Origin of the sequence: Paraeggerthella hominis (genome assembly GCF_021044775.1) — a bacterium.
Classification (GTDB): domain Bacteria; phylum Actinomycetota; class Coriobacteriia; order Coriobacteriales; family Eggerthellaceae; genus Paraeggerthella; species Paraeggerthella hominis.
Genome location: NZ_JAJNOQ010000005.1, coordinates 57,672 through 173,014, shown reverse-complemented (window position 1 = coordinate 173,014; position 115,343 = coordinate 57,672). Strand labels below are relative to the sequence as shown.

The window sequence follows — 115,343 nt, the reverse complement described above, 5'->3', positions numbered from 1 at the left end:
TTGCGAGGAATCGACGGGTCTCCACAAAGGCGTCCATGATGCGAATGCTCGTCTCGACTGCGATGTCGCTACGGAGAACTGCAGAAAGCATCGCGATCCCTTGTTCGGTGAACACATATGGAAGATAGCGCCTTCCTCCTCTTCCGTTTGAGGTCACAGTTTGTGACCTCAAACGTTCGTACTCTTCTGAGGTAAGCCGGAATCGGAATCTCTCGGGAAAGCGGTTTTCGTTACGCCTCACTGCTTGATTGAAAACCTTGGTTTCCACGTCATACAGCATTGCCAGATCACTATCTAGCATGACCTGCTGGTTTCGCATAACGTAGATGAGGCTCTTGACATCGATGGGGTCGAATGAAGTCAAAGCGATATCGTTGGTCGCTTTAGTTCCGCTGCTCATCTCAACGCCGTCGTTTTCCAAGGCCGTTCCTTTCAGAAGCCGGTAAAACGAGTATGCCTAAAAACAACAGCGCAATCAAGAGTGCCTCGAGCCCCTTCTTGTTCGAGGGATATGGTGGGTCGTTTTCAAGTCAAAGAACGAATTACCAATTAAGTTACTGAATTTTGATGATGCACGTACCTTCCGGGAGAGCATCACGTTCGCAACGTGGGGGTCGTGGGTTCGAATCTCATCATCTCCACCACGGAAATTAAATGCAGGTCGGGAAACCGGCCTGCATTTTTGATTTTCTGGACAGGGAGGGTGCGAAGCTGCGAGTGCATACGCACTCGCAGCGCAACCACGTCGCATGCGGCTTGCCCGATGCGACGCCCGTCGCCTTAGCTTCTCTTCTGCTCGTACATCCTGGAATCGGCCAGTTGAAGGACTTCTTCGAAGTTCGATCCTTCGGTCGGGAAGGTGGCGTAGCCGAAACTCAAGGCAATCGGCAATTCGGTCTGCCCGATGTCGACGCGTTCGCTGTTCAGGCTTTCCAGCTTGGAGCAGAACGCGCGAATCCCGTTTTCGCCGGACACGCCTCGAAGCACGATCGCAAGCTCGTCTCCACCCAGTCGGATAGCCAGATCGTCGCTGCGTATCATCGACTGTATCCTGTCGGCAACGCTGATCAGCAGCCTGTCGCCGGCATCGTGGCCGTAGGTGTCGTTGATGTTCTTGAAGTTGTCGAGGTCCAGGTAGAAGATCGTATAGGAACCGGAGCCTTCGGCTGTCAAGGATTCGAATTCCTTGAGCTTGCTCCTGTTGCCAAGCCCGGTCAGGTTGTCGACGAACGCCTCGTTGCGCGCGCGGTCTAGCTCGTCTTCCTTTCTTCTCAGGTACCTGAATCGCATGATGGACATAAGCAGGCCCGATAGGAACACGGTCAAAACGATGGCGCCTTCCAAGCTGTCCGGACGCTTTTCGATGTCAAGCTGCCAAAATCCGTTCGCCAGGGGAATCTTGACGGACACGGCGCCGCGCCCCGTATAGTTGCTGCTGGCCTCCATAAGCGTCTTTTCTCCTCCATTGACCGTGGCGCTCAACTCGTACTCGCATCCCAGCATGTCGACCGTTTCCAGGTCGATGGTTTCAAGCACGCTCCGAGTGTCCATCACAAGAGACACCATGCCCCAGAACTCTTCCGTTCCGTTTTCGTCCGGCAGAAACACTGCCTTTCTCAAAATCAACCCCGACCCCCCTTGGGTAAGCTCGTAGGGTCCGGATAGCACGGGCTCGCGGGTTTCCAGAGCGATCTCCGCTTCTTTTTTGCGCTCGGGCATTTCGAAAATGTTGTCGCCGATAGCGCTTTCGTTCCCTTCGCGGGGGAATACGTGCTCGACGATGCCATGGGGGAGAAACGAGATATTGCGCACTTCCGGTTGACGGGCTATGGGGTCGAGCAGGATTTCCAGTTCGTCGTCGGAAAGCGTATCGTAGCCGGATTCCACTACGGCTTCCGCAAGCTCGATCCCCAAGTAGGCTTGGCCAAGGGTACTCTCTATGCGGCCGCTGCCAAATTGCAGGAACGTTCCCAGGTCGCCCTGGTCCCTGTTTAGGAATCCGAGGGACAAGATAAGCACGACCAAGATGTCGATGGCCAGCATGGCAACCAGCGAAGCTGTCGAGTTTCTGATTCCTGCACGCATGGGGCTCCTATAGTTGAAGCAAGACCCGCTCGGGCGCAAACTCCTTAGACATGAGAAAGATATGCGCGTCACTCATAAGTCCATGATACCGCATAAACGGGTTGCGACATTGAGGATCGAAACCGCATCGGCATGAGGCTGACGCAGCATGTAAGGGTTTTTCCCTAATGCGCAAGGTGAAATCCCCGCAGTTGATCTTGGTATGCTCGCTTTATGTTGAGAAAGCTTGTATATTTTGTGGAGGAGAGATCGTCAGTCAAAGGGAGGAGATTTGTATGACTAAGGTCAAGAAGAACAAACTCGCTCTCTGGACCGCATCGCTATGCGCGTTTGGTATGGTCATGGGGCTGGTTGCATGTGCGCCCCAGGCTGCTACCGACGGCAAAGCGGACCAGAAAGAAGAGAGCAAGACGCAGAAGGTGGAAACGCCCGCTGCAGACGAGTTCGGGGTTGTCGTTGCTGATTCGTGGAAGGACATCTATCCCGATCAGTACAAGACGTACAAGGAAAACGATGCCAACTCGCCGGATTCCGGCAAGCATAACTATCTGGAGCTGTACCCGGCTCTGAACACCATGTACAAAGGTTATGCGTTCGCATTGGGCTACGACGAGGCTTCCAGCCACGTGTATTCGCTGAAGAGCGTGAAGGAAACTCCTCGTACCATCAAGAAAGAGCAGCTTGCCGGCTGCATCACGTGCAAGACGCCGCAGTTCACCGCCATGGTGAACGAAAAGGGCGAGGGCGTCTACAAGGAGAAGTTCAACGACATGATCGGTCAGTTCACCGAGCCGATCAGCTGCTACAACTGCCACGAGAACGATCCGTCTCAGATCAAGTTGACGCATTCGTACTGGGTTGACTCGCTGGGCAACGCCGCCAACGACGACAAGGCTGCCCCGCTGGGCGCCCAGGCGTGCGGCCAGTGCCACAACGAGTACTACTTCGATGGCGAGACCAAGGCCACCACGAACCCGTACACGGGCCTCGAGCAGATGACCCCCGACGCTATTCTGGCGTACTACGACGAGCGCAACTTCAAAGATTGGGAGCATGCTGACACGCTGGCCCCCATGCTGAAGGTGCAGCATCCTGAGTTCGAGACCATCTACGGCGGCAAGCAGACCACGATGGCCAAGAACGGCTACAGCTGCGGCGATTGCCACATGGGCACCGTCGAGGGCGAGAACGGCGAGTACACGTCTCACAACTGGACCAGCCCGCTCGAGAACAAGCAGCTGCTCGAGAACGACTGCAACAGCTGCCACAAGGATCTCAAGAAGCAGGTTGCCGATTGGCAGGCTGAAGAAGAAACTCGCGTGACGGCTATCAGCGAGAAGATCGAGGCTCTGACCAAGGGCATCGCCGAGAAGTACGCTGACGAGATCGCCGCCATGAAGGCTGCCAAGGAAGCAGGCACCGAGGTTCCCGCCGCTTCCGAGGAACTGGCCTCCTTGCAGAAGCTTCAGCGCAACGCTCAGTTCTACTGGGATTTCGTGATGGTCGAAAACAGCGAGGGCGCCCATAACCCCACGCTGACGTTCGAGACGCTTGACAAGGCCGAGAAAGCTGTCGACGAGGGGCTTGCGAAACTCGCATAACGCGACAGGGACGTTCTCTCCAACGTTTCTGAGGGCAGGGGAAGGGGGCGCATGCTTCCTTCCCCTGTTCCAGGGGAGCCGGATTTCGGTCGTGCGGGGTTACGCGAGGTTATGCAAAAAATTGAGCGAAAAAAGCCGAATCACACGAAAAATGGGGGCAATCCGGGCTAATTCCCCCCAAATGGGTGATAGGTTTTTTCCCGGTTGACCGGTAGTATGCATGTGGTAAAGTTCTTGTGTTTCCGTTTGGCATCGAAACGATGCTTCCCTAAACGGATGCAGACGGGATGCAAGAGACGAGTATGTTTGAAAGGGGGTTAAAGAGTATGAGCGAAGAGGAAACCAAAGTGGAAGCCGCCACCGAGGCAACTGAGGCTGATAACTCCACGACCAAGGAAGCCGCTCCTAAGAAAAAGGGAAAGAAGTGGCCGATCGTTGTGGGTGTCGTCGCGGTTGTTTTGATTGCAGCCGGTGCCGGCTTCTGGGTTTGGCATGAGCAGCCGAGCTTCTGCAACGCCATTTGCCATACGCCGATGGATCAGTACAACGCTACGTACGACCAGGAGCCGAACACGGCAGGCGTTGACAAGTGGGGCAACGAAGTGAAGAACACCAGCTCTATGCTGTGCGTGTCGCACAAGATGCCGACCGATCAGGGCGGCGCTGGCGCAACGTGCATGAGCTGCCACATTCCGACTATGTCGGAGCAGATGTCCGAAGGCATCAACTGGGTTACCGGCAACTACGTGTATCCGCTTGAGGAGCGCACGGGCGCCGATCTGGTTGAGGCTCGCGGTCTTGAGGCTGACCAGTTCTGCCTGAACGAGAGCTGCCACAACCTGACGCGCGACGATCTGGTGAAGGCTACGAGCGGCATGGAGTTCAACCCGCACGTGCCGCAGCATGGCGAGATCGAGTGCACCGAGTGCCATAAGGCACACCGTGCGTCGGTGATGTACTGCACGTCGTGCCACAGCGAGGCCGAGGTGCCCGAGGGCTGGCTGACGGTCGCTGAGGCGAAGAAGCTCCAGACGGCGTAAAGCTTTGCTTCGTACGCTCGCGTTTCGAGCGAACAATTGAATAGCACGAGGGAGCCCGCCTTAAGCGCAATGCGCTTGGACGGGCTCCTTTTGTCAAAGGTCCGAAGAACGAAATGGCTGGTCGCGGCACGTGCGAAGTACGCTTCGCATCGCGAGCGCGCACGCCGTGGACGGTTCGCATGGCAAGCTCTTGGATTTTGCCATGGCGCTCTTCGGAACTTTGAGACATTGCAGAAAACAGTACGGGAAACAGCATGAGGAGGCGAGCGTGAACGCGAAAACGAAACGTCGTATGGTCGTGGTGACGGGGATTATCGTTATGGTGCTGGTCGTGGTCTTGGCCGTGGTCGGGGGATCGAGCTCTGCCAAGAGCGTTTCGATTGCAGAAGCTGCAACCGGGGGATACGCTGACCAGAAGATCCAGGTGAGCGGCAACGTGGTGGAGAATTCTTTCGAAACGAAGGACAACGTGCTGACGTTTGCCATTTACGACCCCGAAGGCGACAAGTCCCAGCAGGTCAAAGTGCGCTTCGAGGGCGGCGTTTCGGCTACGTTCGGCAATGACGTGACGGCAATCTGCACGGGCAAGATGACCGAAGAAGGCATTCTGAACGCGTCCGAGCTGGTTACGAAGTGCCCGTCGAAGTACGAGAACTCGGCCGACGCGCTTACGGTCGCCCAGTTGGTGGGCTACGGCGACGAGGTGCTTGACAAGCCGGTCAAGGTGGCTGGCTCGGTGAAGACCGGCACGCTGGTCGCGGCCGGGTCGGGCGACCGCTTCGTGCTCGTTGACGCGGAAAGCGGGGAAGAGCTGCCGGTTCTGTTCGACGGCGCCATCTCCGACGAGATCAAGGACGGCACCCAACTGGTGCTGACGGGCTCCATCAACGCTGGCGGCAAGTTCGCCGCGACCGAGGTGGCTTTGCAGGGCTAGCGGAAACGCGAATCTTAAGACGATAGGCGGCGGCTTCGGCCGCCGCTTCGGAAGGAAACTACATGGCAACTATTGGTGTGATCGGGCTTCTGGTCGCTTTTGCGGGCGTGGCGGTGTCCGTCGTGTGCCTGCTTGCGGGCGCGCTGCTTGCGCGCAAGCGCTCAGGCGGTATAGGCGAGACGCTGACCTGGGGCGGCCATATCGGCGTGATCCTGTCGGCGGTGGCGCTGACGTTCTGCTGCGGCATCCTGGTCTTCTGCTTCATGACGGGCGACATGAGCATCGAATACGTTTTGCGCCAGCACAGCGACGCTTCGGGCGAGCTGGCCTGGCTGTACAAACTGTCCGGCTTGTGGGCCGGTCGCGAGGGCTCTCTTCTGTTCTGGGCGTGGCTCATCGCCGCGTTCAACGCGGTGGTGGCCGTGCGCAATTTGAAAAGCCCGCGCAAGCTGGACTCCATGGCCTTGCTGGTCAGCCAGCTGGTGCTGGCCGCGTTCGTGGGCGTGCTGCTGCTTTCCGAAAGCAACATGCCGTTCACGGCTACGCCGCTCAAGTACTTCAATTCTGACGGCACGCTGACAAGCTCGGCTTCCATGCTGGGCATGAACACGCTGCTGGAGCACTGGGCTATGGCCATTCACCCGCCCACGCTGTTCATCGGCTACGCAGGTTTGACCATCCCGTTCGCGTACGCCATTGCCGCGCTCATCGTGAACGACTCCTCTAAAGAGTGGGTGGTCCGTTCGCAGCGCTACACCCTGTTCTCGTGGTTCTTCCTGGGCGTGGGCATCGGCCTGGGAGCGGTTTTGGCGTACGTCGTGCTGGGTTGGGGCGGCTACTGGGGCTGGGACCCCGTGGAGAACGCAAGCCTTTTGTCGTGGCTTGTGGGCGTGGCCCTCATCCACAGCTTCACCGTGTATCGTCAACGCGGCGCGTTCAAGCGCTGGAGCGTGATGTGCGCGTGCCTGACGTTCGCGTTCGTAATCGTGGGCACGTTCATCGCGCGTTCCGGCTTGGTTCAGTCGGTTCACGCGTTCGAGGGCGACCCGGTTTCGCTCGTGCTGTTCGGGGCGCTGATCGTGCTGTCCGTCGTGGCCGGTATCGTTGGGCTGGTCGTCCGTTGGAAGAGCTTCGGTCCGGGCGCTTCGGGTTCCGACGATGTTGAGAACATGCTCTCGAAGGATGCGGCCTACTACTTCAACAACGTGATCATGGTGGTGTTCGCCACGTTGCTGGCGTACCTGACCATCGCCTCTGCGCTGCCGGGTTGGATGCCGTTTGGCGGCCAGGCTATTTCCGCTGGCACGTACAATGCCATCGCCCGTCCTTTGGGCATTGTCTACCTTGCCATTTTGGCTATTTGCCCTCTGCTTTCGTGGGGCAAGACCGACGGCAAGCAGTTCTGGAAGCGCGCGCGCGTGCCGGCCGTGTGCGCGCTCGTGCTGTTCGCCGTGCTCATGGTGTACTTCGTGACGTATCTGGTTCCCAGCTACAACGCGGTGATCGCGGCGGGCGGCATCAATGCCGAGGGCCTGATGGAAGAAGGTCCGGCATGGTACTACAACGGCTTGGCGGCCGTGGGTCTGCTGGTGGCCAGCTTGCTGTTCTTCAACTCGCTGTTCATGCTGGGCCGCGCGGTTCGCGGCTACCAAAAGGGGCATGGCGGCAATCCGGTGTCGGCTGCCTTCGGCATGCTGGTGAATCGCGCTTCCACGTTCGGCGGTTTCGTCGCGCACTTCGGCATGGCGGTCATCCTGGTGGGCTTGATCGGCTCGTCCATGTACGTGACGGAGAAGGTTGCCTACGTCGGCTACGACGAGGCCACCGATACCGCTTCCGAGGACTTCGTCGTCAAGGATTACACGCTCAAGTACACCGGCAACGAAATCGTGCCGCAGGACAACAAGGACGACATCCTGTACACGGTGCATTTCGATGCGTACAAGGACGGCCAGTTCGTCGGCTCGGTTGATCCGACCGTGCAGTTCGTGCAGTCCACTCAGCAGCAGAAGCTGGTGGCCAGCGTCATTTCGTTCCCGACCGAGGACTTGTTCGTGGTGTATCGCGGCGTGAACGAAAACGGCGACTTCTCGATGGACGTGCGCGTGAACCCGTTGATCTCCCAGGTTTGGATCGGCTTCTTCCTGCTGATGGCCGGCGTGTTGATTGCCACGGCAGGCAAGCGCGGCGCCAGCCGCAAGCTGACGGGTGCGGATGCTGCTGCGTCGATGGAAGATTCGAAGAGCGAGGGCTGCGAACCTGCATCTGCGAAAGCGGAGGCGTAATCGTCATGACCGATGCGCAAGCGGCTATCAAGACCAAGAAGCTCTCCAAGGTGTTCGGCAACCGTCGCGCGGTGGACAACGTGTCTATCGAGGTTCCCCAAGGCGCGTTCCTGTCCATCTTCGGGCCGAACGGTGCGGGCAAGACGACGTTTCTGCGCGTGCTGTCCACGCTTGCCCGCGCGTCGTCGGGATCGGCTACGCTCATGGGCATCGACATCAAGGAGGAACCCGACAAAGCGCGCGACCACATCGGGCTCATTTCGCACAACTCCATGTTGTACCCGGATTTGACGGCCGAGCAGAACCTGCTTATCTACGCGCGTCTCTACGGGGTGGAAAACCCCGAGGCGCGCGTCCTCGAACTGCTGGAGTCGGTTGAGCTGAAGCATCGCCGCTTGGACGTCGTGCGCACGTTCTCGCGCGGCATGACGCAGCGCTTGAGCATCGCGCGCGCTCTGATTCACGATCCTGACGTGGTGTTTCTGGACGAGCCGTACTCGGGATTGGACCCGCATGCCGTGGAGATATTCGATGAGCTGATCGAGCAGCAGCGCGAGGGCCGCACCTTCGTCATGGTCAGCCATGATCTGCAGAAGGGCTTCGCCATGTGCACGCACGCGCTGGTGCTGGCGAAGGGCAAGGTGGTCGCGTTCGATCAGAAGGACGCGCTGGACTTCGACGAGTTTTCCGGCTTGTACCGCCAGACCGTCGGCATGGGGGTGGCGTAACATGTCCGTGGTTTTGAAGAAGCCCTCGACGTTCCAGCAGTACAAGACGCTTTTGCGCAAGGACTTGGAGCAGGAGTTTCGCACCAAGGAGATGCTCACGTCCATGGGCATCTACGCACTGTTGGTGCTTATCGTGTACGGCGCGGCACTCGGCCAGACCACGAGCGCTTTGGACGTGCTCCAGATCAGCGGCGGCCTTCTGTGGGCGCTGATCGTGTTCACGTCGCTGCTGGGTTTGAACCGTTCGTTTTCGCACGAGAAGGAGCAGGGCTGCATGGAGGGCATTTTGCTGGTGCCCTTGGATCGATCAGTCATCTTTCTGGCGAAGGCTACGTCGAACCTCCTGTTCTTGCTGGTGGTGGAAGTGCTGGCCGTGCCGCTGTTCTACTTCTTCTTCCTGACAACGGTTTCGCCATCGGAGCATTTTTGGCTGCTCGTAGTGCCGTTGCTGGTGGGAACCGTGGGCATGGCGGGCATCGGCACGCTTTTGTCCACCATCACCATCAACACGCGCGGCAAGGACGTCATGCTGGCGGTGCTGTTCGTGCCGCTCATCTTCCCGCTGCTGTACGCGTGCGCGTCGGCCACGACGGCCGTGATCGTGGGGGCCGAGGGGTATATGGACGTGTTTTCGCTGTCGCTTATGCTGGCGGGTGGCTACGATGTGATCATGCTGCTGCTGAGCTGGGTGCTGTACGATTTCGTTATCAGCGTGTAGGCGCTTCGCCGGCCTGATGGTCGCTGAAGCCGCTCAACGCTGCAAGGTGTTGGGGCGCTCGACAAAAGGAGGGTTTATGACTGACGAGAAAAAGCCGCTCAAGCTGCCGGAGGCGGGGCAGTGGCCCGACCGGGTGGCGCCATGGGCGTTGCTGGCAGGGGCCGTGCTGACCACGGTCGGCTTCCTTATGGCGTTTCTTTACGCAGGGCCGGTGAACGGCGCCGCCGTGAACGGCGTGGAGCTGATCGGCGGCCAAATGGTGTCGTCGAAGCTGCTGCTGTCCCAGAAGATCTTCTATTTCCACATGCCGGTCGCCCTGGTTTCGTTCGGCGCGCTGGCGTTTGCGGGCTACTACTGCGTTCGGTTCCTCATGACGAAGAACCAGCGTTTCGACACGTGCGCGAAGGTGTGCATGGAAATTGCGCTTTTGTTCGTGACGTGCACCATGATCACGGGCGATTTGTGGACGCGCTTCGAGTGGGGCGTGTGGTGGACGTGGGATCCGCGCTTGACCACGTACCTTATCCTGATGCTGATCATCATTGCGTACTTCGTGCTGCGCAACGCCATCGACGAGCCGGAGCGACGTGCCACGTACTCGTCGGTTCTGGGCATCATCGCATGCGTGGACGTGCCCATCTGCTACATGGTGACGCGCCTTATTCCCTCGAGCATCCATCCCGTGGTGCTGCGCGAGGGCGGCATGTCGCCGGATATGGGCATGACGGTGGGCGTGGTCATGCTGGGCATGATCATGGTGGGATTCGCCTTGTACCGCTTGCGCTTTCGTCAGGTTCGCTTGGCGCAGCGCGTGGAGGCCGTCAAGGAGCAGCTGGAAGACTAACGCGCTCGGCTGCCGCGTCTGCACGATAGGCGATGCGACAGCGGGGAATTGCGCGAACATGACGAACGAGTCGTTGAGAAGGAGCATCCATGAATCCGGTTCTTGTTGAAATCTACAGCACCATCATTCCGTCGGCCCCGTATATCATCGCGGCGTATGCCCTGATGTGGGCTGCAATTCTGGTGTACGTGTTCATTATCGTGCGTGGTCTGAAGAAGACCGAAGCGCACATGGCCGTACTCGAGGAGGCCCTGGCCGAGAAGACCGCGGCGAAATAGCGGGACGTTCGACGCGTCTTGCGTCCGTGCTACAATAGCGAAACGAATGAGACGAAGCGCCGCTCTTGCGGCGCTTCGCGTATGAAATGCGACTCAAGAAAGGTCCCGAAGCCATGAAAGCTCTGATTCCCGCCGCCGGTTTGGGCACGCGCTTCCTTCCTGCCACGAAGGCGCAGCCGAAGGAAATGCTGCTGGTTGTTGATCGTCCGGCCATCCAGTACGTTGTCGAAGAGGGCCTTGCATCCGCCGCCGACGAGGTGGTCATCATCAACAGCCGCGAGAAGCAGGCTATCGAAGATCACTTCAGCCCGAACCCGGAGCTGGTTGCCACGCTGCGCGCCCGCGGCAAGGATGCGTACGCCGACGTGGTGGAGCAGGTGGGCAACTACAACGTGAGCTACGTGTACCAGGACGAGGCGCTGGGCCTGGGGCATGCGGTGCGCTGCGCCCACGAGAAGACCGGCAACGAGCCGTTCTACGTGCTGCTGGGCGATGTGCTGGTGCCGGACAACAAGATGCTGCCGAGCATGCAGGAGGTGTCCGACGCTCACGGCGGAGCCAGCGTGATCGCGGTCATGCCGGTGCCCGATGACCAGGTGAGCCGCTTCGGCGTGATCGCGGGAGCTCCCGTGGCCGACGACGTGTGGAAGATCGACGCGCTGGTGGAGAAGCCGGCGCTTGAAGACGCGCCGTCGAACTTGGCGGTGTTCGGCCGCTACTTGCTGTCCGCGCGGGTGATGGAGCTTTTGGCCGACGTGGAGCCGGGCGTGGGCGGCGAGATCCAGCTGACCGACGCGCTCGACGCCGTGCTGCGCGAAGAGGAGATGTACGCGCTGGTCATCGACCCGGCCGACGGGTTCGACACCGGTACCGTGGAAAGCTGGCTAGAAACGAACAACATTCTGTTCGAGCGAAAGAACGCGGGAAAGTAGGCGTTGGCGGGCTGGGCAAGGGAGCAGGACTAGCAAGGCGGGAAACGAGGCTGATGCCCCGTCCTGCCTTGCTTGCTTTTTGCCCGGAAAAGGATCGGCCCGGGGAGAGGGGAACTCCACCGGGCCGCAAGGAGGGGGTGTACGGTGCCTCTTGGGCACCGACTCTGCTTTAAGGGGTAAGCAGAAGCAAATTGAAAAGGAGGGGAGCCTTTCATTTGCTGATACCCAGTATAAAAGTTGACCTTGAAAAACGTATGTGTCGACCGTGCGCGTTTTGTGAATCGATGCTTCTGAAAGTAACAAGAAGGTAACCATGAGAGGAAAACGCGGCAAATGCTAGCGCTCTTCGGCTTTGCCCGGTTCTTCGCACGCTGCGTTGCAATCGATTCCCGCAGCTACGGGGACGAAGGCTTCGGCTTTCGCGGGGTGCTCAAGCGCGTCCGATCCGCGCTTGAGGTACGCTCTGAGCGCGCGCAGCGCTGCGGTTTGCTCGGGAGCCAGCTTTCCGTTGACGCGATCGTTCTTCAAGCCTGCCGCAAACATGCCGAGGAAGCGTGCGTACACTATGGCCACGATGGATGTGGCCAGCAGCAGCTGGATGCCCTCCACTTGCTGAATCATGGACGCGGCGCTGGCGAATCCGGCGGCGGCGAGCGTCGAAGCGAACCCGTGGGTTGCCAGCAGCCCTACGGCCATGGGAAACGTCATGCCGGCAAATCCGGGGTGAAACTGCACGCTGAAAAACTTCGGCAGCTTTGCCACCACGTACGCAAGCGATACCGCCACGCAGGCGAACAGCGCCGCGAGCACGATGAGGTTCGGCTCGCTTGCAACGTTGACGTACGACACCAGGCACATGCTGCACGGACCGAGCATGATCGCTTGCGAATGCATGGTGGCTTCGGCGACTTCGCAGCGCTTCATGCGCCAAAGCATGAAGGGCGTAAGCGCAACGTACGCCGCGATGCCCCAAACCACTATGCCTAGTGCCAGCGGCTCGGGCATGAACGGCATGCCGACGACCGTGGCCACCATGACGCCGTTAGTGGTGACGTACCAGCTGGGCATGAACGTCTTCCATTCGAATCGCCGTAGGAAAAAGCGGACGAAGAACACCGCAACGTGCACGATCAGCAACCCGAGCATCGCGAAGAACACCGCCCGAGCGCCGTCGTGCAGGACGGGCGCGAGGCCTGCGTAGTATACGCACAGCACCATGATCAGCATGGGGAGGGTGGGGTATAGCGCGGCAAGCATGGGGTTCGCGTATTCCGCGGCTATCACGCTTTTGAGATGGAAGGCGATCTTCAGGCAGTACGCCAGCGCTACAACGGTCGAGATTACGGCGGTTATCGCATGGACGAACGGGTATCCGATCGTTTCGTAAAACCCTCCCAGTACAAGCAGGCCCAAGGTGGCGGGCACTACGGGAAGCGGGAGCCGTGAAACCTTGTCTTTGAGGTACTTCATGAGGAGTCCTTCATCGCGGTTTGCGGACGCATTCCTTCCCTGGAAAAAGATCGGCCCGGGGAGAGGGGAACTCCGCCGGGCCACAAGGAGGGGATGTACGGTGCCTCTTGGGCACCGACTCTGCTTTAAGGGGTAAGCAGAAGCAAACTGAAAAGGAGGGGAGCCTTTCATTTGCTGGAGCCTAGTATACGTGCCGAGGTTGCAGATGATATGTGACGCACGTGCGCGTTTTGTGAATTGGTGGTCTTATAAGTAACAAATAAGCAAATTTCTTGGCAAATCGTCGCAAGCGCTCGGCGCAGCGGCGAAAGCGCGACGCGCGTCGACGGCGGTTCAGCAGCGGAATTCGGGGTTGTCGCGAAAAAAGATCGGGCCGCGAAGAGGGGAACTTCGCGGCCCACAAGGAGGGGGATGATGCGACGCTCGATGGCGTCGCTACTGCTTCTACGCAGTGCAAACGGAAAGGAGGGGAGTCTTTCGTTTGCGATACCCAGTATAAAAGTCAGCCTTGAAAAACATGTGACCGGCGCGTGTTCGTCTTGTGTAACGGGTGCGGACGATCGGTGAACGTCAACTCGCCCCATGCGGCACCGTTCTTTTGCTATCATAAGCACTCGACGAAAGGAATCTTCCATGCCTGATATCGATCTTCGCTTCCACCGGGATATGCTGGTTCTGTCCGCTCCGGTTGCTGCCGTGCTGCAGCGCCAGGGCTTCGACATCGACCGAGATCTGGAGTACGCCACGCTGGTGGAGCCCGAGGCTGTGCGCGAAGCGCTGCGGCTCAACAAGGTTGCCGGCGCTCAGTGCCTGGTGACTAGCACGGCGGGCATCACGGCTGCTCGTCTGGCGCACCACGGTCTGGAGGAGCGCGCGCAAGAGGTCGTGAAGGCCGGACTGGATATCGCTTGCCAGCTGAAGCCCCAGCACGTGCTGGTGGAGGTGGGCCCGTGCGGGCTGCCGCTCGATCCCTCCAGCAAAGCGTCGCTGAACGAGAATCGCAGCCAGTATGCCGACGCCGCGCGCGCATGCGCAGGGGCGACGTTCGACGCGTTCTTCCTGAACGGTTTCGCGAACCCGTCGGATCTCAAGTGCGCACTCATGGGCGTTCGCCAGGTGAGCGATGCGCTGGTGTTCGCTTCGGTCGACGTGGATGCTGACGGCGTGCTTTCCGGCGGCCGCCATACGTTCGCGGAGGCGTTGGAGGTTATGGTGGACTTCGAGGCGTCGGTGGCGGGCTTTGCGACGCGCGCTCCCCTTGAGGCCGCAACGAGTTTGGCGCGACAGGCATGCGCAGCCGGCTCCCTGCCGGTTCTGGCTCAGCTGATCGTGGGGGCGCACGACCCGAAGCAGGGCGGCGCCACGGAGTCCAATCCGTATTTCTGCCCGGATGTTCTGGTGGCGGCCGGTACGCAGCTGCGCGGTGCGGGCGCTCAGTTCCTGCGCGCTGGCGGCGCTGCCACGCCGGCGTACACGGGCGCCCTTGTTGCTGCAAGCGAGGGGTTCGACGTCGTTCGTCCGGACGTGGAGGCGTAGTCCATGGCTGACTCTTTTCGGACGAACACGGTGCGCAGTCCCCACTACGGCGCATTGCAGAGCGTGGTCGAGTCTTTGTTCGCGGATCGGGACGTGAAGTCCGTGCGACGGCTCGATGTGGTTGTCGCGGCGGAATCGGCGGATCTTCCCGAAGATCTGGCCGAGATCATCGCGCTGCTGCCTCCGGGCACGTACACTCGCCAGCGTCTGTGCGATCAGCTGAACTCGGCTATCGGCGGGCACGCGTGGGGGCAGGTGTACGGAACCGTCGAATAGCGGCGACCGGGCCTGTTTGCTGCGTGTAATAACTGTGTACGCCTTGCGCGTCCGTAGGCGGGCCGGTACTATATCTGAACATTTGAAACGCATTCACCCACTATATGTTGTGGAAAATCTTGGGTAGATCCTGTGGAAAGATTGCGCATAAACCAAGCGAAACCACAGATCGCGCCCTTAAAAGCACGCATTTGGAAGCGATTGAATAAGACTGGCGAAGAGAGGATCAGGCGCATGGTCACGACCATAGTAAAGCGCGACGGCCGCACGGCGGAGTTCAAGGCGGACAAGATTGCCGAGGCGGTGGAGCGGGCGTTCCAGGCATGCGGCGCCATGCAGGATCGTTCGGTTGCCGACGGCATCGCACAGGCTGTCGTGGACAAGCTTGAAGCCGGCGCCATCGAGGGCGTTCCCACGGTGGAAGGCGTGCAGGACCTGGTGGAGGAAACGCTCATCGAGGACGGATTCGTTCAGACCGCCAAATCCTACATTCTCTATCGTGCCGAGCGCAACCGTGCTCGCGACGTGAACAGCCGCCTTATCCAAACGCTCAAGGACATCACGTTTTCCAAGGCATCCGATTCCGACATGAAGCGCGAAAACGCCAACATCGACGCCGACACGGCTATGGGCACCATGCTCAAATACGGGTCAGAATCGGCCAAGCAGTTCTACGAAATGTGCGTCATCGATCCGAAATTTGCGCGTGCTCACCGGGACGGCGACATCCATATTCACGACATGGACTTCTACACGCTGACCACCACGTGCTGCCAGATCGAGTTGAAGAAGCTGTTCAAGGGTGGCTTTTCCACGGGTCACGGCGTGCTGCGCGAGCCGAACGACATCGCCAGCTACGCGGCGCTTGCCTGCATTGCCATTCAGTCGAACCAAAACGACCAGCATGGTGGCCAGGCTATCTGCGACTTCGACTACGGTTTGGCGGACGGCGTGCGCAAGACGTATCGTCGCCTGTACAAAAAGCACTTGGCCGAGGCCGTCGATCTGCTGATGAACGCAGAGGACGCCCGCGCGTTCGCGCAGGACACGCTTGACGCGGTGGAAGCCCAGACGGGCACGATCGCCAGCCTGCACATGGACGAGCAGTTCGAGGCCGCCGTGCGCGCCGCCCTTGCACAGGCGGGCGCCGACGACGCTACGGCTGATCGCGCGCTTGCGTATGCCGCGAAGAACGCCACGGCCGATACCGATCGCACGACGTTCCAGGCTATGGAGGCGCTTGTGCACAATCTGAACACCATGCACAGCCGCGCCGGTGCGCAGACGCCGTTCAGCTCGGTCAACTACGGCATGGATACGTCCCCCGAGGGGCGCATGGTGGTCAAGAACATGCTGTTGGCAACCGAAGGAGGCTTGGGTTCGGGCGAGACTCCCATCTTCCCCGTGCAAATCTTCCGCGTGAAGGAAGGCGTGAACTACAACCCTGAAGATCCGAACTACGACCTGTTCAAGCTTGCCATGCATTGCTCTGCGAAGCGCCTGTTCCCCAACTTCAGCTTCCTGGACGCGCCGTTCAACATTCAGTACTACAAGGGCACGCCCGAGACCGAGGTGGCGTACATGGGCTGCCGCACGCGCGTTATGGGCAACGTGTTCGATCCCGATCGCGAAGTGACGCCCGGTCGCGGCAATCTCAGCTTCACGTCCATCAACCTGCCGCGCTTGGCCATTCGCGCCAAGGGCGATCTGGATCTGTTCTTCGACCTTCTGGACGCGAAGCTTGCGCTGGTGGTGGGGCAGCTGGACGAGCGCTTCGAAATCCAGGCGCGCAAGCGCGTGTACAACGCGCCGTTCTTGATGGGCCAGGGCGTGTGGATCGATTCCGAGAAGCTTTCGCCCGACGACGAGCAGCGCGAGGTGCTCAAGCACGGCACGCTGTCGCTGGGCTTCATCGGCCTGGCTGAAGCGCTGGTGGCGTTGACCGGCCAGCATCACGGCCAGTCGAAGTCGTCGCAGAACCTGGGCCTGGAGATCATCGGGCACATGCGCGGATACCTGGACAAGCTGTCGCAGGAGCGCGGGATGAACTACGGCTTGATCGCTACGCCGGCCGAGGGCTTGTCGGGTCGGTTCGTGCGCATGGACCGTGCGCGCTACGGCTCCATCGAGGGCGTGACCGATCGCGATTACTATACGAACGGATTCCACGTGCCGGTGTACTATCCCATCAGCGCGTTCGACAAGATCGAGATCGAGGCGCCCTATCATGCGCTCACGAACGCGGGCCACATTTCCTATGTGGAGCTTGACGGCGACCCGTCCGACAACCTGGAGGCGTTCGAGGCGGTCATTCGTCACATGAAGGACAGCGGTATCGGCTACGGCTCCGTGAACCATCCGGTGGATCGCGACCCGGTGTGCGGCTACAACGGCATCATCGGCGACGTGTGCCCCAAGTGCGGTCGCACCGAGGCCGAGCACGGCACGTCGTTCGAGCGCATTCGCCGCATCACGGGCTACCTGGTGGGCACGCTCGATCGCTTCAACGACGCCAAGCGCGCCGAGGAGAACGATCGCGTCAAGCATCAGATGTAGCCAGACGCGGGCGGCTCCGGCGGCTTTTGCCGGCCGCCGGAACGCGCCGCCGCTGCGGCCAGCCACGGCACCCTGCCTTCGTGCGATCCCGGAAGCTCGCGTACACAGTACGCTTCGCCTCCGCGATCCCGCGAATTCAGGGCACCGTGGCTGCCCTCGCTGACTTACTACGCCAACCTGTGAGTGCAATATGCGCCCTTCGGGCGCATAAGGAGACCCTCTCGTGACTACTCCCGCCACCATTCGTTTGTACGGTACGGCCCCGGACTCCATCGTCGATGGTCCGGGGCTGCGCTTCGCCGTGTTCGTGCAGGGATGCACGCACGCTTGTCCGGGTTGCCACAACCCCGACAGCCAGCCGTGCGCGGGCGGCGAGGTTCGCCGCATCGACGAGTTGGTGGCCGAGATTGCGGCCAACAAGCTGGCGCGGGGCGTGACCATTTCGGGCGGCGAGCCGTTCGAGCAGGCCGCCGCATGCGCCGAACTTGCTCGTCAGCTGCGAAAACGAGGCTTGAACGTATGGACGTATTCCGGCTATCGCTACGAGCAGCTGGAGGACGGCTTTCCCGATGCCGCTGCACGCGATTTGCTCGACCAGACCGACGTGCTGGTGGACGGTCCGTTCGTGCAGGCGTTTCACTCCTTCGATCTGCCGTGGCGCGGTTCTTCCAACCAACGGTTGATTGACGTTCCCGCAACAAGGAGCCAGGGGCGTATCGTTTTGTGGGAAACTCAGGAAGACGTGTTTCAAAAGCCTCCGTCATGGTGAGGCGTTCGCCTTTCAGGGCGATGAGGATTGCAAGAGGGTAGGACGGCGGCATGGGACAACTCGAACAAGCCATCGAAGGCTTCGTGCGAAGCGATTGGGTTATCACGGCGATAACGGTTGTGGTGATTCTTTCCTTGACGGCGGTGTGCGCGCGGTTGGTGATGCGGTTCATGCGCAAGCTGCTGCATTTCAACGAAGAGAAGAACCTCCCCTCAAGTTCCATCTTCGTCAACATCGCGCGTGCTTCAGTGTGGGTCTTGGGCATCTGCATCATGCTGTCCACCTGCTTCAACGTAGATGTGAGCGCCGCTATAACGGCCATGGGCATTGGCGGTATCGCCATCTCGCTTGGCTTTCAGGACACGATATCCAACCTGATCGGGGGCTTGCAGGTGAGCCTCATGCGCATCGTCAAGCCGGGCGACAACATAGAAGTGGGCTCGTCTTCGGGCGTGGTCAAGGACGTGACATGGCGCCATACCACCATCAGGAACAGCGCTGGCGCAGAGGTCATCATTCCCAACTCCATCATCAACAAGACGGCGCTCGTGCACCTTCCTCCCACCAACCAGGTATCGATTCCCGTTGTCGTGGCAACCGACGGATCCCGTCTTGACGACTTGGCGGAGGCCATCGAGCGGGTTGCCGCCGAGGCCGCATCCGAAGTGGCGAAGCTGACGAAGCAGCCGGCCCTTTCCTTTTCGGCTGTCGAAGATGCGGGGTTCAAGGGATCCATTGTGTTTCGCGTGGCGGATAGCCGCACGGGTGCTCGGGCAGGCGATGCCGTACTGCGTGCCATTGCTCCATTGACCAGGGAAGGCGGCATTAATCTGATCGACGGTGTTTTGGCGGGGAAGCAGCAAGTGGCCGAGGATTCCGCAAACGAGGGAGGGAGGACGAATGGCTGAAACGCGATTGACCGAAGGTCCTTTGCATAACGACGATGGATCTCTGGCCCAATGCGGTTGGGCTACCGCGCTCGTTCGTTCCTACGACCGCGCGCGTGTGAAGGCGCCGGCTCTGCGCATCAAGGAATGGGACTACTACCTGGTGAACGACGATGAGTACGCCGTGGCGCTCACCTTGGGCGATTTGGGGTACGGCGGACTCATTTCGGCGTCTGTCATGGACTTTGCCGAGGGCGTTTCGCATACGGCCAGCACCATGGTTCCCTTGACCCTGGGCCGGTTCCGGCTGCCGTCCTCGTCGTCTTCCGGCGTGTCGCGGTTCCAGAACGGGCGCGTGTCGTTCGACTTCGAGGTGAAGGACGGGTGCCGTCGCATAAAGGCCCAGTTCGCTCGATTCGACGGGCGCGACGATCTGACGTTTGAGGCGGTGCTTGACGAAGAGCCGCGCGACACGATGGTGATTGCCACGCCGTGGGCCGAAGACCCGCTCGCGTTCTACTACAACCAGAAGATCGTTGCCATGCGAGCGCAGGGCAGCTTCAAGAAGGGCCTGCTCGTACATGGCTTTTCGCCGGAGCGTTCGTTTGGCTTGCTCGATTGGGGCCGCGGCGTGTGGACGCGCGACAACACGTGGTACTGGGCCGTCGCGCAAGGTTGGCAGGATGGGCACGGAGGGGCGCAGCCCGGTGCTCATCGGTTCGGACTCAACCTGGGGTACGGTTTCGGCGACACGTCCGCTGCGTCCGAGAACATGGTGTTCGTGGACGGCGTTGCCCACAAGCTGCATCGCGTCGACTTCGGCATTCCCGAGAAAGCGGGGGCTGCGGTTGCGAAGAAGACCGAGGATCGCTACCAGCTTGACCAGCCTTGGCACGTAACCGACGACGAGGGTCGTTTGGATATGGTGTTCACGCCGATGCTCGATCGCGTTGACTGGATGGACTTCAAGGTGATTCGCACCGACCAGCACCAGGTATTCGGAAGGTTCGACGGTACGGTGACGCTCGACGACGGCACCGTGTTCGAAGTGGCGAACCTGTTAGGGTCGGCCGAGGTCATCCACAACGTGTATTAGAGCAAGGGGCGCAGTTCAAGGCGAACTGAACTGCGCCCCTTTTTGTCGTTGGTGGGTGCTTCAGGCTTGGCGCTCGATGCGATGCGATGCGATGCGGCGGTCGGGACGGGGCGCCCATGTTCTCCGTCCCCCGGAATGAGGCTTGCATACGACTTGCGCGCGAAAAACCGCTCCCGCTGGCAGGTTTTGACGGCTTGAGGTCGTTTGGTCCGGCGGGACGAGCGCCCTTGGGAACCTCATCCGACATCACAACGCTCTGATCAGGTAAAATAAAAAGTGAGCAAAGGGGTGAGACAAGCGGAGTTCATCTCGACGACCTCAAGCCGTCAAAACCTGCCAGCGGGAGCGGTTTTTCGCGCGCAACCTCTTGATTGGGGTAGCGACGAGGGGCGCGCTGCCGGCTGGCGGGGCCCCGCCAGGTAAGGGGGCGCTTGTCGACAACGGCGCGCTCCCGACAAGCTGCCAACGGCGCTCCGATTGGCAGCAGGACGCTGTCGATCGGGGCCAACAGGATGCCGGGCAGCGCCCGCCGCCCGTCGTCGCCCGGCAACACCCCGCCAGTCCCCCCAATAAAACGAAGGCGGGGTCATCGACCTCGCCTTCGTTCTGCCATGCGGTTGGGAGCTGTTACAAGCTCGCTGCTTCGAAGCGGCGTTTGAGAGCTTCCTGGTGGATGCTGTACTGCAGGGCCATATCCTTTGTCACGCGGCCTTCTTTTACCAGGTCGAACAAACTTTGGTCCATGGTGCGCATGCCTTCCGCGCCGCTGGCAGCTATCACGCTGTCGATCTGGTGCGTTTTCTCTTCGCGAATAAGGTTGCGAATGGCGGTGTTCGCGAACATGATCTCGAATGCAGGCACCGCGCCGCCGTCGATTGCGGGAACCAGCTGCTGGCTGACGATAGCTTGCAGCACCATGGACAGCTGGATGCGGATCTGGCGCTGCTGCGAAGCGGGGAAGGCGTCGATGATGCGATCGACCGTGCTGGCTGCGCCCGTGGTGTGCAGCGTCGACAGCAAAAGCTGCGCCATTTCGGCAGCGGTCACGGCGGTGCCGATCGTGTCGTGGTCGCGCATCTCGCCAAGCAGGATCACGTCGGGCGCCTCGCGCATAGCCGACCGCAGCGCTTCGGAATAGCTGGCCACGTCGGTGGGCACCTCGCGCTGCGTCACGATGCAGCTGCCGTGCTTGTGCACGTATTCGATGGGGTCTTCCATGGTGATGATATGGCCGCTGCGCTCGTGGTTCAGCCGATCGACGATGCAGGCAAGTGTGGTTGACTTGCCTACGCCGGCAGGGCCGGTGACCAGCACCAGTCCCTTTTGCAGCTGCGAAAGGCGCAGGACTTCCTCCGGTATTCCCATCGCTGCGGGGTCGGGCAGCCCAAAGGGGATGACGCGGATCACGGCGCCGAGCGACCCGCGTTGACGGAAGATATTCGCGCGGAAACGCCCGATTCCGGAAATGGCGAATGAGAAATCCTCGTCGTGATTGCCGTTGTCGAGGAATCGATCCATGTTGCGCCCGGATACTTCGTAGATCGCGCGCACGAACGCTTCGGTGTCGGCGGGCTTGAACGGGGGCGTGTCCAGCCGAACTTGCTGACCGCTCGCTTCGTAGGCCAGGGGAAGCCCTGCTATGATGAAGACGTCGGACGCCTTCGCGTCAACCATCTCCTGCAAAAGCTGTTCCAGTTTCATGGTGTCTCCTATCGTGTTTGAGCGGCGCCCGACCAGAGCGTTTCGCCCGAGCTCGCGTTCGTCCACTGCGTCGTTGCTTTCCATGCCGTTATCTCGTACGTTGCGTTGGCGCGCACGGTTAGTTCGATGTCCAACGCTCGGCCGCTTTCGGTGCTGAACTTCGCCGAAACGGTCGTTCCTTCGCGCTTGGCGTTGCTCGGCAGCATGCCGTCCACCGCAACGAGGGCGGCGTCGAGGCTGCCGCCTGCTTTCCGTACGCTTGCCAGCGTTTCGTCGACGTTTGCGAGCAGATTCTGTGCTGCGCTTTCGTTGACGTAGGTGTCTGCGGTGAACGCCGCCTGCTTCTCCGCTGCCGCGTACGTTGCCTGGGCCGTGCTGATGGACAAAACTCCCAGTACAGCCAAACACAAGACGGTCATCAGGGTAAACAGGCTGATGGGTCCGATGCGTACCGATCCTTTCGATCTGCTCATCAAGCCTCCTCTGCGCCGGTCGAGTAGCGGGACGTGTCCAACGTGTATACGGTTTCGGCACCTTGCGTTACTGCGATATGGGCGGTATACAGGGTTCCGCCGCCCTTGTCATGTTGCTCTACCGTGCGGTTGACCTGGTACGTTGTGCTCTCGTCTCCTGCATCCGGCGTACCGTCGACTTCCACCAGGCTACCGTTTGCAATGGTGAACGATGCGGTCATGTTCCCCGATGCTGGGTCGGCTGCGAACGCTTCGGCATTGTTCGCAGCAATCGTGACGGCGTTTGAAAGGTGGTCGGCTTCCGTTCCGCGCTCGTGCGCGATTCCCGTAAGCTGAACCACCACGGCAAGTGCGGCCATCAGAAATGCAAGAAGCACAAGCGATTCAACGATGAACGCGCCGCCATGCCATGAACGGCGGTTCTCTTCGCGTGCGCGCCTGTGGCGCGGAATCTGCACGACCATCATGAACCCCCTCGGACGCTGCGCAAGGCGACGGAGGTCGAGCCCTGGTCGGTGTGCACGGTTAGCAGGCCGTTCTCGTATGCGAAGTCGAATCGCTTCGATTTCACGATTTCACGCGCTTTTTCCGGCGTGAAGGCGGCGTCGGCGCGAGCGTATTCTTCGACGATCGATCCTTGGTAGGCGTACAGTCTTGTTTCGTACACGCCGCTTTCCAGGCGCTCGGTCAGCACGAGCGCCGACCCCTCCGGTCCTTCGGCCACTCCTACAGCGTCGGTCGCATCGTTTGCGCGAATGGAGTTTCCTATGAGCGACAATCCCAGACGTGTTTCGTCGGAGGCGGTGCGCACGGCGTTGATGGACTTGTACGCGTTCGTTCCTACAAGCAGCGAGATCAGGAGAAACAGCGAAAGCACCGCGAACAAGATCGTGATGAACACGCGGTCGCGACTTTGGCTCGGGCGGCTTGCGGCTTGACCCGGGTGCGTTGCCTGGACAAGCGCCTGTGCTATGTTGTGGTTGCCGTTCATTTTGCCAGCACCACGACGTTGGGCATGACGTTGTCGGCGAACACCTCGTAGGTGATTGCGTAGTCGCTCCGGTTTACGACAAGCCCGTAGTTTTTCTCGAGATACGCCAAGGACGGCGGATAGGTGCCCTCGATCGCGCAGCATTGCTTCGCGCTGTTCAGTATGGCGTTTCGCACCGAAAGCTCGCCTTGCTCGCGTAGGGTTGCGCTGACGAAACCGTAGGCGACCCAAATGAGCGCCGCTGCGGCAACGATGGCGAAAAATATCGACATACGTTTGCGCGTTCGCTTTCTGATCTCCTGTTTTGTCATCTCGCGGTACATGGCGTTATCCGATCGATCCCATGATGCCGATAAGGGGCAGCATGACGGCTATCAGCGTTGCTCCCACGCTGACGGTCAAAAAGGCCGCCAAGGTGGGCTCCACGCTGTCGATGAGGCGATCGAGGCGGATGGAGGAGTCGTCGAAGAACGTGTCCGACAAGCTGGCCAGCACGGTTTCCAGGCTTCCCGAGCGTGTGCCTACCACGAGCATGCGCGCATAGACGGGCTCGAACACGTTGTTGTCGAATACTGCTTGCGCCAGGCTTTTGCCGAGCGACGGGTCGGTCATTTGGCCGCGCACGTTCTCAAGCTGGGATTTCAAGGCGGGATGGTCGACCATGGCAACGGCGCGCTCCATAGCGGTGTCGGTGTTTACGCCGGCTGCGACGAACGTGGCGAGTGCGGCCGTGAACCGCCCGACGGCCATTTGACGCAGCGGTTCGCGCGTGAGCGGCATGCGTTCGAGCAGCCGGACAAGCTTGCTGCGGCCTTGGGGCGAGCGGCTGGCGACGATGCCAACAAGCACCAGCACCGTGCAAAGCAGCGTAATGCCCAAAGCGGTCCATCCGATGATGATGGACGCGTTCACGTAAGCGAAAGATCCGCTGGTCAGGTTGCCAGTCAAGCCGGTGTAAACGTCAACGAACACGGGCAGGATGACGGCTACGGTGAACAGCAGGATCACCGTCATCACGGACAGGAGCGCGGCGGGGTAGGCAACGGCGCTTTTGGTTTTAGCGTACAGGCGGTCTTCTTCGTCGTAGTACTTCGCCAGGCTCCACAGCACGTTCTCCAAGCGTCCCGAGTGTTCGCCGGCGGCAACCATGTCCACCACGTGATGGGGGAAGCTCTCTGACTTTTCCAAAGCCTCAGCCAGTGATTTCCCTGAGATCAGCTCTGCATATACGCTGTCGCAGGCGTTCTTGAACGCGGCGTCCTGCATGTTTTCGCCTAGCAGGTAGACGGCTTCGTCCATCTGAATGCCGGCTGAGTGCATGACGGCGGCGCTTTCGCAAAATGCGGCGATCGCACTGCTTTCGAGCATCTTCGTGGCCATGTCCCTACTCGCTCCTTATCTTGCCCTCATGCGCAAACTAGCATGTCAGTACGTGTAACGATCGGTGTAGCCGGTTCCGTCTCCGACGTAGCTTGACGCGCCCCCTGCGGCAAACGTGGTATCGATGCGCGTCCAGGTGTTCTGCCTGACGTCGATACCGGCGCCGATCCACGTGCCATCAATATATATCATGTTCCATGCATGGTATATATTATCAGGCGAGACGTTTCCGGTGATTATCTTGCAGGGAACGCCTTGGCTACGAAGCATAGCCGCTGCGAGGGATGCGTAGTCGAAGCAGATGCCGGTTTTGGCGTTGATGGTTGCGTCGGGGGAGGGAACGTATCCGGTTGCGTCGGCAAGTGCAGCGGCTTTCTCCTCGTCGTACGCTACATTGTCCACGATCCAAGTGTAAACGGCGCGCACCACGTCGCCTTGGTTCTGCGCGTTGGCGCATAGCTCGTTCGCCAGTTTTGCCGCGGCGCTGTCCGGTCCGTAGTTGCAATAGACGCTGGGCCTGATGAACGGTTGGAACTCGTCGGAAAGGGCCACGTTTTGATCGGGCAGGCTGGCCAGTTCGACATAGCGGTTTCCCGACGTGTTCTCCCATACGGTGAAAGAGTAGGTTGCGTTGCCCTCGCTGAGCGGGCACGATATGGGCGTACCGTCGTTGGGGAGGTCGTAGTTGTACTCCAGACCCCCGCTTTTCACTTGGAACTTCAATCGAGATTGCGATGTGGCGCTGACCGAAACGTAACCCTCCGAAAGATGGGAAGCGTCTATGAGCGCTCCGTCGAGGTTGGTCGCGGCCGATGCGTCGAAGGGGGAGAGGGCGGGTTCGGTCTGCGTGAAGGCTGGCCCGGAGGTTTGCCCCTGGTTGCCGCTTGACGGAGAGTCGGTTCCTCGGCCGCTTTCGCTGCAGCTTGTCAAAAGAACCAGGAGCGCGCAGGCGAACGCGGCCGCGCGCAGGCAGCGGAAGATGCGGTGCGCGCGAATTCTCCGGGGCATGGAAGCCGCCGATTTCGCAGACTGTCGACAAGGGACGACTATCGCAGCGTCTTCCTGCATGCACGCCTTTCTGGGGTTGAGCCGTATTGGGCATTATACCGCTATGCTGCAGCGTGGATCGCAGGGTACGCCAAGCTGCGGGAAAGGCATGGAGGATGTGTTGTTTCGAAGGGCGCCCCAGGGCTCGATTTGCTTGTTTATGTACGTTCATCAGGTTTTACCGCTTATTCAACAGTTGGGTAAACAGCCGAAAAATGCACCCGACAAAGAGACATTTGAACGCTTGCATGGTAAACTAATTAAGGGTTTGTACGGTTTTCGCATGAACGGAAGCTCGGGCAAGCCTACCACGGGAGTCACGAACACGAGCATGCTCGATAACGTAACGGCACACTGACAGGGGAAGCGCTCGTCGCGCTTCGCATCGTGCGGGCTAGTTGCCCGGCGCAAGCGTCAATCCGGAATGGCGATCCGGTAGAAGTGTGGGTGATACGTATGCTAGAGAAGATGCTCGATCTCAAAAACACGTTTGAAGGCAAATGCCTGGCCGTGTTCATGGCGGTTGTCATGGTTTTGACCATGACGAATTTCGCGGCTTTTGCCGAAGGCGGCGCCGACGGAGCGTCGGCTGGTTCTTCTGCGCAGAAATCGGCGGAGACCATTGAGGCCTCTCAGGATCAGCAGGCGGTTCAAGACGCCGTGCAGCACGGTGCCGATGCCGCTGGATCTGACTCGTCCGCATCGCAGGCCGGGCCTATCGTTGCGCCCGAGGTTGACGAAGCGGTGGTCACGTTTGAGGCCGAGCATGCCTACGTGTCCGTGAAGGACCAGATTCTTTATGCCAAGACGCTTACAACCGAGCTGCACAAAGAGCTGAAGTTCGCCGCTTCGGCCGATACGGGCTACAGGGTTTCCCAGGTTGTTGCACGCAACTCCGCGAGCGAGAACGTACCGGTTCAAGAGATTGACGGCGGCTACGCCATTGCCGCCGAGCACGTGGACAGCACGCTGGTGGTTACCGTGAACGCCGAGGCCGTGGAGGCCGAGCAGCCTGCGCCGGCGCCCGAGACCACGCCTATTACCGGCGACTCGAAGGTTGATACGACTGGGAATTCCAATGCTCCGGCTGTTTCTCTCTCCCAAACGGTCGGTGCGACCACGGTCTCTTTGGAGGCGCCCGCTGGCGTGCTCCCTGCGGGCGTTGCCATGAAGGTCGTTCCGCTTGGGGGCGAGGACGTTCGCCAAGTTGCCGAGGAGAAAGCTTCGGCCGAAGGAAAGAAGCTGGTCGGCTTTGTCGCCGTGGATGTGACGCTGTTCGACGCCGCGGGGAATCAGATCCAGCCTAAAGGCGACGTTTCCCTGACGTTGGCGAACGCTGATTTGAAGGCCGGGTCCACGTCTTTGTATCACTCCGAGGGCAATATAGCAGACGTTGAGAAGGTTTCCGATGGAACTCGGGCGACGTTGAGCCATTTGTCGCCCGTTCTTGCCGTCGATGCGGTGAGCGCTGCGTTGCATACGGTCACGTTCACTGCTGAAGGAAACGATCCCATTTCGAAAAACGTGGTAGAGGGCGAAATGTGCCCCGAGCCCAACGATCCGACTCGCGAGGGGTACGACTTCCAGTATTGGTCGACGAGCGAGGATGGAAGCTCGGGGGCGTTCAACTTCGATACGCAGATCAAGGCCGATACGGTCTTGTACGGCGTATGGAAGGGCGCGACCGTCGATTACACGCTTGTGTACAACTTCGAGCATGCGAATATTGCCGGCGATGCCGGCACGAATACGAGCAATTACTCGTTTAGCCAGCAAGTTACCATGCGCGCTCAAGCGGGGAGCACGGTGTCGGGCGATAGCTTGCGGGCTTCAGGTCTTTTGAATCCCAATCAATACAGCGACCTGGCTAAGTACGGATACTACGCGTTCGGCGATACGACCCAGATTTCCGGCACGGGCTCCACGGTAATAAACGTGTATTACAAGCGTACGCTGTATACGGTGCAATTCGATCTGGGCAGTAGCAGTTCTCGTTGGATGAGCTTTGACGGTGTTCTGTACAGTGGAGGCTGGAACTCCAGCAAGTATTCGTTTGCAGCAAAATACGAGCAGTCTATCGGAAGCCTTTGGGTGTCATCTAAGAATGCGACGTTTTGGAGCAACCGGAATCAGGGCTTTGCCGGGTGGACCGGCTTCGGCTACAGCACGTTCGTGAGCCATCGTTTTACGATGACCGAAGATATCATAGCGAGCGCCAACAACGATAAGGTGATAACGGCGACAGCGTCGTGGAACACGGTGTCGCGAAGCCAGGTAAACTACTGGCTTGAGGTGGCGGATCCCTCTAATCTTCCTGCGGATGCGAAACAAATGCCGAACGGCAAATACTACAGCGCTCTTAACGAATATACGCAAGAGCTGCTTCACAGCGGAAGCCTAAGCGCGAAGACCATCGGCGGGTTTTCCAAAAAATCGGACTACAATACAGATCCTGTCTGGGAATGGGACGGGAGCCAGTGGGTGTCTACCTACAACTTCTATTATGATCGCAATGCATACACCTTGTCCTTCAACTCCATGGGCGGAAGCTTTGTTCTCTCTAAAACGGTCTTGTACGAAGCTCCTATGGCTCAGCACGAACCTGACGACCCCACTCGCGAACATTACGTATTCAAGGGATGGTATCTGGATAGCGACTATATGCTGCCCTACGATTTCGGTACAGCCACTATGCCGGGCAGCAACGTCCAATTATATGCGAAATGGGAGTCCTCCCAATACTCCGCCAAGTTCTACACGCACGAGGGAGATGGGACCCCGGTAAAGACGCAGGGTATTGCTCAGGGCGAGTACATCAAAGATCCTGGGGTGTACATTGTGGGTCAGGGCTATGAGGGTCTGGGCGAGTTTCTTGGATGGTACTGGTATCTTCCGGGAACCGATCGCCTGGTTGCCTATAGCTGGGAGACGCCTGTATCCGGTGATGTGACCTTGTACGGGCGCTGGAAAACCGATGGGTTTTCTTTGACGTACGACAAGGGGATCGGTTTCGGAAGCGTGCCTGTCGATACTAACAGCTACGCGCTTGGCGTAAAGGCTCCTGTAAAAGACGCTTTGCTTTCTGCGTCCGGCAAGACATTCGTCGGTTGGCAGGTTGACGGATCTGGTCGCACGTACTATCCGGGGAACACTATCAAGATGAACGGCGATACAAAGCTCGTTGCTCGTTACGTGAATCCTAGTTTGGCGGTGAGCCTTGTCTTCAATGCTAACTACGGGAGCAACCCTGCTACGGAAACATGGACGGCTGAAAAGAACGATTATGTAACGCTGCCTGACAGTATGTTTGACAGGGCAGGGTATTCTTTCGCGGTTTGGAACACGAAACCTGATGGTTCGGGCAGGTCTTACTCCGTCAGCGAAGTTCTTTCGCTGACGGGCAACACCACGCTGTACGCTCAATGGAAGGAAAGCAAGCCTGTAACTTACACGTATACCGCTTTGACGGGCGGGTCGGTAAGCAGTGCTTCCGAAACGATCGCTCCTGTAACGGGCATCGCTTCTGGCTCGACGGCTTCGCCAGATTCTGGGTATAGATTTGACGGCTGGTATGACAACGCGGAGGCATCGGGAAATCCGATTTCCCGTGACGCGCGTTTCGTTCCTTCTAAGGTAGACGGCGTTTATGCCGGGGGCAGCTATTGGGCCCGCTTCGTCGTCGATGAAACCCAGACCTACGCGGTGAGCTACGCCACCGACGGCAACGGCACGGCCGACCCCGCCGACAACCGGGGCATCCAGGTGCTCGGCACCTCCGGCGTGACCGGCTCGACCGCCGCGCCCGCCCCCGGCTACAAGTTCGAGGGCTGGTACAAGGGCGACGCGCGCATCGAGGGGGCCGGGGCGGCGCTGAGCGCCGAGCTGGCCGCCGCCAACGTCGACCGCGACGGCGACCTGTACAAGGCGACCACCTTCACGGCCAAGTTCGTCCCCGACGACGGCCAGACCTACGCGGTGAGCTACGCCACCGACGGCAACGGCACGGCCGACCCCGCCGACAACCGGGGCATCCAGGTGCTCGGCACCTCCGGCGTGACCGGCTCGACCGCCGCGCCCGCCCCCGGCTACAAGTTCGAGGGCTGGTACAAGGGCGACGCGCGCATCGAGGGGGCCGGGGCGGCGCTGAGCGCCGAGCTGGCCGCCGCCAACGTCGACCGCGACGGCGACCTGTACAAGGCGACCACCTTCACGGCCAAGTTCGTCCCCGACTTCTCCACGCTCAGTGCAAGCGGCTTCGACGTCACCTACGACGGCGCTCCGCATAAGGTGCTGCTGCACGGCGTTGTTCTGCCCGGCGATACAATCGAATATTGGGTTGGCGACACGCAGCTTGCTGCCAACGAGTTCGTCAATGTGGCGGATTCCACCGAAGTTACCGTGAAGGTGATCCGCGGAACCCAGGTGTGGACCAGCAATTCGGTAACCGCCAGAATCACTCCCGCGCCCGCCACCATCAAGGTTAACGACTCGTCCAAGAAGTTCGGGGAATCCGACCCTGCCTTCACGGGTGCGGTCGAAGGGCTGATCGGCTCCGATTCGCTGGGCAATGTGGTTTACAGCCGCACCAACAACGATGAAGCTGTCGGTTCCTATGCAGGTGTCCTTACTGCTACGGTCGACAATCTCAACGGCAACTACACCTATACGGTGGAGCCGGGCGACTTCTCCATCGAGCCCGCAGACGGCAATATCGTTCGCATCACGTCCGATGCCGAAGGTTTGACGAAGGTCTACGACGCGCAGCCTGTATCCGTTACGGCCGAGGCTGACGTCGAGGGCTCCACGCTGCTGTACTCGGTGGACAACGGGGCAACCTGGTCTGAGAGCAATCCGTCGTTCACGAATGCCGGAACGTACACGGTGCACGTGAAGGCCACGCATCCGGGGTACCGGGAAACGGCTCCGGTGAGCGCGACCGTTGTCATCACCCCTGCGCCCGTCACCATTACGGTTGCCGATGCTTCCAAGGTTGCAGGTGCCGCCGATCCGACCTTCACCGGCACGGTCGAGGGCCTGGTGGCCGAAGGCGATCTGGGCGACGTGGCCTACGTCCGTCCCGGCGGCGAAGAGGCCGTGGGCGTGTACCAAGGCGCTCTGACCGCTCTGTTCACGCAGAATCCGAACTACGCGGTTTCCGTGATCAACGGTACGTTCACCATTACGGCTCCGCCGATTCCGCCGATTCCGCCCGACCCGGTCGAGCCTACTCCGACGCCTACGCCGCTGCCCGAACCGGGCACGGTTCCTCCTGACAGCCCGCTGGCGCCTATCGTTGCGCCCATCGTGGACGTGCTCGGGGGCGCTGCCGAAGCGGTCATCGGCGACAACGAGACCCCGCTTGCTCAGCGCGAAACCGAAATCTCCGATGGGGAAACGCCGCTTGCTGGTCACGATCATGCGTCGTGCTGGGTGCACTGGTACATCATACTGGGCATCATTGTCACGGCCATATATTCCGCTTGCGTGACGCTGCGTCGCAGCCTGTTCTCTCGTAAGCTGAAGCAGTACGAAGACAACCTGACCGGGGGCGGTGACCCCGCTCCCGGCGCGCCTTCTCGGTTCGACGACGAGGCCTCCGCGGCAAACGTTTCTCAGGGTGCTCCTGCGGGGACGGTTGCAGCTGCCGGGTTGAACGAGTAGGGAAGGGAGGATACGCATGAAAAAGAGCAACGTCATCGTCTTTGCCCTGCTTGCGGCAATCTCGGTATTTCTGCTGTGGCTGTGGTACTTCTTGGGCTTTAACAGGGTCGACGATCCGCTTGACCTGGTTTTGTCCATCGTATGGTGGGCGGTTATCGCGGTTTCCATCGCGGTCATCGTTCGCGCGGAGCGGGTTCGCCGTCGGCGCATTAGAACCGTGTACGTGGGCGACAATGCCACGTTCAACAGCGAAAAGGGGCTTATGCGCTTTTCGGAGGGGGAGCCCATGCAAGACGTGGTAGCTTCCATTGTTGAAAACTTGAAGTACGACTTCACGCGCGAGGAGTTTCCCGATAAGGAAGCGTTTCAAGCGAAGTATTTCGTGCGCACGAAGGAATTCCGGACGGAAGAAAACCCCGAGGCCGTAAAGGACCAGTCGATGGAATCTGCTCAGACCGCATTGGATTCCTCTGCGTCCGCGCGCCGCGCATGGACGGGCGAAGTGGTCGTTGCGGCCACTGGCGAGGAAAAGCCGTTTGGAACGCCCGAAGAATTGGCTGCTATTTTGACCACGCTAGGAGCTGCGGCTTAAAAGCCGCCTTTCTGGTCGCGCTTGCATCGACAGCCCTTCCGGCGAAGTTTCTGGAAGGGCTGCTTCTTAGCTTACGCGACATCGTCGTTTGATCATGGTTCGACCGCGTGAGTCCTGCGGTGCAAGTTGGGTAGACGCTTCTCTTGCTTGCAGGGCCTGGTAGGCTTTTGAACGTTTAATTGCAAGTAGAATGGTTGTGATTCTCGTATGAGGAGCTATCGACTTAACGACATCGAGGAATTTCCCGACCTGCGTCATCTGCTCGAACGCAGCGCGCGGCTCTTTTCGGGTAAAACCGCATTTGCCGAGCTGTCGCGTTCTTCGGGGCTGCGCGAAGTGAGCTACGCTTGCTTTCTCGAGGACGTGCGGGCCCTGGGCACCGCGCTTTTGGAGCGCGGGTACGCCGGCAAGCGCATCGCGCTCATCGGGGAAAACTCCTACGCGTGGATTCTTGCGTACTTCGCGATCGTCAACAGCGGGATGACGGTGGTTCCCTTCGATAAAGAGCTTTCCTGCTCTGAGATCGTCGACCAAATGGCAAGGGCGAACGTTGATGCGCTGTGCCATACTGCATCGTACGCGCCCGAGGCGCGTCGCGCGGCCGATGCGTTGAAGGAGCGCCGCGGGCTCGATGTGGAGCTTTTTGACATGGGGTCGTTGTCTGCGGGCGAATTGGCATGTGACCTGCTTTCTTGCGGGCGAGATCAGATCGCGCTCGGCAACGATCGGTACGCGCGGGTTGAACTGGATCCGGATGCGGTGTGCTCGATTTTGTTCACATCGGGAACCACGGGCGTGAGCAAGGGCGTTTTGCTGAGCCATCGAAACTTCGCATCCAATATAAAAGGGGCTTGCGAGCTGGTGCTTTTCGGCCCGCAGGATACGCTGGTCTCCGTTCTCCCCATCCATCACGCCTACGAGGACATGGCGGGCATCTTCTGTCCGTTGTACTATGGGTGCACCGTGGGGCTCTGCTCCGGTTTGAAAATGCTCCCGAAATGCCTCGACGCGTTCAAGCCTACCATTCTGTGCTTGGTCCCCCTGTACGTCGAAACGTTCAGAAGCAAGATTCTTCGCGCCGCAAAAGAGGGCGGCCGCGAACGACAGCTTGCTTTCGCCTGCAAAGCAAGCTCGCTGCTTCGGCGCATTGGCGTCGACGTTTCGGACAAGTTGCTCGCGCAGCCCCGGGAGGCGTTCGGCGGGCGTCTGCGACTTGTCATCTGCGGAGGAGCGCCGCTCGATCCAGCCTATGCGCCGTTTTACCGCTCTCTCGGCATCAATCTTATTCAAGGGTACGGCATCTCCGAATGTTCTCCCATTGTTTCGGTCAACCGCAACAACGAGTTCAAAGACGATTCCGTTGGCCGCGTGATTTCGTGCGCGCGCGTGCGGTTCGACGAAAGCGGGCAGATTTGGGTCAACGGCCCGTCGGTCATGGCGGGGTACTTGGATGAAGAAGCCGAAACGCTGGTCGACGGTTGGTTTCCAACGGGCGATCTGGGACGTTTGGACGCGGATGGGTTTCTGCACATCACGGGTCGGTGCAAAGACATCATCGTCCTGAGCAACGGCAAGAACGTTATGCCTCAGGAAATCGAGCGTGCTTTGACGGCGTGCGATTCCGTGGCCGAAGCGGTGGTTATCGGCGGGCCTGGAACGGGCAACGGTTCCGAGTGCTTGGCGGCGCACATCTACCCGGACTTTGAAGCTATCGGGTTGGATGCGAAGTCTCCAGAAGCTGCGGCGGCCGCTCGGGATCGGGTGCGCGCCGATATCAGGCGCGTTAACAGGGGCCTGGCGTTTTACAAGCGCATAGCAACGTTTGCGGTGCACGCCGAGCCGTTCGAGAAAACGACAACGCGCAAGGTAAAGCGGTTTTTGCTCGTTGAGGATACGAAGGGAATGGTACATGTTTGATCGCGTTCAAAGCATCATCCAGGGCTACATCCAGCGCGACGACCTGGAGATCACGCTTGATACCGACGTGCTGAGCGACCTGGGCATCAACTCGCTTGAGTTGGTGGAGCTGGTGTGCGCGTTCGAGATGGAATTCGACCGGGAGATACCGGAAAAAGACATTCGCCAGTTCGTGACGGTCGAAGACATCGTGCGTTATCTGGAAGCGATCGAAGCGTAGGCTGAAGCGCCGTGGACCTGTTCCTTGCATCCGTGCCCGCCGCTGACGAGAAGCTGCTCGCCAAAGCGGCGCTTCCCTTTGCGACGCCGGCGAAGCGCGCCCGCATGGAGCGTTGCCGCGTTGCGCAGCAGCGCGCGGGCATGGCGCTCGCCGAGGTTCTGCTTGCGTGGGCGCTGCATGAAGAGCGGGGCGTGAACTTGCGCGCCGTTGAGCGCTTCGAGGGCGATTGCGGAAAGCCGTTCGCGCGCTACGCTGACGGCTCGGTCGAATTCAGTTTGAGCCATTCCGGATCGTACGTCCTGGTCGGGATCGATGATGCCCCCATTGGCGTGGATATCCAGCAACGGCGCCAGGCGGACGAGCGGCTTGCGCGCAAGGTTATGGACGCGGCCTCGTTCGAAGCATGGCTGGAATCTTCCGACAAAGCAACGCTCTTCTGCGATTGCTGGGCTCGCATGGAAAGCGAGTTGAAGTGGTGGGGAGTTGGAATCGCGGGTCTTGGAAGGGCCGATCTTGTTCTTCCGGAAGGCGTGTCGTCATGCGCGGTTGATGCTCCTGCCGGGTATTCGGCTTCCGTGTGCGCTGCGTTGCCGAAACCCGCCCCGTTGCGGGCGTCTCCTCGAACCGTGCAGATTGAGGAGTTGCTTGCTTTTGCCGAAAGGGAAGGGCTGTGATCGTGAAGCAAAACGAGGATACCCGTAGCGCGTTGCCGTTGCCCGATGCGCCGGCGCGCGCAAGCAGAAACGAAGGAGCGTCCCTTATGGCAGGTCGGTATCCGTTGACTCACCCGCAGAGCCGCATTTGGCATGTCGAGCAATCGCATCCGGGAACCAGCATGTGGAACAACGCCGGTACGCTCAAGATTCGCGGGCGTCTTGATTTCGATTTGCTGGACAAGGCCATTCAGCTGTTTTTGGAGGCGAACGAGTCTCTTCGCTTGCGCATCTGCCTTGTCGACGGCCAGCCCATGCAGTATGTGGCTGCACATCGGCCCGTACATATCGATCGACTGGATTTCAGCTCCACGGGCGTGAAGGGGCTGTACGAGTGGGATGTTCGTCAAACGCAGGCGCCCATGTCGCTGATCGACAGCCCCCTCTATTACTTCGCTTTGGCGAAAACCGCTCCCGACGAGGGGTACCTGTACGCGAAGATGCACCATATCATCTCCGACGGCGTGTCGTTCGTGGTGTTCGCAAACGAGGTCATGGACTGGTACGACATGCTTTTGCGCGGGGAAACTCCCGTGCCCCGGCCTGCAATTTCGTATCTCGATTACGTCGAGGAGGAACGTCTCTATCGGGAATCCAAGCGATTCGCTTACGACGAGGCGTACTGGCTCAAGCGGTTCTCCGACTTCTCCGATGCCACGTTGCTCAAGCCTCGAACGTCGGACTGCTTTGCAACGAAAGCGAAGCGCAAGGCGTGCGTGCTTTCAGCTGAGCTTTCCGCGGCGGTGCGGGGCTTTTGCAAAGAGCATCGCGTGTCGGTGTTCGCGTTGCTGCTGTCCGCGTTTTCCGTGTATCTGAATCGCGTGTTGGGGAAAGAAGACCTGGTCATAAGCGCTCCTGTATCGAACCGCACGTTCGCGGGGTCCAGTGAGCGTTTCGGTATGTACGTGAGCACGGTGCCCGTGCGGGTGGCGGTCGACAACGAGCGTGCGTTTTTGGATTTTGCCGAAGGGGTGTCCAACGAATGGTTTTCCGTTCTCAAGCATCAGCGGTATCCGTACGACGTGCTCATGGAGAAGATTCGCGAACGTCGTCCCGACATCGACCAGCTGTACGATATTTCCTTATCGTACCAGGTGGGGACGTTCGAAACGAAGAAGCGCTGCTTCTCCTACGAAGGGCGTTGGCATTTCAGCGGGCATCAGGCATCCTCGCTCAACATTCACTGGAACGATCGCGAGAACAACGGGCGCTTCGTGCTGGATTACGATTACCTCTCGCCCCTGTTCGCGGCGAAGGAAGTTGATTTCATCCACGAGCATTTGTGCAACATCGTAGCCGATGCCGTTGCTCATCCCGAAAAGCGGCTTTTCGAGCTTGCCATGGTTTCTGCGGAAGAGCGAGACAAGGTGCTGTACCGGTTCAACGACACCGATGACGGTTTCGAGCGAACCGACCTGGTCAGCCTATGGAAGCGCCGCGTTGCCGAGGGTCCCTGCGAACCGGCGTTGACCTATCGCGGTCGAAGTTGGACGGCGGCCGATTTGGACCGGGCCTCCGACGAGGTTGGCAACGTGCTCGCGAACGCGGGGGTTGCGCCGGGCGATGTGGTCGCGCTTGCGTTGCCGCGAAGCGACGTCTACTATGCGGCCATGCTGGGCGCCCTCAAGGCGGGCGCGGCGTTCATGCCCATTGATCCCTCGCTTCCCGAGGAGCGCGTTCGCTATATGCTGAACGAGTCGGGCACGCGGTTTGCGCTGGTTGGACCAGGGGATTTAGAGGACCGACAGAAGGGGGCGCTTCTGTCGGTCCCCGTGGCCTCGTTGCGCGCCGAGGAGCTTGTGCGGCGCGTTTCCTGCGTGCGATCGGAGGCGGCCGCGGGGAAGGGCCGCTGCTTGGAGGGTGCTGCTTCGGAAGGGATCTGCGTTGCGCGGCGCTTTCCCGATCCCGGCCAGGCGGCGTACCTCATCTACACGTCGGGTTCGACCGGCACGCCGAAGGGCGTGGTGGTCGAACATGCGCAGATTGCCCACTTCGTGCTGTCGATGCGCGCGGTGTGGGGTCGCACCCCCGGCGGCAGGATGCTGTGCGTGGGCCCGGTGTCGTTCGACATCAACATCATGGAGGCGGCTGTCGGCTTGTTCTCGAACCGTACGCTCGTGGTGGCCGACGATCGGCAGGCCGACTACCCCGACGATCTGTGCGCGCTTATGGGGAAAGAGCGCGTGGACCTTATGATGGTCACGCCGGGGCGCATGGAGATGATCCTTTCGGCCCAGGCGGGCGCTCATGCTCTGCGAGGGGTTCGGGAGATCGGATTGGGAGCCGACGTGCTTCCGCCCGAGCTGCTGCGGCGCATCCAGCAGGTTACGTCGTCGTGCGTCACGAACTTCTACGGACCTACCGAAGTGACGATCGCGGCCACGTGCTGCGACGTGACCGGCCGTGTCGACGTCAACATAGGTCGGCCCATGAACGGCGTGCGCGTCTACATTCTGGACCCGCACCTCAATCCGGTTCCGATTGGCGTTCCAGGTGAGCTGTACGTTGGGGGCGCTGGCGTGAGCAGGGGATACGTTGCGCGTGCCGAGCTGACGGCCGAGCGCTTCGTGCCGTCTCCCTTCGTGGAAGGGGAGCGTCTTTACCGCACGGGCGACGTGGGCCGCTGGTATCCGCTTGGCGAAATCCAGTTTCTCGGGCGCATCGACCGCCAGGTGAAGATTCGCGGGTACCGCGTTGAGCTGGGAGAGATCCAGAACAGGCTGCTGCAGTTGGAGGGGATCCGTTCGGCGGCGGTGGTGGCGCACGACGAGCAGGACGGACGCAAATCGCTGTGCGCGTACGTGGCGGGGGACTGCGTGCCCCCTGCTGCGCGGATGAAGGCGCACCTGTCCGAATCGCTGCCGTTCTACATGGTTCCCTCGTGCTTCGTGGAACTCGACGAGCTTCCTCTTACGACAAGCGAAAAGCTTGACGTGCGTCGTCTCCCCAAGCCTCAACGGGAGGCGGTGGGCGCGCGCTCGTTCGAAACCGATACTCAGCGAAAGCTCGCGGAGCTGTGGGAGGGCATCCTGGGGGTGGGTTGCGTTCGTCCCGACGATCACTTTTTCGAAATCGGCGGGGATTCGCTGTCCATCGTGCGCATGATAGCCGCAGTGGCCGATGCCTTCGATGCGAACATCGATTTGGTGGACGTGTACCGCGACCCGACGCTTGCCGCCTGTGCCGCGCTGATCGATCGGGCGGAGGCCAGCTACTGCAAGCCGGTGAAGCCCGTGGCAGCGCGCCGTTACTATCCGGCCACGTCAACGCAGCAGCGCATGGTTTTGGCGGCAAGCGAGGCCCCTGATTCCGTTGCTTACAACGTGCCGGCGTTGTTCGTATTTGAAAGCATGCTCGACGAGGACCGGCTCAAGGCCGCCTTGGAAAAGCTGCTCGCTCGGCATGCCGTTCTGCGCACGTCCCTGCACGTGCGTGACGGCGCGATCGTGCAACGGGTTCATCGTTCGGTCGAGGTGCCGTACGAGTCGGTTGCGTGCGCCGACGCCCGCATCGCGGCATGCGCGAAGCGGCGCGTTCGGCCCTTCGACGTTTCAAGCGCTCCGCTCATGCGGCTTGTCTCCATTCGAACGCCCCGGCGGCATGCGTTGCTGTTCGACTTCCATCATGCCGTTTGCGACCAGGCGGGGCTTCGGATCGTGCTCGACGACTTCGCCGCTTTGTACCAGGGGGACGCGTTGCCTCCTCTTGCCGTCGATTACAAAGATTGCGCTGTTTGGCTGGAGGGGCGCCTTGCCTCGGACGCTTTGGAGCAGCATGCGGCGTATTGGCGCGAACGGCTTTCCGGTGACCTTCCCGTGCTGGCCCTGCCCACCGAGCGCCCTCGAACGGGCGAACGGAAGGGGGCAACGTGCGAGGCGCGCATCGCCGCGAGCGCGCTCGCATCGTTGCATGCCCTTGTCCGCTCCCAAAAGGCAACGATGGCCACGGCGCTCATGACCGTGTTCGGGCTGGTGCTTTCCCGTACCGCCTTGCAAGACGAGGTGGTGATCGGCATGCCCGTGGAAAACAGGATGCAACCCGCGATGCAGCATACGGCGGGCGCTTTCATCAACACGGTTCCGGTGCGGTGCGCGTTTTCGGGCGGGCAGACCGTCCGTGCATGCTTCAACGCGGTGCATCGCGCTTTGAGCGAAGCCGTTTCCCATCAGGATTATCCGTTCGAGCGCATCGTGACCGATGCGGGGGCCGCGCGTCAGCGCGGGCGCAACCCCTTGTTCGATGCAATGCTCGTGTTCGGGAAAGACCAGGTGAACTTGACGCTTGAAGGCGTATCCGCAACGCCTCGGTTCGTGGACGTTGCAACGGCGAAGCTCGACGTGACGCTGTTCGCCTACGAAGCGGCGGACGGCCTGACGTGCAGATTGGAGTACGATCGAAACCTGTTTTCCGCTGCAGCAGCGCGGCGCATGCTCGATCGTTTCGTCCATACCGCAGCAACGCTGTTCGAGGCTCCCGACGAGGGCGTCGCGCGCGTGAGCGTGCTGCCCTTGGAAGAATATCAGCTGGTGACAAGCGGGTTTGCGGGAGATAAGGTGCCCGTTCGCAACCGGCCTCTCTGCGCGTGGGTGGAAGACCTTGCCGACCAGCGCCCGTGCGACGAAGCCGTTGTGGCCTCGGACGGTCGGCTGACGTTTTCCGGGTTGGATCGGCAAGCTGACTGCATCGCATGCGCTCTTGCCGAAGCAGGGGCAGGGCCCGGAGCACTGGTGGCTGTCATGATGCGTCGCAGCGCGGCGCTGCTTCCGGCTTTGTTCGGCGTTATGAAAGCGGGCGCTGCTTACGTTCCCGTCGACCCGACGTATCCGGCTGATCGCAAGGCGCTCATGCTGGCCGATAGCGGGGCGCGCCTTGTGCTGGTCGATCGCCAGACGTGCGACGCCTGCCCGGAGGTCCCGTCCGCCGCGGCAAGGGTGGTCGTCGAGGATGCGCTTCTTGCGCGCGCCTCGTTGGATTCGGCGCAGGCTCGCAACGAGCGTATGCGCAGGTGCTCCGATGCGAAGCCGGACGACCCTGCGTACGTCATCTACACAAGCGGGTCGACCGGGGTGCCGAAGGGAAGCCTTCTTACGCGTGCGGGCGTGGCGAACCTGCGCGATGCTATGGCTTCGTGCATCGGCTACCGTCCTGCATGGACCGCGGTCTCGGTGACCACGATGTCGTTCGATATCTTCGTTGCGGACGCGCTGCTTCCCTTGACGTACGGCTGCCGTATCGTGCTCGCCGACGAAGAGGAACTTCGGCAGCCTCGTTTGCTGGCCGGTCTTATCGAGCGCGAACGGGTCGATTTTCTGCAGGCGACGCCCTCACGCATGCAAATCATGGTGCGCGACCAGGCGTTCGTCCAAGCGGCTTCGCGGCTTTCGACCGTGGTGCTGGCAGGAGAGAAGCCGCCGCTTCCGTTGGTTCGAACGTGCAAGCGCATCATGCCCGGCGCGCGTCTCAAAAACGGGTACGGCCCGACCGAGGTGACCGTGTACACTTCGTTTCAGGATATGACCGACTGCGCGTACGTGAGCATTGGGCGGCCTATCGCGAACACGCGCGTCTACGTGCTCGACGAGGCGCTGCGGCCTGTTCCCGTGGGAACGTACGGGGAAGCCTACATTGCCGGAGCGGGAGTGTCGCCGGGCTACATCGGCCGCCCCGATCTGAACGAGTCGCGCTTTCTCCCTGATCCGTTTCACGAGGGAGGCGTTATGTACCGATCGGGAGACGTGTGCCGTTACGACGAGCACGGCGAGCTGTTCATTGCGGGGCGCGTCGATCATCAGGTGAAGGTGCGCGGTTTGCGCATCGAGCCCGGCGAGATCGAAGCGGCCCTGTGCGCTCTTGACGGCATCGCCGAAGCCGTGGTGGTGGCGCACGGGGCGGGAGAGCGCAAGCAGCTGGTTGCGTACTATACGGCGTCCGAGCCGCATGAGGTTTCGCGGTTGCGGTCTGCGCTTGCGGCGCAGCTCCCTTCGTTTTTGGTGCCCGCGCGCTTCGTTTATCTCGAGGCTCTGCCCGAAACGGCAAACGGAAAGGTGGATCGCGGGCGCCTTCCCGATCCGGACGCGAGCGCTTGCGCGACGACGGCCGAGCCTTCCCGCCCGCTTTCCGGCGCGCCTGCGAAGCGGGCGTATTCGGCCGAGGAACGACGGCTCCTGCGCGCGATCGAGCACGTCCTGGGAGTGCGCGGCGTCAGCCTGACCGACAACGTGTTCGATCTGGGAGGCGACTCCTTGGCGGTCATCTCCATCCAGGCACGGCTCGCCCCGCACGGGTGGACGCTGCGCACGCAGGATTTCTACGATGCCGATACCATCGGGGATCTGCTCGCACGTGCACACATGCCTGGCGCGAAGAGCGTTTCCGAGCATCAGCAGAACACGGGCGGAAGCGCATCGGATCGTCGTTTGGCCGATCGAAGCGAAGCGGCGGCATCGGTTGCGCGCAATGCGGCAGCGGCTTGCGAAAAGCCCGTTGCCGCATGTTCTCTCGACCGTGTGCTCGTAACGGGAGCAACCGGGTTTCTGGGCGCCCATGTGGTGGCGGAGCTTTTAGCTGCGGGCGCGGGGGAGGTGCTTTGCCTGGTGCGCGCCGCCGACGACGTCGAGGCGCAGGTGCGCCTCGATCATGCACTGGCAGCTTACGGGATGGACTTTGCCCCTGCGGTCCGCGCCGTGCGTGGAGACGTGTCGAAAGACGATCGCGGTTTGGCCGCGTCGCTCGGTGCGATCGACGCGGTCTTTCACTGCGCGGCCATCACCGACCATGTTGGTCGGCGCGAGGAGTACGAACGCGTCAACGTCGAGGGCACGCGTCGCATGCTGGAGCTGGCCGCTATGCTGGAAGCGCAGTTCATGCACGTGTCGACGATGAGCGTGGCCGGCAGGGGCGGTGCGCTGTTCGACGAGCGATCGTTCGACGTGGGGCAAGACGTCGATTTCAACGAATATGCTCGAAGCAAGTACCGGGCTGAGGCCGTCGTGCTCGACGCTTTCGCGAAGGGCGCTGCGGGTCGCGTGTTTCGCGTGGGGAATCTGACGGGCCGCGCTCGTGACGGGGCGTTTCAGCGCGACGTTCATCGCAACGCCTTCGCGATGCGCCTTGCCGCTTACGCCCGTTTGGGATGCTATCCTGAAAGCCTGGCCGAACGGTTCGAGATGACGCCCGTCGACTCCTGCGCGCGCTCCATCGTGCTTTTGGCAACGTGCGACTCGCATTGCATTGCGCACGTATGCAGCGATCGGCAGATCGACGTCAAGGAGCTTGCCGCGCTTTTGAGGCGTTGCGGCCACCCTGTTGAGCCGGTGTCCGACCAAGCGTTTGCCCAGTGCGTTTCCGAACGCCTGAACAGCGAGTTCAAAAGCTTGTTCGGCATCGTTCGGGATGTTGTGGAACGCCCTGCCGTCCAACCCACCGAGGCGTCGGTGGCGGCCACGTGCGCTGCGTTGCAGGCGAAGGGCTTTTCCTGGCCGGACCCCGATGCGGCGTACTTCGCCCCTTACTTCGCTCAGATTCAAGCCGCCGTCGAGGCTTCGGGCCCCGTTCGAGAAAGGAGCTAACGTGGACGCTGCTTCCGCAATCGTGTTGACGGTGGTTCTCATCGCGCTGGTCGCCATGCTGTGCTACGTGGCGTTCGCCAAAGAGAAGAAAACGCTTCACTACCTGTTCATCACCATCATCATCGAGCTGATCGTATGGAATACGGCGGTGCTCGGCGGCAAGTACGTTGCCGCCGATCCAGGGCTTTCCGTGTTCGTTGACAACTTCGCCTACTTTGGGGCCGCATTTGTGCCGGTCACCATGCTGCTGCTGGGTTTGGCGTACCAGAAAAGCTTCAAAGGCTTTTCGAGGGCTTACGGGCTGCTGTTCGTGTTTCCCGTTATCACGATGGTTGTGATATTCACGAACGACTTCCACCATCTTTTCTACCTTTCGTACACGCCGGGCGTGGGGTACGTGCAGGGACCGTACTTCGTGTTCTACGCCCTGTATTCGTACGCGTGCCTGTTCACCGGCATGGGGCTGCTGTGCTATACCGCCATCAAAACCTCGGGCGTGCTTTCGCTTCAGGCGCTGCTCAACGTTGCGGCTGCGCTTATTCCCACGGTCACGAACATCTGTTACACGCTGCACGTCCCCGGCTTCTACGTGTACACTACGCCGGTTGCGTTCACCATCACCGTGCTGCTCTACATTGTGTCGCTGTTTCGATTCGGCTTCCTTAAAACCGTTCCCATTGCCACGCAAACCGTCATCAATCGCATTTCGGACTGTTTCGTGGTCATCGATCGCGAACTCCGCATGCTCGATTGCAACGAATCGTTCACGCGCCAGTTCTACGATCGATCGAGCGCCCAGAAAAAAGCGAAGCTCGACGATTTGCTGATCGGCATGGGATTGTCCGCCGACCAGGTTGTCTCCGTTCGTTGGAACACTGCGGTTGCCTTCGAGTCCGGCCGTTTGCAAACGGCCGACCTTGCCGTCGAAACGGGCGAAGGTCCTTTGTTCTACACGGTTGAGTACACGCCTTTGTCGGAGAGCTTGTCGTATCCGGCGCTCGTGCTGTTGTTCAAAAACGTCACGCAGCACGTGCTTGACCTGCAGGCGCTGCGCGACAATCAAGACATCCTGCTTGAGCGGGAGCGCTTGGCTTCGCTCGGGCAGATGATCGGCGGGATCGCGCACAATCTCAAAAGCCCCATTTTGGCTATTTCGGGAGGAATCGACCAGGTGCAATGGCTGGTGTCGGAGTATCGCGACTCGGTAGGGGACCAAGAGGTTACCGACGACGACCATCGCGAGATCGCTCGCGATATGGACGAGTGGCTTGCGAAGATGAAGATCCAGCTTTCGTACATGTCCGACATCATATCCACCGTCAAGGGGCAGGCAGCCCAATTCAGCGAGGACTCCTCGCATCCGTTCACCGTTGGCGAGGTGCTGAAGCGAACGCAGATACTCATGCAGCATTCGCTCGTGAAGGGCGGATGCACGCTGGAAACCGAGGTGAACGTCAATCGTGAGCAGGTGGTGTTCGGCGACGTGAACAGTCTTGTCCAGATTCTAGATAACGTCATCGACAATGCCATCCATGCGTATAATGGGGATGGTGGCACGATTAAGCTGAACGTGGAGCCGGTCGAGGACGGCGTGCGGTTCTCCGTTTCCGATCAAGGGGCGGGCATTGCGCCCGACGTTCAAAAGCTCCTGTTCAAAGAGATGACGACAACAAGGGGCAAGCATGGGACCGGGCTTGGCCTGTACATGTCCTACAGTACGGTAAAAGGCATGTTCCGCGGCAGCATGTGGTTCGAAACACAGCCGGGCGCGGGCACCACGTTCTTCATTCAGATTCCTTTGGCAGGAAAGCGAGGGTAGCATTGTATGCGCAAGCGGCGTAGTCGGGAGGTTTCCGAGGAATACCGTATTATGGTCGTCGATGACGAAGAGGGGATCATCGACACCGTTGTTGCCATGGTGAATCGCAGCGGATACTGGTGCAAGGGGTTCACCAATCCGCTTGAAGCGCTCGAGGAGCTTGAGCGCGAGCACTACGACCTGCTCATCCTCGACTATTTTATGCAGCCCATTCACGGCGACGAGGTGGTCGAGCGCATTCGCAAGACCGATTACGAGCTGTACATACTTCTTCTGACCGGGCATAAAGAGCTTGCGCCGCCGGTGAGCACGCTCAAGTCTTTGGCTATTCAGGCGTATTGCGAGAAAAGCGACCGCACCGACCAGCTGCAGCTGTTGGTGGAATCCGGCGTCAAGTCCATCAGCCAGATGCGCACCATAAAGCAGTTCCAGGAAGGGCTCAACAGCATTTTGGGTGCCGTCCCCAAAATCTACCAGCTTCAGCCCATCGGCAACATACTCGAGGAGATTCTTCGTCAGATCCTGCCCCTGGTCAACGGCGAGGACGCGTTCATTCTCATAGACGAGCTGCCCGAGTCGTTCGATCCTGCGGCGGGCGCGGGCTCTCAAGAGCGCAAGAGCATCTTCTGCGGCATCGGCGCGTACCGCGGTTCGGTGGATTCGTTCACCAGCCTTTTGGATCACGATCTCATGGAGGCCGTCGGCCGCGCGCGCACGGATTGCGCGCTCGTGCATGCTCCCGAGGGCGTGGTGCTGCCGCTGTGCGACGAGCAGAAGCGCTCGCTCGGGGTGATTTACGCGCGCAACGTGTCGAGCGAGTACGGCATCAAGCTTTTGGAGATTTACGCCCATCAAGCTGCATCGTCTATCAGCAACGCGTTTCTGCATTCGCTCGTCAATATCAAAAACGAAGAACTGCATGACACGTACGCGCAGCTCAAGCAGCGGTACATGGATACGGTCGAGGTGCTGCGCCTGGCGGTCGACGCGAAAGACGAGTACACGCGCGGCCACTCCGATCGCGTGGCAGCCTTGGCGGTGGAGATCGGTCGAGCGTACGGGTTCGACGCCGATGCGCTCGAAGAGCTGCGGGTGGCCGGCCTGTTCCACGACATCGGCAAGATCGGGACCGCCGACGACATCCTGCTCAAAACCGACACGCTCGACGATGCCGAGTACGAAGAGATCAAACGTCATCCCATGAAGGGAGCCATGATCTTGTCGGCCGTGTCGATGTTCGAGAGCATTGTGCCCGTGATCAGGCACCATCACGAGCGTTACGACGGACGGGGCTATCCTGACGGCATCGCCGGTCAGGACATCGAGCTGAACGCGCGCATTATCGCGGTGGCGGATGCGTTCGATGCCATGACCTCGGATCGCCAGTACCGGGCGCATCTTTCGTTCGAAGACGCGGTGCAGCAGCTGCGCGACGGCGCGGGCACCCAGTTCGATCCCTCCGTGGTCGATTGCATGCTTCGCCTGATTGAGACGCAGCCGAGAATCTTGCACATCGTGTGTCGTTAGCTTGCTTTGGCGCGCGGCGTTCTGGCGTATCCAGGCGCGCGCCGTGCTCGTCGGCCTTCTGGCAGGCGGGCGGGCGCGCCGGTTCACCTGGATGTCGGCTTTGGTGCGTAATTAAGTAATTGTAATTCTGAACTGGGCAAACGATAAACTTTACAGAGTTTTAACCCGCATCCGACATTCCTTTGATGCTTCAACTTCATCATGTTCTTTGCAACGGGCCGGAAGGCCCGTACTACTGCAACGAGCAATGCGCTCGAGGGGCGCATCGAAGGAAGGAAGAGCATGAAGAAGCGTTTGGTTATGGCGGTGAGCGCGGCGGCGCTGGCGCTGGGTCTGTTCGGGTTGTTCGGCTGCGCGTCGGGCGACGGCGGTGCGGCTGACGGCGAAAGCTCGTCGTCTCCGTCGGGCGCGGTTTCCGTGTACTCGCGCGAGGACGGCTCTGGCACGCGCGGCGCGTTCGTCGAGCTGCTTGGCATCGAGGAGAAGGACTCGAGCGGCAAGAAGGTTGACATGACCACGCCTTCGGCGGCCATCACGAACTCCACGTCCGTCATGATGACTTCCGTGTCCGGCGACAAGAACGGCATCGGGTACATTTCTCTGGGTTCCCTGAACGACACGGTGAAGGCCCTTGACATCGATGGCGCCCAGCCCACGGCCGAAAACGTGAAGAGCGGCGAGTACAAGGTTGCCCGTCCCTTCAACATCGTGACGAAGGACGGCCTGTCCGACGTGGCTCAGGATTTCGTGGCTTACATCATGAGCGCTGACGGCCAGAAGGTCGTCGAAGAGAACGGCTTTATCTCGGTTGCCGACAGCGCTTCCGCCTACAAGGCTTCCGGCAAGTCCGGCAAGATCGTCATCGCGGGCTCTTCTTCGGTGACTCCGGTCATGGAGAAGCTGGCCGAGGCTTACAAGGCGCTCAACTCCGGCGTGACCATCGAGGTGAACCAGTCCGATTCCACCACCGGCGTCAACATGGCTACGGAAGGCACCTGCGACATCGGCATGGTCTCCCGTGAGCTGAAGGACTCCGAGACCGGCGTCAAGGCGACGGTCATCGCGCAGGACGGCATCGCCATCATCGTGAACAACGGCTCTACGGTGGACGGCCTTACTTCCGATCAGGTGAAGGGCATCTACACCGGCCAGCTGACCACGTGGGAAGACGCGCTGGCCTAAGGGCGAGCGACGTAATCGAGTAGGACTCGCATGTCTCGCGTACACATCAAAGAAGGCATTGCGAAGGCGCTGTTCGTAGCTGCCGCGGGGATCTCGATCCTCGCGGTGGCCCTTATCTGCGTCTTCCTTTTTGCGAACGGCGTACCGGCTATCGCGCAGATCGGCCTTCCGGAATTTCTCTTCGGTACAACGTGGCGTCCGGCCAACGATATCTACGGCATCTTCCCCATGATCGTGGGCAGCGTATACGTAACGGCGGGCGCTATGGTGGTGGGCGTCCCTACGGGGCTTCTGTGCGCCATCTTCCTGTCCCGCTTCGCCAGCGGCAAGATCGCGGCGGTGCTCAAGCCGGGCGTGGAGCTTTTGGCGGGCATTCCGTCGGTCGTGTACGGCTTCTTCGGCCTGGTGATCATCGTGCCGTTCATTCGCGCTAACGCCCCGGCCGACGCTCCGGGCAACGGTTTGTCCTTGCTGGCGGCTGCCGTGCTTCTGGGCATCATGATCCTGCCCACTATCATCACCGTCGCGCAAAGCGCGCTCGACGCCGTTCCCAAGAAGTACTACGAAGGGGCGCTTGCTCTGGGCGCGGACCATGAACGTACGGTGTTTCGCGTTATCGTGCCCGCCGCCGTGTCCGGCATCATGGCCGCGGTGGTGCTGGGTGTGGGCCGCGCCATCGGCGAGACCATGGCCGTCATCATGGTCGCCGGCAACCAAACGCTCATTCCCGAGAGCATATTCAGCGGCGTGCGCACCATGACGGCGAATATCGTGCTGGAGATGGGCTACGCCGCCGATCTGCACCGCGGTGCGCTTGTTGCCACCGGCGTGGTGCTGTTCGTGTTCGTCTTGCTCATCACCATGTTGTTCAACGTCATCAAGAAGCGGGGTGAGATGAGGTAATGGCACCGAAATTGACTATTGCCTACGAATCCGGCGATGCGAGCCCCGTTGCGCCGTCCAATCCAAACGACCGCATCGACGCCTTGTTCGCAGCCGCGGAAACCCGCCATGGCAAAACCCGCCGCATCGTATCCGCCCTTCTGCGTTGGGTGGTGTACTTGGGCGCGTTGGTCACAGCCGCGGTGCTCTTGTTCCTGGTGGGCTATATTCTGGTGAACGGCGTACCGTACCTCACGCCGAGCCTGTTCGCATGGGAGTACACGTCCGATAACGTCTCGCTTATGCCGGCGCTGGTGAACACCCTGGTCATGGCTGGTCTTTCGCTGGTCATGGCGGTGCCTGTCGGCGTGGGGTCGGCAATCTATTTGGTGGAATACGCGAAGCGCGGCAGCAGGTTCGTGCAGATCGTGCGCACGACCACCGAAACGTTGCAAGGCATTCCCTCCATTATCTACGGCTTGTTCGGCATGCTGTTCTTCGTGACGGCCCTGCAATGGGGGCTGTCCCTTATGGCGGGCGCGTGCACGCTGGCCATCATGGTGCTTCCCGTGGTCATGCGCACCACCGAAGAGGCGCTGCTGGCCGTTCCCGACGCCTATCGCGAAGGCGGTTTCGGCTTGGGGGCCGGTCGCCTGCGCACGGTGTTTCGCTGCGTGCTGCCCACGGCCGTTCCGGGTATTCTGGGCGGCGTTATTTTGGCGCTCGGCCGCTGCGTCGGCGAGGTGGCGGCTCTTATCTTCACGGCGGGCTCCATTGCTCAGATCCCCAATTTCCTGGATGCGGGCGCCATGGCCGTGTTCGATTCAACGCGCACGCTGGCCGTGCACATGTACGTGCTTGCCAGCGAGGGCCTGCACGTGAACGAAACGTACGCTACGGCGGTGGTCTTGCTGATCATGGTGGTGCTGCTCAACTTGATGGCCACCTTCGCCGCGAAGAAGATGAACAAGGGAGGCAAAGATGATTAATGCCACGCTCGAAAAGACCGCCGATCAGGTGATCGTCAACCCCACCTACATGCCCACCGCTCAAGGTCAGGCTGCGGACCGTCGCGCGAAGGCCAAGGCGCCGTCCAACGCTCCCGCCAAAATGAGCGTGCGCGACCTTGACCTGTACTACAAGGACTTCCATGCGCTGAAAAGCATCAACCTGGATTTTCCCAAGAACCAGGTGACGGCTCTTATCGGGCCGTCCGGCTGCGGCAAGTCCACGCTGCTCAAGTCGCTCAATCGCATGAACGATCTGGTGGAGGGCTGTCGCGTTGAAGGCGAGATCGCCCTCGACGGCGAGGACGCGTACCGTTCCATCGACGTGAACAACCTGCGCCGCCGCGTGGGCATGGTGTTCCAGCAGCCCAATCCCTTTCCTATGAGCGTGTACGACAACGTGGCGTTCGGGCCGCGCACGCACGGCGTCAAAAACCGTGCCGACCTGGACGAGATCGTCGAGCAGAGCCTGCGCGACGCCGCCATCTGGGACGAGCTCAAAGATCGCCTGAAGAAGAACGCGCTGGGCTTGTCCGGCGGACAGCAGCAGCGCCTGTGCATCGCCCGTGCGCTCGCCGTTCGTCCCGAGGTGCTGCTCATGGACGAGTCCACCAGCGCGCTCGACCCCATCTCCACGGCCAAGATCGAGGACTTGGTAGGCGAGCTCAAAAGCAAGTACACCGTCATCATGGTTACGCACAATATGCTGCAAGCGCTGCGCGTGTCCGACAAAACGGCGTTTTTCCTGCTGGGCGAGATGGTGGAGGCTGGCGATACCGACGACATCTTCACCAACCCGAACGATCCTCGCACTGCCGACTACGTCGCTGGGCGGTTCGGCTAGGCCGAGCGGCGTGCGAGGCGGCCGGCGATTGGGCGTTCCGGCCGCCTTTCGCGTGGGGGCGAGACGCCCGCGCGAGGGCGTCTCGTGCGGAGGCGACCCGCGTGCGGAGGGGCCGCCCTTGCGGGGCTGCCTCGTGCGGAGGTGACCCGCGTGCGGCTACTCCGCTTTCGATCGCAAGGACCGTCTCGCCCCTGCGCGGGTCCCGGCGTCGGCTCTGCCGTGGACGCCGCGAGCTTTTTGCGCCGGGACCCTCGGGCTGCTCGGCCGTTTCGACAGCGGATGCCGCAAAACTTGGTACAGAATCACGGGCCTGCGCTCCTTGAGCAGCCCATTACTTGCGGTTATTTTGAGCGCTTGCATCAACAGGCCAGGTCATCGAAGCTCGACGGATTCGGCGGTTGCTGAAGGCGCTTATCCAAGAGCGCAGACCCGCGATTCCGCGCCAAGTTCGGAGGTTTCCGCCGCCAGAAGAGCCTCCTGCCCGTTCGCAAACCTCGTCCCGCTCGGCTGCGCGGACGCCGTGGGGCGACCTTGGGGTTCGGCGAGCTGCCGAGGGCATGACCCCTGCACCACTTTACGCAAATTTGACTCGCTCGTTGCCCCGTTGGCAAGCACGCTGCTTTACAATGGGCCGAAACGACCGAAGCTGCCACCCGGGAGCCATCAATGATTTACTACGTAGAAGACGATACCAACATCCGCGACCTTACGGTGTACGCGCTCAAGCAGGCGGGATTCGAGGCCGAGGGGTTCGCTGCGGCCGGCGAGTTCTTCGCAGCCTGCCGCGAGCGCGTGCCGGAGCTGGTTCTTTTGGACATCATGCTGCCCGAGATCGACGGGTTGGAAATCCTGCACATGCTGCGCGAGGACGCCAGCACGAAGCATCTGCCCGTCATGATGCTTACCGCCAAGGGAACGGAGTTCGATACCGTGTGTGGGCTCGATGCCGGCGCCGACGATTACCTGGCGAAGCCTTTCGGCATGATGGAACTGGTGTCGCGCGTGAACGCGCTTATGCGTCGCGCCTCCGCGCCGGCGGTCATTCCCGATGACGACATGGCATGCGGCCCGATCGAGCTGTGCGTTTCGGCCCATACGGTGTCGGTGGACGGTCAGCCGGTCACGCTCACGCTCAAGGAGTTCGACCTGCTGCATACGCTCATGAAGAACGCGGGGCACGTGCTGTCGCGTCGGCAGCTGCTCGAGGACGTGTGGGGCATGACGTACGTGGGCGAGACGCGCACGGTGGACGTTCATATCCAAACGCTGCGCCAGAAGCTCTCGGCGGTTCGCGAAGGCGCCGATTCCTGCATTAAAACGGTGCGTGGCGTTGGCTATTGCATCAAGCAGCCTTCTTAAGCTATGAGTCCCACGCATTTTACGGTGAAGAGCCTTTCAGGGAAAATCTTCTCGAGCGTCCTTGCGTTCACGTTGGGCATTATCTTGGTGCTGGCCGTGGTCATGACCACCATTTATTACTTGTCCTACGAGCACGACGCCGAGGCGGAAATCGCCGCGAACGCGCAGAACGCCGCCACGTATCTGAACGCCACGCCTACGTCGGCCAACCTTCCTGCGCTCGAGGAGCAGTTCTCGGGGCTGACCCGCTACACGCTGATCAGCGCGGACGGAACGGTGCTCTTCGACAGCGCTGCCGACACGTCGCACATGGACAACCATGCCGACCGCCCCGAAGTGCAGGAGGCTGCGAAGTCGGGCGAGGCCGTGACCATGCGTTATTCGGAAACGCTTGGAACCGACACCGTGTACGCGGCCGTGAAGCTTGACGACGGCACGTTCGTGCGCCTGTCCGAGACGCGTCATTCGCTGTTGTCGTTTCTGGGCGACATGCTCATGCCGGTTCTGGTGGCGCTCGTCATCGCCGTGGCCTTGGTGTTCTTGCTGTCCAAAGAGCTTACGAAGCGCATCATGAAGCCTATCGATGCGCTCGATTTCTCCAGCCCGCTCGAAAACGAGATCTACGAAGAGATGGACCCGTTGCTTATTCGCATCGACGAGCAGCAGCGCCAGCTCAAGCAGCAAAACCGCGAGCTTGCCGAGGCGGAGAACATGCGCCGTGATTTCTCGAGCAACGTGAGCCACGAGATGAAAACTCCCTTGCAGGTTATCTCCGGCTACGCCGAGCTCATGAAGAACGACATGGTGCAGCCGGCTGATCGCCAGAAGTTCGCCGCGCTCATCTACGACGAGGCTCAGGCCATGCGCTCGCTCATCAACGACGTGCTGACCTTGTCGAAGCTTGACGAATCGGCGTTCGGCAAAGAAGGCGCGTCCGTGATCGACCTGCACGGCGTGGCGCAGCGCGTGGCGGGGCGCTTGTCCAGCTTTGCCGCCGACCAGAACGTGAGCGTGAGCGTTGAGGGCGGTCGCGCGTGCATTGCCGGAAGCGAGACGCTCGCAGAGGAAATGCTCTACAACCTGATCGAGAACGGTATTCGTTACAACCATGAGGGCGGAAGCGTGACCATGTCGGTCGGGCTGGAAATGGTGAAGGCTCCCCGCGTTTCGGAGCGGACGGGGCGGATCGAAAGCCCTTCTCAGCGCCACGCTGCAAGCGAAGGCCAGCCCCTGGTCCAGAAACAGGCGGTTGTTCGGGTGACGGATACGGGTCCGGGCATTCCCGAGGAGATGCACGACAAGATCTTCGAGCGGTTCTTCCGCGTGGACAAAAGCCGGTCCAAGGAGACGGGCGGCACGGGCCTGGGCCTTGCCATCGTCAAGCACGCGGTCATCCACCACGGGGGAACGATCACGGTGGAAAGCGCCGAAGGCAAGGGGACTACCTTTGTGCTTCGGTTCCCGGCGGAATAGCGTCGAAGGCGGCCGGTGGCGACGCTGAAGGGGTTGGCGCCGGGGCGGGGAAGTCGAACTGATCCTCGTGCGGGGCGCACGAGGATGCGGGCGGTTCCGCGCTCGAGAAGATTGCCGAGTCAGTGATTTTGCAAGAAGAAAGCCCTACCCCCGGCCAGAAGGATGAACCCACCTCAAAAGGTGGGTGCTCGCAGTTCGCTTCCTGGCTTTCGCATCGACGGATGCGAATCTCCATTCCACGCACTATCTTGAGCTCCCTCGTGTATTAGCATCGGTCCATCGCAAAGTATGGCTTCGAGGGCAGGACCTGTACTTGAGTATATGGGCATCGAATGCAAAATAAAGTCTTGACATATATTTTCATGAAAAGGATCTCGAAAACAGCAGAGCCTGATTCGAAAAGCAGCTTCTAGGCAAACAAGCGTTCGCATGGTACCATACGAACCATGGATACCTTATTTACAGCAATGGAGAACGAACGGAAGTCCCAAGTGGCGCCTCTGGCGGTGCGCATGCGTCCGCGCACACTCGAAGAAGTGGTCGGGCAAGAAGAGGCCGTCGGTCCGGGAAGCTGGCTGCGCAACGCGATCGAGCAGGATCGCCTGAGCTCGGTTATCCTGTTCGGACCTGCGGGAACGGGCAAAACGTCGCTTGCCCACGTCATCGCGGAAACCACAAAGGCAACGTTTGTGGAGGTGTCGGCCATCGGCGGAACCGTTTCGGACCTCAGGCGCGAGATCGACGCAGCCGAAAAGCGCTTGTCCATGAGCGGTCTGCGCACCATCCTCTTCGTCGACGAGATCCATCGTTTCAACCGCAGCCAGCAAGACACCTTGCTGCATGCGGTGGAGGATCGTGTGGTGGTGTTGGTGGGCGCTACCACGGAAAACCCGTTTTTCGAGGTGAACTCGGCGCTGATCAGCCGTTCCCGGGTGGTCGAGCTGCACGGGCTGTCCGACGAGGAGATCGTTCGTCTGGTGAACCGTGCCGTTGCGGACGAACGGGGCCTGGCAGGTCTTTACCGGCTCGATGCCAAGGCGCTGCAGGCGATCGTGCTCCTGGCGGGAGGGGACGGGCGCACTGCGCTCACCACGCTCGAGCTTGCGGCGGGCATGGTGGAGCCGAGAACCTCGAAGGCTCCGGCCACCGTTTCGGAGGAAGCTGTGCGTGCCGCCACGCCGCATCGCGCGCTTCCTTACGACAAGAACAAGGACATGCACTACGACGTTATTTCCGCGTTCATCAAATCCATGCGCGGAAGCGACCCCGATGCCGCCCTGTATTGGCTTGCCCGCATGATCGACGGGGGAGAAGACCCCAAGTTCATTGCGCGCCGCATGTTCATCGCTGCTTCCGAAGACATTGGAAACGCCGATCCTCAAGCGCTGCTTATTGCCGAGGCGGCGTTCAAATCGGCCGAGGTGATCGGCTATCCCGAATGCCGCATCAACCTGGCTCAGGCGGCGATCTACTTGGCCCTCGCCCCGAAAAGCAACGCGGCCGAGGCTGGCATCGACGCCGCGCTGGCCGAAGTGCGCAACGGCCCTCTGCGCAACGTGCCGGACCATTTGCGCGATCGGCACCGTCCGGGATCGGAGCAGTACGGCGTGTACAAGTACCCGCACAGCTATCCAAGCGGGTGGGTTGCCCAGCGCTACCTGCCCGACGGCTTGGAGCGGGGGTGCTTCTATCGTTCCAGCGACCGCGGATGGGAGGCGTATCGCAGCGAAGCCGCTGCTCGGGATCGCCTTTCTTCAGGAGAAAACCCCACGTCGCGCGAAAGGTAACCGATTTCCAACTCCTGTGAACGAGGGGTGGAAAGGCGGAGTGGTCTCGTTAGAATCAAAACCGATCGTGCTATAGTGTAGGCTTCGGAAACAGGAGGCTTCTCGTGGAATTCAGCGAACTTATCAACGTGGCGTTGCCGGTTGTCTACGTGATCGTCGGGGCGCTTCTCGTATGGCTGGCCGTCGAGTTGATTATGACGGTGCGCAAAGCGCGCCAGACGGTCGAGGACCTGCACAAGCAGGTCGAGCCCACCCTTGCAAGCGTCGAGCGCATAACCGCGTCTTTGGAGCCGGTGGCGGCGAAGGTCGATCCGCTGGTTGACCGCGTGTCGCTGACGGTGGATGCCGCAAACCTTGAGCTTATGCGAGTCGATCAGATTCTCGAAGACGTAAACGAGATCACCGACACCGTGTCCTCTGCCGTCGAGGCTGTCGATACGGTGACGAACGCCCCTATGGAGCTGGTGAACTCCGTTACCAACCGCGTGCGCAGCGCCTTCAAGCCGCGCCGCGCCAGCGACGAATCCGTTGCGCTCGGTCAGGCGAAGGCCGAGCAAGACGCGCGGTTCGAGCAGGCGTCGAACGCGTCCGTGACGCAAACCGCCGCCGCTGCAACCCAGGTGGTCAAGGAAGCGGCCGTCACGGCAGCCAAAGCCACGCAGGAAGCGGTGGCCGAGCAGCGCGAACAGCGGGCTGAGCAGCGCGTCCAGCGCGAGGAGAAGGCGGCCGCCAAGAGGGCGGTTGCCGAGAAGACGGCCGAAACCGCCGCCACCATGGCCGATGCGGTGACCGCTTCCGTCGACGAGGATGCTGCAGCTGCTCCCAAGTACTTCACTTACGACGGCGCCCCTCAGTCTGCGGATTCTCAAGGTGCGTCCGCTCAGGATCGCTAGGATCGGCAGACGCGCGAAGGAGCATGCCCTGTGGATATACCCAAGATCGAGTTGGAAGCGGCTGATTCCGCCGTGAAAACCGAGAAAGCGAAACGAAGCTTTCTTATGGTATGGACGGCGGTCGGTGCTATTCTGCTAACCGGCGTGGCCGTGTACCTGTTCAACGTCTTGAGCGTGCCGGTGGGCATCGTTCTCTGGTCGGTCATCATTGTGTTCTGCCTGCGCGGCCCGGTGAACAAGTTGGAGAAGCTGGGCGTTCCGCGCATGTGGGGGACCACGATCGCCTACGTCCTCATGTTCGCGGTGCTTGCCGTGGTGTGCCTGCTCATGTTCTCGCCGGTGTTCGGCGTGGGCGACCAGTTCGTCAACCTTATCGAGAGCATCCCCACGTACGTCAACGACATCATCGCCTGGGGCAACGTCGTGTACACGCAGTATTCCGACATCCTTGCGAATGCCGATGTCCAGCGTTACCTCGAAGATGCGCTCAATGCGCTGGGCACCTGGGCCTCCGACTTCGCGAAAAGCAGCGCAACCGGCGTGGTGGCCGTGGGCACGGGCGTGGTCAACAGCTTGGTGGCCATCGGCTTTTCGCTGGTCGTTGCGTTTTGGATCCTCATGGAGCTGCCGGCGCTCGGTCGCGAGAGCATGCGCCTTGCTGGTCCGAAGCACGCGGAAACCATCGAGATGCTTCACGTCACCTTTACCCGCGTTATGGGCGGCTACATCAAGGGCACGCTTTTGCAGTGCGCCATTATTGGCGCGGGCTGCGGCGTCGTGTTCGGCGTGCTGGGCGTTCCCAACTACGCGGCTCTTGGCGGCATCACCGGTCTGCTCAACATCATCCCCATCGTGGGTCCGTGGCTGGGCGGTGCCCTGGCCGCCATCGTCGGCGTGTTCGTCAGCCCGTGGATCGCGCTGTTCGCCCTGGTGGCGACTATCGTCATCCAGCAGGTCGTCTACACGTTCGTTTCTCCCAAGATCATGGCGAACTCCGTGGACGTGCACCCGGCACTCACCTTGATCGCGTTGATGGCGGGCTCCGCCATCGGCGGGGCTATGAGCGGATTCATGGGATCGCTCGTGGGCATGCTAGCTTCAATTCCCGCCGTGGCCGTTGCGAAGTCCGTTTTCGTGTATTATTTCGAGAAGCGCACGGGACGCCCGTTGGTGAGCCAGGACGGCGTGTTCTTCCAAGGAACGCCCGCATTGGACGGCAAGCTGGATCCCATTGCCGATGCAACCTCGCCGCACCCCGACGTGTCGGCGGCGTTCGAACGCGTTGAGCAGCGCAAGGCCGAGTCCTCCAATCGGGCTCGCCACCACAGGAAACACTGAGCGTCGGCCGTACGCGGCGCCAGGCTTTAAGACAGGCGAAGATAGAAAGACAGACAACCCTATGAAGTACATGACCAGCGCGGAGATCCGTGAAAAGTACCTGAGCTTTTTCGAGGAAAAGGGCTGCAAGCGCTGGCCCTCGTCGTCCCTGATCCCGGACGATCCGTCCCTTCTGCTGACGAGTGCCGGCATGGTGCAGTTCAAGCCTTACTTCCTGCAGCAGAAGCATCTGGAGGCTCCGTACATCGGCACCACGACCGTGCAGAAGTGCGTGCGCACCAACGACATCGAGATCATCGGCACCACGGGTCGTCACCAGAGCTTCTTCGAAATGCTGGGCAACTTCAGCTTCGGCGAGTACTTCAAAGAGGAAATGTGCGCCTGGGCTTACGAGTTTTCCACCGAAGTGCTGGGGCTTCCGGCCGATCGTCTGTACTTCACGGTGTTCTTGGACGACGACGAGACCATCGAGATCTGGAAAAAGCTCGGGGTTCCCGACGACCATATCTCGCGCTTGGGCGAAGAGGACAACTTCTGGCGCGCTGGGCCTACCGGCCCGTGCGGCCCGTGCTCGGAAATCTACTTCGACCAGGGCGAGGAGTTCGGCTGCGGCAGCCCCGATTGCGCGCCGGGCTGCGATTGCGATCGCTTCCTTGAGTACTGGAACTGCGTGTTCACCCAGTACGACGGCCAGGAAGACGGCACGCTCAAGCCGCTGCCCAAGAAAAACATCGATACCGGCATGGGCCTTGAGCGCATGGCCGCCATCATGCAGGGCGTCCAGTCCAACTACGAGACCGATGTGCTTCGCAGCTTGGTGGCCGTGGGCGAGAAGCTGACCGGCACCGTGTACGGCGAGGATCCGGCGGCGGACCTGTCTTTGCGCATCATGGCAGACCACAGCCGTGCCGTGGCGTTCATGATCGCCGACGGCATCCTGCCTTCCAACGAGGGCCGCGGCTACGTTTTGCGTCGCTTGCTGCGTCGCGCCGTCATGAAGGGCCACCTGCTGGGCCTGGACAAGCCCTTCTTGAACGATTACGTTGACGAGATTGTGAACCTTATGGGTCACGTGTATCCCGAGATCGTGGATAACCGCCAGCTCATGGGCCGCATCATCCTCTCCGAAGAGGAGCGCTTCGGCGCGAACCTGCGTCAGGGCCGTGCCTTCCTCGATGACGCCCTTGCTGAGCTTGAGGGTACGGTTTTGCCGGGCGATCAGGCGTTTACGCTGCACGACACGTACGGTTTCCCGGTGGAGGTTACGCGCGAGCTGTGCGAAGAGCGCGGCATTCAGGTTGACATGGACGGGTTCGGCGTGTGCATGGAAGAGCAGCGCAACCGCGCCCGTGCAGCCAACACGAAAGACGCCGAGGCGGCATGGTCCACGTACGGCGGCGTGATGGCCGAGATCTTGGAGGCCGTAGGCCCCACCGAGTTCGTGGGCTATACGAAGAACGACGCCGACGCGCGCGTGCTGGCCATCGTGAAGGACGGGCAGCAAGTGGATGCGCTCGCCGCAGGCGAGGAAGGTCGCGTGGTGTTGGACGTCACGCCGTTCTACGCCGAGAAGGGCGGTCAGATCGGCGATACGGGCGTGCTAGCGAAAAACGATGCCCTGGCGGCGGTCCTCGATACGAAAGAGCCCGAAAAGGGCCTGATCGCGCATAGTGTGAAAATGCTGGAAGACGCGCCGGAGGGTCGTATTCAGGTGGGCGACACCGTTCGCGCCGCCATCGACGTGCCGCGCCGCGAGCGCATCCGTCGCAACCATACGGCTACGCATATCCTACATTGGGCGCTGCGCGAGGTGCTGGGCGATCACGTCAAGCAAGCTGGCAGCCTGGTGGCTGAAAACCGCCTGCGCTTCGACTTCACGCACTTCGAGGCCATGACGGCCGAGCAGATCGCCGAAGTCGAGCGCTTGGCCAACCAGAAGGTCATGGAGAACCACGCCGTGCGCGCATACGAGACGTCGCTGGCTTCGGCTCGCGAAGCGGGCGTTATGGCGCTGTTCGGCGAGAAGTACGGCGAGTTCGTGCGCGTGCTCGATATCGAGGGCTTCTCCCAGGAGCTGTGCGGCGGCACGCACGTGTCCGCTACCAGCGAGATCGGCTTCATCAAGGTGACCAGCGAATCGAGCGTGGGTGCGAACCTGCGCCGCATCGAAGCAGTAACCAGCTTCGATGCCTTGGCGTACATGAACCGCGTGGAGGCCGAGCTCAAGGAAACGGCGGAAGAGCTGCGCGTTCCACTGTTCGACGTGGGCGAGCGTACGGCTGCGAACATGAAGCAGCTCAAGGAGCTGCAGGGCAAGCTCAAGCGCAATCGCCAGACCGTGGCCGACGACGGCATCACGAAGCTGGTCGACAGCGCGGCTGCGGCCAAGGGCGGATACCCGGTTATCATCGGGCGTCTGGGCGAAGCCGACGCAGGTCAGATGCGCAACGGCTGGGATGTTCTGCGTGCGCGCATGGCTGCGCCGGGCGCTGCGGTGCTCGCTGGCGAAAAGGACGGCACTCCCATTCTGCTGGCTGCCGGCACTCCCGAAGCGGTGGCTGCCGGATTCGACGCTGGCGCTGTGATCAAGGCTATCTCTTCGAACATCAAGGGCGGCGGCGGCGGAAAGGCCGCCATGGCTCAGGCCGGCGGCAAGGACGCTTCCGGCATCGACGCGGCCCTCGATGCCGCGCGCGAGATGCTGCTGTAAGACGCTTTCTGGCTGGGCGCGGGTGGAAGAGCCCGATGCTCAGCCAGTCTTGGCTCGCACGGGCGCCCCTGCACGGGCGCCCGTGCTCGTGCAGGGGCGCCTCGGTCCCTTCCGCTCGCGTCCGAGGCGTCTTGCCTGCCGCTCGGGGCGGGGCGAGGGTCGCGGTGGCGGCGGGGGCGCATCCCGAACCGGAGAAGCCCTTTTCATCCTGCGCGTGAGCTGCGGCTTGGGGCGCTATCATGGACGGAGCGCCGCAGGCGCGTAGTCGAAAGGGTCTTCAACGACGGATAGGAGCGCTTGTGCGCATCATGGGCTTGGATATCGGAGAAACGCGGATCGGAATCGCTGTGTGCGATCCGGGTGAGCGGGTTGCGTCGCCGGTGTGCGTGCTTCCGGCAAGCGAGGTGCTTGGAGGAGCGAAGTCGTTCAAGCGCGTGCTCGAGGACTGGGAGCCGGAGCTGTTGCTGTGCGGGCTTCCCTACACGATGGCGGGGGCAGAGGGGCCGCAGGCGGCGCGCATCCGCGAGACGGCCGCTCGCATCGGAAGGGCGTGCGATCTTCCCGTTGAGTTCGCCGACGAACGTCTTAGCTCCCAGGAAGCCAAACGGAGTTTGCGTGAAAAGGGCTTGAGCGAACGCGACATGCGCGGCAAAATAGATATGATAGCCGCGAGTTTGTTCTTGCAGGCGTGGCTCGATGCTCGCCGCAACGGGGAAAGGTGAAGGACAGCCCATGCCCTCACGGAAAAGGCAAGTCACGTATTCGCAGCGACCGAACCATGCAGCTCGTTCTGCGCACGCTCGCGGCGAACGTCAATTTAGAACGTACGATACCAGCTATATCCGACCGAAGAAAAGCAAAGCGCCCATCGTCTTTGCGATCATCCTCGCTATCATCGTGCTCGGCGGTTTGGGATGGGGCGTGCTCACCCTGTTCAACAGCTGCTCGGGTCCGCAGGTCGAGCTGCTGGCCGAAGGCGAAGAAGCTACCATCACCGTTGCCGACGGATCAGGCGCTTCCGCTATCGCCGACCAGCTGGTTCAGGCTCGCTTGGTGTCGAGCGCAAGCGAGTTCACCAAGCGCGTGAACGAGTTGAACGCGGCGTCCCAGCTTAAGCCGGGCACGTACACGTTCGCGGGCGGCGCATCGCTTGACAGCATCATCAAGGCCCTGGAAACCGGGCCTGTCATGACCGGCGGCCTGACCATTCCCGAAGGCTTTAAGCTTGCCGACATCGCCAACGCCGTTGCGACGGCAACCGAAGGCCGCGTTTCGGCGGAGGACTTCACGGCGGCTGCGTCCAACGCAAGCGTTTACGCTGCCGATTACAGTTTCTTGGCCGATGCCGGAACGAACAGCTTGGAAGGCTTCTTGTTCCCTAAGACGTACAGCTTGGGAGATGACGCTACGGCCGACTCTATCGTTCGCATGATGCTCACCCAGTTCCAAACCGAAACGGCCAACCTCGACTGGTCCTATCCTCAGTCGCAGGGCTTGTCCATCTACGATGCGGTCAAGCTGGCCTCTATCGTAGAGAAGGAATCCAGTGGAGACGAGCATGTGCGCGCCCAGGTTGCCGCCGTGTTCTACAACCGCTTGGCCACGCAGGGAGACCCCAGCTACGGCTTCCTTCAGTCCGACGCCACCACTGCGTACGAGGTGGGCCACGATCCCACGGCCGAAGAAGTGCATGCCCAAACGCCGTACAGCACGTACGCCAACAAGGGGTTGCCGCCTACGCCCATCTGCTCTCCGGGCCTTGACTGCCTTACGGCGGTAACGGCTCCTGATAAGGAGGCGCTGGGCACCTATTTCTTCTTCTACTTCGACAAGGACGGCAACTACTTCTTCAGCAAAACCTACGACGAACACATAAAGACGTTCTCGTAGGCTGCGGCCCGCTGAAACGAATTCGCCACCATGCCGTTTTTGAAACCCGACAGATACTTCTCGCGCCTTTCAAAGGTCGATATCGATCGCGATCTTCTGGCGTTGGGGTACCGCAACGTCTTTTTGGACGTTGACAACACCATACTCACGCGCGATACGCACGAGGTTCCGCGCGACGTGGGGCTGTGGCTTGGCCAGGCGCGCGATGCGGGCATCTCGTTTTGCCTGGTGTCGAACAATTGGCACGAGGGCGTGTATCACCTGGCGCAGCGGTTGTCGCTGCCCATCGTGGCGAAGGCGGTCAAGCCCTTGCCGCCCGCGTTCATGATCGCGCTTTCGAAGCTGGGAGCCAAGCGTGCGCAAACCGTGGTGATCGGGGATCAGCTGGTCACCGACGTGCTGGGGGCTCACTTCATGGGCATGAAAGCGTATTTGCTGGCTCCTTTGGTGGAGCAGGACCTGCCGCACACGCTTATGCTGCGCAATTTCGAGCGTCTGGTTATGGGGGATCGCAAGCCGGAGGGCGCCTGCACGTCTTCGACCTCGACCGCGCATCCCGCCGAAAAGGCGAACGGGGCGCACGTTCCAACGAACATAGAGTCGGCGAACAAGGAAGGATAGCCATGACCGAGGCCACGAAACCGCAAAGCTTGTACCTGTTGGGACATCCTATCGCGCATTCGAAATCGCCGGTCATGTACAACGCCGTCTACGAACGGCTGGGCCTGCCGTGGACGTACTTCCCGAAAGACTGCGCCACCGACGACGAAGCGCGGGCGTTCCTGGATGCGCGCGACTTCCTTTCCGTCAATATCACCACGCCGTACAAGCCCCTTGCCTTCCAAGCGGCAACGGCTCAGGCGGCAACGGCCAAGCTGGCGCTGGGCGCCAACGTGCTGGTGCGGAAAGGCGACGCTCTGATCGGCTTCAACACCGATGGTCAGGGCTGCGTGTCCTATCTGGAGCGCACGGGTTTCAGCTTTGCGGGCAAGCGCGTGGCCGTGTGCGGCACCGGCCCTACGGCGCTGTCGATCCTGCATGCAAGCTCGTTGGCCGGTGCGGACGTGGCGCTGTTGGTCGGTCGCGATAAAGAGCGCACGCGCCGGGCTCTCGAAGCGTACGTCGAGCGGTTTGGCCTTATGGCCACGGCAACGATCGACCTGCCGCCCGCGCGTCCGCATCATCGCAGTTTCCGCACGGCATACGAGCGCACCACGTTCAAATTCGGTAGCTACGCTACGTCGGAAAAGGCGCTTGCGTCGGCCGATCTGGTGGTGAACGCCACGCCCTTGGGCATGAAGGCGGGCGATACGGCGCCGTTCGATACCGCGTTGCTGCGCCCCTCCCAAACCGTGTTCGACGCCGTGTACGGGCATGGCGAAACCGCGCTCGTAGCTGCGGCGCGCGAAGCGGGGTGCACGGTGCTCGACGGGTCGGGCATGCTGGTGGCCCAGGCAGTGGCCACGGTGCTGACCGTGTGCGATCTTGCAGACGTCGAGGTGAAGCTGGAAGAAGCCGAGCTGTTCGACATCATGGCGCAGGCCGCGGAGTTTGACTGCTAGCGAGCGTTTGGCCGAGAAGGCGGCTTTCGCGAAGGACTCGCTCCCTTGCCGTGGCGTTTCTCGACGTGCGCCCGCTTTTCGCCGGCCTTGCTGAACTGGTGCGCTACAATATTCTATGAACGTACTTAGAATAACGCGGAAAGCGAACCACCATGAGATACCTCACAGCAGGCGAAAGCCACGGGCCGTGCCTCACGGCTATCGTGGAGGGCGTGCCGGCCGGCCTTAAGATTTCCGAAAAGCAGATCAACATCGACTTGGCTCGGCGTCAGGCGGGCTACGGCCGCGGCGGGCGTCAGAAGATCGAAACCGACACCGTCGAGGTGGCGTCGGGCGTGCGTTTCGGGCGCACGTTGGGAACCCCCATCGCGCTCGTGGTGCGCAACCGCGACTGGCAGAACTGGACCGACCGCATGGCTGCGTTCGGCGATACCCCGTCTGACCTGGTGCGCGAAGTGTGTCCGCGCCCCGGTCATGCGGATCTGGTGGGTGCTCTCAAAACCAACACCGACGACTGTCGCAATATCTTGGAGCGTGCAAGCGCGCGCGAGACGGCGGCTCGCGTGGCCGCCGCCGGCATTGCGCGCGAGTTCTTGGCCGATTTGGGCGTGGAGGTGTTCTCGTACGTCACCTCCATCGGATCCGCCGTTTTCGAAGAGCAGGACCCGCTCATGAGCGCAGCGGATTACAAGCCGCTCGCCATCGAGACCAGCGAGGTTCGCTGTCCTGACGAGGCGGCCACTCAGGCCATGAAGGCCGAGATAGATCGCGCGAAGGATGCGGGCGAAAGCTTGGGCGGGACGTTTCGCGTGGTGGTTCGCGGACTGCTCCCCGGCGTAGGGGGCTATGCGACGGCGGGGGATCGCCTGACCTCGCGCTTGGGAGCTTCGCTGTTCTCGATCCCCGCCATCAAGGGCGTCGAGTTCGGCCTGGGCTTCGAGGCGGCGCGCCGCGTTGGATCGCAGGTGCACGATCCCATCGCGCTGGACGGCAAGGCGGGATTCGTGCGAACCTCGAACAACGCAGGCGGTTTGGAAGGCGGGATGACTACGGGAATGCCGCTTATCGTGACGGCCGCCATGAAGCCCATCCCCACGCTTATGACCCCGCTTGAGACGGTGAACCTAGACACGCTCGAGGTTGAGGAGGCGTCGAAAGAGCGCAGCGACACCTGCGCCGTTCCCGCTTGCGCGGTGGTGGCCGAAAGCGAAGTGTCGTTCGTGCTGGCCGACGCCTACCTGCAAAAGTTCGGCTGCGACAACATGGCCGACATCAAGGCTGCCGTGAAGGCGTATCGGCAGCGACTGAGGACGATGTCCCGATGACCGGCGGGGGATCGAGCGCCAATAGGGAGCATGCGCGCGTCGCGTCCGGCGGCTCGCGTCCGGCTGCTTCACGGCCCCGGGTTGCGGGGCAGCTTTGCCGCCCGGTGTTTTTCGTGGGGTTCATGGGCGCGGGTAAAACGTCGGTGGCACGGCGCCTTGCGCGAACCTGCGGTGTCGCGTCGGTGGATATGGACACGTACCTCGAGCGTCGGGAAGGAAAGCGCGTCAAGGAGATCTTCGCCGAATCGGGCGAGGATGGCTTCCGCGACATCGAGACCGACGTGCTTCGCGAGCTTGCCGCCAAAGACCCCCTGCTGGTTTCATGCGGCGGCGGGGTGGTGAAGCGCTCGGAAAATCGCGCCATCTTGCACGATGCAGGGTTTGTCGTGTACCTCAAGGTGACGGCCGACGAGGCGAAATCGCGCATCAGCGACACGTCCACCCGCCCGCTGTTCCAAAACATCGAGTCCGCTCGCCAAACGGCGGAGGAACGCGTGCCCCTGTACGCTGAAGTCGCCGACATTACCATCGACACTGCTGGGAAAAGCGTTGCAGCTATCGCCCGCGAGGTGCAAGCTGCGCTTGAGAAGGAGGGCGTCTTGTGCCTGCAACGAAAGTAGTGGTCAACCTTGCGGATGAAAGCCCGTACGACGTGCGCATCGGTGCGGGGGTGCTTGCCAAGCTGGGCGTCCATGTGCGGAAGCATCCGGAACTCGAGCGTGTGGAGCGCGTGCTCGTCGTCACCGATGACAACGTGGCTCCGCTCTACCTTGCCGATGCGAAGGCTGCGCTTGCCCAAGCGGGTTTTCGCGTGAGCGACGTGACGGTTGCGGCGGGCGAGGGTTCGAAGTCCGTCGAGGTGGCCGCTGAAATCTGGGAAGCCATGGCCCAGCTGTCCTTGGGGCGCGATTGCCTGGTGGTTGCCCTTGGCGGCGGCGTGGTGGGCGATCTGGCCGGCTTCGTCGGCTCGACGTACATGCGCGGCGTGTCGGTGGTGCAGGTTCCCACCACGTTGCTCTCCATGGTGGATTCGTCCGTGGGCGGCAAGACCGGCGTCAACCTCGCGGCGGGCAAGAATCTGGTCGGCACGTTCAACCAGCCTGCGTACGTGTGCGCGGATACCGCCGTGCTGTCCACGCTCGACGATCGTGAATGGGCGTGCGGATGCGCCGAGATCGCAAAGTCGGCCGTCATTGAGTCCGACGAGTTCTTTTTTTGGCTTGTCGAATCGGCGCAGGCGCTGGCTGCGCGCGATCAGGCCACGGTTGAAGAGGCCATCGCTCGATCGGTGGTGTTCAAGGCCAACGTGGTGGCCGCGGACAAGCAGGAGAGCAAGGGCGTGCGCGAGTGCTTGAACTATGGGCACACGTTGGGCCATGCCGTGGAGGCTTTAGCCGGGTACGGTACGTTTTCGCACGGCGCCGCCGTGGCCGAGGGAATGCGGTTCGCCGCGCGCCTGGCGGTGGATCTGGCGGGCGCTTCTTTGGAATTCGTGCAAGCGCAAGATGATCTGCTTGACGCGTTGGGATTGCCGGCTCTTGCGTGGTCGGCCGAGCCTGGCGATATGCTGGCCGCTATGAAGCGGGACAAGAAAGCGCGCCATGGACAGGTTCGCTTCGTGCTGCCTCGCGATGTGGGTTCGTGGGAGCTGATGGACGTTTCCGATAGCGTGATCTTGGAGCATTTGAACGCCTGGGCGAAAAGCAAGGGGTAGACCATGAAGAAGATACTGGTGGTTAACGGGCCGAACCTGGACATGCTGGGGGTGCGCGAGCCGTCGGTGTACGGGCGCGATACCCTCAACGACCTGGAGCGCGAAGTGAAGGCGTACGGCAAGAAGCGCAACGTGGAGGTTGCTTGCTTCCAATCGAACAGCGAAGGCAAGCTCATTCGCAAGATTCATGCGGCCCGCGACGCGTACGACGGCATCGTGTACAACCCCGGCGCGCATACCCATTACTCCTACGCGCTGCGCGATGCCGTTGGCGGCATCGACGTTCCATGCGTCGAGGTGCATATCTCGGACGTGGATGCGCGCGAGCCGTTTCGCCGCGTGTCGGTGATCGCGCCCGTTTGCGTTGCTCAGGTGAAGGGCCGCGGCTTCAAGGGGTACTGCGACGCCATCGACGTGCTGCTTGAAGGCGCGTGCGAGCGTTTGGGCGAAGGGTACCAGGATCGCTACGCTGCCGGACAGGTGATCGTGGGCGGCCGGACGGAGCAGGCTGCGGCCGATCAGGCTGCTTCCGACGCGGCCGCGCCGATGCAGCCAGGGGCCGCCGCGCGACGTCTCGAGCGCTTGCGCAAAGCGTGCGTCGACCAGCGCATGGGGGCGTTTCTGGTTCGCGATACGTCCAACATCGCGTGGCTGACGGCGTTTGACGGCGTTTTCGACGACGAGAGCGCCCATGCGCTGCTGGTCGATCCGCAGGCCGCAGTCCTTCATACCGATTCGCGCTACAGTGAAGCTGCCCGTGCCGCCGCTTTGCCCGAGGGCTCGATTGTCGTGGACGCCCAGCGTGCGACGCACGCCGAGTTCGCAGCGAAATCCGTATCTGCTTTGCGGGAGAAGGGCAGCGATCAGGCGTTGCAGGAAGGCGCGCGCGAGCAAGCGCCCCGTTTCGATCTGGGCATCGAGGATTCCCTGACTCTTTCGAATTACCGCGCGCTCGAATCGGCGTTCGCGGAAAGCGCGGTCGATCTGCGTGAAACGTCCGGCTTCGTGTTGGGCTTGCGCGCCGTGAAGGACGCTTCCGAGATTGTCCGCATGAAGGCCGCGCAGGCCGTCACCGATGCGGCGTTTGCCCATATCGTTGGGTTCATGCGCGTGGGCATGACCGAGCGCGAGGTTCAAATCGAGCTGGAGGACTTCATGCGTCGCCACGGTGCCGACGGCTTGGCGTTCTCGTCGATCGTCGCCACGGGCCCGAACGGTGCCAGCCCGCACGCGATACCGGGAGCAACCCGCCTCGAGGCGGGCCAGTGCGTGGTGCTCGACTTCGGCGCGCGGGCTTACGGGTACTGCTCCGATATGACGCGCACGGTGTTCCTGGGGCAGCCGGATGCTCGCATGCGCAGCGCTTACGAGGCTATTCGTGCTGCGAACGAGCAGGTGGAGGCGCTTCTCGGGCCGGGCGTTACCGGCAAGGAGGCGCACGAACTTGCCGAGCGCGTTTTGGCGGAAGCGGGCTTCGCTGGCAAGATGGGTCACGGCTTGGGTCATGGCGTGGGCATCGACGTGCATGAAGAACCCGTGCTGTCTCCCCGCAATGAGCGTCCGCTCGCGGCGGGCAACGTGGTCACGGTGGAGCCGGGCGTGTACCTGCCGGGCGAGTTCGGCATGCGTTTGGAGGATTTCGGCGTGATCACCGAAACCGGGTTCGAGGTGTTCACGCGCTCTTCGCACGATCCGGTGGTGCTCTAGCCGGACGGTTGGAATCGGGTGCGAGCGTGCGCGTGGACCCCGACGCAGTCTCCCGTTTTGGCAGGCCGGGTGCCGGCTTGTCAAAACAGGCGAGTTTTGCGGGTCCAGACGACCCTTTGAAGCAGGCTTTTCGCGAGGCTCTTTTTAATATCCCAGGTCACAGGCTAGACGGTGCGTTTTATCCTTGTTCGAGGACCAGCAAAACTCGTTCGTTTTGACAAAGTCCCGCCGCGCAAGGGCCTTAAAGCGCTCCGATGCGCATGCTGGTCGCGTTGCCGCGCAACTCCTGATTTTTTTCTGACGGGAGCGATACGCGCATGCCAAGAACGCATGCTATGAGTATAATAAACCAGTTTGAACGCTGATCGGGCCCCGCGGCACGCAGCGGAGACCCGTGAACGAAAGGAATACCGAGAATGGCTATCTCTACCGCCGACTTCAAGAACGGCATGTGCATCGAGTACAACGGCAAGCTGTGCACGATCGTTGAATTCCAGCACGTGAAGCCCGGCAAGGGCGGCGCCTTCGTCCGCACGAAGCTGCGCGACATCAAGACCGGACGCGTTATCGACAACACCTTCAACGCTGGCGTTAAGGTTGAGTCCGTGCGTCTTGAGACGAAGAAGCTGCAGTACCTGTACAACGATGGTGCGGACTTCAACTTCATGGACAACGACACGTTCGAGCAGATGGCCATCCCGGCCGAGACCGTGGGCGACGCGGCGCAGTGGCTCAAGGAAAACGACGAGGCCAGCCTGCTGTATGCCGGTGACGAGCTGATCAGCATCGAGCCGCAGATGTTCGTGGAGCTTGAAGTGGCCGAAACCGACCCCGGCTTCAAGGGCGACACCGTGCAGGGCGGCTCTAAGCCCGCTACGCTCGAAACCGGCGCTACGGTGCAGGTTCCCATGTTCGTCGAGCCTGGCGACATCCTGCAGATCGACACGCGCGACGGCCGCTTCATTAAGCGCGTCTAAAGCGTCTTTCGCGAAGGAGCTGAGATTCCGATTCGGATCTCAGCTCCCCGTATGAGAAAAAGGGCGAGGTCAATGACCTCGCCCTTTTTCTCATACGGGTGCGTGATCGTCGGAAGGCAGGGGATGCTCGGAGCATTTGAGCGTCGAGACGTCCGCCAGATCTTTCGGATCGACCTCAAGCGCTCGGCACAGCTTCACCACGTCGGGGAAGCTTGGTATCGCGCAGCCTCGTTCGATGTTGCTGATACGCGAATGCTTGGTGCCGATCATCAGTGCAAGCCGCTCTTGCGTAAGCCCTTGCTTTTTGCGCAGATCGCGAAGGCTCTTGCCCAAACGGAACGCGTAAAGCTGCACAAGGGGATCCTTGTACGCCGTTCGCTTCTGTTTGCTCGAGCCGTTCATGGGCACAGCGTAATCACGCAATTACATAGTGCTGTAATCGGTTGATTACATTTTGCTATTTCCCTTCGAAACAACGGCATCGCCAAAAAAGCTCGATCGACGCGCTCGTTTCGTCCTTCGAACCCGCGCGCGCCTCCTCCCGCCTTCGTATTCTGTTGCTTACCGGTGAATTTTTCCCCTGGGAGCCCGTAGGGTGTAACCTTCTTCTATAATGCTTAATTCGATCTTTGACTAACTGCAAACCGAAGGGGGTGTGAGTTCATGCCAAGGCTTCAAATCATGGATACCACCATCCGTGACGGCCAGCAAAGCCTATGGGCCACGCGTATGCAGATTGGCGACATGCTGCCGATCCTGCCTAAAATGGACCGTGTCGGATACTGGGCCATCGAGTCGTGGGGCGGCGCGACGTTCGATACGTGCCTGCGCTTCCTCGACGAGAACCCGTGGGACCGCCTGCGCTCCATCAAGGCCAATACGCCCAACACGCCGCTCGCGATGCTTTCTCGCGGCCAGAACCTGGTGGGCTACAAGCATTACTCGCGCGAAATCGTCAATCGCTTCATTAAGGCTGCCAACCGCAACGGCATCCACGTGTTTCGCGTGTTCGACGCGTTGAACGATATTCGCAACGTGATAGACAACGCCGAAGCCATCAAGGAGTGCGGCGCGCATTTCGAAGGCGCCATCTCGTACACGATGTCGCCGGTTCACACTCTCGACAGCTTCCTCGACTACGGTCAGCAGCTCAAGGACCTGGGTGCGGACTCCATCTGCATCAAGGACATGGCCGGCATGCTCACGCCGTACCGCACCGAGCGCATGGTCAAGGCGTTCAACGCCGAAATCGGCCTGCCGGTGCATATCCACTGCCACTATGTCGGCGGCATGGCGCCTGCCAACATCCTCAAGGCCGCCGAAGCCGGAGCCGCTATTGCGGATACCGCGCATGCGCCGCTTGCGTTCGGCAACAGCCATCCGGCGGTCGAGATGATCGCAGCCGCGCTGCAGGAAAGCCGCTACGATACGGGTCTTGACCTTGACCTGCTGTTCGAGATCGCCGAATACTGGGAAGAGGTGCGCAAGCGCGGCCACTACAAGCGCGGCGTTTCCTCGCTCATTCACATGCAGGTGTACTCGCACCAGGTTCCGGGCGGCATGATGTCGAACCTGCTTTCGCAGCTTGAGGTGCAAAACGCCAGCGACCGCCTGCCGGAAGTCATGCGCGAGATCCCCAAGGTGCGCGCCGAAGTGGGCTATCCGCCGCTGGTTACCCCGATGTCGCAGATCGTGGGCACGCAGGCAGTGTTCAACGTGCTGACCGGCAAGCGCTGGGGCGTGGTTTCCAAGGAAATGAAGGATTACATCTGCGGCTACTACGGCAAGGCGCCGGGCCGCATGGACAAGGATATCGTGGCGAAGGTTGTCGGCAACTCGGCGATGCTTCCGCCCGACGTGGCGCCCGGTTCCCTTGTGACGACCACGTTCGACGAGGTTGCCGCGGAAATCGGCGATCTTGCGAAGACGGAGGAGGACGTGCTCATGTACGCCCTGTTCCCGAACGAGGCGCGCACGTTCCTGAGCAAGCACCGCACATCCGAGAAAGTCGATTTCCTCATGGAGCAGGAGTCGAGCCAGACCAAGGAGGACGATTACGTGGATATCAATCAGATTCGCGAGCTGGTTCGCGTTGCCGAGGAAAGCGGCGTCGGCGAGATCATCGTGGAGGAAGAGGGCGCTCGCATTGCCGTGCGCATGCCAAGCGCCATGTCCGCCGTGGCCGTGCAGCCCCAGGCTGTCCCGCAGGTTGCCGCCGCTCCGGCTGCGCCTGCAGCCGCTCCGGCCGAGGCTCCTGCCGAGAACAGCCGTCCGGCCGACTGGTACGCCGTTACGGCTCCCATGGTAGGTACGTTCTACACGTCTCCCGCGCCGGGCGAGCCGCCTTTCGTCCAGGTGGGCGACGAGGTGACTGCCAACCAGACGCTGTGCATCGTCGAAGCCATGAAGCTGATGAACGAGATCACGGCCGAGGAAATGGGCACTGTTCGCGAGATCTGCCTTGAAGACGCCTCGCCGGTCGAGTTCGGCACGGTGCTGTTCTACGTCGAGCCCGTCAGCGAGCAGTCCAAGATTCCGGAGACCGTGTAATGTTCAAGAAGATCCTCATAGCAAACCGCGGCGAGGTGGCGCTGCGCGTCATGCGCGCTTGCAAGGAGCTGGGGGTGAAGACGGTTGCGGTCTACTCGACCGAGGACGCCGACACCTATCCCGTGCAATACGCTGACGAAGCCGTATGCATCGGCCCTGCTCAAGCGAACAAGAGCTACCTGGTGATGCCCAGCATCATCGCTGCTGCAAAAAACACCGGAGCCGAGGCTATCCACCCCGGTTACGGATTCTTGGCCGAAAACGCCGATTTTGCTCGCGCCTGCGTCGACAACGACCTGGTGTTCATCGGCCCTGCGGCCGATTGCATCGAGCGCATGGGCGACAAGAGCTCCGCGCGCGAGACCATGAAGTCGTGCGGCGTGCCCACCGTTCCCGGTTCGGATGGCTGCATCGATACGGCGGCTGAAGCCAAGGCTTTCGCCGACTCCGTGGGCTACCCCGTGCTCATCAAGGCAACGGCCGGCGGCGGCGGCAAGGGCATGCGCGAGGTGCACGACCCCGCCGAACTGGAAGCCCAGTACCAGGCCGCTCGCACCGAAGCGGGCGCTGCGTTCGGCAACGACGGCGTGTACCTGGAGAAGCTGGTGCTGCGTCCGCGCCACGTCGAGGTGCAGGTGCTGGCCGACGACTTCGGCAACCACATTGCGCTGTGCGAGCGCGACTGCTCCGTGCAGCGCCGTCACCAGAAGCTCATCGAGGAAGCGCCCTCTCCGGCGCTGACCGAAGATCTGCGTCGCGCCATGGGCGTTGCGGCCATCAAGGCTGTGCGCGCCGTGGACTACCGCAACGCGGGCACCATCGAGTTTTTGCTCGACACCGACGGTCGCTTCTACTTCATGGAGATGAACACGCGCGTGCAGGTGGAGCACCCCGTCACGGAGGAGATCACCGGCACCGACATCATCAAAGAGCAGTTGCGCATTGCGTCGGGCGAGCCTATGAGCTGCGCTTCCCGTGCGCCGTTCACGCCGCAAGGCCATGCGATCGAGTTCCGCATCAACGCGGAGGATCCGGAGCACGGCTTCCGTCCGTGCCCGGGCAATGTGACGAAGTTCGAGGCTCCTTCGGGTCCCGGCGTTCGCGTGGAAAGCTACGTTCGCACGGGCTCTCGCATCTCCCCGTACTACGATTCGCTTGTTGCCAAGCTTATCGTGCATGGGCAGGACCGCGAGGAGGCTTTGGCGCGCGGTCGTCGCGCCCTTGACGAGTTCGTCATCGAGGGCATTCAAACCACCATACCGTTCCATCGCCGCGTTTTGGAGAACGCTGTATTCTGCGCGGGCGATGCGACAACCGATTTTATCGAAACCCAGATGGGAGATGTGCTATGACGGAATTGAATCTTGATGGCATGGCGCTTGCGCCGGGCGTCGTCGAGACCATCGTGTCCATAGCCGCCAACGAGGTTGACGGCGTTGCCTCGGTCGGTCCTTCGGCAACGAGCAGCCTTCGCTCGGTGTTCGCGGGCAAGCCCTCGACGCAAGGCATCGAGGTCGCGATCGACGAAGACGACAAACTGCAGGTTTCCGTGCGTGTCGACGTGTACTACGGCTACGTGCTGCCCGATCTTGCCGCCAACTTGCGCAAGGCCATCGCTGATGCGGTGTCCAGCCAGGTGGGAGCAAGCGTGGCTTCCGTTGACGTGTACATCGACGGCATCCAGTTCGCTCGCTAAGCAGCGGAGGTTTCAGGTACATTTATGGCTGCCAAACGACATGAACGCACGCACGCACGCCGCGTTGCGCTGCAGGTGCTCTACACAAGCGAAATTACCGACGAGTCGCCGGCGGCTATCGCCGAAGGTGACGCGCGCTTGACCGACGACGGGTTCTTGCCCGATTACGCGCTGTCCCTTATCAGGGGGGTGGAAGCGCATCGCTGTGCAATCGACGACCATCTGGTGGCAACGTCCGAGAACTGGTCGCTCAACCGCATGCCCATCGTCGACCGCTCCATTCTGCGTCTTGCGACGTACGAGATGATGTACGTGGAAGACGTGCCGACTTCGGTCAGCATTAACGAGGCCGTTGAGCTGGCTAAAGACTTCGGCGGCGAAGACGAATCTCCGCGTTTCGTCAACGGTGTGCTCGGCCGCATTGCAAAGCGTCTTGACGGCGTGGAGGACGCGGCGGGCGGTTCCGCAGGCGAGCCTGCGGAGGAGGAGCCGTCCTCGAAGGCTTCCGCAACGGTGCCCGCTGATGCGGAAGCCGTGCCGGCTCCCGTTTTCGAAGCGCCTGTTGAAGAGGTGGCTGCACCGTGCGTTGCTTCGGAGGCTTCGAATGCCTAACGAAGGCTACCAGACGTTCGAGGACGTGAAGTCTCGCCTCGATCAGATCGTCGATGCGGTGAGCGACGAGTCGCTGCCGCTTGACGAAGCTCTGGCCCTGTACGAAGAAGCAGTGGGCTTGGGCTTGCGCGCAAGCGACTTGCTTGAAGAGAATATAGAGGCGCAGCGCGCGGCCGACCAGGCCGAAGGCGATGCAGCCGAAACGGCGGGAGCAGCCGCTCCCGCCGAACCTGTCGCCGATCCCTCTGACGCAAGTCCGAGCGATCCTGCTACGGCTTGATGCTTGAAAGGCACGCTGCATGAACGAGAAGCGTATTCTGGACATAGTATCGTCTCCTGCAGATTTGAAGCTCCTGAATAACGAGGAGCTTTCTATTCTTGCGCAGGAGATCCGCGAGGAGATCATCACGGTGACGTCGGATACCGGCGGTCACGTGGCTTCGTCGTTGGGCGCGGTGGAGATCATTTTGGCGGCGCACAGCATGTTGGACTGCCCTCATGACAAGCTGGTTTTCGACGTGGGGCATCAGGCGTATGCGCACAAATTGGTGACGGGTCGGCTTGAGGAGTTCGGCACCCTGCGTACGTACGGGGGCCTGTCCGGCTTCCCGAAGCCGGGTGAAAGCCCGTACGACGTGCATCCGTCCGGTCATGCTTCCGACTCGCTTTCCGTAGCGTTGGGCTTGGCCGAGGCGCGCGATCTGGCGGGCGGAACCGAGAAGATCGTGGCGGTCATCGGCGATGCGGCGCTTGCCGGCGGCATGGCCTTCGAGGCGCTCAACAACATTGGGCAAGCGCAAACGCCCCTGGTCATCATCTTGAACGACAACGAGATGTCCATTTCTCGCAACGTGGGCGCGCTCATGAAACACCTGGGGTACATGCGTGCGTCCACGCAGTATCGTCAAACGCGCGACAGCGTGCAGGAGGTGCTGGAAAGCGGCGGCCCGTTCAGCAACGCCTTGGCTAAGTTCGGCCGCAACGTGAAAGAGTCCATGAAGCAGTTCATCATCCCTCGTTCGATGATGTTCGAGCAGCTGGGCATCTTGTGCACCGCTCCCATCGACGGGCACGACATCGGGCTGCTCAAGGAAACGCTGGCCGCGGTGCTCGCCACCGACGGTCCGGCGCTCATCCACGTGGTCACGCGCAAGGGCGCGGGCTACGAGCCCGCGGTTCGCAACCCCGAGAAGTTCCACGGCATCGCGCCGTTCGACATTGCCACGGGCGAAGTGAAGAAGAAGCCCGCTTCCGCTCCGTCGTATACGAGCGTGTTCGGCAAGGCGCTTGTGAAGGAAGCTCGCCGCGACGATCGCATCGTCGCCATCACGGCCGCCATGCAGGGGGGGACGGGTCTGGACGGGTTCGCTCAGGAGTTCCCCGATCGTTTCGTGGACGCCGGCATAGCAGAAGAGCATGCGGTGGGTCTGGCCAGCGGTTTGGCGCTTGGCGGCCAGAAGCCCGTTATTGCCGTGTACTCGACTTTTTTGCAGCGCGCAATCGATCAGATGATCATCAACAACGCTCTGCCGAACCTCGATGTGGTGTTCGCCATCGACCGCGCCGGCGTGGTGGGGGAGGATGGCCCCACGCACCACGGCATGTTCGATCTGGTGTACACCCGCATGGTCCCCAACATGAGGGTGCTTGCGCCTTCGGACGAGGCCGAGTTGGTTCATGCGCTTCATACGGCACTGGCACTGGGCGGTCCCTTCGCCATTCGCTATCCGCGCGGCGCAGCCGAGGGCGTCGAGCTTCCCGAAGAGCCTCTGGTGCTTGAAGAGGGCAAGGCCCGCGTTATTCGCGAAGGCCGCGACGTGGCCATCCTTGCGTTCGGGCGCATGGTTTCGCGCGCGCTCGGGGCCGCCGATTTGCTGGCGGACCGGGGCATCGACGCGCGCGTGGTGGACATGCGCTGGGCCAAGCCGCTCGATGTCGACGAAATCGCGCGCGCTGCAGACACGAAGCTGGTGGTCACGGTTGAGGGCGGCGTGCTTGCGGGCGGCGTCGGCGAAGGCGTGTTGGGCGAGATGGCGCGCATGGGCCGCATCGCCCCCACCCTTAACCTGGGAATCCCCGATCGCTATATCCAGCAAGGCGGATCCAACGCGCTTCTGCACGATTTGGGCTTGGATCCGGAAGGTATCGCGGACTCTATCGAGAAGCGTTTGCAGGGGTAGGGAAACTTTACCTGCATTTGATCTTTTCTTTGCAAAGTCCTGATATCGTTTTTGTGGCGTTTCTGCATGGCGTTTTCAGGTGAAAGGGCTTTTCATGAACTACGATTTTGGGGCGTTCATCGCCGCGTTTTGCAGCGATCCCGTCCTTGCGCTCATCGTGCTTCTGACGTTGGGCGCCACGGTGGTCAACGGCGCGACCGACGCGCCGAACGCCATCGCCACGGTCGTGGGAACGAAGGCGATGAAGCCGACTCCGGCTATCGCGATGGCCGCCGTATGCAACTTCATCGGCTTGGCCGCCATCACGATGATTTCCTCTGCGGTTGCCATGACCATTTTCAAAATGGTCGATTTTGGAGGCAACAACCATGCGGCGCTCGTTGCGCTTGCGGCCGCTATGGTGGCCATTATCGTCTGGGGCGTGGCCGCGTGGTACTTCGGCATACCTACGTCGCAGAGCCATTCGCTCATCGCCGGCATTACCGGCGCGGCCATCGCGCTGCAGGGAGGCTTGGCCGGCGTTAACGGCGACGAGTGGATGAAGGTGGTGTACGGCCTGGTCATATCCACCGTTTTGGGTTTTGGAACCGGCTGGCTGTTCACACGCTTGATAAAAGTGGCCTGCAGGGGCGCCGAACGCACCAAGGCGAATTCGTTCTTCAAGTGGGCCCAGATTGTTTCTGGCGCGGGCGTGGCCGTTTTGCATGGCGCGCAAGATGGGCAGAAGTTCTTGTCGCTGTGCATGCTCGGCATCATGCTGGCTATGGACGGCGTGGCGTACTCCGATGTGGAATTCCCCATGTGGCTGATTCTTCTTGTTTCCATGACCATGGCTCTCGGGACGGCCGTAGGGGGTAAGAAGATCATCAAATCGGTTGGCATGAACATGGTGAAGATGGAGCAGTACCAGGGATTCTCGGCTTGCCTGTCCGCATGCTTCTGCATTGGGTTGGCTACGTTCACCGGCTTGCCCGTATCCACCACGCACACCAAGACCACGGCCATCATGGGCGTTGGCGCTGAGAAAAGCCTGCGCACGGTGAAGTGGGGCCTTGCCGGCAAGATGGTGCTCACCTGGGTGCTCACGTTCCCCGGCTGCGGCCTGCTCGCCTTCGGCTTCACGCATCTGTTCCTGATGGTCTTCTAAGCGGCAGGTAAGACAAGGCAAGGAAGCGGGTTGGCAGGGCGCCGTCTGCGCTCCCTTGCCTTGTTTCGCGCTCGCAGCGACGTCAGGCGGGGAGAACCGCGCGTTCCATGATGTAATCGTCCATGACGAACCCGTTGCCGATATCGGTTTCCACGGCGTCGATCGTTTTGAACCCTTTGCCCAGATAAGCTCGGACGCCCAGGTCGTTATGCTTGTTGACCGTCAGGTACAACGCGCTCAACCCGCGTTCGCGCGCCAGCTGATCATAGAACGCGATGGTGCGCGACGCGAATCCGCAACCGCGCTCCTTGGCAAGCAGGTAGATTTTTGATATGAAGTAGCGGTTCGTTTCCGCTTCCACGCGGCCTCCCGTGTACCCCACGATGCGTCCGTCGTCTTCTGCATGCAGGAACCAGTATTCATAGGCATGCTCGCGCATGTCCCGCTCGATGGCGCTGAGGCTTTGGAACTGCTCCACCATGTAATCCGTCTGCTCGGGGCCGATGATGGCGGGCCAGTACTCGTGCCAGATCTCATCTGCCAGGGTTGCTAGCTGGGCGCGATCTTCGTCTGACGTTACCGGTGCGAATGCGACGTTCGTTGCTCCCATGGCGTTCCTTTCTGCGCGACGGTATGCTCGCGGTGTTCATGTAGGCTGGTTTGCATTGTAACGCTGATGCTTCTCCTTTGTTGAAAGACCTCTTCGAATTCGTCGACGGCGGCGTCCTTGCTGCGGCGGTTGAGCCGATGAAGATATGGATGTTCGTCGAAGGACGGGCGACATCCTAGCAGCACGCTTGCGTTTTGATGCTAACGATATATAATCCTATTTAATCAAACGTATAGTTACCATGAAACGGCAGGTACGCATCATGTCTTCCTCGACTGTCGAAAAGCAGGAACGCGCGACTACGCGCAACACTATTCAGCGAGCGCTTGTTTTAGAAGCGGTGCAGTCGCTGTGCAATCATCCCACGTCGGCCGATGTGTACGAGGTCGTCCGCGAAAAGCACCCCAATATCTCGCGCGCCACGGTGTATCGCAACTTGGGCGTACTGGCGAATCGCGGCGAAGTGTTGCGGGTGGAGGTTCCCAACGGCGCTGATCGCTATGATTTCCGCAACAAGCCCCATTACCATGCGAAGTGCCGCGTGTGCGGCGGCGTATTCGACATCGAGATGCCGCATCTTGACGACTTGGCCGCCCAGGTGCAAGACGCTCATGGCTTTGCTATCGAGGGCCACGAGATCATCTTCGACGGCGTATGCGCAACGTGTCGGGCGGCGCACGCGAACTGAGCGTGCCGCTTGCGGGCAAGAAGCGTGTTTTGCTCGTAAATATCGCGTAAGACGCTAAAAAGAACGTAGTGCGTTCATAAGCCTATGCTATACTAATTCAGCTTATAGGGCAGTCCTGTAAGCGCATAGCAATGTAGGCCCCCGAGACATGTTTTGTTACACAGCTCGGCACACGCGTTTTCGTGCAGAGCGGACATGGTGCACGTAGCAATCAATCATGACGAAGGGTCCCCGATTAGAAGAATTGAAAGGGGTCCGTTTTGACCGACATCAAGAACACGTCCGTCATCGACTTCGAAGACATCTCCGACGAACTCATGAACGAGATGATCGACGGCACGCTGACCGAGTTCGACGAGGGCGACCTGGTCGACGGCACGGTCGTCAAGATCGAGCACGACGAAGTGCTCGTTGACATCGGCTTCAAGAGCGAGGGCGTTATCCCGTCCCGCGAGCTCTCCATCCGCAAGGACGCCGATCCGTCCGACATCGTGGAGCTGGGCGAGAAGATCGAGGCTCTGGTTCTCCAGAAGGAGGACAAGGACGGTCGTCTGATCCTCTCCAAGAAGCGTGCCGAGTACGAGCGTGCTTGGATCCGTGTCGAAGAGAAGTTCAAGGCCGGCGAAGTGGTCACGGGCGAGGTTATCGAAGTGGTCAAGGGCGGTCTCATCCTGGACATCGGCCTGCGCGGCTTCCTGCCGGCGTCGCTGGTCGACCTTCGTCGCGTCAAGGATCTGGACATGTACCTGGGCACCGAGATCGAAGCCCGCGTCATCGAGATGGATCGCAACCGCAACAACGTCGTGCTGTCCCGCCGCGTGCTGCTCGAGGAAGGCCGCAAGAACGAGCGCGCCGAGATCCTCGCGAAGCTCAGCAAGGGCATGCGCCTCAAGGGCACCGTTTCCTCGATCGTCGACTTCGGCGCATTCGTCGACCTGGGCGGCATCGACGGCCTGGTGCACATCTCCGAGCTTTCCTGGAACCACGTCAACCATCCGTCCGAGGTCGTCAAGGTTGGCGACGAGGTCGAGGTCGAGGTTCTGGATGTCGATCTGCAGCGCGAGCGCATCTCGCTCGGCCTCAAGCAGACGACGGAGGATCCCTGGATCAAGCTCGTCGAGAGCTATCCGGTTGGCTCCATCGTCGACGGCAAGGTGACGAAGATCGTGCCGTTCGGCGCGTTCATCGAGCTTGGCCAGTCCATCGAGGGCCTGGTGCACATCTCCGAGATGGCTCAGCGTCACATCGATACCCCGGCGCAGGTTGTCAAGGCCGGCGACGAGGTCAAGGTCAAGGTCATGGAGATCAACCCCGAGCGTCGTCGCATCTCCCTGTCCATGAAGGCCGCTGCGGCTGACCTGGGCTTCGAGATCGAGGTGGACGAGTCCATCGTCGTCGAGGAGAAGCCGGCTAAGAAGAAGGCCGAGAAGAAGGATGCTCCTGCCGAGGAAGCTGCTGCTCCCGAGGCTGCTGAATAAAACTTCTCAGCACCGAGTGTATGCGAAAGGGTCCCAGCGATGGGACCCTTTCTTTATGGGGCGACTATGGGCGACCATGGGGCGACGCAAGCGGGAATCAGTCGGTGCGAACCATGCAGGATTTCCCGACGATGCTTGGGGAAAGGAGCGCGCAAGCCAGCGCACCGTTCTTCGGGAGGTCGGGGCGCCCCGACCTCCCGATGCGTGCTACTTCTGCTTCGCCATGCCCTGCACCATCGTGTGCGCCAACGATCGCACGGCGTCCGACGCGGAGGCGTTCGCCTTCGTGGCGGACGCCTCAAGCGGCGTTTCCACCTTCGCTGCTTCGGCACCTTCTTCATGCTTGGGCAGCAGCGGCGCAACGGCCTGGTAGATAAGATCGACGTAGGCTTGAGCACCCTCTTCGGTCAGGTGCGTTCCGTCGCCGTCGAAGTAGCTGTCTTGGTTGGCGCTTGCGGAGTACCAATCGATCACGTGCACGTTGGCGTGGCGCTCGGCAGCTCGGGCGAGTGCGTCGTTGGTGTCGGCCACCCATGATTGCGGGCTGCGCGTGTTCACCAGGAACACCTGCTTATCGGGGCCTATGGAGTCGACAAGGCTGTCGATCTGCTCGTCGGTTGCCCGGCCGTTGGTGCCCAGCGCGAACACCACCACGCCTCCGATAATGCCTTGTTGTTCGTAGCCCTTGTACACCTCGGCGCCAATGGGAAGCTGCCGATTCACGGCTGCATCGATGGCCCCGTAAGGGAACTGCTCCTTGAAGTAGGGGATAGTGCGCACGGAAACCGAATCGCCGATCATCATGATGTCGAGTTTCGGCTGTTCGGCAGGAGCATCTTCTCCCTCAGGGAGCGTTTCCGGAATGCCGGAGGTTTGCGCGCTTTCGTCTTTGAGCAGATTAGCGCCTTCGAGTGCCGACGTAGGGGGTACGAGTACCAGGCCGCCTACGGCAACGACCGTTACGCCTACGGCGGCAACGGTCGGTATGGCGTGCGTGCGCAGCCAGGAGGGAGCGTCGAGTTCTTTCGAACGAACGTCCTTGATAAAGGATCCTATGGCTCCACGGCGAATGGGATTCTCTACGAATCGGTACGAGAACGCAGCGCAAGCGAAGATGACTGCAAGTTGAATCAGGTACATCCACCAGGGGGTTTCGCCGGTGAAGTTGCGGGGGTTCATGAGCAGCAAAAGCGGGTAGTGCCACAGGTAGATGCCGTACGATCGCAAACCCACCCATACAAGCGGTTTCGCGCTCGCGGCTCGTCCCAGCAGGCTGGCGGGATGCACCATGACGGCTATGAGGATGGCGGTGAGCACGGAGGCCAGCAGCGTTCCGCCGTAATACCAGAACGGCGAGAACCCGTCTACGAACACGGCCATCGCCAGCAGTCCGACGAACGCGACGATGCCCACGCCGTCAAGAGCCTTGCGCACCTGCTTGGTCAGATGGATCTCTCCTTTGGCCCCGAGGAGGTGCGAAGGCCAAACGAACGCCAGCCAGGCTCCAATGAGCAGCGAGAACGCGCGCGTGTCGGTGCCGTAGTACACGCGGCTGGGGTCTGCCGCAGGATTGTAGAGGAGAGCCATCTCGGCAGCGGAGAGCAGCGCGAGCACCAGCGTGGCGTTGCGCATGGTGGTGCGCTTGAGGCCGGCTTTGTGCGCGGCGAACAGCAGGACAGGCCAAATGAGATAGAACTGCTCTTCGATGGCGAGCGACCAGAAGTGGGTGAGGGGCGACGGTGCGCCCAGCGCGTCGAAATACGATACGTCATGGAAGATGTACCACCAGTTCGTGACCCAGAGAAGCGCTGCCCACATATCGTCGCGCAGCTTGGTGAGCAAGCTGTGGTCGAACACGGTGAAAAGCACCGCGGAGCAGATGATGACGAACACGATGGCCGGCATGAGCCGCCGGATGCGTCGAAGCCAGAATTGCGGCAGGTTGATGCGACGGGTGCTGTCCCATTCGATAAGCAGCAGGCTCGTGATAAGATAACCTGACAGCACGAAGAACACGGTGACGCCCAGAAGGCCGCCCGGCGCCCAGAACATGCCCATGTGATAGGCGATAACCGCAAGTACGGCGAAGGCGCGCAGGCCGTCGAGAGCAGGGATGTAGCGCGATTTCGTGGTAGATTTTTCAGCCGGCATTCCGGCACCCTCCTGGTCTTTCTTAGGATGCAGCGTAACGACTTAGTATAGCAGCGCGCTTGCTCTATAATGGCCGGGCTGCAAGGTTTCAAAATATGGTTAACTACGCGTATCGTTGGTTGAGAGGCGGTTGCATGCAGGCAGGTGCGAAGGTGGCGCTCGGCATGAGCGGCGGCGTGGACAGCGCCGTATCGGCGGCGTTGCTGCTGAGGGCGGGATGCCAGGTGATGGGCGTAACGTGTCGGTTCCATGATGACGAAGCCAGCGCACAGGCCGAGGCCGATGCGGCTGCGGTGTGCGCTTTGCTGGGCATTCCCCATGTTGTTCACGATAGCGTGGCGACGTTCGAGCGTTGCGTGGTGGAGCCGTTCGTCGACGCGTACGCGTGTGGGCTCACCCCCAGCCCTTGCGTGTGCTGCAATGCGCGCTGCAAGATTCCCGCGTTGCTGGAGGCTGCCGACAGTCACGGCTGCGACAGCGTGGCCACGGGCCATTACGCGCGCATCGCGCGTTTGACGAGCAACGACCGCTTCGTGGTGAAGACCGCGCTTGACGCGCGCAAAGACCAAAGTTACATGCTGTCGATGCTTTCCCAAGAGCAGCTTTCCCGCCTGGTTCTTCCTCTGGGCGCCATGACGAAGATCGACGTTCGCCTTATCGCTTCCGATCTGGGGCTTCATGTTGCAGAAAAGCCGGAAAGCCAAGACAACTGCTTCGTGGAGGGCGATTACCGGGACTTTCTTCGCCAGCGCGGGGTGAAGGACGCCCCCGGCGACATCGTCGACCGAACGGGCACGGTTCTGGGGCAGCACGAAGGGCTGTCGAACTATACGGTTGGACAGCGAAAGGGAATTGGTCTGGCCGCTGAAGAGCCGTACTACGTGGTGGAAAAGCGCGCCGCATCCGGCCAGCTGGTCGTGGGGTTCGCGGCGGAGACGCTTATTCGCGCGGTCCGCATTCGCGATGCGAACTGGCAGGCGCTCGAAACGTTCGGCGAGCCGCGTAGCGCGATGGTCAAACTGCGCTACCGAAGCCGAGCGGTACCGTGTATCATAGAATTCGAAGATGGCGCGCGTGCGCGCATTGCGCTGCGAAGCCCGCAGCCAACGACGGCGCCGGGGCAGTACGCTGTTCTCTATGAGGGTGATACCGTGCTGGGAGGCGGCATGATCGAGGAGGTAGAGCAAGCATGAAAAAGCTGTTCATCATCGGTGGAATGGGAGCCGGAAAGTCAACCGCTCGCAAAGCTCTTGTAGAACAGGGGCTGCCGAACGTCGACCTCGACAAGGTTGGCCACGACGTGCTTCTGTGGGATACGGTGAAGGCCGAGCTGACCGACACGTTCGGTGCTGACATCTTGGGAGAAGACGGCGAGATCGATCGCCGTGCTTTGGCGGCGAAGGCTTTCGTGAATCCTGCCGAGACGCGCAAGCTTAACCGCATCACGCTGCCGCGTATCGAGGAAGCGTTCACCGACCGTATTGCCGAGCTGGAACAAGAGGGCCACAAGGCGGTGGTCGTGGAGTATTCCGTGTTCAAGAATCGCCAAACCTCGCTGGCGTACGACGCCGACGTGGTCATGGCCGTTCTGGCTCCCATTGATATGCGCATCGAGCGGGCGGTGAAAAGCGGTTGGGACGAGGCCGACGTTCGCCGTCGCATAGCTCAGCAGATCACCGATGCCGATCGCATCGAAGCTGCCGACGTGGTGTTCAACAACGACGGCACTCCCGACGAGATGCGCAACAAGGTGCTTGCGTGGTGGGGGGAATATTCCCAGGAGCTGTAAGCCTTTAACTAAAGCGGGACCGAGGGTGAGGTGGAAAGACGGTGAGACAGAGGGGTTGATGACTCGCCGGCCTTCCACCTCGCCTGCTTGTTCGAAGGGATCATAGATGGCGCATCTTACGAATATCGAGGGCATCGAAATGGAAGGCAAACTGCCGGAAGTGAGATTGTCCACCACCCCGTTCGAAGTGGTGTCTCCCTTCGAGCCGTCGGGCGACCAACCCCAAGCGATCGAAAAGTTGGCCAAAGGCGTGAACGACGGCCTTCGTTACCAAACGCTTCTCGGCGTGACCGGATCGGGCAAGACGTTCACCATGGCCAAGACCATCGAGGCCGTGCAGAAGCCCACGCTGGTCATGGCGCCGAACAAGACGCTGGCCGCCCAATTGGCAAGCGAGCTCAAAGAGTTCTTCCCCAACAACTCTGTGGTGTACTTCGTCAGCTACTACGATTACTACCAGCCGGAAGCGTACGTTCCTTCGTCAGACACGTTCATCGAGAAAGACGCCTCTATCAACGAAGAGGTGGAGAAGCTGCGGCATGCGGCAACGTCCGCGCTGCTGTCGCGGCGCGACTGCATTGTGGTCGCCTCGGTGTCGTGCATCTACGGCATTGGCAGCCCGATGGATTACGCGGGGATGGCCGTGTTCGTGGACAAGCAGAAGGAAATGGATCGCGACCAGGTGATCCACGAGCTTATCGATATTCAGTACGATCGCAACGATTACGATCTGAAGCGCGGTACGTTCCGCGTGCGCGGCGACGCCCTCGACGTGTTTCCGCCGTACGCGGACAATCCCATCCGCATCGAGTTCTGGGGCGACGAGATAGAGGCCATCGCCGAAATCGACAACGTGACGGGCGAGGTCGTCAACGAATTCGAAGCGCTGCCCATCTGGCCGGCGTCGCATTACGTGACCGCGCGCCCCAAGATGGACCGCGCGCTGGGCACGATCCGCGACGAGCTGCGCGAGCGCTTGCAGCAGTTCAAGGAGGAAGGCAAGCTGCTGGAGGCTCAACGCTTGGAGATGCGCGTGGCGTACGATTTGGAGATGCTCGAAACCATGGGGTTCTGCTCGGGCATCGAGAACTATTCCCGCCACATGGACGGCCGCCAGCCGGGCGAGCCGCCGTACACCCTGATCGATTACTTCCCGAAAGACTTCCTCTGCATTATCGACGAGAGCCATGTGACCGTGCCTCAGATTCGCGGCATGCACGAAGGCGACCGCTCGCGCAAGATCACCTTGACCGAGCATGGGTTCCGTCTGCCTAGCTGTTTGGACAACCGTCCTTTGCGATTCGACGAGTTCGAGGACCGCGTTCCCCAGTTCGTGTACGTATCGGCTACGCCGGGCGACTACGAAGAGAAGGTCACGCAGCAGCAGGTCGAGCAGATCATTCGACCGACGGGGCTGCTTGATCCGGAGATCATCGTGCGCGGATCGGCTTCGCAGATCGACGACATCATCGACGAGGCGAAGGAGCGCGCTGCCCGCGACGAGCGCGTGCTCATTACCACGCTTACGAAGAAGATGGCGGAAGATCTGACCGATCACTTGCTCGACCAGGGTGTGAACACGCGGTACATGCACTCGGACATCGCTACGCTTGAGCGCGTGGAGATCCTGCGCGACCTGCGCCGCGGCGAATTCGACGTGCTGGTGGGCATCAACTTGCTGCGCGAGGGCTTGGACCTGCCGGAAGTGTCGCTTGTCGCCATTCTGGATGCCGACAAAGAGGGATTCCTGCGCAACCATCGCTCCCTGATCCAGACCATCGGGCGCGCCGCTCGCAACGTGTCGGGCCAGGTGATCATGTACGCCGACAAGATCACCGACTCCATGGCGCGCGCCATCGACGAGACGAAGCGCCGTCGCGCTATCCAGATGCAGTACAACGAGGATCACGGCATCGAGCCGCAGACCATTCGCAAGGCCATCAACGACATCATGAGCTACGTGACCGACGAGATGGGCAACACCACGGCGGAGCAGGTCAACAAGGAGCTGGCCGAGCTGTCGCGCGAGGAGGTCCTGCGCATCATATCGTCTATGGAAGACGACATGGTGGCGGCGTCCAAGAGCATGGACTTCGAGGAAGCCGCTCGTTTGCGCGATCAGGTGGTGAAGCTGCGCGCGCAGGTCGAGGGATCGAGCGAAGAGGACGTGCTCAAGGATCTCAAGAAGAGCGCGCGCAAGGGAAGCGCTTTCGGCAATCGCAAGAACGCAGCGTACGGTTCAAGCCGAAGGTCCTAGCGGGCCGCACGTTCGATACGGGGTGTCGACTGTGGGCGAGGGGTCGCCTTCGCCCACAGTCGCGGCATGCGCTATTCGGCGGTTTCTGCGTTCTGCGCCGCACCGCTGTCGCGCACGATGGTCGGCTTGTCGCTGTCGAGCGCTCGCACGCTTTTGGGCAGGTAGATCGCCAGGCCCAGAACCAGGCAGATCAGGCCGTCCACCACGAAGAACGGTGCAACGCCGATGGATTCGGCCAGCACGCCGCCGAACGCGATTCCCACAGGAGAGGCCAGGCCCATGGCCGCCATGGCCAGACCCAGCACGCGACCGGTTTTCTCTTCAGGGGTGTTGCGCTGGATGAGCGTGATGAGCGGGCCGTTGAACCAGGCGCACGCGACCGCCATTGCGGCGCACAGCACGACGAACACCCAGAACATGGTGGGTGCAAGGAATCCGCATGCCATGGTGGTCGCGCCCACGATGAAAGCTGCGATCCCGATCAAAAGGGCAAGCCGCTTGCCGCCGCCCCAGATCATGAGGATGGCCGACCCTATGATCATGCCCACGCCGAACGATGCTTCCACGATGGACGCCGCGTAGCCGTCTCCGCCGAAATGGTCGAACGTCATAAGCGGGAAGATCGCACCGAGCGGGGCGAAGGTGACCATGCCGATCGTGACGCCGGCAATCAGGATGACCAGACCGCGATTGGCCGACAGGGCTTTCCACCCGTCGCGCATGTTCGCGAGCACGTGCTGGTCTTTCGCGGACTCGTCGACAACCGTGGGTATCTTCACCAGGGCCAGGCCGGCAACGGCCAAAAGCGCTCCCAGGAAGTCCAGGAACATGACCGAGTGGAATCCGAACGTGGTGTACAGGAAGATGCCGAACGCAGGTGCGCCGATGGACGCTACGGAAATGAGCAGCTGGTCGAGCGTGTTAATGCGCAGCAGGTGCTTCTCCGGCACGAGCAGCGGCATGGCCGCCATCATGGCCGGCCCGTGAAATGCCTGCCCAACGCTGCGCGCGATGACCAATACCATGAGCAAGCCGAACGAAACCTGGCCGAACAAGATGACGAAGCCCAGGCCAAGCGATATGATGCCGATGCCCAGATCGGCTGCGATCATGACGGTTTTCCGGTTGTACTTGTCTGCTATCACGCCGCCGAAAGGCGAAAGAAGCCCTTGCGGCAGGTAGGCGCAGATGGCTGCGGCGGACAGCATGATGGCGCTGCCGGTGGTTTCGGTGATGTACCAGATCACCGCGTATCCTGCGGCGTAGCTGGTGATCATCGAGGCGGCCTGCCCGGCCCAGATGGTGGCGATGATGGCAAGCCATCGTTTGGGAAGCGGTTGCCCGCCTGCGCTCATGAGCGCGGTTGATTCGGTCATAAGGATGCTCCTTGATAGTGGTGTGCTGAATTGATGATGCGGTAGCGCATGCGGTTGCGCTACCAATTTTGCATGGAATCGGGACGAAACGAGCGCAACGACAAGTTGCGCTTGCATGCATCATGAGAACGATGCAGGAATCGCAAGGCGATTTGCTAGTAGATTTGTCCCGCCATCAAAACAGAGCTCCTAGAAATTTGATCAGAATCGCGGCGATCAGTGTAACATACGTGACGTGATTGGCCAACAAGGGCGTTTGCGGGCGAAAGGTGCCGAGCGACCTGCCTTTACGGCTTCCCTGTGCCTTTCGCTCGCGCCGCGCTGGCGCGCTCGAAGCTACAGCGCTTCGGTCATGCGCAGGTTGAGGTCGACCGACGTGCTGATTCCTGCGACGGTGCCGCCGTTGGTGTACTGCCACAGGGCGAAGTCGAAACGCGCCCGCGGCACGGCGGCGTCGTATTCCGCAAACCAGATGGGCCGGTTTCCCAGCGCAGCTCGGTCGTAGCGCGTCATATCCCCGTTGTTTCCGTAGATCATGGTCTTGTACCCAGCGGCTTCAAGGCGCTCGCAAAACGCGATCGCCGCGGCAGTGAGCGTGCCTTTGTCCAGGTTGTTGGCGCGTCCGTTGGGATCCGCCACGGGCTCATGGTCGAAGGCAACGGGAAGTTCAAGGGCGCGCCCGTTGAGTTGGGCCAGCACGAACTCCGCTTCTTCGACGGCTTCGGCAGCGTTCACTGCTTGCGAGAAGAAGTATGCTCCCGTTTGGAGTCCTGCGGCTTGCGCGCCGCGCACGTTCTCGTCGAAGCGGGCATCGGCGGACAAGCCCCCTTGGGTGTACCCGCGGTTTCCTATGCGCACGAAAGCGAAATCGATGCCGTCTGCAGCTACCGCATTCCAATCTATGAAGCCTTGATGATCGGAGACGTCGACGCCAACCTGGGATTTCAACGACCCTCCCGGACGATACGCCAGGCGGTCGCCGGTACGTTCAAGGCTGCTCCAATCGTAGGGGCTTACGTACTCCGCGTTTTTCGGGGCGCTTTCTGGGGCTGTGCATTGTCCCAGGCCCACAAGCGTCCCTACGAACAGAAGCCCTGCAAGCATGACGAGCAGGACGCCGGCCAGAGGGCTTTTCCTTGCATGCTGAGAAGAGCTGCGGGGCGCAGGCGCGTACGTTGCGGCGTGACGAGGCTTGCCGTGGCTGCGGCGCTTGTTGGTTCGAGGTTTCATGCGGGTATCCTACCAGAGGCTGTTGCGAGCATTGCGCGCGCAGCGACGATCGCGCGACGACTACAGAACTTGCTGTTGTTGCCGCGGGCGCGGGCCTGGCTATGCGGGGATCGTCATTGCTTTCGGCGTTACGGCTGACAGCGTGGGCCGCGCGGACAGGTGTTGGGCGCGCGCTTGGTCCAGGTAGTCGTATCTGACCAGCTTGCGCAGCACTTCCTGTTGACGCTGGCGGGCAAGGTCGGGGTTTTTGGCGGGGGAGTAGACGGAGGGAGCGTTCGGTATGCCTGCCAGCATGGCGCACTCGTCTTCGGTTAGCTGACCGGGCTGTTTTCCGAAGTATCCCATGCTTGCGTTCCCGATTCCCTCGTACCCGTTGCCGAAGTAAATCGAGTTTACGTACAGTTCCAAGATCTTCCGTTTGGAAAAATGGCTTTCCATGGTGAAGGCCATGAGCGTTTCGGCCAGCTTGCGCTCGAGCGTTTGCTCCTGCGTGAAGTACTGGTTTTTAGCCAGCTGCTGCGTGATGGTGCTGCCGCCTTCCACTACGGATCGCGCCTTGATGTTGTTGACCAGCGCTCGCCCGGTGGCTATAACGTCGAAGCCGGGATGCGCGTAAAAGCGATGATCCTCTACTGCGACAACGGCCTGCAGGTACAGATCGGGAAGTTTATCGAGGGAAGTGAATCCCTGCTCGCTCTCGATAGCCGTCGCCATATCGTCGAGGCTTTGAGACTCGAGTGCGGTTCGGTACAGGTTGAATCCTCGTGCCGCGAAGAATGCGGTTGCAAGTACTCCTAGGATAAGCGCGAGAGCGAGCGATCGTTTGAAGAGCGTTCCAGCGGTCATGCCCGGCTCCTTTCGATGCGGTGATCGGGACTCCATTCTTTATACCAGCCAACTCTTAAGGCTTTCTTACCGACCGCTTGCCCCTCCCTTACATTCCTGAAAGGGGAGGTCTGCCTTAAATTTAGGGGCATAGGCTATACTTACCTCGTTGCATGTATTTACGGAGGCGGCGTGCCAGCTAGTCCTTGGCAGTGGTACGTCGGGGGGACTCGAGTAAAGGACGGTGGAGCGAACATGATGGTTTCGACGAAGGGACGCTACGCTCTGCGTCTTATGATCGATATAGCGAAACAGGGAGAAGTCGGGTCGCTCGTAACCATGAGGCAGGCGGCGGAGCGCGAGGGTTTGTCCGTCAAGTATCTTGAGCAGCTAGGTGGCGCTTTGGTGAAGGCCGACGTGCTCAAAAGCGTGCGAGGCGTGAGCGGCGGCTACCTGCTTGCGCGTCCGGCGGATGAGATTACCGTTGGAGACATCTTGCGGGCCACCGAGGGAAGCTCGGCTCCCGTTGCCTGCGTTGAAGACTCGGAGCATTGCGAGCGGAGCAGCGGTTGCTCGGCGCGGGAATTTTGGATCGGGCTGGATCGCGCGATCGAGTCGTACGCCGACAGCGTGAAGCTATCGACTTTGGCGAAGCGCCCGTAAAGTCGGCGGATTCGCTAGAAGCTGCGCCGCTCGTAGAGTTGCGCAGCAACGGAAGCCGATCCGACGTACCACGTGGCTCCTAGGGCAACGAGGCTTGCCGAAAGCAGCAGGATTTGGCTTGAAGATCCCTCAAGGGCGGGCGCGCCGATAGCGAGCAGGTTCAGGCCGGACGGACCCAAAGCCTGTGGAATCAATGCGAGCGCCAGTACGAAGATCGCGGGTGCGTACTTCAGCGCTCCCTCGTAACCGAAGCGCAGGTTGAGTGGCATCATCACGCCCAGAGCGAAGGCGGCGAATGCAACAGCGCTTGCGCAGCAGAGCGCGAGGGAGGCGAAATCGAACGATGCGGCCTCCCTTAGCAGGGCAAGCCCGGGAAATATGCTGGTGGCTAAACATCCCGCTGCATACGCGAGCGCGCCGGTGGCGACGCTTGCCGCCGTGACCGCCGCAAGGGCGGCGTAGCGGCCGTCTACGACGTTTTTGCGCGATAGCGGAAGGGCAAGGCGCGGCCCTTCCCATCCTGATGCGCTCTCTGTGAGGAAAAGGGCGCTGCATGTCATGATCGGGTTGACGATCGCAACGTATATGACGACCAGGGGAGTGTTTCCTGCGATGACCGAAGTGACGAAGGTGATCAGCATCCAGCACGCGGTTATGCGAACCAGCTTGTCTTTCATGACAATGAGATCGGACAGCATCGCTGCTTTCATAAGCGCGGCTCCTTTCCGAAGGGGCTGCTCGGACAGCAGCCCCGGTACGGTTCCCGCTTTACAATTCGCGTCGTTCGTACAACTTGATGGACAGTGCGCACGATGCCGCGTAGAGGGCTGCGGCGGCGGCCACTACGATACCGGCCATTCCCAGCGTTCCCTCGGGCGTTTGCACCCAGCTTGCAAGGTTGGCGAGGAATTGGGGAACCTCGCCGTTGCCGCCTGCCGTGAACAGGAAGAACACGCCGAAGAAAATGATCAGGGGCGCGAATCGAACCGCTTTCGTCATGCCGAAACGCGCGACCATCGGCAGCACGACGGATAGCATGACCACGATGACCGCAACGCCCGTGATGCTTGCCAAGACGATAGCCTGCCACGAGAAGTTCACCATGAGCGCGGCTAGCTGCGGCACGTTCGAGAACAGTGTTGCTGCAATGATGACCAGGCCCGTGGCAACGATGCCCGTCATGAATCCGACTATGGCGATCACCGCGAAGCTTGCGTAGCGCCCGGTGATGACGTGTTTGCGGGATAGCGGCAGCGCCAGCCTAAACTGCTCCCAGCCCCCGCGTTCGTCGAAAGCCAGTATGGTGAACGCTACGGAAAACGGGGTCATTGCCGCGATGGCGGGCGCGATCACGTAGATGTTCTCCATCATGATGCACATGAATATACCCACGACGATACCGAGCCCCACCTGCGGCATCAAGTATTTCTTCGCGATCAGAAGATCGGACAGGAGCATGGCGTTCACAGTACTTCTCCCTTCAGCATGAGGCTCATGTACGAATCGATGTCGGCGCGTTCCACCACGACGTCGCGGAAATTCTCGGCGAAGGCGAACCGATCGGGCACCAGCACCGAGGTGCCGTACGCGTTGCGGGCGTAGTGCAGGCTCCCCGGTGCGTACAGCCCGCTGTCCGCCAGGGCGGCGAACTCGGACGCGCGGCACTGAGCGATGCCCGCCTGATGGACGATGGCGTCCTTCTCGATGGAGAACACGATGCGCCCCTCGTCGATGCACACGATGTAATCGGCAATCTTCTCCAGGTCGCTGGTGATATGGCTGGACATCAGGATGCCGTGGTTCTCGTCGGTCATGAAAGCGCGCAAGGTGTCGAGCGTTTCGTCGCGTGCCATCGGATCCAGACCGGCGGTTGCTTCGTCCAAGATGAGCAGATCGGCGTCGTGGGAGAGCGCGCATGCCAAAGACAGCTTCATGCTCATGCCGCGCGAGAGGTCCTTCACCGTCTTGCTCGGAGGAAGTTCGAACTGCTTGATGCGCTCGCGAAAGCCCGCGGCGTCCCATGCGCGGTAGCTTACGGACATGAGCTTGCCCACGGCTTCGACCGTCAGCTCCTCGGGGAAGGAGCAAGTGTCGAAGACCACGCCAATGCGCTGTTTCAACTCGGCGAGACGCTTGGAGGGAGCCCCTATGGTTTCTTCGCCGAACAGGGCAATCTGCCCGTTGTCGGGCCTGGTCAAGCCAAGGATGGATTTAATGGTGGTAGTTTTGCCGGCTCCATTGCTGCCGATGAATCCCACTACGCTGCCCGAAGGCACGCGCAGGCTCACGTCCTGCAGGTCGAAGCCGTCGTAGTGCTTCGAGAGGATTTGTATGTTCAAAAGGTCGTTCATCAGTCGTCACTTTCGGTCGTGTGCGATGCTCGCTCGTTTCGGATGCGTCTAGATGTTGCCGCTTGCCACCAGGTCGAGCATGTCATGCAGCTCTGCGAGACTCACGCCAGAGTCCCGCGCCTCGCTCGCCGCCTTCGCCAGCAGGTCTTCGATATGGCGAAGACGCTCTTCGCGCAGCAGCTCCATGTTGCCACCGGCTACGAAGCTGCCCTTGCCCTGCACCGTTTCGACGAATCCTTGCGATTCGAGGTCGGCATAGGCGCGCTTCGTGGTGATGACGCTGATGTGCAGGTCGTTCGCCAGCGCGCGAATCGAAGGAAGCTGCTGGCCTTCTGCGAGCTCGCCTGCCAGGATAAGGCTTTTCAGCTGGCTGGTGATCTGCTCGTAGATGGGCTTGTCGCTTGCGTTTGAGATGATGATGTCCAACATCGCTCCTGTTCCAGTTCGTATTCGCCGCGGGGTTGCCTGCAGCGAAGTGGTGCGCGGATGCTCGGGCGTCCCCGGAGCATCCGGGTGGCGCGCTGCAGCGTCCTGCCGCGCGCCGGGAGGTCGCAAGCACGTTCCTTGCTGGCTCCATCGGGCTTCGCCTCTGCATGTTCGATGGTGTGCATAGCGAACTGTACAGTGTGTATATACCCGATATGCACACTATAATCAGTTGACGAGATCGCGTCAAGATGCGAGCGAGCATCTTTTTCAGTTGGACATCTTGCTTCCTGGCTTGGGCTGCCGCCGTTCAGCTTGCTCCGCGTGCCCGTGACGGTGATGCTCCAAGCAAGGGACAGGGTTCGACGGTGCTCAGGATTGGCGAATGGAAGCGTGCGCGCGAAAAACGGCCACCGTTGGTAGGTTTTGACGGTTTGAGGTCGTCGATTCGCTTTCGCCATCCTTTCGGCTGAAGAGCGCTTTGCATCGTGCCTGTTCAGGAGCGCGTGGCGAATCCGGACCGAAAACGGCTGACTTGCAGCGGACGTCAAACGACCTCAAACCGTCAGAACCTGCCAGCGAAGCTGGATTTTCGTGCGCAGCTAGGTGGTTTTGCCGCTTAGACGCGGCTTGGGCGGTGGCGGTCCCGTTTTCGGCTCGTGCTGTCGTGCGGCCAGTGTGGCTCGACCCCGTTTTCGGTTTGCGTGCTCCAGGTAGCCTGCGCGACGACAGCCCCGTTCGCGGCTCGCGCAACCCGGGCGGCCCATGGGGCAGCAACCCTTTTGCAAGCGCCCGGCTTGGCCTGGCGGAGGGCTCGAGGTTTTCGGGGAAGGGCTAGGCGCGCCTGGCTGGGCCGAGCACGGGGTTCACGTAGCGCCCGCGCGCTTCGGTCTTGTTGCCGTACTGGATGGCGTTCACGGGGCATCGGTGCAGGCAGGCAAGGCATTGCGTGCAGCCCAGCTCAGCCCAGCGCGGCGTGCCGTCGATGAGCGTGATGGTGTTCGTCGGGCATATATCGGCGCAGCGGCCGCAGCTGATGCAGGTGGGAAGCGTGTGGAAATCCTTGGTCGAGCGCGGCTTCTCGTCTTGTTCGGTGACCTGGGAAAGCAGGATGCCCAAGGGGTTGCGTCGCTCGGCGTGCACGCATTCGCGCGCTTTGATGCGCAGGGCCGTGCGATGGGCCTCGACTTCCGCATGGGCTAAAAGCCGCTCGCGTTTCTCTCCCTGAGCGGGCGCGTACAGGTACGTGCAGTTTCCGACCGATTTCACGCTGAACGAGGCGTCCAGATTGATTCCCTGCCAGCGTCGCAGTCGATCCGCAAAGATGCGCGCGGTGTTTCCGACGAACGCGCCGCAGCTGACAACGGCGTAGCAGTAGCAAGGGGCGAACACCTCTTTGTTGCCGGTGCGGAAGTTCGCGCGGCGTATGAATTCGTCCACGAGAGGAGGCGTGGTCCAGGCGTACGTGGGAAAGACGAAGCCGAGCGCTTCTCCCTGCTCCAAGGTGAAGTCGAAGTCCTTGTACTTGTAGGCTTTGCCCATGTCGACCAGCAGGTCGTCGGTTGTTTTGGCTACGATCTTCGCGGCTGCAAGAGAGTTGCCGGTTCCAGTGAAATAGAAGATCATAGTAGCCGCCTTTCGGTTTGCCCCTGCCCTGTAGTTGGCACATATTCCCAGTATAGCAAGGGGAGGGAGCCTGCGCTTGCGGCCTTTGGTATCATGAGCGCAACAAGTCTTTGACGGAGCGTTTCCGGTGATAGGAGGAGCGTATGGCAAGCGTGCTGTTTTTGGAGTACCCGAAATGCACAACGTGCAAAAAGGCCAAGGCGTGGCTCGACCAGCAGGGAGTTACGTACGAGGATCGGCATATCGTGGAGGACAACCCGACGGCTGCAGAGCTTGCCGCTTGGCATGAGAGAAGCGGGCTGCCTTTGCGCCGCTTCTTCAACACGAGCGGCATGGTGTACCGCGAGCGCAATATCAAGGCGCTGCTCGATGCAGGGCTGAGCGATGCGGACGCCTACGCCTTGCTTGCCGAGAACGGCATGCTGGTGAAGCGTCCGCTTGTGGTGGGCGAGGACTTCGTGCTGGTGGGCTTCAAGGAAGCCGAGTGGGAGCAGGCTCTTCTGTAGCGGTTTAGAGCGCGTCGGTATCGAGCCAAAGGGTGAAGGGGCCGTCGTTCGTCAGGCTTACGTCCATGTAGGCTCCGAAGCGCCCCGTTTCCACGCGCGGCACGTCGCGGCGCGCCCGTTCGACGAACCATTCGTACAATCGGTTCGCCTCGTCGGGCGCGCCCGCTTGCGTGAAGGAAGGGCGGTTTCCCTTCTTGCAGTTCGCGAACAGCGTGAACTGCGAAACCACCAGCACGTCGCCGTGCACGTCGGCAAGCGACAGGTTCGTCTTGCCGTTTTCGTCCTCGAATATGCGCAGGCGGCTTATCTTGCTCCAGAGGCGCTCCGCTTGGTCTTCGGCGTCCTCATGGCCCACGCCCAAAAGAATGACCAGGCCTTTTCCGATGGATCCTACCGTGTTGCCGTCGATTTCCACCTGCGCACGGCTTACGCGTTGAACGACTGCCCTCATGGAGGCTCCTTTGCTTGCGAGATTTGCTTGCTGCAAGAATCCTACGGCAAGAAGGGCTTCGGGGGCAAGGATGCACGCGGGATGTTTATGCGTGGCTTTCATGGGGCCGCTGGCCGCGCGTTTGCAAAAACGCTTCCGAGCGTTATAACGTATCGGGCATAAGACGATCAGGTGTTGAGGCGCAATCGCGCGTTGGCGAAAGGACTTCCATGAGCTACGCAATCGTGTACGACAGCAGCACGGGGAATACGCAACGATTGGCTTGCGCGGTGAAGGAAGCGCTGCCTGCGGAAGAAATTTTGACGTTCGGACGCGTTGGAGACGTGACTTCGGAGGATCTGGCGGCGGCGGATCGCGTGTACGCGGGATTCTGGACGAATCGGGGCGACTGCACCGACGAGATGGCCGAAGTTCTGTCCCAGCTGGAGGACAAGGACGTGTTCCTGTTCGGAACCGCGGGCTTCGGCGCAGATCAGACGTACTTTGCGGGCGTAATGGCACGCGTGGCTCGGCATGTTCCCGAATCTGCCCGCATCGCGGGATCGTTCATGTGCCAAGGGCAGATGAACGAAAGCGTGCGCACTCGCTACGAGCGTACGGCCCAGGCCCAGCCGGCTCAAGCCGCGCGCATGCAGCAGCTTATCGAGAACTTCGACGCGGCCGTCGGCCATCCGGACGATGCCGACGTTGCGCGATTGCAGGCGGCGGTCAAGCAGGTCTGACGCCGTTTGGAGATTGCGCGCCGACCCTGGACGAGCGTCGCGAGGGGTCGGCGTGCGCTTCGTTACGCTTCCTTGTCCTTGCGTGCTTCCGCCGGGTCTTCCAGGCGCGTTTTCAACAGCTGCAAACCGCCGACCACCACGCCGCCGATCACGAAGAACAGCAGGCTGAACGTATCCAGGCTCATGGCGGGCAGGGGCTCGGTCAGGGTGAGCGGTCCTTGCGTAATGGAGAACAGCGAGCCGAGCATCATGCCCACGATGGCGTACATGGTCTGCGGCCGGAACTTCTTGAGGCACATCCTGATCAGGCGCACGAACAAGAGGACGCCGCAGGCAACGCCCGCGATGAACACCAGCAAGATGGGCAGATAGGCCAAATCCAATCCCATAACCGCGCGCACGGCCCCCATGATGGGCACGTACAGGCCGAAGATCAGCAGCAGGGTGGAGCCGGAGATGCCGGGCAGCACCATGGCGGAAATGGCAACCATGGCGGCGAAGAACACGTAGGCCACCATCCCGGGGTTCAGGCTGCCGACGGCCACGTTTACGCCTTCGTCCGATACGGGGCTGAGCAGGGTGATGGCCACGACTGCGGCGGCGCCGATTGCAACGAAGACCAGGCTTGCGGCATGGCCTTTCAGCGTGCTTTTTTCTTCAAGGACGACAATGGGGATGGCGAACACGATGAATCCCATGAACAGCGAGCTGACCTGGTAGATATGCGAGTCGAAGAAACTGGTCAGCACAAGCGCCGAAAGCCCGAATCCAATTATCCAGCCGAATCCTAGCTTGAGCAGGAACTTGACGGCATCGATCTTGGCGGCTTTCGGACCGTGGAACAAGTCGTCGAGCGAGCCGATGAACCGGTCGTAGAATCCCAGCAGAAAGGCGATGGTGCCGCCTGAAACGCCGGGGACGCTGTCGGCAAGGGCCATGCAGAATCCGCGCACGAAGTTGATGATAACGCCGGCAATGGACATAGTAAGGGAACCTCCCGCATCGATTGTGCGCAGCCGACCCTCTTCGGCGCGCATCGTCAGAACGTATAGCATGGCTCACGATCTTGCAAACGTCCAGCGATTCCCGTTGTTCCTGCAAGATATACAGATTCTTGAGCGGGTGCATCGGCGTTCGGCGAAGCGGGAACGCCCGGACCTGCGAGTGCGGTTCCGGGCGTTTCGAGATGTCGCGATGCAGCGGATGGATGCTTGCCTGCGTTTGCGGAGCATGCCTTCTGCGCTTACGGCGCCACGTGTCCGAACGTGATTATCGAGTAGACGAGCCCCGCGATGCCCAAGGCTATCACCACGGCGACGATGACCTTGTCCGAGGTTTTCTCGAACACCCGGGCCTTCGGGTCGTGCTGTCGAATGCCCACGACGTAAAGCGGCAGGCCGACGGCGTACACGATGCACGCGACCATGAGGTAGTTCAAGCCGGCTGCGTAGATGAGCCATAGCCCGTACAGCGATCCCGCCGCGCCCGTGAGCAGGGCCATTCCGCGGCTGGCGAAGATTCCTTTCGGGTAGCTTTCGTCGAGCGCGATCTTGAACAGGAACAGCGTGCAGAACAGGTAGCACGGCAGCGCCATGACGCTGGTGATGCTGATCATAGTGGTCCAGGCGTTGTTGCCGATGAAGTAGGACACGATCAGCACGATCTGCACGACGATGGTGGTCCACAGAAGCGAGGTCGAAGGCGATCCCTTCTTGTTTTCCTTGACGAACGCCTTCGGGAAAATGCCGCTTTTGGAGGCGGCCAGCGGCATCTCGCCCAGCATGAGCATCCATACCAGCCAAGAGCTGAGGACCGATATGATAACGCCGGCGTTGATGAGGATCTCGCCCCATTTGTCGAACTTGTCCAGCATGATGGCGGCCATGGACGGGTCGGCCATGTTCCCGATGTCGGCCTGGGAGTACACGCCCAAGGGCAGAAGCGATACGATGACGTAGAGCAGCAGGGTGACCAAAAAGCCGATGGTCGTGGCCTTGCGCACTGCCGTTTGCGACTTGGCCTTGCCCGACACGACCACGGCGCCTTCGATTCCCAGGAACAGCCACAGGGTCACCAGCATGGTCGCCTGCACTTGCGGCATGACGTTGTCCCAGGTGAAGCTAAGGTCGATGCCGCCCTTCATGCCCCAGAAACCCTCCATGAACACCGAGAGCTTGAATACGGTGGCAACGGCCAAGATGAAGACGGCAACCGGCAGCAGCTTGCCGATCGTGCCAATGATGTTCAGGAAGCTGGTTTGCTTCGCGCCTTGCAGCGCAAGCAAATACATTGCCCAGGTGATGATGGAGCCGCCGATGATGGATGGGATGTTGTTGCCACCGGCGAAGTCGGGCACGAAGTAATTGAGCGTGGCCATGACCAAAACGGAGTAGGCCACCAACGCGAAACAGTTGCATATCCAGTATCCGTACGCCACGAAAAAGCCGATGAGCTTGCCGAAGCCCTTTTCGGCGTACGTGTACAGACCGTTCGTCAGTTCGGGGCGCGCGGCCGACAGGATGCGGAACGTGTTCGCGATGAACCAGATGCCGATGCCCGTGACCACCCAGGCGATAATAATGGCTCCGGCGGAAGCGTCCTGCGCCATGTTCTGGGGAAGGTTGTAGATGCCTCCGCCGATCATCGCGCTGATGACGATGCCTACCAGGCCGATCAGGCCAACTTTTTTGGAGCTGTCCTGTGCCGGTGCGCTGCTTCCGTTGGAACCGGGTGCGGTGTTGTCTGCCATGATTCCAATCCTTGTCGAATGAGGGCGCGCCCGCCAGGGCGGACGCGCCAGGGTGCGAATGGGGTGCGCGATGCGCTAGTTTGCCAGGTCCGTAAGCGGTTCGAAGTCCATCTGCTTGAGCCAGTCGGACAGATGCAGGCTGTTGAGGGATGCGAAGCCGGTTGCGGGCACGGCGTTGCGCGCGAGCGTGACGTAGGGTCCTACGGTGATGGCGTTGCCGATCTCGTTGGGCTTCATCATGCGGTAGGCGAAGCTCACGTACGTGCGGTCGAACAGCACGCTGGAGTCGCGTCCGCATTCGACCACGGACCAGACGATCTCCTTGCGATGCTGCTCCAGGTAAGCCAGCATGTCCTGCTCGTTGTCGTTTTCGGTCCAGACGCCGGCGTCTTCGATGAAGAGGTCGGCTGCGAAATCGCGGTCCGCGGAAAGCGAGATGGCGATGAACGACCATACGCCGTACGCTTCGCCTTCCTTGAGCGGGCGGTCTTCCTTGGGGCGGTACGCCGTGATTCCCTTGTTGGCGCAGATGGTGTGCGCACCGGGGATGGGGTGGTAGCGACGGTTCTCGGCCGTTCCGAACAGTTCGATGCCGGCATTGAGCAAGGGCTGCGCGTCGAACACCTTGAGCTCGCTGCCATCGAACTGCTTCTCGGTGAACAGCGGTGTGCTTGCGCCCGATGCGATGTCGTCATGTCGAGCTAGGTCGTAGCCCCAAACCTGCCCGGCCATGCCGCAGAACGACGAGGCGGTCAGCATGTTGATCTGGCCGACGTAGGCATCGGCCGTTTCGGCTTTGTCGTAGGTAACGATGCCGTCGATCAGCATGTCGTTGGTTTTCTCGACCGTTCCGGCGGACACTTTGAGGACCGATACGTATCCGTTGCCGTAGGCGCCTGGCATGCCGTAGCCGTCGCAGTAGTCGTCGTACGGGCTGATGGCAGTCTTGTCGATGTGCGGCGCGCGCATGGTCGCGTGAAGGTTGGGGGTGCGGGCGATGGTGCGGTTGCGGCGTTCTTCGATGTTCTTCATGAAGGTCCTTTCGTTGCGGATACGATTCGCGCAGATTGTAGGACGGCCCGGTTTTCGCGTCCCGGGCGGTAAAAAGATGGGACCGAGACGTGCTCGCGCTGATGCTGAAGCGTTGAATGGGCCGGGGCGCGCGAGGCGCCGGTTTTCTTGCCTTGTTCAGATAGGGGTTTTCCTTATTTAGGAGGGTTGCTGCTTTACGACCTTCGCGCGTGCTGTATATTACAATCGTTATATAACAGTTGTTATTTTGGAGGTACGGTTATGCCGGAACGGAAGGTAACGCGCGAGACGGTGCTCGAGGCAGCTCTTTCCCTTGTGCGCGAACAGGGGGAGGGCGCACTGAGCGCGCGGGCTATCGCGGATCGCGCGGGTTGTTCGGTGCAGCCTATATACAGCCTGTTCGGCGACATGAAAAACCTGGTGAAAGCCCTATACGACCATGCGCGCGCCTGGGTTGCCGCGTACAACCGCGAGCACGAGCATCGCGCTCCGAACGCGTTTGCGGCAAACGGGCTTTCCCATTTGCGCTTGGCGCGCACCGAAGGCAACCTGTTCCGGTTCCTGTACCTGACCGCGCACATGGATGCTGCCAGCTTCGAGGACGTGTACCGCAGCGTTGCACTGCCAAACGTGGAGAGGTGCGTGGAGGAGCTGAGCGGGCTTGATTCCGTTGCGGCGCGGACGTTGTACCTGCACATGATCGTCTATACCCACGGTATGGCAACCATGCTCGCTTCGGGTGCGCGGTTCGACGACGAAGAACTGTACGAACGGCTTGACGAGGCATTCAGAGGCATGTCGTCGCTCGCGGGCGGCGAGCGCGTTCTTGCTGCGACTTCCAACAAGAAGGGGTCTACGCTATGAGCAGGCGGTTGGTTATTTTCGACGCGGGCGATATGGGGGAAGAGGCGTTCGCGCAGGGTTTTTCCGACGGGGACGTGCTGTTCTCGGCCACGCCCGAGGTTCGGATGTGCATCGGCTGCTTCGGCTGTTGGCTGAAAACCCCGGGTATGTGCGTGCTGCGCGACCGGTGTCAGCAGATGCCGCAGCTTTTGCGGCAAAACGATGCGGTGGTGGTTGTGAGCCCCTTGGTGTACGGGGGCTATTCCCGTTCCGTCAAGGCTGTGTTCGATCGGTCTATCGGGTACCTGCTGCCGTACTTCCGCATGGTCGATGGTCAGATGCATCATGCCATGCGCTACGATCATGCGTATCGCCAGGAGGTTCATTTCTATGGGCCCAGCACGCACGAGGAACGCGATCTGGCGCGTCGCTTCGTCCGGGCGAACGCGGTCAACTTCAACGTTTCAGAGGTTGATGTGCATTTTCACGAGGGCGTAAACCAAGCGAAGGAGGCTGCGCTATGAATGCAGTGCTGTTGTGTGGAAGCCCGCGAGCAAAGAAAAGCAATTCGGCGTACTTGCTTGAGCAGCTGAAGGATCGCATGGAAAAGGATGCGCATGCGGAGGTGCGCCAAGCTGCAGCTGCGATCTCGGACGCGAACGAGCGCCTTGCCGAGTCGGTGGCTGCAAGCGATGTTTTGGTGATCGCCTTGCCGTTGTACGCGGATGCGATACCTTCCGCTTTGTACGAGGCGCTCGATCGAATCCGCGAGCATGTTTCAAGGGCGCAGACGGCGCCGATGCTCTACCTGATCGTTAACAGCGGATTCTACGAGGCGCGTCAGAACGAATTGGCCATCGAGATGTTGTGGAACTGGTGCGCTGCTTGCGGCATGCGCCGCGGTCGGGCTTTGGCGGTCGGAGCGGGCGAGATGTCGCAAGTTGCGAAGATGGGCGTCGGTCCGCTTAAGAACCTGGGACGCGCTTTGGACGAGCTGGCGAACGATATCGGGCAGGGGCGATCGGGCGAGACGATGTTCGTGGAACCTAACTTCCCCCGCCTGTTCTACCGGATGGCGGGGCATCGCTCTTGGAATGCGCAGGCGAAAAAGAACGGCTTGAAGCCGCGCGATCTGCTGCGCGCGGAGTAGCCGGGGCCGCCGATGCGGCGCCCGCGCTGTGGGCGGATTCATTCCGGCAGGTCGACGAGAGAATACGTGTCGATGCTTTGACGTTGGCGGAGTATACGGCATACGGTGAGCGTTGCGGCGTCGATGCGCCGTATCGTCGCAAAGGCGGCTTGTGGGTTTTTGCATTCGAGCCCCAGGTGGATGGCTATCGACTTCCGGTCGAGATGAGCGCGCTGCCTCCATGCGAGATCGAGCATGATCGGTTTCCGACCGGTGCGTAGTCGAGATTCCGGAGTGCGAATATCTCGCGCAACCTCGCGTCGGACTCTTCGGCGGACAGAGTTTCGGGGCGGTACTGCTCCTCGATTTCCGCTTCGCGCAGAGCCAGGTATGCCCGGTTGCGCCGTTCGGCTGCTTGCGTGCATACGTTGTTGGGCTGCGTGCGCAGGTCGGTTATAGGCCTGATGACGGGAAGCGGTGCAATCGGGGAGGGCATAGCGCTCCTTTCAATGTGCTTTGTTAAGTACATAATGCTATCTGAAATAAAGTATATGAAAGAAGGCGAAATATTCGGGTATTCTTGCTTGACCCTCTCGTTACGGGAGGGTTTATGCTGTATTCCGGTGCTCGGGCGATCGACGAGCGCCGGAGGCGAAGGAGGCCAGCATGCCGCATGAGAAAACCTATACGGTTCACCAGCTTGCCGAGTTGTCGGGCGCAACCGTGCGCGCGCTGCATCATTACGACGAAACGGGGCTGGTTCGGGCGCAGCGCGCTGCGAACGGGTATCGGCTGTACGGCCCTGCAGAGGTGGATCGGCTGCAGCAGGTTCTGCTGTATCGCGAGGCCGACATGTCGCTTGGCGACATAAAGCGACTGCTTGACGATCCTGCGTTCGATGCGCGGGAGGCTTTGGCCGGGCATTTGCGCGAGTTGCGGTCTCGACGTGCTCGCATAGATGGATTGATCGCGAGCGTTCAGAGAACGCTCGCCAGCTTGGAAGGACAAGAAACCATGAAGGACAAGGATAAGTTCGAGGCGTTCAAGAAGGGACTCGTCGAGGAAAACGAGAAGAAGTACGGCGCGGAGGTGCGCGAACGTTGGGGCGATGAGGCCGCCGACGCCAGCAACGCGAAGCTTATGGGCATGAGCGAGGAGCGGTACCTTGCCGTGCAGGAGCTCGAGGCCCAGATCAAGGACTCGTTGCTGGCCGGCATGGCTGCGGGCGACCCGGCGGGCGAAGACGCCCAGCGTGCCGCTGACCTGCATCGCCAATGGCTGTGCGCATTCTGGAAGGACGGCACGTACTCGAAGCAGGCGCATGCTTGCTTGGCCGAGGGCTATGTAGCCGACGAACGCTTCAAGGCGTACTACGAAGCATGGGCTCCCGGTGCGACCGTGTTTCTTCGCGACGCCATCAAGGCGTACTGCTCGTAGTGGCGCCGGGGGCGTTGGCGCTTCGGCTGGACGCCATGGGAGCGGCGTCCAGCCGAAGCTCGCGCGCGGCTGGCGTGCCCCTGGCTAGCTCTTTTCTGCCGTGGGACTGGGATGGTCGTCCTCTTCGCTTGCGAGCAAACAGGTTGTTTCGAGGGCTTGCGACAGCTCTTCCTCGGTCGGTAGGCAGAGCACGTACTGCGAGGCGAATATTCCTCTCCCGTCGGCGAGCGCGGAGTACTTGGCTACCGTTTTGTTGCGATTGGCGCAGAGGACGATCCCGATCGTGGGGTTATCGTCGGCTCGGGTGCATTGATCGTCGAACAGGCGAACGTAGAAGTCCATCTGGCCGATGTCCTGCGGCGTGAGCTTCCCTGTTTTCAGATCGATCAGCACGAAGCACTTGAGGATGTAATGGTAAAACACAAGATCGATGTAGTAATGGTCGCCGTCGGCGCTGATGCGTTGTTGACGGGCGACAAACGAGAATCCCTTTCCCAGTTCCAGCAGGAATTGCTGAAGCTTGTCCATGAGCGCTTGTTCCAAGTCCGTTTCCAGGAAGTCTGAATTTCCGTTCAGTTCGAGGAAGTCAAGAACGTACGGGTCTTTGAGGACGTCGTCTGCCTTGGTCGGAGGCTCAAGCTGTTGGATCTCTTGCCGAACCTTGTCTTTTCCCTCCGCACGGGTGGCCAGCAGGCGTTCGTAGTAGAACGAGTGAATCTGTCGATCAAGCTGTCGTACCGTCCAGCGCTCCTCGACGGCGGAGCGGACGTAGAAGTCGCGTCGAACAGGGTCTTCTATGCGGATGATCAGGCGATAGTGTGACCAGCTCAATTCGGCACACAGTGTGTGCCGAATTGGGTATGCAAGGTACAGCTGACGCATGGCGCGGAGATTTCGCTCCGTGAACCCTTTGCCGAACTCGGCGGTCAGCCGCTCGGACAGGTATTTCATGAGGTGCTTTCCGTATTCGGCGCGATCTCCCTGCGCCTCGGCGATTTGTCGCCCGATTTCCCAATAGGCGGAAACCATCGCGTCGTTCACGGCGGCAGCGGCTTTCGTGCGCGCTGACGCAAGCGTTGAGCGAACGGATTGGTAAACCGTTTCATCCGAGGCGGAATCGTAAAGCTGTTCCATGGACAGCCCCCTTTCAAGAAGGCGGCTGTCCTTTGCGAGAAAGTTAGGGTAGCACCCAACCAACGTATATTGTGTGTTCCATTATATAGAACAAAAGTTCGTGTATCAAGCGTTTTCTTCCGTCAAATCCAGTCGGTTGATGCGGTCGGCCAGGTCGGCGCCGCGCTCGTAGAACAGCAGGCTCTTGTTGTGTTCGAAGTACCGATCGCAGCCGTGGTCGTTGATGAAGGCCATGCTGTAGCGGTTGACCGACAGGTCGGTGACCAGCAGCAGCATTTCCTGGCTTTCCCCGAACGCCCGCTCCACGAACGCAAACGCGTTGTCGAGCGCCTGCCCGGCAGTGCCCACATGTTGGTCAAGCGCGCTCACCGATTCGCCGAACAGCAGCTTTACCTGGGAGAACGGCACCGAGCTACCCGCGTTGCGCATGGCTTGGTCGAACAGGGCCAACGTGCGCTCGTACGCTACGTACTTCTCGTCCGATAGCAGGCCGTTCTTGCGTTCCGTTTCCAGCTGGCGCTGCAAGGCCGCGGATCGGTCACGCAGCTGGGGCAGCACATCGCATTCGTCCGCGTCTTCTGCATTCGCTCCCGCTTCGTCGCGGATGGCCGTCAGCTCGCGATGCGCGAACGCAACGGCGCGCTCTTCCAGCACGGCATCGCGCACGCGTCCGCCCAAAGCGTCGGTGATCAGGCCCATGAGCGAAACGCGTTCGTCGAAGGCTGCTTCCTGCGCGCGCTCGAGCACGGTTTCGTCTTCTTCGCCCAACAGGATGCGGTCAATTTGATAGTCGGCCCGGTACTTGGTGAACAGGTCGTAGTACACGGAAAAGCGCTTCGATATCTCGGCGTTCTGCACGTACTGGCTGACCAGCAGTTCGTCTACGGGGAGGCCCTGCTCTTCGTAAAGCTTCATCATGGACGAGAGGTCGTCCCATCCGCGCGCAGTGACGAACGATTTGCCGTCCACCGTGGTTTCCATGTGGTAGAAGTGATCGCGCTCGATGTCCAAATACGTTAGCACAGCGGGGTGAACTCCCTGCTCGACGGCGTAGTCGCGCCAAACCGCGAAATCGGGGTCCACGTCGATGCGCTTGAGGCGGTCCCAGGTGGCGATGTCGAAATCGTGCGCGGTGCGGTTGTATTCGGTCGGGTTTCCGGCCGTGACCACGATCCAGCCGTCGGGTACGCGATGACGGCCGAACACCTTGTACTGCAAGAACTGCAGCATGGCGGGCGTCAGCGTTTCGGACACGCAGTTGATCTCGTCGAGGAACAGGATGCCCTCGCGTCGTCCGGTCGCCTCCATCGCGTCGTATACGGCGGCGATGATCTCGCTCATCGTGTACTCGGATACGTCGTACTCGCTGCCGTCGTAGGTTTTCTTCGCGATGAACGGCAGGCCGAGCGCGCTTTGGCGCGTGTGGTGCGTCATCGAGTAGGACACGAAGCCTACGTCAAGCTCCTGCGCGATCTGCTCCATGATGGCCGTCTTGCCGATGCCGGGCGCTCCCAGCAGGAACACCGGGCGCTGGCGTTCGGTGGGAAGGCGGTAGTTGCCGAACGCATCCTTTGCGAAGTAGGCTATCATTGCGTTTTTGATCTGGTCTTTCGCTTGCCGAATGTTCATCGGATGTCCTCTTCCTCTTCCAAAACGAAGGTTTCGTCCAGTACTACTTTCATGGCCCAGGAGGCAACGGGCGGGGCGGCTGCGGCGGATACGTCGTCTACGAATACGAAGGCGGTGTCGTAATCGGGCTTGCGGGCGGGGTAGGTGCCCTGTCCGTCGGTGAAGTAGATGAGGCCGCCCAGGTTCGTTAGATCGCCGCGCTCGATCTCGCTATCCACTAGGGCGAACACGGGCCTGAAGTCCGTGCCGCCAAGCCCCTTGATCTCCAGGTTTTCCAGATAATCCTCCAGCTCCGCCAGCGATCCGATGCGCACGGCGCTCGTGACGGCGGCGTCGCACTGCACGATGAGCACGTTCATGTCGGCGAAGAAGCTGGTTTCGTTCGCCAGGATGGCGTAGGTCTTTTCGATGAAGCGGCGCACCAGGCCGTCTTTCGTGGAGGCCGAGGTGTCGATGGCGATGACGAAATCCCTGATGCGGCGCTCTTCCACGTATTCGAGCGGTTCGATCAGGGGCAGATTGCCGTAGCGCTCCAACCCGTAGCAATAGTACACGTAGTCGAATTCGTCGTCGTTTACGCGAATCTGCTCGCCCATGCGCGCGAACTTGCGCAAGAACTCGCGATAGTCCTGGCGCTCGCGCGTGACCGCCTTCAGATTCATGGCCAGGTTCGCGCCCTCGACTCCCCAGAGCTTCGCGTACGCGTCTAGCTGCACGCCCATCTCGTAGGCCGCGCTCTTCCATTGCTCCTTCGATCGGTCCAGGTTCACGGTGTCGGCGAATCGGTCGTCGATGGATCGGCCGGCTTTCTCGGGCGCTTCCTTTTGCGCGATGTCGTCCTGGCTGACGGCTTGGTGGGACGTATGGTTGCGTTTCGCCTGATCGGCATCGGGAGGCAGGTCCATGTCGGTACCGCTTTTCGCGGCCTGCGAGGAAGCTGCGCCATCCGGTGCGTCCGGCCCTTCGTCGCGCCGGCCCTCCTCGGAATCGGCCTTGCTGCGCGCGGCCTCTTGCGCGGCCATGCGATGCCAGGGTTCGTGGTCGTCCACGTAGAAGGGCGCGCGCAGGGCTTCCAGGTCGTCGTCTTCCAGCTGCTGCTCGATCAGGTAACGGTAGACGGTTTCGGCGGTTGCCAGGGGGACGTCGGCATCGATGCGCGCGAGGGCGGCTCGTTGGCGATCGGCGCGCTCGGTGCGCGTGACGGGCAGGTCAAGCTCGTTGATGGCGCGCTCGACCACGATGTCGCAGGCGGCGTCCCAGCATGCGGCGTTCACGCGCGCAGACGGGTACGGATGCAGAAACACGTTGTGCAGCACGATGTGCAGGTACGCCCGTGCAATCGAGGCCGGCTCGTCCGCGTAGGCGCGCGCGATGCTGGCGGGGCTGTACCGTATGCGGGCGCCGTCGGTGGCGAACGTGGAACCGGGCACGGGGAGGTACGTAAGGCGCGCGAACGCAGCGTTCATGAACCTCAGGTTCACGAGCAGCTCGGTTCTCGCGAGGTCGAGCGCTTGCCGCGCAAGCGGACCTACGGCTTCGACGGCCATGTTGCTCCTTTGAACGGACGTGCGTGTGCGAAGCGCGTGCTGGCTTCGCGGTGGCTCTTGCCTTCGTCGCTTCCCGCAGTGTAGCATGGGGCAGGCCAAGGGTAAACAAACCTGTTACCAAGAGGTTTTTGGGAGGTAGCACAATACTATGATGGAAAACACGCTGGTCTATCATGGTGCGCAGGCGCCCATCGATGATCTTATTGATCAAGTGATCAAAAATCCACCCCGTCTTGACGCGCGCGACGTGGACGTGGTGGAAGCCGCTCGGGCGGTGGAAGGCGAGGTGTGGTCCCCCCAGCTTCCGGCGTACCGCGCATGGGTGGCGAACGACGGCGCCGACGATGCTGCTTCGGGCGAGGGCCGCGAGGGGGATTTGTTCTCGGCCGGCGCGCTGTGGATGGGGGAGTTCGATGAGCTGCTGGCCCAAGCGGCCGAGCAGGATGCCGGCGATTCCGTCGAGCCTTCGCCGATGCAGGCTCGCATGGAGGAAGGCCTGCGCGGTGCGATAAGCGTGCGGCAGGTTCCGGGCGGCTATGCTCTAACGGCTTTCGACTTGCATCGTTTTGCTGCCGCGGTCGGGCGCAGCGAGGATCTAGTGGTTGCGCTTCCTGCGTTCGTGGACGGCGTCGCCGTGGTGCGCGTGGCGGTCGAGGCGTTTGCCCGGCGGTTTGTGCAGGGCGTGGGCGTGCGACTGCTGGTGGTGCCCGATACGGTGGAGCACGTTGCGGCGAACGCGTTCGCGGCGATGTCTGCACAGCGGATTCACCTTGGGCGCGGCGTAAGCCAGCTGGGCGAGCAGCGTTGCGACCTTGCAGGCGTTTCCCCGCGCTTGGCGCGGCGGGAGTATTCGGTCGATGCGGCCAATGCGCGCTATTGCGCGCGCGAGGGAAGCCTGTTTTCCGACAATGGCAAAGAGCTGGTGTTTCTGGCTTCGCCTTACGGCGAGCGCGTGAGTTTGCCGCAGGGCGTGGAGCGCGTGGCCGCTGCGGCGTTTGCGGACGGTTGCGAGCCGCCTGCGGTGGTGGATTGCTCGGCCGCGCTTGCGCGCGTGGATGCGCGCGGTTGGGACGATGCGGTTTGGAAGTGTCCGGCCGAAGCTCCTGCGTACCGCGCCCTGCGCAAGCGCGGCGTACGTTTGGCCGGGCCTTTTGCCGTGGAGCTTGACGGATGCTGGTACGACTTCGATGACGAGGGCGCCGTGCTGGTGGCGGGTCCGCCGAAGCCCGTTTCGGTGTCGCGTCGTTTCGCCGAGCAGGCTGCCGTCCGCGCCGTAGCCGTGCGCGGCGCGGACGAGGCTGCCGCCGCTGCCGCGCGCGAGCTTTCGCCGTCTGCGGCAGCGGCCGAAGCGGCTACGGAGTTCGCGGCGTCGGGCGAGGCCGGTTCGACGGTGGACTACGTGTCGGCCAGCGCGAGCGACATTCTTGCGCTTCCGCGACAGGTCGAAGGGCGTCCGCTGGTGCGCATCGGCGTGAGGGCGCTGCCGTTCGCCCCGGCCTCGGTGGTGGTTCCCGACACGGTGCGCGTCATCGAGCGCGACAACGCGTGCCGCGGAACGAAGCGCCTGGTCTTGCCCGAAGGTTTGCGCTCCATCGGCGCGCATTGCTTCTGGTCGCGCAAACTGGAAGGCCCCGTTCCCATTCCGGCAAGTTGCCGCTCGGTGGGCGAGGGCAGCTTCGAGTATTCGGTGTGCCGATTGTCGCATGCGGGAACTATCGTGCATGTTTCCGCTGACCAGCTGCTCAGTTGTTTTCTGGTGGACGCTCCCGACGGCGTTCCGTTCGACTTCGCGCGCTACGACGAGCTGTTGCGATCGGGAAAGAACTTGCCGGATCGTTTGGGCGCGCTTCTGCATCGGCTTGCGTCGCCCTACCGACTGTCTGACAGTGTGCGCGTCGTTCTCGTCTCCCATCTGCGGGGATACGGGAAGGAGGCGTGGGAGCGCGTCGCGCGCGAGGGCGATCGCGACATGGTTGAGGCGTTGGTGGAAGCCGGGTTCATCGACGAGGCCTCGTTCGACCGTCAGATCGAGCTTTTGCGCTCGTGCAACCGCACCGATTGCGTGGCGTACTTGATGGAATGGCGTCGCGAGCAGCGCGCCTCGGAGGCGAGCGCGCCCTCTTCGCTGCGCGATCGGTTCGCGCTGTAAGGAAGCGCGCGAAGGGGGACTTCGCTTCCCTGTCTTGCCGGTTCTGTCTTCGCTGGGCGATCCGGCTTCGACGCGACGAGGGCTGGTATACTGGGAGCCCGAATGGAACCAACGCTGCAAGAGGTGCGCGATGATCGATGAGATACAGGTTGAGAACCTTGCGCTGATACGCGAAGCCGCGCTTGAGCCCGCGCGCGGGTTGACCGTGCTCACGGGCGAGACGGGCGCGGGCAAAACGGCGCTGCTTTCGGCGTTGAAGCTGCTCATGGGCGCGCGCGCCGATAAAGATTCCGTGCGCGACGGCGAGGACGCGCTGGCTGTATCGGGTCGGTTCTTCGGGATTGCGGCTCTGGGCGATGGCCAAGATGATGCGGTTGCCGATGATCTGGTGGTTTCGCGCCGGGTTACGTCGGACGGCCGGTCGCGCGTGAGCATCGACGGGCGCATGGCCAGCGTCGGGGAGCTTGCGCGCGTGGTTGCGCCCACGATAGACCTGTGCGGACAGCACGAGCATCAACGGCTCATGCGCCCCGCCAGCCATGTTCGCATGCTCGATGCGTGGGCGGGCGAAGCCGTGGCGGACGCGCTTGCCGCGTACGAAGCTGCGTTTTCCCAGGCTGACGCCGCGGCGGCTGAGCTCGCTCGCGTTCGCGAGGCCGGGGTATCGACGTCCGCGAAACTCGATGAAGCGCGGTTCGTGCTCCAGCGCATCGACGCGGTGTCGCCGCGCGAGGGGGAGTACGAAGAGCTGGCGGCCGATTTGGCAAGAGTGGAGCATGCCGAGGCATTGGCAATGGCGGCAAATGCGGCCCACGGAGCATTGGCGAGCGAAGGCGGGGCCGTCGACGCGCTCGGCGTTGCCGTAAGCGCTCTGGATGCCGCTGCCCGTCATGACGGCAAGCTGGGCGAGTACGCCGACGCCCTGCGGGAGGCGGGATACGTTCTGGAGGACATCGCCCGTGAAACGCGCGATTATCGTGACAGCGTGGAGTTCGACCCTGAGGTTCTTTCCCAGCAGCAGGAGCGCATGGCTGCGCTTCAAGGCTTGCTGCGCGCGCACGGCCCGCGTATGGAAGACGTGCTGGCATGTCGTGAAGAAGCCGCTGACCTGGTATCTTTAGTAGACGACGCCGCCGAGCGGGAGCGCGCGGCCCAGCAGGCCGTCGATCGCGCCGAGCAGGCGCTTGCCGATGCGGCGTCTGCTCTGGATGCCGCTCGCGCCGACGCCGCCCCTCGCTTCGCGGCTGCCGTGACGCAGCACATGGGACGTTTGGAAATGGGTGGAGCGCAGCTGGTCTGCTCGATTCAGGCGCTCGATCGAAGCGCTTGGACGAAAGCGGGGCCGTCGAGCGTCGAGTTTTTGTTCCGTCCCGGTTCCGGCATGCAGGCTCGACCGCTGGCGCGCATCGCGTCTGGCGGCGAGGTCAGCCGCGTGATGTTGGCGATCAAGGTGGTCCTAGGCGAGTCCGACGACGTTGATACGCTCGTGTTCGACGAGGTGGATGCCGGCGTGGGCGGGTCGACGGCGGTTGCCCTGGCCGATGTGCTGGCCGATCTTGCCCGCACGCATCAGGTGCTCGTGGTGACGCATCTTGCCCAGGTGGCCGTGCGCGGCCATGCTCATTACGTGGTTCGGAAGGTCGACGGCGCATCCGGCATGCCCGAGACCGAGCTGCGCCGCCTTTCCGCAGAGGATCGGCCGGCTGAGATCGCTCGCATGCTATCGGGCGATGCTACGGACGCCTCGCTTGCCCATGCGCGCGAAATGATCGATGCCGTTCAGGGGTAGCCCTCGAAAGACGTGTTAGCGAAAAGCGCGCGCAAGCCCTCGCGAAGGTTGCGCGCGCTTTTGTTGGATTCGCCTCTCTCCTAAAACTTTGCATTGCTCGTGGAAATTTTCGGGGGGGGGGGGATTTCCTTCTTTGCCCTGTGCTAGGATTGCCTCGGGTTCTTTCGCCGTTCGTCGCGAAACCCTTTATGATTTCAAGGGGAGAGACCAGCTACACGTACGCGTTCGCGCTTTGCGGTCTGGTGATTTGAAGGTTGGGGCGATGGCTGACCAGGCGTTTGATTTGCTTACGAAGGCAAGGAGCTTCATCGATGCCTGCTTTGGGCGGTGCGATGAGGCTGCTGCGAACGCCTATGTGACGGATTCCTTTTCGATGTGCGGTTTTGAAACGTCGGCCGCTTCGGGCGAATTGCGTGCGCATCGTGCGCTCGAAGAGGTGTGCGGCCTGGTTCGCGCCGCCGATGCCCGGCTGGTCTTTTGCGAGTGCCGTATGGCGCATGCATCTTGCGACCATGCTCTTGCGGTGTCGCGTATTCGCTTGAATGTCCGAAATCGTGCGTATTCGGACGGCTTTTTTCTCGAGCGAGAGCACCAGCTTACGATTGCATTCGTTTTGGTCGAAAATTCCTGGCTTATCGAGCATGTGCATATTTCCGTTTGCGACGGACTTCAGGGGCCGGTGATCGGGCTGCATCGAACGTCGGCGCAATCGATGGAACAGGTGCGGCGCGAGAGCCTTGAGCGCGATCGATACAAGATTGTGGCCGAGCTGACCGATGATGTCGTGTTCGAATACGACGTTCTTGAGGACAGGCTCACCTTGGCGAGCGCTTGCTTCGACCGGGACCGGGGCATGGTGCGCGATCGTCTTGTTATTGAGCAGTACGGTGGTTCCGTTCGCGAAGAAGAGTTCGTGCATCCTGATGATCTGGGACGATATCGTTCTGATCGCAGTATGCTGGAACTGCCCGGCGGCGCTCCCGGATGGGAGGAGCGGCCTTACTCGCTTGAATACCGGCTGCGTCCCTGCGGTGGCGACGGGTCTTTCGTCGAGGCTGATTCGTATGCGCATCGGCGCGTGGTCGGTCGACGCTTTTTGGGGTCGGACGGTCGTCCTGTCAAGCACGTCGGAAAGATCATGGACGTAACCGAAGAGGTCAAACTGGTGCAGCAGCTTCAGACCGACGCGTTGACCGGAGCATGCAATAGGACGTACCTGCTGTCGCGGCTTGCCGATTTGGCCCGAGCGAAGCAGCCCGACGTCGCTTTCGCCTTCCTTTTGGTTGACGTCGACTGCTTCAAGGCCGTTAACGACAATTTGGGCCATTTGATCGGCGACGATGTGCTGGTGGGGCTCGTTGGCATTGCGAAGCTGCTTTTTCGCGAATCCGACGTTGTTGCCCGATTGGGCGGCGATGAGTTCATGGTGTTCATGGCCGACGTGTACGATCCCGCTATCGTGAGCGAGAAATCAGCTGCGCTTATCGAATATTTCGGCGATCTTACCTGTGCATGCGGTGCTCCGCCGGAAGTCGGTTTGAGCGTGGGGGAGGTTGTTGCGTTCGACGTCCCCTCTTTCGAAGAGGTGTATCGCCGTGCCGATATCGCGCTGTACTGGGCAAAGGCGCATGGGAAAAACTGCGTGGCTCGTTACGAGGACGGTATGGAGTATCCGCCCATGCCCGTGGAGTAAGGCAAGGGGACGAAATGAGCCGGGCTCCGTCCCCTTGCCTTGAAGCGTTAGCGCTGGTGTGATCGCTTCCTGCGGCGAACCGCTGCGCATGCCGCCGTTGCCCCCGCGATAAGGGTGATGCTCAGCACGATGGACGGAAGCAGGCTATCGCCGGTTGATGCCAGTGCCTTCGCGTTCGACGGCGGTTCGGGCAGCGGGGCGGGAGCTGCCGGGTTCTCGGGATTCGTGGGCGCGGGCGTCGGGGGCACAACTACCGGAACGCCGCTTGCCGCAAGGTAGAGCGGACCGGTGACGGCGCTCTTCTTGATAGCTACGACGCCGGTGGCTGCATCGTAGGTGTAGTCCGCGCCTGCGGTCAGTTCTTGTCCGTCGGCGCTCCCCAGGCGCACGCTCACCGAGGCGGGCAGCGTGTAGCCGGTGTCGGCTGCGAGTGTGAAGCGGTTGCTCTCCTGGCTATCCTTTTGATACATTGCGACCAGCTGCTCGGCGCCGGTTTCCGCAAGGGAAAGCCCGGTCAGGCTTGCGCTTACGGGGAAGGTGCACGAGGTGGTCGTTCCGCCTTGAACGTTGATGCCCTGTTCGAAGAGGCCGCCCTCGATCGATCCGCCCGTTCCGTTGGTTACCGGGTTGCTGAAGCAGGGGATGACGGGATCGCCCGCAGCATCACGGCCGTTTTTGATGACGCCTTCGTCGTTCTCCACCTGCCCCTGGAACATGCCTCCGGAAATGGTTCCATCGTTGGAGAGCGAGCCGTTGAACGCTCCTCCCTCGATAGTTCCGAAGTTGTACATTTCCTCCGAGTTGAACGTGCCTCCTGAGATAATGCAGGATTTATTCTTGTCGGCATCGAATCGAGCGTTGCCGTTCTGCACGTAGGCGTTGAACGTGCCCGCTCCTTCAATGGTGCCGCTATTGCTGACGTCGACGTTGAACTCGCCGCCGCCGATCGTTCCGGAGTTGGTCACGCTGTTGCTATAGCCGTGCTCCGACGCATCCGCATCGAACGTGCCGCCGGAGATTGATCCGCCTTCGTCGTTGTTGACGTCCACCGAAAACGCACCACTCTTGATGGACCCGTAGTTATTCACGGTATAGCAAAACGGTTTTGTCCTGGTGATGTCGGCGAACGCGCCTCCTGCGATGGTTCCGTGATTGTCGACTCTTTCCTCGAACGTGCCGTTCTCGATGGTGCCGTAGTTGTCTACGAGCGCGTTGAACTCTCCGCCCGAGATGGTGCCGCCGGGGTTCTTGTTGTTGCCGTTGTGCACCTCGCCGTTGAACGTGCCTCCCTCGATAGAACCGCTGCGGAATCCCATCACCAGGCAGTTGAACTCTCCGCCCGTGATGGTGCCGCCGGAGGTGCTCACGTAGGGGCCGTTGGGGTCGTTCGGATTGCTGCCGAACGTGCCGCCTTGGATGGTACCGGCGTTGCCGACGCGCGCGTTGAACGTGCCGCCCTGGATGACGCCGCCCGTTTCGTTGCGCACGGCGAAGCCGCTTCCCTTCGATCCGTTGGCGAAGATACCGTCCACGATGACGCCGCTGTTCCGGACGCGGTTTTCGCCGGAAGCGTCGAACGCGCGGCCCGTGAGCGTGAACGCGTATCCCGCTTGGAGGATGAGCTTGTTGCTCTCGTATGTCCATCCGGTGCCCGATGTGTCCACTGGCGCACCGTTCTCGCCGATCTGGATCGTGACGGGAATGGGCGTTCCGCCCCCTTCGTCAGCAAATGCGACGCTCGGAACGAGCGAGCAGGCCAGAACCAGTGCTGTGACCATAGCGAGCAGGCGTTTTCCCATAAGAACCCCTTTCGGATGCGCTGATCGTTTCATGGTAGCACGAAGGGGTTGGAGCGATGATGGCACTGTAAGTATTTGCGTTATCTTGCGGGCTCTATGGCGTTTGCGCAAACGCCATAGAGCGAACGATGCCGTTGCGATTGCGATTGCAACGGCGGGGCCATTGTCGATCCAAAAACACGTTTTAGCGCCAGAAAACATGTTTTTGGATCGACAATGGCTTTCGCTTCCTTATCCCAAAAGCTAGATCATCCGGTCAGTTTGCTCTTGTTTCGCGGCTTCTTCTCCGCGTTCGGCCAAATACATGCCCATGGTGTGCTGCGTGATGTCGGATCGGTTGATGACGCCGACCACGTGTCCGTCGTCTAGCACGGGCACTTTCTTCAGGTGGTTCTCGCCTAGAACGCGGCAAACCTCGGTCAAGTTGTCGTGGACGTCCACGCCGATGATGCCCTTCGCGCCGATGCTTCGAGCGGACATCGACATAAGGTCGTCGAGCTTCTTCTTGAAGTCGTCCGAATCCGAGCGGATGGTCTGGATGATCATGACCACGGGATCCATGACCATGGCGCTGCGCTTCGACAGGAACCTCATGATGTCGCCGTCCGATATGAACCCGACCGCTTTCCCGCGTTCGTCCACCAGGGGCACGGCGCTGATGTGCTTGTCCACAAGCAGCTGCATGGCCTCGGCTACTGTGGCGGTTTCGGGCAGCGTGTACACCTCGCGCTTCATGATGGACTCAAGCACCGTTCGGCGTACGTTTCCTTTGTCCTGAGCTGCGG

The 115,343-nt window shown here is 61.1% G+C and carries 96 protein-coding genes and 1 pseudogene (2 of these 97 cut by a window edge); 65 read left to right on the top strand and 32 right to left on the bottom strand.

Features of this window, described 5'->3' with window-relative positions; genetic code table 11:
• A protein-coding gene (locus LQE90_RS07390; RefSeq protein WP_216529027.1) for an ORF6N domain-containing protein crosses the window boundary here: on the bottom strand, window positions 1–421 show its beginning. Its footprint begins 521 nt before the window's first position; only the first 421 of its 942 coding nucleotides appear in the window; it begins with the start codon at window positions 419–421; its stop codon lies beyond the left edge, outside the window.
• Window positions 422–780: 359 nt separating this feature from the next.
• On the bottom strand, window positions 781–2,085 hold the full coding sequence (locus LQE90_RS07385; RefSeq protein WP_216529028.1) for a sensor domain-containing diguanylate cyclase: 1,305 nt from the start codon (window positions 2,083–2,085) through the stop codon (window positions 781–783).
• 275 nt (window positions 2,086–2,360) lie between these two features.
• Between LQE90_RS07385 and LQE90_RS07380 the strand changes: the two genes are divergently transcribed.
• From LQE90_RS07380 to LQE90_RS07340, 9 genes are all read left to right on the top strand, one after another.
• On the top strand, window positions 2,361–3,686 hold the full coding sequence (locus tag LQE90_RS07380) for an ammonia-forming cytochrome c nitrite reductase subunit c552 (protein WP_216529029.1): 1,326 nt from the start codon (window positions 2,361–2,363) through the stop codon (window positions 3,684–3,686).
• Between the two features lie 326 nt (window positions 3,687–4,012).
• A complete protein-coding gene (gene cgr1, locus LQE90_RS07375) occupies window positions 4,013–4,726 on the top strand; it encodes a cytochrome c-type protein Cgr1 (RefSeq protein ID WP_114566505.1) in 714 nt (237 codons plus the stop codon).
• A gap of 268 nt (window positions 4,727–4,994) precedes the next feature.
• Window positions 4,995–5,660, top strand: coding sequence for a cytochrome c maturation protein CcmE domain-containing protein (locus LQE90_RS07370; RefSeq protein WP_216529030.1), 666 nt, complete (start codon window positions 4,995–4,997; stop codon window positions 5,658–5,660).
• Window positions 5,661–5,722: 62 nt separating this feature from the next.
• Window positions 5,723–7,945 (top strand): heme lyase CcmF/NrfE family subunit, encoded by a 2,223-nt coding sequence (locus LQE90_RS07365; RefSeq protein WP_231088246.1) that lies wholly within the window; start codon window positions 5,723–5,725, stop codon window positions 7,943–7,945.
• Between the two features lie 5 nt (window positions 7,946–7,950).
• Window positions 7,951–8,673: an ABC transporter ATP-binding protein gene (locus LQE90_RS07360; protein ID WP_114566507.1), complete on the top strand. Its 723-nt coding sequence runs from the start codon at window positions 7,951–7,953 to the stop codon at window positions 8,671–8,673.
• A gap of 1 nt (window position 8,674) precedes the next feature.
• On the top strand, window positions 8,675–9,391 hold the full coding sequence (locus tag LQE90_RS07355; protein ID WP_216529032.1) for a heme exporter protein CcmB: 717 nt from the start codon (window positions 8,675–8,677) through the stop codon (window positions 9,389–9,391).
• 76 nt (window positions 9,392–9,467) lie between these two features.
• On the top strand, window positions 9,468–10,235 hold the full coding sequence (locus LQE90_RS07350) for a cytochrome c biogenesis protein (RefSeq protein WP_114566509.1): 768 nt from the start codon (window positions 9,468–9,470) through the stop codon (window positions 10,233–10,235).
• A gap of 89 nt (window positions 10,236–10,324) precedes the next feature.
• The gene (locus LQE90_RS07345) at window positions 10,325–10,513 is read left to right on the top strand and encodes a hypothetical protein (protein ID WP_114566510.1); all 189 of its coding nucleotides are present in this window, start codon (window positions 10,325–10,327) and stop codon (window positions 10,511–10,513) included.
• Between the two features lie 113 nt (window positions 10,514–10,626).
• A complete protein-coding gene (locus LQE90_RS07340; protein ID WP_216529033.1) occupies window positions 10,627–11,445 on the top strand; it encodes a UTP--glucose-1-phosphate uridylyltransferase in 819 nt (272 codons plus the stop codon).
• Between the two features lie 336 nt (window positions 11,446–11,781).
• Here the strand turns inward: LQE90_RS07340 and LQE90_RS07335 are convergent, their stop codons facing one another.
• Window positions 11,782–12,915, bottom strand: coding sequence for a TDT family transporter (locus LQE90_RS07335; RefSeq protein ID WP_216529034.1), 1,134 nt, complete (start codon window positions 12,913–12,915; stop codon window positions 11,782–11,784).
• A 633-nt stretch (window positions 12,916–13,548) separates the two neighbouring features.
• Here LQE90_RS07335 and LQE90_RS07330 point away from each other — a divergent pair.
• The 6 genes from LQE90_RS07330 to LQE90_RS07305 all read left to right on the top strand — a co-directional run bounded on the left by LQE90_RS07330 (window position 13,549) and on the right by LQE90_RS07305 (window position 20,035).
• On the top strand, window positions 13,549–14,451 hold the full coding sequence (locus LQE90_RS07330) for a homocysteine S-methyltransferase family protein (RefSeq protein ID WP_216529035.1): 903 nt from the start codon (window positions 13,549–13,551) through the stop codon (window positions 14,449–14,451).
• A 3-nt stretch (window positions 14,452–14,454) separates the two neighbouring features.
• Window positions 14,455–14,727 (top strand): hypothetical protein, encoded by a 273-nt coding sequence (locus tag LQE90_RS07325; RefSeq protein ID WP_114566513.1) that lies wholly within the window; start codon window positions 14,455–14,457, stop codon window positions 14,725–14,727.
• A 234-nt stretch (window positions 14,728–14,961) separates the two neighbouring features.
• On the top strand, window positions 14,962–17,283 hold the full coding sequence (locus LQE90_RS07320) for an anaerobic ribonucleoside triphosphate reductase (protein ID WP_216529036.1): 2,322 nt from the start codon (window positions 14,962–14,964) through the stop codon (window positions 17,281–17,283).
• Window positions 17,284–17,506: 223 nt separating this feature from the next.
• Window positions 17,507–18,052 carry an anaerobic ribonucleoside-triphosphate reductase activating protein gene (gene nrdG / locus LQE90_RS07315; protein ID WP_216529037.1) on the top strand — a complete coding sequence of 182 codons (546 nt, stop codon included), beginning with the start codon at window positions 17,507–17,509 and terminating at the stop codon, window positions 18,050–18,052.
• A 50-nt stretch (window positions 18,053–18,102) separates the two neighbouring features.
• Window positions 18,103–18,960 (top strand): mechanosensitive ion channel family protein, encoded by an 858-nt coding sequence (locus tag LQE90_RS07310; RefSeq protein ID WP_216529038.1) that lies wholly within the window; start codon window positions 18,103–18,105, stop codon window positions 18,958–18,960.
• On the top strand, window positions 18,953–20,035 hold the full coding sequence (locus tag LQE90_RS07305) for a DUF2804 domain-containing protein (RefSeq protein ID WP_216529039.1): 1,083 nt from the start codon (window positions 18,953–18,955) through the stop codon (window positions 20,033–20,035). Before LQE90_RS07310 ends, LQE90_RS07305 begins: the two co-directional genes overlap by 8 nt.
• A 627-nt stretch (window positions 20,036–20,662) precedes the next feature.
• Here the strand turns inward: LQE90_RS07305 and LQE90_RS07300 are convergent.
• From LQE90_RS07300 to LQE90_RS07270, 7 genes are all read right to left on the bottom strand, one after another.
• On the bottom strand, window positions 20,663–21,736 hold the full coding sequence (locus tag LQE90_RS07300; RefSeq protein WP_114566518.1) for a type IV pilus twitching motility protein PilT: 1,074 nt from the start codon (window positions 21,734–21,736) through the stop codon (window positions 20,663–20,665).
• Between the two features lie 8 nt (window positions 21,737–21,744).
• Window positions 21,745–22,209: a S4A5 electrogenic sodium bicarbonate cotransporter 4 gene (locus tag LQE90_RS07295; protein ID WP_114566519.1), complete on the bottom strand. Its 465-nt coding sequence runs from the start codon at window positions 22,207–22,209 to the stop codon at window positions 21,745–21,747.
• Window positions 22,209–22,676: a hypothetical protein gene (locus LQE90_RS07290; RefSeq protein WP_231088245.1), complete on the bottom strand. Its 468-nt coding sequence runs from the start codon at window positions 22,674–22,676 to the stop codon at window positions 22,209–22,211. The genes LQE90_RS07295 and LQE90_RS07290 overlap by 1 nt, the downstream gene beginning before the upstream one ends.
• Window positions 22,673–23,110 carry a DUF4860 domain-containing protein gene (locus LQE90_RS07285; RefSeq protein WP_231088244.1) on the bottom strand — a complete coding sequence of 146 codons (438 nt, stop codon included), beginning with the start codon at window positions 23,108–23,110 and terminating at the stop codon, window positions 22,673–22,675. The genes LQE90_RS07290 and LQE90_RS07285 overlap by 4 nt, the downstream gene beginning before the upstream one ends.
• 86 nt (window positions 23,111–23,196) lie before the next feature.
• Window positions 23,197–23,472 (bottom strand): hypothetical protein, encoded by a 276-nt coding sequence (locus LQE90_RS07280; RefSeq protein WP_225748662.1) that lies wholly within the window; start codon window positions 23,470–23,472, stop codon window positions 23,197–23,199.
• Between the two features lie 55 nt (window positions 23,473–23,527).
• A complete protein-coding gene (locus LQE90_RS07275; RefSeq protein WP_114566522.1) occupies window positions 23,528–24,580 on the bottom strand; it encodes a type II secretion system F family protein in 1,053 nt (350 codons plus the stop codon).
• Between the two features lie 45 nt (window positions 24,581–24,625).
• Window positions 24,626–25,588 carry a transglutaminase domain-containing protein gene (locus LQE90_RS07270; protein ID WP_225748663.1) on the bottom strand — a complete coding sequence of 321 codons (963 nt, stop codon included), beginning with the start codon at window positions 25,586–25,588 and terminating at the stop codon, window positions 24,626–24,628.
• Window positions 25,589–26,083: 495 nt separating this feature from the next.
• On the opposite strand from LQE90_RS07270, the gene LQE90_RS07265 reads away from it, so the two are divergent.
• The 28 genes and pseudogenes from LQE90_RS07265 (at window position 26,084) to efp (ending at window position 68,294) form a co-directional block, all read left to right on the top strand.
• Window positions 26,084–31,288, top strand: a complete 5,205-nt coding sequence (locus LQE90_RS07265) for an InlB B-repeat-containing protein (protein ID WP_216529041.1) — start codon at window positions 26,084–26,086, stop codon at window positions 31,286–31,288.
• 16 nt (window positions 31,289–31,304) lie between these two features.
• Window positions 31,305–31,880, top strand: coding sequence for a hypothetical protein (locus tag LQE90_RS07260; protein ID WP_216529042.1), 576 nt, complete (start codon window positions 31,305–31,307; stop codon window positions 31,878–31,880).
• Window positions 31,881–32,087: 207 nt separating this feature from the next.
• Window positions 32,088–33,797: an AMP-dependent synthetase/ligase gene (locus LQE90_RS07255; protein WP_216529043.1), complete on the top strand. Its 1,710-nt coding sequence runs from the start codon at window positions 32,088–32,090 to the stop codon at window positions 33,795–33,797.
• On the top strand, window positions 33,790–34,017 hold the full coding sequence (locus LQE90_RS07250) for an acyl carrier protein (RefSeq protein ID WP_216529044.1): 228 nt from the start codon (window positions 33,790–33,792) through the stop codon (window positions 34,015–34,017). Before LQE90_RS07255 ends, LQE90_RS07250 begins: the two co-directional genes overlap by 8 nt.
• Before the next feature lie 11 nt (window positions 34,018–34,028).
• Entirely contained in the window at window positions 34,029–34,691 is a 663-nt protein-coding gene (locus LQE90_RS07245; RefSeq protein WP_216529045.1) for a 4'-phosphopantetheinyl transferase family protein, read from the top strand.
• An 86-nt stretch (window positions 34,692–34,777) separates the two neighbouring features.
• Window positions 34,778–42,298 (top strand): non-ribosomal peptide synthetase, encoded by a 7,521-nt coding sequence (locus LQE90_RS07240; protein ID WP_216529046.1) that lies wholly within the window; start codon window positions 34,778–34,780, stop codon window positions 42,296–42,298.
• A 1-nt stretch (window position 42,299) separates the two neighbouring features.
• Window positions 42,300–44,117, top strand: coding sequence for a histidine kinase N-terminal 7TM domain-containing protein (locus LQE90_RS07235; RefSeq protein WP_216529047.1), 1,818 nt, complete (start codon window positions 42,300–42,302; stop codon window positions 44,115–44,117).
• A 51-nt stretch (window positions 44,118–44,168) separates the two neighbouring features.
• Entirely contained in the window at window positions 44,169–45,644 is a 1,476-nt protein-coding gene (locus LQE90_RS07230; RefSeq protein ID WP_216529048.1) for an HD domain-containing response regulator, read from the top strand.
• A gap of 282 nt (window positions 45,645–45,926) precedes the next feature.
• On the top strand, window positions 45,927–46,826 hold the full coding sequence (locus tag LQE90_RS07225) for a substrate-binding domain-containing protein (protein ID WP_114566532.1): 900 nt from the start codon (window positions 45,927–45,929) through the stop codon (window positions 46,824–46,826).
• 30 nt (window positions 46,827–46,856) lie between these two features.
• The gene (pstC, locus tag LQE90_RS07220) at window positions 46,857–47,729 is read left to right on the top strand and encodes a phosphate ABC transporter permease subunit PstC (protein WP_114566533.1); all 873 of its coding nucleotides are present in this window, start codon (window positions 46,857–46,859) and stop codon (window positions 47,727–47,729) included.
• Window positions 47,729–48,697, top strand: a complete 969-nt coding sequence (gene pstA, locus LQE90_RS07215) for a phosphate ABC transporter permease PstA (protein WP_216529049.1) — start codon at window positions 47,729–47,731, stop codon at window positions 48,695–48,697. Before pstC ends, pstA begins: the two co-directional genes overlap by 1 nt.
• Window positions 48,690–49,559 (top strand): phosphate ABC transporter ATP-binding protein PstB, encoded by an 870-nt coding sequence (gene pstB / locus LQE90_RS07210; protein ID WP_114566535.1) that lies wholly within the window; start codon window positions 48,690–48,692, stop codon window positions 49,557–49,559. The genes pstA and pstB overlap by 8 nt, the downstream gene beginning before the upstream one ends.
• A 666-nt stretch (window positions 49,560–50,225) precedes the next feature.
• Complete coding sequence (locus LQE90_RS07205) at window positions 50,226–50,918, top strand: winged helix-turn-helix domain-containing protein (protein ID WP_114566536.1); 693 nt, start codon at window positions 50,226–50,228, stop codon at window positions 50,916–50,918.
• Between the two features lie 3 nt (window positions 50,919–50,921).
• On the top strand, window positions 50,922–52,391 hold the full coding sequence (locus LQE90_RS07200) for a sensor histidine kinase (RefSeq protein WP_114566537.1): 1,470 nt from the start codon (window positions 50,922–50,924) through the stop codon (window positions 52,389–52,391).
• 446 nt (window positions 52,392–52,837) lie between these two features.
• The gene (locus LQE90_RS07195; protein ID WP_216529050.1) at window positions 52,838–54,178 is read left to right on the top strand and encodes a replication-associated recombination protein A; all 1,341 of its coding nucleotides are present in this window, start codon (window positions 52,838–52,840) and stop codon (window positions 54,176–54,178) included.
• A 104-nt stretch (window positions 54,179–54,282) separates the two neighbouring features.
• Entirely contained in the window at window positions 54,283–55,071 is a 789-nt protein-coding gene (locus LQE90_RS07190; protein ID WP_216529051.1) for a DUF948 domain-containing protein, read from the top strand.
• A gap of 30 nt (window positions 55,072–55,101) precedes the next feature.
• On the top strand, window positions 55,102–56,409 hold the full coding sequence (locus LQE90_RS07185; protein WP_231088243.1) for an AI-2E family transporter: 1,308 nt from the start codon (window positions 55,102–55,104) through the stop codon (window positions 56,407–56,409).
• Between the two features lie 61 nt (window positions 56,410–56,470).
• The gene (gene alaS, locus LQE90_RS07180; RefSeq protein ID WP_216529052.1) at window positions 56,471–59,119 is read left to right on the top strand and encodes an alanine--tRNA ligase; all 2,649 of its coding nucleotides are present in this window, start codon (window positions 56,471–56,473) and stop codon (window positions 59,117–59,119) included.
• Between the two features lie 299 nt (window positions 59,120–59,418).
• The gene (gene ruvX / locus LQE90_RS07175; RefSeq protein WP_114566541.1) at window positions 59,419–59,841 is read left to right on the top strand and encodes a Holliday junction resolvase RuvX; all 423 of its coding nucleotides are present in this window, start codon (window positions 59,419–59,421) and stop codon (window positions 59,839–59,841) included.
• Window positions 59,842–59,851: 10 nt separating this feature from the next.
• Window positions 59,852–61,009 (top strand): endolytic transglycosylase MltG, encoded by a 1,158-nt coding sequence (mltG, locus tag LQE90_RS07170; RefSeq protein WP_114566542.1) that lies wholly within the window; start codon window positions 59,852–59,854, stop codon window positions 61,007–61,009.
• Window positions 61,010–61,039: 30 nt separating this feature from the next.
• Window positions 61,040–61,630, top strand: coding sequence for a YqeG family HAD IIIA-type phosphatase (locus tag LQE90_RS07165; RefSeq protein ID WP_216529053.1), 591 nt, complete (start codon window positions 61,040–61,042; stop codon window positions 61,628–61,630).
• Window positions 61,631–61,632: 2 nt separating this feature from the next.
• Window positions 61,633–62,571 (top strand): shikimate dehydrogenase family protein, encoded by a 939-nt coding sequence (locus LQE90_RS07160; RefSeq protein ID WP_225748668.1) that lies wholly within the window; start codon window positions 61,633–61,635, stop codon window positions 62,569–62,571.
• Window positions 62,572–62,723: 152 nt separating this feature from the next.
• Window positions 62,724–63,896, top strand: coding sequence for a chorismate synthase (aroC, locus tag LQE90_RS07155; protein ID WP_216529054.1), 1,173 nt, complete (start codon window positions 62,724–62,726; stop codon window positions 63,894–63,896).
• Window positions 63,893–64,516, top strand: a complete 624-nt coding sequence (locus LQE90_RS07150) for a shikimate kinase (RefSeq protein WP_216529055.1) — start codon at window positions 63,893–63,895, stop codon at window positions 64,514–64,516. The genes aroC and LQE90_RS07150 overlap by 4 nt, the downstream gene beginning before the upstream one ends.
• The gene (gene aroB / locus LQE90_RS07145; RefSeq protein WP_114566545.1) at window positions 64,498–65,610 is read left to right on the top strand and encodes a 3-dehydroquinate synthase; all 1,113 of its coding nucleotides are present in this window, start codon (window positions 64,498–64,500) and stop codon (window positions 65,608–65,610) included. The genes LQE90_RS07150 and aroB overlap by 19 nt, the downstream gene beginning before the upstream one ends.
• Before the next feature lie 3 nt (window positions 65,611–65,613).
• Window positions 65,614–66,024, top strand: a pseudogene (gene aroQ, locus LQE90_RS07140) (type II 3-dehydroquinate dehydratase); the annotation flags it as partial.
• A 132-nt stretch (window positions 66,025–66,156) separates the two neighbouring features.
• Complete coding sequence (locus LQE90_RS07135; RefSeq protein ID WP_216529128.1) at window positions 66,157–67,317, top strand: M24 family metallopeptidase; 1,161 nt, start codon at window positions 66,157–66,159, stop codon at window positions 67,315–67,317.
• Window positions 67,318–67,733: 416 nt separating this feature from the next.
• Window positions 67,734–68,294: an elongation factor P gene (gene efp / locus LQE90_RS07130; protein WP_114566546.1), complete on the top strand. Its 561-nt coding sequence runs from the start codon at window positions 67,734–67,736 to the stop codon at window positions 68,292–68,294.
• Window positions 68,295–68,384: 90 nt separating this feature from the next.
• Here the strand turns inward: efp and LQE90_RS07125 are convergent, their stop codons facing one another.
• The gene (locus LQE90_RS07125) at window positions 68,385–68,648 is read right to left on the bottom strand and encodes a helix-turn-helix domain-containing protein (RefSeq protein WP_225748671.1); all 264 of its coding nucleotides are present in this window, start codon (window positions 68,646–68,648) and stop codon (window positions 68,385–68,387) included.
• A gap of 309 nt (window positions 68,649–68,957) precedes the next feature.
• Between LQE90_RS07125 and accB the strand changes: the two genes are divergently transcribed.
• The 7 genes from accB to LQE90_RS07090 all read left to right on the top strand — a co-directional run bounded on the left by accB (window position 68,958) and on the right by LQE90_RS07090 (window position 76,479).
• A complete protein-coding gene (accB, locus tag LQE90_RS07120; protein WP_114566548.1) occupies window positions 68,958–70,844 on the top strand; it encodes an acetyl-CoA carboxylase biotin carboxyl carrier protein in 1,887 nt (628 codons plus the stop codon).
• The gene (gene accC / locus LQE90_RS07115) at window positions 70,844–72,196 is read left to right on the top strand and encodes an acetyl-CoA carboxylase biotin carboxylase subunit (protein WP_216529056.1); all 1,353 of its coding nucleotides are present in this window, start codon (window positions 70,844–70,846) and stop codon (window positions 72,194–72,196) included. Before accB ends, accC begins: the two co-directional genes overlap by 1 nt.
• Complete coding sequence (locus tag LQE90_RS07110; protein ID WP_114566550.1) at window positions 72,193–72,540, top strand: Asp23/Gls24 family envelope stress response protein; 348 nt, start codon at window positions 72,193–72,195, stop codon at window positions 72,538–72,540. The genes accC and LQE90_RS07110 overlap by 4 nt, the downstream gene beginning before the upstream one ends.
• Window positions 72,541–72,564: 24 nt before the next feature.
• Window positions 72,565–73,152 (top strand): transcription antitermination factor NusB, encoded by a 588-nt coding sequence (gene nusB / locus LQE90_RS07105; protein ID WP_216529057.1) that lies wholly within the window; start codon window positions 72,565–72,567, stop codon window positions 73,150–73,152.
• Window positions 73,145–73,432 (top strand): exodeoxyribonuclease VII small subunit, encoded by a 288-nt coding sequence (locus LQE90_RS07100; RefSeq protein WP_114566552.1) that lies wholly within the window; start codon window positions 73,145–73,147, stop codon window positions 73,430–73,432. Before nusB ends, LQE90_RS07100 begins: the two co-directional genes overlap by 8 nt.
• Window positions 73,433–73,451: 19 nt before the next feature.
• A complete protein-coding gene (gene dxs, locus LQE90_RS07095) occupies window positions 73,452–75,332 on the top strand; it encodes a 1-deoxy-D-xylulose-5-phosphate synthase (protein ID WP_216529058.1) in 1,881 nt (626 codons plus the stop codon).
• A 94-nt stretch (window positions 75,333–75,426) separates the two neighbouring features.
• A complete protein-coding gene (locus tag LQE90_RS07090) occupies window positions 75,427–76,479 on the top strand; it encodes an inorganic phosphate transporter (RefSeq protein WP_114566554.1) in 1,053 nt (350 codons plus the stop codon).
• Between the two features lie 82 nt (window positions 76,480–76,561).
• Here LQE90_RS07090 and LQE90_RS07085 read toward each other — a convergent pair whose 3' ends face one another.
• Window positions 76,562–77,089, bottom strand: coding sequence for a GNAT family N-acetyltransferase (locus LQE90_RS07085; protein WP_216529059.1), 528 nt, complete (start codon window positions 77,087–77,089; stop codon window positions 76,562–76,564).
• A 241-nt stretch (window positions 77,090–77,330) separates the two neighbouring features.
• Here LQE90_RS07085 and LQE90_RS07080 point away from each other — a divergent pair, with 241 nt between their 5' ends.
• Both LQE90_RS07080 and rpsA read left to right on the top strand, forming a co-directional pair.
• Entirely contained in the window at window positions 77,331–77,777 is a 447-nt protein-coding gene (locus tag LQE90_RS07080; protein WP_225748673.1) for a Fur family transcriptional regulator, read from the top strand.
• A gap of 260 nt (window positions 77,778–78,037) precedes the next feature.
• Complete coding sequence (rpsA, locus tag LQE90_RS07075; protein ID WP_114566556.1) at window positions 78,038–79,255, top strand: 30S ribosomal protein S1; 1,218 nt, start codon at window positions 78,038–78,040, stop codon at window positions 79,253–79,255.
• 207 nt (window positions 79,256–79,462) lie between these two features.
• Here the strand turns inward: rpsA and LQE90_RS07070 are convergent, their stop codons facing one another.
• A complete protein-coding gene (locus tag LQE90_RS07070) occupies window positions 79,463–81,406 on the bottom strand; it encodes an acyltransferase family protein (RefSeq protein WP_216529060.1) in 1,944 nt (647 codons plus the stop codon).
• Between the two features lie 95 nt (window positions 81,407–81,501).
• Here LQE90_RS07070 and mnmA point away from each other — a divergent pair, with 95 nt between their 5' ends.
• The 3 genes from mnmA (at window position 81,502) to uvrB (ending at window position 85,452) form a co-directional block, all read left to right on the top strand.
• Window positions 81,502–82,599, top strand: a complete 1,098-nt coding sequence (gene mnmA / locus LQE90_RS07065) for a tRNA 2-thiouridine(34) synthase MnmA (RefSeq protein ID WP_216529061.1) — start codon at window positions 81,502–81,504, stop codon at window positions 82,597–82,599.
• Entirely contained in the window at window positions 82,596–83,195 is a 600-nt protein-coding gene (coaE, locus tag LQE90_RS07060) for a dephospho-CoA kinase (RefSeq protein ID WP_114566559.1), read from the top strand. Before mnmA ends, coaE begins: the two co-directional genes overlap by 4 nt.
• 106 nt (window positions 83,196–83,301) lie before the next feature.
• Window positions 83,302–85,452: an excinuclease ABC subunit UvrB gene (uvrB, locus tag LQE90_RS07055; RefSeq protein ID WP_301282390.1), complete on the top strand. Its 2,151-nt coding sequence runs from the start codon at window positions 83,302–83,304 to the stop codon at window positions 85,450–85,452.
• 71 nt (window positions 85,453–85,523) lie between these two features.
• Here uvrB and LQE90_RS07050 read toward each other — a convergent pair whose 3' ends face one another.
• From LQE90_RS07050 to LQE90_RS07040, 3 genes are all read right to left on the bottom strand, one after another.
• Window positions 85,524–86,828 (bottom strand): MFS transporter, encoded by a 1,305-nt coding sequence (locus tag LQE90_RS07050; protein ID WP_216529062.1) that lies wholly within the window; start codon window positions 86,826–86,828, stop codon window positions 85,524–85,526.
• 336 nt (window positions 86,829–87,164) lie between these two features.
• Entirely contained in the window at window positions 87,165–88,058 is an 894-nt protein-coding gene (locus LQE90_RS07045; protein WP_231088242.1) for a glycoside hydrolase family 25 protein, read from the bottom strand.
• Window positions 88,059–88,157: 99 nt separating this feature from the next.
• Window positions 88,158–88,904 carry a transglycosylase domain-containing protein gene (locus tag LQE90_RS07040; protein ID WP_114566563.1) on the bottom strand — a complete coding sequence of 249 codons (747 nt, stop codon included), beginning with the start codon at window positions 88,902–88,904 and terminating at the stop codon, window positions 88,158–88,160.
• 234 nt (window positions 88,905–89,138) lie between these two features.
• Between LQE90_RS07040 and LQE90_RS07035 the strand changes: the two genes are divergently transcribed.
• Window positions 89,139–89,546, top strand: a complete 408-nt coding sequence (locus LQE90_RS07035) for an RrF2 family transcriptional regulator (RefSeq protein WP_114566564.1) — start codon at window positions 89,139–89,141, stop codon at window positions 89,544–89,546.
• Between the two features lie 14 nt (window positions 89,547–89,560).
• Here LQE90_RS07035 and LQE90_RS07030 read toward each other — a convergent pair whose 3' ends face one another.
• The 5 genes from LQE90_RS07030 to LQE90_RS07010 all read right to left on the bottom strand — a co-directional run bounded on the left by LQE90_RS07030 (window position 89,561) and on the right by LQE90_RS07010 (window position 93,949).
• On the bottom strand, window positions 89,561–90,256 hold the full coding sequence (locus LQE90_RS07030) for an ABC-2 transporter permease (RefSeq protein WP_216529063.1): 696 nt from the start codon (window positions 90,254–90,256) through the stop codon (window positions 89,561–89,563).
• 58 nt (window positions 90,257–90,314) lie between these two features.
• On the bottom strand, window positions 90,315–91,004 hold the full coding sequence (locus LQE90_RS07025; RefSeq protein ID WP_225748982.1) for an ABC-2 transporter permease: 690 nt from the start codon (window positions 91,002–91,004) through the stop codon (window positions 90,315–90,317).
• Window positions 91,005–91,009: 5 nt separating this feature from the next.
• Window positions 91,010–91,897 carry an ABC transporter ATP-binding protein gene (locus tag LQE90_RS07020; RefSeq protein ID WP_216529065.1) on the bottom strand — a complete coding sequence of 296 codons (888 nt, stop codon included), beginning with the start codon at window positions 91,895–91,897 and terminating at the stop codon, window positions 91,010–91,012.
• A 48-nt stretch (window positions 91,898–91,945) separates the two neighbouring features.
• Window positions 91,946–92,326, bottom strand: a complete 381-nt coding sequence (locus LQE90_RS07015; RefSeq protein WP_231088241.1) for a GntR family transcriptional regulator — start codon at window positions 92,324–92,326, stop codon at window positions 91,946–91,948.
• Window positions 92,327–93,157: 831 nt separating this feature from the next.
• Window positions 93,158–93,949, bottom strand: coding sequence for an EFR1 family ferrodoxin (locus LQE90_RS07010; RefSeq protein WP_216529066.1), 792 nt, complete (start codon window positions 93,947–93,949; stop codon window positions 93,158–93,160).
• A 143-nt stretch (window positions 93,950–94,092) separates the two neighbouring features.
• Here LQE90_RS07010 and LQE90_RS07005 point away from each other — a divergent pair, with 143 nt between their 5' ends.
• Window positions 94,093–94,455 carry an arsenate reductase family protein gene (locus LQE90_RS07005; protein WP_216529067.1) on the top strand — a complete coding sequence of 121 codons (363 nt, stop codon included), beginning with the start codon at window positions 94,093–94,095 and terminating at the stop codon, window positions 94,453–94,455.
• 4 nt (window positions 94,456–94,459) lie between these two features.
• Here the strand turns inward: LQE90_RS07005 and dtd are convergent, their stop codons facing one another.
• The gene (gene dtd, locus LQE90_RS07000; protein WP_216529068.1) at window positions 94,460–94,906 is read right to left on the bottom strand and encodes a D-aminoacyl-tRNA deacylase; all 447 of its coding nucleotides are present in this window, start codon (window positions 94,904–94,906) and stop codon (window positions 94,460–94,462) included.
• 209 nt (window positions 94,907–95,115) lie between these two features.
• On the opposite strand from dtd, the gene bilS reads away from it, so the two are divergent.
• The gene (gene bilS, locus LQE90_RS06995; protein ID WP_216529069.1) at window positions 95,116–95,628 is read left to right on the top strand and encodes a flavodoxin family protein BilS; all 513 of its coding nucleotides are present in this window, start codon (window positions 95,116–95,118) and stop codon (window positions 95,626–95,628) included.
• A 62-nt stretch (window positions 95,629–95,690) separates the two neighbouring features.
• Here the strand turns inward: bilS and LQE90_RS06990 are convergent, their stop codons facing one another.
• The 3 genes from LQE90_RS06990 to hdcA form a co-directional block, all read right to left on the bottom strand.
• A complete protein-coding gene (locus tag LQE90_RS06990) occupies window positions 95,691–96,683 on the bottom strand; it encodes a DUF368 domain-containing protein (RefSeq protein WP_231088240.1) in 993 nt (330 codons plus the stop codon).
• 188 nt (window positions 96,684–96,871) lie between these two features.
• Entirely contained in the window at window positions 96,872–98,377 is a 1,506-nt protein-coding gene (locus LQE90_RS06985) for a basic amino acid/polyamine antiporter (protein ID WP_216529070.1), read from the bottom strand.
• A 75-nt stretch (window positions 98,378–98,452) separates the two neighbouring features.
• The gene (hdcA, locus tag LQE90_RS06980; RefSeq protein WP_114566573.1) at window positions 98,453–99,409 is read right to left on the bottom strand and encodes a histidine decarboxylase, pyruvoyl type; all 957 of its coding nucleotides are present in this window, start codon (window positions 99,407–99,409) and stop codon (window positions 98,453–98,455) included.
• Window positions 99,410–99,670: 261 nt separating this feature from the next.
• Here hdcA and LQE90_RS06975 point away from each other — a divergent pair, with 261 nt between their 5' ends.
• Genes LQE90_RS06975 through LQE90_RS06965 form a run of 3 tightly spaced genes read left to right on the top strand, consistent with a single transcriptional unit; the run spans window position 99,671 to window position 101,402 of the window.
• Complete coding sequence (locus LQE90_RS06975; RefSeq protein WP_216529071.1) at window positions 99,671–100,273, top strand: TetR/AcrR family transcriptional regulator; 603 nt, start codon at window positions 99,671–99,673, stop codon at window positions 100,271–100,273.
• Window positions 100,270–100,776: a flavodoxin family protein gene (locus LQE90_RS06970; RefSeq protein WP_216529072.1), complete on the top strand. Its 507-nt coding sequence runs from the start codon at window positions 100,270–100,272 to the stop codon at window positions 100,774–100,776. The genes LQE90_RS06975 and LQE90_RS06970 overlap by 4 nt, the downstream gene beginning before the upstream one ends.
• On the top strand, window positions 100,773–101,402 hold the full coding sequence (locus tag LQE90_RS06965) for an NAD(P)H-dependent oxidoreductase (RefSeq protein WP_216529073.1): 630 nt from the start codon (window positions 100,773–100,775) through the stop codon (window positions 101,400–101,402). Before LQE90_RS06970 ends, LQE90_RS06965 begins: the two co-directional genes overlap by 4 nt.
• Window positions 101,403–101,586: 184 nt before the next feature.
• Here the strand turns inward: LQE90_RS06965 and LQE90_RS06960 are convergent, their stop codons facing one another.
• Window positions 101,587–101,877 carry a type II toxin-antitoxin system Phd/YefM family antitoxin gene (locus LQE90_RS06960; protein ID WP_216529074.1) on the bottom strand — a complete coding sequence of 97 codons (291 nt, stop codon included), beginning with the start codon at window positions 101,875–101,877 and terminating at the stop codon, window positions 101,587–101,589.
• A gap of 170 nt (window positions 101,878–102,047) precedes the next feature.
• Here LQE90_RS06960 and LQE90_RS06955 point away from each other — a divergent pair, with 170 nt between their 5' ends.
• Complete coding sequence (locus tag LQE90_RS06955) at window positions 102,048–102,818, top strand: MerR family transcriptional regulator (protein WP_216529075.1); 771 nt, start codon at window positions 102,048–102,050, stop codon at window positions 102,816–102,818.
• Window positions 102,819–102,902: 84 nt separating this feature from the next.
• Here the strand turns inward: LQE90_RS06955 and LQE90_RS06950 are convergent, their stop codons facing one another.
• The 3 genes from LQE90_RS06950 to LQE90_RS06940 all read right to left on the bottom strand — a co-directional run bounded on the left by LQE90_RS06950 (window position 102,903) and on the right by LQE90_RS06940 (window position 107,128).
• Window positions 102,903–103,952: a PDDEXK nuclease domain-containing protein gene (locus LQE90_RS06950; RefSeq protein ID WP_216529076.1), complete on the bottom strand. Its 1,050-nt coding sequence runs from the start codon at window positions 103,950–103,952 to the stop codon at window positions 102,903–102,905.
• 105 nt (window positions 103,953–104,057) lie between these two features.
• Window positions 104,058–105,581, bottom strand: a complete 1,524-nt coding sequence (locus tag LQE90_RS06945; protein ID WP_216529077.1) for an ATP-binding protein — start codon at window positions 105,579–105,581, stop codon at window positions 104,058–104,060.
• Entirely contained in the window at window positions 105,578–107,128 is a 1,551-nt protein-coding gene (locus tag LQE90_RS06940; protein ID WP_216529078.1) for a vWA domain-containing protein, read from the bottom strand. The genes LQE90_RS06945 and LQE90_RS06940 overlap by 4 nt, the downstream gene beginning before the upstream one ends.
• 148 nt (window positions 107,129–107,276) lie before the next feature.
• Here LQE90_RS06940 and LQE90_RS06935 point away from each other — a divergent pair, with 148 nt between their 5' ends.
• Together LQE90_RS06935 and recN are read left to right on the top strand one after the other, a co-directional pair.
• Window positions 107,277–109,277, top strand: coding sequence for a leucine-rich repeat domain-containing protein (locus tag LQE90_RS06935; RefSeq protein ID WP_216529079.1), 2,001 nt, complete (start codon window positions 107,277–107,279; stop codon window positions 109,275–109,277).
• Between the two features lie 130 nt (window positions 109,278–109,407).
• Window positions 109,408–111,066, top strand: coding sequence for a DNA repair protein RecN (recN, locus tag LQE90_RS06930; protein ID WP_216529080.1), 1,659 nt, complete (start codon window positions 109,408–109,410; stop codon window positions 111,064–111,066).
• A 211-nt stretch (window positions 111,067–111,277) separates the two neighbouring features.
• On the opposite strand, the gene LQE90_RS06925 is transcribed toward recN, so the two are convergent.
• Window positions 111,278–111,709 carry a hypothetical protein gene (locus LQE90_RS06925; protein WP_216529081.1) on the bottom strand — a complete coding sequence of 144 codons (432 nt, stop codon included), beginning with the start codon at window positions 111,707–111,709 and terminating at the stop codon, window positions 111,278–111,280.
• Between the two features lie 69 nt (window positions 111,710–111,778).
• Here LQE90_RS06925 and LQE90_RS06920 point away from each other — a divergent pair, with 69 nt between their 5' ends.
• Window positions 111,779–112,759 (top strand): GGDEF domain-containing protein, encoded by a 981-nt coding sequence (locus LQE90_RS06920; protein WP_216529082.1) that lies wholly within the window; start codon window positions 111,779–111,781, stop codon window positions 112,757–112,759.
• 47 nt (window positions 112,760–112,806) lie between these two features.
• Here the strand turns inward: LQE90_RS06920 and LQE90_RS06915 are convergent, their stop codons facing one another.
• Both LQE90_RS06915 and LQE90_RS06910 read right to left on the bottom strand, forming a co-directional pair.
• A complete protein-coding gene (locus tag LQE90_RS06915) occupies window positions 112,807–114,558 on the bottom strand; it encodes a hypothetical protein (RefSeq protein ID WP_216529083.1) in 1,752 nt (583 codons plus the stop codon).
• A 243-nt stretch (window positions 114,559–114,801) separates the two neighbouring features.
• Window positions 114,802–115,343, bottom strand: partial view of an MDR family MFS transporter gene (locus LQE90_RS06910; protein ID WP_216529084.1) — the 3' portion only. The gene runs 1,387 nt beyond the window's last position; the window shows 542 of its 1,929 coding nt (coding positions 1,388–1,929); its start codon lies off the right edge, out of view — the gene reads right to left on this strand; it ends in the stop codon at window positions 114,802–114,804.

Coding starts and splice junctions, on each gene's coding strand:
- LQE90_RS06960 (WP_216529074.1), bottom strand. CDS start 101,877: ATGCCCTCCCCGATTGCACCGCTTCCCGTCATCAGGCCTATAACCGAC.
- LQE90_RS07325 (WP_114566513.1), top strand. CDS start 14,455: ATGGCTGACTCTTTTCGGACGAACACGGTGCGCAGTCCCCACTACGGC.
- LQE90_RS06915 (WP_216529083.1), bottom strand. CDS start 114,558: ATGGGAAAACGCCTGCTCGCTATGGTCACAGCACTGGTTCTGGCCTGC.
- LQE90_RS07310 (WP_216529038.1), top strand. CDS start 18,103: ATGGGACAACTCGAACAAGCCATCGAAGGCTTCGTGCGAAGCGATTGG.
- LQE90_RS07110 (WP_114566550.1), top strand. CDS start 72,193: ATGACGGAATTGAATCTTGATGGCATGGCGCTTGCGCCGGGCGTCGTC.
- LQE90_RS07195 (WP_216529050.1), top strand. CDS start 52,838: ATGGATACCTTATTTACAGCAATGGAGAACGAACGGAAGTCCCAAGTG.
- LQE90_RS07340 (WP_216529033.1), top strand. CDS start 10,627: ATGAAAGCTCTGATTCCCGCCGCCGGTTTGGGCACGCGCTTCCTTCCT.
- LQE90_RS07040 (WP_114566563.1), bottom strand. CDS start 88,904: ATGACCGCTGGAACGCTCTTCAAACGATCGCTCGCTCTCGCGCTTATC.
- LQE90_RS07255 (WP_216529043.1), top strand. CDS start 32,088: ATGAGGAGCTATCGACTTAACGACATCGAGGAATTTCCCGACCTGCGT.
- LQE90_RS07250 (WP_216529044.1), top strand. CDS start 33,790: ATGTTTGATCGCGTTCAAAGCATCATCCAGGGCTACATCCAGCGCGAC.
- LQE90_RS07160 (WP_225748668.1), top strand. CDS start 61,633: ATGACCGAGGCCACGAAACCGCAAAGCTTGTACCTGTTGGGACATCCT.
- LQE90_RS07030 (WP_216529063.1), bottom strand. CDS start 90,256: ATGAAAGCAGCGATGCTGTCCGATCTCATTGTCATGAAAGACAAGCTG.
- bilS (WP_216529069.1), top strand. CDS start 95,116: ATGAGCTACGCAATCGTGTACGACAGCAGCACGGGGAATACGCAACGA.
- LQE90_RS07350 (WP_114566509.1), top strand. CDS start 9,468: ATGACTGACGAGAAAAAGCCGCTCAAGCTGCCGGAGGCGGGGCAGTGG.
- pstB (WP_114566535.1), top strand. CDS start 48,690: ATGATTAATGCCACGCTCGAAAAGACCGCCGATCAGGTGATCGTCAAC.
- LQE90_RS07300 (WP_114566518.1), bottom strand. CDS start 21,736: ATGAAACTGGAACAGCTTTTGCAGGAGATGGTTGACGCGAAGGCGTCC.
- efp (WP_114566546.1), top strand. CDS start 67,734: ATGGCTATCTCTACCGCCGACTTCAAGAACGGCATGTGCATCGAGTAC.
- LQE90_RS07135 (WP_216529128.1), top strand. CDS start 66,157: ATGCAGCCAGGGGCCGCCGCGCGACGTCTCGAGCGCTTGCGCAAAGCG.
- LQE90_RS07240 (WP_216529046.1), top strand. CDS start 34,778: ATGGCAGGTCGGTATCCGTTGACTCACCCGCAGAGCCGCATTTGGCAT.
- LQE90_RS06990 (WP_231088240.1), bottom strand. CDS start 96,683: ATGCTATACGTTCTGACGATGCGCGCCGAAGAGGGTCGGCTGCGCACA.
- LQE90_RS07035 (WP_114566564.1), top strand. CDS start 89,139: ATGATGGTTTCGACGAAGGGACGCTACGCTCTGCGTCTTATGATCGAT.
- LQE90_RS07010 (WP_216529066.1), bottom strand. CDS start 93,949: ATGATCTTCTATTTCACTGGAACCGGCAACTCTCTTGCAGCCGCGAAG.
- LQE90_RS07200 (WP_114566537.1), top strand. CDS start 50,922: ATGAGTCCCACGCATTTTACGGTGAAGAGCCTTTCAGGGAAAATCTTC.
- LQE90_RS07050 (WP_216529062.1), bottom strand. CDS start 86,828: ATGACCGAATCAACCGCGCTCATGAGCGCAGGCGGGCAACCGCTTCCC.
- LQE90_RS07345 (WP_114566510.1), top strand. CDS start 10,325: ATGAATCCGGTTCTTGTTGAAATCTACAGCACCATCATTCCGTCGGCC.
- LQE90_RS07365 (WP_231088246.1), top strand. CDS start 5,723: ATGGCAACTATTGGTGTGATCGGGCTTCTGGTCGCTTTTGCGGGCGTG.
- LQE90_RS07150 (WP_216529055.1), top strand. CDS start 63,893: ATGACCGGCGGGGGATCGAGCGCCAATAGGGAGCATGCGCGCGTCGCG.
- LQE90_RS07275 (WP_114566522.1), bottom strand. CDS start 24,580: ATGGCCACGAAGATGCTCGAAAGCAGTGCGATCGCCGCATTTTGCGAA.
- LQE90_RS06970 (WP_216529072.1), top strand. CDS start 100,270: ATGAGCAGGCGGTTGGTTATTTTCGACGCGGGCGATATGGGGGAAGAG.
- LQE90_RS06955 (WP_216529075.1), top strand. CDS start 102,048: ATGCCGCATGAGAAAACCTATACGGTTCACCAGCTTGCCGAGTTGTCG.
- LQE90_RS07225 (WP_114566532.1), top strand. CDS start 45,927: ATGAAGAAGCGTTTGGTTATGGCGGTGAGCGCGGCGGCGCTGGCGCTG.
- mltG (WP_114566542.1), top strand. CDS start 59,852: ATGCCCTCACGGAAAAGGCAAGTCACGTATTCGCAGCGACCGAACCAT.
- dxs (WP_216529058.1), top strand. CDS start 73,452: ATGAACGAGAAGCGTATTCTGGACATAGTATCGTCTCCTGCAGATTTG.
- coaE (WP_114566559.1), top strand. CDS start 82,596: ATGAAAAAGCTGTTCATCATCGGTGGAATGGGAGCCGGAAAGTCAACC.
- pstC (WP_114566533.1), top strand. CDS start 46,857: ATGTCTCGCGTACACATCAAAGAAGGCATTGCGAAGGCGCTGTTCGTA.
- LQE90_RS07280 (WP_225748662.1), bottom strand. CDS start 23,472: ATGTCGATATTTTTCGCCATCGTTGCCGCAGCGGCGCTCATTTGGGTC.
- LQE90_RS06945 (WP_216529077.1), bottom strand. CDS start 105,581: ATGAACATTCGGCAAGCGAAAGACCAGATCAAAAACGCAATGATAGCC.
- LQE90_RS06935 (WP_216529079.1), top strand. CDS start 107,277: ATGATGGAAAACACGCTGGTCTATCATGGTGCGCAGGCGCCCATCGAT.
- LQE90_RS06975 (WP_216529071.1), top strand. CDS start 99,671: ATGCCGGAACGGAAGGTAACGCGCGAGACGGTGCTCGAGGCAGCTCTT.
- LQE90_RS07295 (WP_114566519.1), bottom strand. CDS start 22,209: ATGAGCAGATCGAAAGGATCGGTACGCATCGGACCCATCAGCCTGTTT.
- LQE90_RS06920 (WP_216529082.1), top strand. CDS start 111,779: ATGGAACAGGTGCGGCGCGAGAGCCTTGAGCGCGATCGATACAAGATT.
- LQE90_RS06965 (WP_216529073.1), top strand. CDS start 100,773: ATGAATGCAGTGCTGTTGTGTGGAAGCCCGCGAGCAAAGAAAAGCAAT.
- LQE90_RS06940 (WP_216529078.1), bottom strand. CDS start 107,128: ATGGCCGTCGAAGCCGTAGGTCCGCTTGCGCGGCAAGCGCTCGACCTC.
- LQE90_RS07085 (WP_216529059.1), bottom strand. CDS start 77,089: ATGGGAGCAACGAACGTCGCATTCGCACCGGTAACGTCAGACGAAGAT.
- LQE90_RS07265 (WP_216529041.1), top strand. CDS start 26,084: ATGCTAGAGAAGATGCTCGATCTCAAAAACACGTTTGAAGGCAAATGC.
- uvrB (WP_301282390.1), top strand. CDS start 83,302: ATGGCGCATCTTACGAATATCGAGGGCATCGAAATGGAAGGCAAACTG.
- cgr1 (WP_114566505.1), top strand. CDS start 4,013: ATGAGCGAAGAGGAAACCAAAGTGGAAGCCGCCACCGAGGCAACTGAG.
- accC (WP_216529056.1), top strand. CDS start 70,844: ATGTTCAAGAAGATCCTCATAGCAAACCGCGGCGAGGTGGCGCTGCGC.
- LQE90_RS07305 (WP_216529039.1), top strand. CDS start 18,953: ATGGCTGAAACGCGATTGACCGAAGGTCCTTTGCATAACGACGATGGA.
- LQE90_RS07385 (WP_216529028.1), bottom strand. CDS start 2,085: ATGCGTGCAGGAATCAGAAACTCGACAGCTTCGCTGGTTGCCATGCTG.
- LQE90_RS07335 (WP_216529034.1), bottom strand. CDS start 12,915: ATGAAGTACCTCAAAGACAAGGTTTCACGGCTCCCGCTTCCCGTAGTG.
- LQE90_RS07360 (WP_114566507.1), top strand. CDS start 7,951: ATGACCGATGCGCAAGCGGCTATCAAGACCAAGAAGCTCTCCAAGGTG.
- LQE90_RS06985 (WP_216529070.1), bottom strand. CDS start 98,377: ATGGCAGACAACACCGCACCCGGTTCCAACGGAAGCAGCGCACCGGCA.
- LQE90_RS07320 (WP_216529036.1), top strand. CDS start 14,962: ATGGTCACGACCATAGTAAAGCGCGACGGCCGCACGGCGGAGTTCAAG.
- LQE90_RS06950 (WP_216529076.1), bottom strand. CDS start 103,952: ATGGAACAGCTTTACGATTCCGCCTCGGATGAAACGGTTTACCAATCC.
- recN (WP_216529080.1), top strand. CDS start 109,408: ATGATCGATGAGATACAGGTTGAGAACCTTGCGCTGATACGCGAAGCC.
- nusB (WP_216529057.1), top strand. CDS start 72,565: ATGGCTGCCAAACGACATGAACGCACGCACGCACGCCGCGTTGCGCTG.
- LQE90_RS07355 (WP_216529032.1), top strand. CDS start 8,675: ATGTCCGTGGTTTTGAAGAAGCCCTCGACGTTCCAGCAGTACAAGACG.
- LQE90_RS07080 (WP_225748673.1), top strand. CDS start 77,331: ATGAAACGGCAGGTACGCATCATGTCTTCCTCGACTGTCGAAAAGCAG.
- LQE90_RS07230 (WP_216529048.1), top strand. CDS start 44,169: ATGGTCGTCGATGACGAAGAGGGGATCATCGACACCGTTGTTGCCATG.
- pstA (WP_216529049.1), top strand. CDS start 47,729: ATGGCACCGAAATTGACTATTGCCTACGAATCCGGCGATGCGAGCCCC.
- LQE90_RS07205 (WP_114566536.1), top strand. CDS start 50,226: ATGATTTACTACGTAGAAGACGATACCAACATCCGCGACCTTACGGTG.
- LQE90_RS07330 (WP_216529035.1), top strand. CDS start 13,549: ATGCCTGATATCGATCTTCGCTTCCACCGGGATATGCTGGTTCTGTCC.
- dtd (WP_216529068.1), bottom strand. CDS start 94,906: ATGAGGGCAGTCGTTCAACGCGTAAGCCGTGCGCAGGTGGAAATCGAC.
- hdcA (WP_114566573.1), bottom strand. CDS start 99,409: ATGAAGAACATCGAAGAACGCCGCAACCGCACCATCGCCCGCACCCCC.
- LQE90_RS07270 (WP_225748663.1), bottom strand. CDS start 25,588: ATGCCCCGGAGAATTCGCGCGCACCGCATCTTCCGCTGCCTGCGCGCG.
- accB (WP_114566548.1), top strand. CDS start 68,958: ATGCCAAGGCTTCAAATCATGGATACCACCATCCGTGACGGCCAGCAA.
- LQE90_RS07020 (WP_216529065.1), bottom strand. CDS start 91,897: ATGAACGACCTTTTGAACATACAAATCCTCTCGAAGCACTACGACGGC.
- aroC (WP_216529054.1), top strand. CDS start 62,724: ATGAGATACCTCACAGCAGGCGAAAGCCACGGGCCGTGCCTCACGGCT.
- LQE90_RS07090 (WP_114566554.1), top strand. CDS start 75,427: ATGAACTACGATTTTGGGGCGTTCATCGCCGCGTTTTGCAGCGATCCC.
- LQE90_RS07290 (WP_231088245.1), bottom strand. CDS start 22,676: ATGATGGTCGTGCAGATTCCGCGCCACAGGCGCGCACGCGAAGAGAAC.
- LQE90_RS07380 (WP_216529029.1), top strand. CDS start 2,361: ATGACTAAGGTCAAGAAGAACAAACTCGCTCTCTGGACCGCATCGCTA.
- LQE90_RS07025 (WP_225748982.1), bottom strand. CDS start 91,004: ATGCTCCTGTCCGATCTTCTGATCGCGAAGAAATACTTGATGCCGCAG.
- LQE90_RS06925 (WP_216529081.1), bottom strand. CDS start 111,709: ATGCTCGATAAGCCAGGAATTTTCGACCAAAACGAATGCAATCGTAAG.
- alaS (WP_216529052.1), top strand. CDS start 56,471: ATGAAGTACATGACCAGCGCGGAGATCCGTGAAAAGTACCTGAGCTTT.
- LQE90_RS07165 (WP_216529053.1), top strand. CDS start 61,040: ATGCCGTTTTTGAAACCCGACAGATACTTCTCGCGCCTTTCAAAGGTC.
- LQE90_RS07015 (WP_231088241.1), bottom strand. CDS start 92,326: ATGTTGGACATCATCATCTCAAACGCAAGCGACAAGCCCATCTACGAG.
- LQE90_RS07045 (WP_231088242.1), bottom strand. CDS start 88,058: ATGAAACCTCGAACCAACAAGCGCCGCAGCCACGGCAAGCCTCGTCAC.
- LQE90_RS07260 (WP_216529042.1), top strand. CDS start 31,305: ATGAAAAAGAGCAACGTCATCGTCTTTGCCCTGCTTGCGGCAATCTCG.
- LQE90_RS07070 (WP_216529060.1), bottom strand. CDS start 81,406: ATGCCGGCTGAAAAATCTACCACGAAATCGCGCTACATCCCTGCTCTC.
- LQE90_RS07100 (WP_114566552.1), top strand. CDS start 73,145: ATGCCTAACGAAGGCTACCAGACGTTCGAGGACGTGAAGTCTCGCCTC.
- LQE90_RS07005 (WP_216529067.1), top strand. CDS start 94,093: ATGGCAAGCGTGCTGTTTTTGGAGTACCCGAAATGCACAACGTGCAAA.
- mnmA (WP_216529061.1), top strand. CDS start 81,502: ATGGTTAACTACGCGTATCGTTGGTTGAGAGGCGGTTGCATGCAGGCA.